We start from the raw sequence: 97,622 nt of genomic DNA, 5'->3' as shown, positions 1-97,622 counted from the left end.
TCCCATCTTCTTAGGGTTTGGATGGAAACACCCAGTGTTTTAGCTGCAACGCCAATACTAACATATCTACTCATTTGTATATAATAATATAGAAATAGGTAGATTTCAACTAGCAGTTATTAACCCTGGTTTTTCTACGGGTTGTAGCAACACATCTTGAGGGTGTAATTGTGTTGTAGCATCGTCATATGACCAAATATCGACAAATAAGTCTTCTTCGCTATATCTCTGATTTAAATCGATTTGGCTCTGTGTAGGTTCAGGATGGTTCGCTGCAATGCGTTCTGCCAAACTTTGCATTTGTGCATCTAAAATTTCATTCATTTCTTCTAGGGCAATTCGATACGCTGCAAATACCAAAACGCAGCCCAACATGACACTAAAGATAGAAACATAAACAATCAGACGTTTTTGCAAAGAGTAGGATTGCATTAAATTTGCCCTAAACGGTAGCCCAAACCACGAATGGTACGAATAAAGTCCTTGCCAAGTTTGGCGCGTAAATGGTGAATATAGACTTCAATGGTGTTGCTGCTGACTTCACTGTCAAAATCATATAATTTATCTTCTAAATTACTTTTAGAGAAAATTTTATTAGGGTGGCTGACCAAAGCCATTAAAATTGCCCATTCACGATTCGACAATTCGATATATTCACCTTTGAATTTTGCCAAATGTTGGTAAGCGTCCGCTGAACACACCTTCTGAATTCATCCTATAAGCCTTAATTTAGTCCCCACTTAGAAACAAGTGGGGACTTAAATTTATGACTACAAATAATCAGACATCCATCGCATCTCTTGCGAAAAAACGAAGAACATACAGTGCTGAATTTAAACAGCAGATCGTTCAGGCTTGTAAAGCACCGGACGTTTCAATTGCTTCAGTCGCTTTGCAACATGGATTGAATACAAATCTTGTATCCAAATGGATTCGCTTAATTGATGCTAAGCCAGGGAGTGATCGCTCACCACTACCGAATAAACCTGCATTTATTGCCTTATCTTGCTCTGCACCATTAGATCCTACTCCTACTGACATGTTAAAAGTTCAAATTACTTTACCCCACTCAAAAGCAGAAATTGGCTTGAAATGGCAAGTATCAGAAATACCTGCCTTGGCAGAATTACTCAAGGTGCTGGCAACATGATCCGTATCGATGAAATCTGGCTTTCTACCCAACCTCTGGATATGCGAGCAGGGATGGATACGGTCATGGCTCAGGTGGTGAGAGCCTTTGGCTACATTAAACCGCATTGTGCTTACCTGTTCTGTAATAAACGTGGCCATCGCATGAAAGTGCTGGTACATGATGGACTGGGCATCTGGCTGTGTGCCCGGCGGCTGGAACAGGGAAAATTCCACTGGGCTAAAGTTCACCAGGGTGAAAGCGTAGCTCTCAACCCGGAACAGTTACAGGCATTAATCCAGGGTTTGCCTTGGCAGCGCATTGGACGACAGCAGGTGGTCACGATGCTCTAAACCAAGCTCGGCTATTCTGCCATCCTCCAAACGTTCTATTTCATTCTTCTCATGACCTCAGGCATACTGCGGTCATGAATACGCTGCCAGATTTAAGCCAACTGACCCATGAACAACTGCTGGAATTCACCCGGCAGTTGGCGATGCAGCATCAACAACTCGCAGAAGATAAACAACAATTAGATGCTCAAGTTCAACATCTGGAAGTATCAAATCAACAATTAGATGCCAAAGTTCAACATCTTGAAGTCACCAATCAGCAATTAGATTCTAAAGTTCAGCATCTTTCTATTCTCAATCAAAAATACGAGCATGAACTGGCGCTGTTTAAACAGCATAAATTCGGCAGTAAAAACGAACATCTCACCGCAAAACAAATCCACCTGTGGGATGAAGCGGTTGAAGAAGATATTGCCGCGGTTGATCTGGAATTAGAACGATTAAATGCAGATAAAACCGATGCAGGGACACAGAAAGCCACAGTCAACAAACCTAAACGTCGACCACTGCCAGATCATCTACACACCATCCGTATTGAGCATGAACCTGCATCAACCCAATGTGCTTGTGGCTGCCAACTCCGTCGTATCGGCGAAGATGTCAGTGAAAAACTGCATTTCAGACCGGCACAGTTCTATAAGGAACAGCATGTGCGTGGCAAATGGGTCTGTGATCAGTGTGACACCCTGACTCAGCAAGCGATGCCCGCCTATGTGATTGATAAAGGCATTGCTTCACCTGAACTGCTCAGCCATGTTTTGGTATCGAAATATGCCGATCATTTGCCGCTGTACCGTCAACGTCTGATCTATCAGCGGGCGGGAATCGAACTTTCTAGATCAACGTTATCTCTTGCGAAGCAATGCTTCTCAGATAGGTCGCTGCGGTGTAGAACTGGAACCTCTGGCCAATGCCTTAAAAGAGGTGGTGCTGCAACAGCGGGTGATCCATGCCGATGAAACGCCGGTCACCATCATGCGGATGGGTGAGAATGATAAAAAACCGAAGAAAGGTTATGTCTGGGCCTATGCCACTACACAGTACAATCCAGTTCAGGCGGTGATCTATGACTTTCAGGATAGTCGTTCAGGCCAGCATGCTGCAGAGTTCTTGAAAGGCTGGCAGGGTCATCTGGTCTGTGATGATTACAGTGGTTATAAAGCACGCTTTAAATCAGGCCAGGTCATTGAGGTGGGCTGCATGGCCCATGCACGTCGTAAATTCCATGAACTGCATGTAACTGGGAAAAGTCAGGTCGCTGAACAGGCCTTAGTGCTGATTCAGAAACTGTATGCGATAGAAGCAGAACTCAGGAAAAAGACCGATGGTACAGCAGAACAGCGCCGCGAATACCGACAACAGCATAGTCAACCGGTGATGCAACAACTGTATGAATGGCTCAACCAACATCAACTGACTGTGCCATCGAGTTCTCCAACCGCCAAGGCGATCAATTACACTCTGAAGCGTTGGCCAGCTTTAAGCCGCTATCTGGATGATGGCAATCTACCGATTTGCAATAACTGGGTGGAAAACCAGATGCGCCCCTGGGCGTTGGGACGTAAGAACTGGTTATTTGCAGGTTCGCTGCGCAGCGGCCAGCGAGCGGCGAATATCATGACTTTAATCCAGTCAGCAAAGCTGAATGGCTTGGATCCGTATGCCTATTTAAGTGATGTGCTGAAAAGGCTGCCGACGCATAAAGCGACCCAAATAGAAGAATTACGCCACATCGCTGGAAATCCAACTCAAATTAAAAAATAGGCATGGGGTTCAGCGGACGCTTACTGTACAACTCAGCCAATTAATGTTGCAACAGCCTCAAGTAGAGCAAGAAAAAGTACGTGCGAGCTTAAGGCAAGCAGAGCAGAGTATTTTGCGCTACGAAACGTTGTTGGAGCAGCTTTTATTACTGAGTCAAACTGAAAATCAGCAGCCGAATAAAACTGTTGTAGCAATCCCCGTTGCACCGACCTTAAAAACCGTTGTTGAGGAACTTTCACTAGGCTATCCAAACTTGGCGGTGCGGCTTGATATTGATTGGGCGCATTTGGGGCAGTTGGCTTTGCCACATGCGACTTTAGCCATTATTTTAAAAAATCTAATCGAAAATGCTTATGTTCATGCTCAAACTGAGCAACCGATACACATTTATTATCAGGATAATGCACTATGGATTTGTGATGAAGGGCAGGGGCTGGGTAATGATGACCTTGCTTTATTGACTCAGCGTTTTTGGCGTAAGTCGGCGCAGCAGCAAGGTCATGGTTTGGGCTTATCTTTGGTTAAGTTATTGCTCGAAAAGTATGGTTATCAATTAAGTTTTAGCCAGCGTTTGCCGCATGGATTACAAGTCAAAATTTACGCTTGATCTGTATCTTGCTCAACATCATCCATTAACAATAATGTAAAAGGACGCGTGCTTTCAAATTCAGCAAAAATAATCACAAATACCGAGGTTAAAGGTACAGCAAGAATAGCGCCTGAAATCCCCCATAGCGATGACCAAAGTGAGAGTGAAATCAACACCACAAAAGGAGAAAGGTTGATTTCTTTACCAATCATTTTGGGTTCGAGTACGTTGCCAACATACATTTGCGCCATGGTTAAAAGAACTGCAACGGCTAAAGTCATTTGAATCGAGCCAAATTGTACCAAGGTTAAAGTCACAGGAAAGACTACGCCTAACAAAGACCCGACATAAGGAATATAGTTAAGAATTCCAATGATCAGCGCCCAGAAGATGGCATGCTCGACTCCAAATAACCATAAAATAATGACAGAAATAGTTGCAAGAATAATATTAATGAGTGTCTTCACCGCAAGATAGTCACCAATCTTTTTATTAATATTCATAATTAAATATTTGGTGCGCTCTGCACCTTGGCTGGGGAATGCTAGACTGAGCCGAGATGAAAAGCGCCCTTTTTCTGCGATGAGAAACATTGCATAGACAATGATGAGTACTACATTACTGGTAAAGGAGCTCACTGCGCCAATCATATAACTAATAAAACTTTGCACGCTGATACGTTCAAAAATAAGCTCGCGAAGTACGCTTAAATCAAGACCTTGCGCCCAACTAAATCGCGAAGAAAAAGATTGCAGCATTTTTTCCAAATTGGCTTGATAATTGGGTGCAGAAATCAAAATTTGCTCGCCAGTAATAATTAAAATATGGCTAAATGCAAACATCGAGATAATGAATCCAATCAGCACCATTAAGCGGCGCATCCATTCAGGACTATGTTTGAGTACTGGAAAGTTCCCAAGCCAATCGGTTAAAGTTGCCAAGATATAAACCGAAATAATGGACATCAGTACAGGGAGCAAAAAACTTTGTGCAACTTTAAGTAGCCAACCAAAAAGAATAATAAATAACAGTAAATACACCGCAATGCGCAATGTGTTTTGCCAAGCCTGCTCTTGATTCATAATGGGAAGCTCCTATCAGTTTGGCAAAGAGTAAATAGTATCGAATAAAGTTTTAGTTCAATATGTGTTTAGACATTAAACAGTGACCCAATCCAGCTTGTCACGAGCATTGCTGCAATGCCCCAAAGCATAATTCGTAGGGTACTTTTATACATTGCAGCGCCAGATAAATAACCAGAAATTGCACCTAATACGCCCAAAGCTAAAACACCTACGACAACGATACCCCAATTCAGCGCATGTGTAGGAAGAAGCCAAATTGATAACATAGGCAACATCGCACCTAAAGAAAAGGCAACGGCAGATGCAAGGGCTGCTTGAATAGGTTGTGCGGCAGTTTGTTCATTAATGCCAATTTCATCGCGTGCATGTGCTTCGAGGGCATCGTGTGCGGTCAATTGTTCGGCGACCTGCGCTGCTAACTGAGGTTCTAAGCCACGATGTATATAAATGCGTGTGAGCTCTTTGAGTTCAAGTTCAGGGTTATGTTTTAATTCGTGTTTTTCCATGGCTAAGTCGGCGTGCTCAATGTCCTCTTGAGATTTGACCGATACATATTCACCTGCTGCCATTGAAATCGCACCAGAAATCCAACCCGCCAAACAAGTAATCCATAAGGTTTCGGTACTTGCACCACTTGCTGCCATTCCTGCGACCAAACTGGTCACAGAAATGATCCCATCGTTCGCACCCAATACTGCAGCACGTAACCATCCAGACCGTTCAATATAGTGTTTTTCGAGGTGGTAAGAATGTGGCATAGATCAAACTCTCTTGTTATTCAATTTTCGTTTATTGATGTGTGATATAGCATAAATCATTCTAAAAAATTTATCGTTTAAAAATGAGAGGTATTTCACAAAATAGATGAAGTCGTAATGTGGTTTTTGAGTTTGAGCTTGGAGTTTTTTATAAAATTTCCTTAAATTTCAACCTTTAAATGCCTTAAAAAATGATCAATAGCTTGTAAGATGATAAAAGAGATTGATTCAATCAGGCTTGCAAGTAAATAGGAAATATCGTGATGTCTTTTCAGAATATTGTCGTACCTGTAGTGAGCGAAGTCAGTCTAAAAACCATTCATCGGTTGGGTGCAGGGTAAAGTATGCCTAAATTATCTCGTGACTTAGTATCGCCAGACGTATTTGACTTAAAGTCATTTATTTCTCCTCGCATTAGGGGTAGATGTCGCACTTGCAGAAGTCATACGTGGACACGGTACAATTTATGATGCAGAAGTCTGTGATGCTGCGGTTCGTTTAATTAATGAAAAAGGGTATGAATTACCGCGTTAAAATATGCGTAATGAATAGTGCTAAAACTTGATTGTTGTGCAGTTTATTGGAGAGATTCTTAAAAAGTGTTAAATTTATCTCGTAAATTGTTTAGAATATCTATCAATTCAAATTGTGTTTATATATAATACGCTCCCATAAAGTAACAGATATTCCAAGTTTCCCCCCACACTTCCCCAAAGTGTGATTTTTTTTATGCTATGTATTAAAAAAGATAGGGATGTAGATTTCCTAAGTCAAATTTAAGCTGACAGATACAACAATGGTTTCTAACAAGTGGATAACTGTCAGGTCTTGTTTGAATGGGGGGAGGCTTAATTCCAAATCACTTCCCCAACTCAATATCCTTCAAAATCACACAATCTGCCTGCTCATCCCCAGAGCAATGATCTGCAGAGCTTTGTAGCCAGTTCGCCATTTCCTGTAATTGCGCAATCTTCTGTTTTAAGGTTTCAATATGTTTAAGTGTGAGCTGCTTTACTTCTGCACTTTGTCGGTCAGCATTTTTCCATAAACCTAGCAATTCTTTCATTTGCTCAGAAGAGAAACCCAAATCCCGTGCATGCTTAATAAAAGACAAAGTTTTTAAATCTTGCTCAGAATAAATCCGATAACCCGAAGCAGAGCGTTTGGCGGTATCCAGTAAACCAATTTGCTCATAATAACGAATCATTTTGCTGGAAATATCCGATAGCTTAGAGGCTTGACCAATATTCATGTGACTTCTCTCATAAAAAGGGCGTAGAGCAATCTTCTAAACCCTTTTGTATGTTGCATTTAAATCTGTGCTGCTTGGAAATATTTTAAACGGAGCGCATTACCCAATACAAACACTGAAGATAATGCCATCGCGCCCGCAGCAAAAATAGGCGAGAGCAAAATACCTGCAAACGGGTATAGCACGCCTGCAGCAATTGGAATCAAGGCAATATTATAAATAAATGCCCAAAACAGATTTTGACGAATATTGCGGATAGTGGCTTTACTCAAAGCAATTGCATTGGGCACACCTTGTAAATTGCCCGACATCAATACAACTTCGGCTGCTTCAATCGCAACATCTGTACCTGTACCAATCGCAATTCCAACATCGGCTTGTGCCAAAGCAGGGGCATCATTAATACCATCACCCACAAAAGCCACACGTCCAAATTGCTGTTGTAATTCACGTACAACATCGACCTTGCCTTCAGGTAAAACCTCGGCCACCACATGATCAATCTGTAAACGTGCAGCAATTGCCTGAGCCGTATGTCGGTTATCTCCCGTAATCATCGCCACTTTTAAACCCAGTTGATGCAACGCTGCAATAGCAGCAAAAGTCGTGTCTTTAATTGGGTCTGCAACGGCAACAATGGCTGCCAGTTGTTGATCAATCGCCATATAAATTGGTGTTTTGCCTTCTTGTCCTAAACGTGCAGCTTCTGCATTAAAAGCGCTAACATCTAGCCCAATTTGTTGCATATAACGGTCTGCACCAATCTGAATACGTTGACCATTCACCAGTGCTTCAATACCTGAACCTGTGATGCTGTCAAATTCGGTAACAGGCAGTAAACTGACTTGCTTTTCTGTTGCAGCTTGCACAATCGCCAATGCAATGGGATGCTCAGATTTCGCTTCTACCGATGCTAAAAGTACAAAGACCTGATCTGCATCAAAACCCGATTGCACATGAAAATCGGTTAATATCGGTTTGCCTTCGGTGAGCGTTCCTGTTTTATCCACCGCGACCACTTTAACATCTTGCAAAAGCTGCAAAGCTTCGCCTTTACGAAACAGCACGCCCATTTCAGCGCCACGACCTGTTCCCACCATAATTGAAGTCGGTGTGGCTAAACCCATCGCACATGGGCAGGCAATAATTAGAACAGCGACTGCATTGACCAAACCAAAGGTCAGGGCAGGTTCTGGGCCAAAAATAAACCACACAATAAAAGTAAGTGCAGCCAATAACATCACGGCAGGTACAAACCACATGGTTACTTTATCCACCAAGGCTTGAATGGGTAATTTAGACCCTTGCGCCTGCTCGACCATGCGAATAATTTGCGCCAACACCGAAGCTTCACCAATGGCAGTGGCACGAATATTTAGTGTGCCATTTTGGTTGATGGTGCCACCTACGACTTGATTGCCTATTTGTTTGGCTACAGGAACAGGCTCACCTGTAATCATTGACTCATCTATATAACTATGACCTTCGATCACTTCACCATCTACAGGAATGCGCTCACCTGGGCGGATTTCGACAATGGTATTGGAGCTGACTTCCGCCACTGGCACTTCAATGATTTGACCATCCCGATGAATACGTGCAGTTTTAGCTTGCATGCCAATTAAATGCTGAATGGCTTGCGAGGTGCGACCTTTGGCTTTGGCTTCAAAATAACGACCCAGCAAAATCAAACTGACAATCACTGCCGCAGCTTCATAATAAACATGCACTGTGCCTTCGGGTAAAAGCTGCGGCATAAACGTTGCCACCAATGAAAAACTGTATGCAGCCAAAGTTCCTACCGCCACCAAAGAGTTCATATCAGGCGCAAAATGTAACAGCGCTGGAATCCCTTTTTGATAAAAACGACGTCCTGGTAACAGCAGCACCAATGTGGTTAAAGCAAATTGAATCAACCAACTTTGTTGTTGCCCAATATTGTGCATCACCCACATGTGAAAGGCAGGAATCATGTGTGATCCCATTTCCAGAATAAACACAGGCAAGGCTAAAATCAGTGAAATTACTAAATCACGTTTCAGTTGTTGCTGTTCCAGATTCTTTTTATCGTGTTGTTCGTTAGAGTCGTGTTGCAGCAGTTTGGCGTCATAACCTGCTTTTTGAATCGCTCGAATCAGGTCTTGGCTAGAAACAGTGGCATTCGGCTGAATCCATGCATGTTCAGTCGCCAAATTGACATTGGCTTGTTCTACACCAGGCACTTTCTTTAAGGCTTTTTCGACACGTGTTACACACGAAGCACAAGTCATGCCATCAATAGACAGTTCGATTGGTTGAATGGCAGCTACATCAAAACCTGCACGTTGCACTGCCTTAATGAGCAGTGCACGGTCTAAAGGTTGCGATGCATGAATCAGTGCTTTTTCTGTTGCAAGATTCACTTCAGCTTTTTCTACACCATCGACTTTTTTTAAGGCTTTTTCGACACGCCCGACACATGAGGCACAGGTCATGCCTTCTATAGACAAAGTTTCCTGATAGGGAGAGGCATTTGGGTGTTTTGCGTCCATGGTCGTCTCTATAATTTGGAGGATGTGTTTAGCATATAGATTGACACGATGGTAAGGTCAAGTAAATTTTAGCCCAAAATAGGCTTGACCTTGCCAGCATAGTAAGCTTTAAACTACAGTTCAACAAAGGCAGAAGTGTGGAGTTCGCAATGAAACTATTGATTGAAAATATGACTTGTGGCGGTTGTGCACGTGGTGTCACGGCAACCATTCAAGATGTTGATCCTGCTGCAAAAGTTGAAGTCGATTTAGCGACTAAAATTGTGACTGTGGAAAGCACTGCAACAGTAGATCAAATTACCGCTGCATTGGCAGAAGATGATTTTCCTGCACAAGTTCAATAAAACTGCATCATCTAAGAAGCTCCGAGTGAGCTTATCGTAAGGTCAATTGGTCAACTGACGAATTGACCTATTTTTTTGCCTGCCGATTTTTTTCTCGTTGTTTTTTGATGTGACCAACTGAATACATTTTGATCACGAAGATGCTAAACCAAGCCAATCAGAAGCTGAGATTTTCTAACTTCAAGCTGAGTTTCATTCATTCAGGGCTGAAATCTACTGAATGAACTATGTGCTGTCCTCTAAAATATACTCTTCAATATTTATCGGAATAAAAATATTTTTTGGTTTTAACTTGTTGTTATTGAAATATTTATTTTAATTTTTAAATTTAAGGGATAACAGAAAAACCATCATTTTTAGATGTTTTGCTGCATATTTTAAATTAAGGTGAATAAAATTCACTTTGGACTGAGGTTAAATCATTTTTATTCACTTTGTCGTTCCAGTATAAATACCCTCATTCAGAAATTTTAACTTTTTAAATTTGGGTAGTAGATCATCATGACAAAGCCATTCACCTGTTCAATTAAACGTATTCGTTTTGACGAAAACTATGAACCTGCTAACAACACGCGTTTAACCACCAATTTTGCAAATTTGGCGCGTGGTGAAAGCCGTCAGGAAAATTTACGCAGAACTTTAGCGATGATCAATAATCGTTTTAACTCGCTGGCATCTTGCGATAACCCAAAAGGTGATCGTTATTCGCTTGAAATCGACATTATTTCTGCAGAAATTGATATTGAAGGAAATGGCAAAACTTTTCCATTCATTGAAATGCTAAAAAGTACGATCACAGATCATCAAACAAATGAACGTATTGAAGGCATGATTGGCAACAGTTTTTCATCGTATGTTCGTGATTATGATTTTAGTGTGGTCTTGCCAGCATTAGGCTGCAAAGTAAATGAAAAGCCTGAAAGTTTTGGTGATTTACATGGCAAGCTTTATCAGCATTTGGTCAGTTCAGCAGTGTTCCAAGCTGAGTTTCAAAAACAACCTGTGATTTGCCTGAGCGTATCAACCACAAAAACTTATTATCGTACGACCAATGTGCATCCTGTCTTAGGCACAGAATATAAAAATGATGAATATTCACGTACCGATGACTACTTTGAAAAAATGGGTTTAACTGTGCGTTACTTCAAACCTGAAAATAGCAATGCACCGCTTGCGTTCTATTTTTCTGGTGATTTACTGCGTGATTACACAGATTTTGAGTTGATCAGTGCCATCAGTACTATGGAAAGTTTCCAGAAAATTTATCGTCCTGAAATTTATAACACCAACTCACCTGCAGGCGAGGTCTATCAGCCAAGTTTGAATTATCAGGATTATTCATTAACCCAAGTTGTATATGACCGTGTTGAGCGAGGTCAGTTGGCAGTCAAGCAGGGCAAATGGACTGAAGAAAACTTTATCAAGCCTTATCAAGATATTCTTGAACAATGGGCTGCCAAGTTCGTGCCGCTGCATGCTGCCAATCAAGAACGTGTTGCTTAACTTAAAATACAGATAGAAGATTCAAAATGGCTATTTTATTACCGACCTCAACGGCTGGCAGCTTACCTAAACCTTCGTGGCTCGCAGAACCTGAAAAGCTTTGGTCAGCGTGGAAATTAACAGGGCAAGAATTACTGGACGCAAAACAAGATGCGCTGCGTCTATCACTGCATGAACAACAGCAAGCAGAGATTGATATTGTGAGTGATGGGGAGCAAACCCGTCAGCATTTTGTCACCACCTTTATTGAACACCTTGAAGGTGTCGATTTTGAAAAACGTGAAACAGTCAAAATTCGTGATCGTTATGATGCCAGTGTCCCTTCTGTGGTGGGTGCAGTTTCTAGGCAAAAACCAGTCTTTGTTGAAGATGCCAAATTCCTGCGTTCACTGACAGATCAACCCATCAAATGGGCGTTGCCTGGTCCTATGACCATGATTGATACTTTATACGATGCGCACTACAAGAGCCGTGAAAAACTGGCGTGGGAATTTGCCAAAATCCTGAATCAGGAAGCGCGTGAACTTGAAGCAGCAGGCGTGGATATCATCCAGTTTGATGAACCTGCGTTTAATGTGTTTTTTGATGAGGTGAATGACTGGGGCGTGGCAACATTAGAGCGCGCGTTAGAAGGTTTGAAATGTGAAACAGCCGTGCATATTTGCTATGGCTATGGCATTAAAGCCAATACCGATTGGAAAAAAACACTCGGCTCAGAATGGCGTCAATACGAAGCAGTTTTCCCAAAACTACAGCAGTCTAATTTGGATATTATCTCACTGGAATGTCACAACTCACGTGTTCCGATGGATTTGCTTGAACTTATCCGTGGTAAAAAGGTGATGGTGGGTGCGATTGATGTCGCAACGAATACGATTGAAACAGCCGATGAAGTTGCAGATACATTGCGCAAAGCATTGCAATTTGTCGATGCTGACAAGTTGTACCCATCGACTAACTGTGGAATGGCACCATTGAGTCGTCAGGTTGCACGAGGCAAGTTACAGGCTTTGGCTGCTGGTACGAAGATTATTCGCCAAGAATTATCTAGTTAAGCGTTCGATCAGGCGAAGTGAATTCAAGCCAAGTGAATTTAAGTTAAGTGAATCAGGGATGCTTTTTCAGGCAAAAAGCATCCTTTGAACTTTCTAAAAAAGTTGAGTGTTGGAATACGGTGATGGTTAAAGCAACAGACTTCAAAAATGCAATGTCTTTCTTATCAAGTGCAGTCAATGTAGTGACGACAATGGGAGATGCAGGACGTCATGGTTTTACTGCATCTGCGGTATGTAGCGTGACAGATACACCGCCAACATTATTGGTGTGTATGAATAAATCATCGCGTTCACATCTCAGTTTTTTAGAGAATAAAGTGCTGTGTGTGAATGTGCTAAATGCAGAACAAGAACATCTTTCCAATGCATTTGCCTCATCAAAATTGAGTTCCGATGAGCGTTTTAAGCAGGCTGAATGGGCTGCTTTGGAAACGGGCGCTCCTATATTAAAAAATGCATTGGTCAGCTTTGATTGTGAAATTTCGCAAATTCAAGAAGTGGGGACGCATACTATTTTTATTTGCCCAATAGTTGCCATTCAAAAAAATCAACAAGATCAGGCGTTGGTTTATTTTAATCGTCACTATCATCAAGTTGGTGAAACTGAGTTTGTTTAATTCGCTATAAAATATTGCAATATGCGATAATCAGTTTATACTTGATTTATAGCAAAATGCGATAAAATATTATGCATGTGATCACCCACGCTAGAATTATAGAGGCAATGCACAAGTGGCCACAGGCTGAAACAGCACTCGATGGTTGGTATCGAATTATTAAGGCAAATGATCCGAAAGACTTTGCCGAAATGAAGCAGTTATTTCCAGCAGTTGATAAAGTTGGAAAGTTTCATGTATTCGATATTGGTGGGAATAAGATTCGACTTATTGCTGTTGTGATGTATCAGGCAAAGCGTGTGTATATTCGTCATGTGTTATCCCATAAAGAATATGACAAAGGTCATTGGAAGGAGGATTAGTATGAACGCAATGATTAAACAGGCTGTAGATCACTGGCACTACGTTGCTCCTTTGCTGAGTAAACCAGAAAATGAAAAAGATTTTCATGCACTTGTCGAGGCTTTAGATGAGCTTTTAGATATTGTTGGTGATGATGAAACGCATCCTTTAATGGGGCTGATTCATCAACTCGGTGACTTGGTTTCTGTTTATGAAAATGAACACCTGCCTATTCCTCATGGAGATGGTCGTGCTGCTTTAGCTTTTTTGATGGCGCAACATGGATTAGGTCAATCTGACTTGGCAGAGGTTGCAACTCAATCTGTGATTTCGGAGATTTTAAGCGGCAAACGCCAGTTGAATATTCGTCATATTAAAGCGCTGTCTGAGCGGTTTAAGGTTTCTGCTGATACATTTTTCTAAACGATTTTATATTTTTTAGACATTTTATTTTTAGATATTTAAAAATAAATAGCTCCGAAGATGCCGCTGCATGTCGTTACCCTGAACCCGAAAAAGTTCAAGGCGGACGCGACGCATACTTGCTGGGTTTCCCATACGAGATGGGCATACGCTCTAAATATGCAGAACACAATCCTAAGATTTAAGTATCGGCAGGGATATAGACTCGCTGGCGAACACCTCAGAGTTAGAATTAGTATAACCCATCTCAGTTGCTTGGCAACTCATGTTCACGAATTAACTGTAAAGATAGAGCTTGTTTGCATAGCCTTTATGCAAACTTAAGTCAAAAAAACGACACTTAAGTAAGGGCTTCAACTTCTTGCAAAATGGTGCTGAGTAAACGCTCACAATGCTCATAATGCTGCAAAGATTTATTCATAGAAAGAACCTCTTGCATCAACTCTAAAGCCACCACAATAATCAGTTTGCTCGGTTCCATATTGGGCGCTTTACGACGAAACTCATCATAGCGTTCATTCAATAATTGTGCTGCACGCTCTAAATCTTCTCTTTTTTCTTCAGTTGTGGCTAAACGGAAACTATGTCCTAAAACACGTAAATCAATTGGAATTTGAACTGACATATTAACCTTCCTCGCTCACTTCGGCAGGGTGGGCAAGTTGTTGAATTTCTTGCGCATGATGATCTTGAGCTGTACCTAAAATTGCAAGACGCTGAATAATAGCTTCAACTTTGGCTTTGGCATGCTCATTTTTTTGTAACAATCTTTCACGTTCTTGTTTGAGTGTCTGAATTTCATGCTGATTCATACGCTGATCATTCAGCATTTTTTCTTTCAGAATGCGTAATTCATTGCGCTCAGCCAAAATTTCCTGAAAGCGGTTTTTCAAATCAGTACAGCTTTTTTCCAAACGACTGTAACGGTCTGCCAGTGCTGTCGCATCTTGGTTTAACTGCTGAAATTGCGCCTGAGTGCTGCTTAATTGCTCAGTCAGATTCTCAATTTCATCTTGCTTGGCAGTAATAATGCTGTTTCTTTGCACAATTTGTGCATGATGCTGTTCCTCAGCAGTTTGCTTGGCTGTGCTGAGGGCGGTATTTTCACTTTCATAATGATCAATTCGTGTTTTTAAAACACCAATATGCGCTTGTAGACGCTGTAATTCTTCTAACATATCGTGGTCGCACAGTATTGCAAACAAAGGTAATATATACGAAGTATAGAGATTGGATAAACGAATGCAAGACGATATTTCAGGTTGGTCGGAATGGTTCCGCAATTTTTCTAACATTGAAGAAATTTCAAGCCCAAGTGAGTTACATGGCTTGCTGACAGGTATAGTTTGTGTGACAAATGCACCAACTGAAACCGAGTGGCAGCAGATTTTAGAAACCCTCAATGTGCCAGAATTAGAGCCAGCCGCACTGTCACTTTTAACCGATGAATCGGAAGATGTCGCACATGCTTTGTCTGAAGATGAGTTAGATTATCTGCCGTTATTGCCAGATGATGAACATCTTTTACAAGAACGTGTGCAAGCTTTGGCAGATTGGTGTGCAGGCGTTGTGCTTGGTTTTGGTTTGGCTTCTGGGCATATTCGTTCAGATGAAATCGAACTGATTGAGCATTTACAAGATGTTGCTGCGGTTGAATTTGAAGATTCAGACAATGACGAAGAAGGCGAAGAAAGCTATCAGGAATTGTATGAATTTGTACGTTTGATTCCTGTGAGTTTATCTGTTGGGCGTAAAAAAGTACCAGTAGAAGAAAGCTCTTTATTGCAAAACTTACATGCTAAGTCGCGTCAACAAACTGCACAAACCACACAAAACGCAAGTGCTGTTGTTGAAATGTTTACGCCACACCGTCCGAGTTAATCGGGCGTTGTGTGCCTAAGTATGTCGGTGTAAGGTGCTTTAAGTCATTACAACAATCATATTTTCATCATTTTATATATGTAGACCGTATTTATGAAAAAACTGACTCAAGTCGAATTTAAAGAACGTCGTGATCAACTTGCAGAACTGATGGGGCCCAATAGTGTCGCAATTATTGCAACCAGTCCTGTGGCAATGCGTAATCGTGATGCAGATTATAAATATCGTGCCGACAGCAGTTTTTTCTATTTAACAGGTTTTGCTGAACCTGAAGCAGTTGCGGTGATTGAAACCTATGAATCAATTGATGAAGGTTATACCTACACGTTGTTCTGCCGTGAACGTAACCGTGAAATGGAAATCTGGAATGGTTATCGCGCAGGTTTAGAAGGTGCAATTGAGCTGTTTGAGGCAGATGAGTCTTTTGCAATTGCGCAATTAGATGCAGAAATCATCGCCAAAATTGTCAATAAAGACACGTTGTACTATCGCTTGGGGCATCAGACTGAATTTGATGTACGTGTTGCGGCATGGAACCAACAAGCTGATGCACAACATCGTCAAGGCAATACTGCACCTGCCAAAATTGTTCAGTTAGATCGTTTGCTGGATGAAATGCGTTTGCATAAAACTGAGTCTGAATTGGAACTGATGCAAATTGCTTCAAATATTAGTGCAGAAGCACATACTCGTGCCATGCAAACAGTAAAAGCAGGCATGATGGAATATGAGCTAGAAGCTGAACTGAATTATATTTTTGGTAAAAATGGCTGCGTACCTGCCTATAACAGTATTGTCGGTGGTGGTGAAAATGCCTGCATTTTGCATTATGTCGAAAATGACAAAGTGCTTAAAGATGGCGATTTAGTCCTGATTGATGCAGCCTGTGAATATCAGTGCTATGCCTCAGATATTACCCGTACTTTTCCCGTGAATGGTCAATTCAGTCCAGAACAAAAAGCACTGTATAACATTGTATTGGATGCGCAAATTGCAGCAATTGAAGCTGTACAAATTGGTAACTCCTATAAAGAACCACACCATGTTGCGGTGCGTATTTTGGTGCAAGGTTTGCTTGATCTAGGCATTATGCAGGGCAATTTAGAAGAAATTATTGCTTCGGAAAGTTATCGCCAGTTTTATATGCACGGTACAGGGCATTGGTTGGGCATGGATGTGCATGATGTCGGCAGCTATAAACACGGTGAAGACTGGCGTGTTTATGAAGAAGGTATGGTGGTGACCGTTGAACCGGGTCTATACATTGCACCCGATGATGAAACGGTAGATGCTAAATGGCGTGGTATAGGTATCCGTATTGAAGATGATATTGTTGCGACTGCGAACGGGCCATTGAATCTGACTTCAAAAGTGGTGAAAACCGTAGAAGAGATTGAAGCATTGATGGCAAAAGCTAAATCTGCTTAATTGGGTCTAATCAAAGCTGGTCAAGTGATCAGCTTTTTTATTAGAAAGCGCGTGTAAATTTTGAGTATGTAAATAATTTTTAGTCTTTGATCCGCTTTTTTGCTTCATCATAAACAATGTTATCAGCACGCTTTCCAACGGTAATGAGCAAAATAACGACCTGATCATCTTTGACCTGATAAATAAGTCGGACACCCGCTTTTAATAATTTGATTTTATAGCAGCCAGCAAGATCACCTTTAAGCATGTTCTTTGGAATATGTGGCTGCTCAATGACTTTGGCTAATTTTTTCTTGAATTGGTCGCGGATAGCACTCGGAAGCTTTTCCCATTCTGCAGTGAAGTCCTTATGACGTAAAAGATTATAAGTCATCTAATGTGACTTCCTCGAACATCTCTTTAGGATCATTCATGCGTTTACGGACAAGTGCCAATAGTTCAGCATCTTCTTCTGAAAGCAACGCTTTCTGTACTGGAAGCTTTCCAGTCGTTGCCACATATTCAAGAATATTGGTAAAGAAATCGGTAGGTGAGATACCTTGTTCTTTAAGGATTGAATAAGATTTTTCTTTAAGGGCTTCATCGACCCTGAAATTAACAGTAGCCATCACTTCTCTCAGTTATTGAATGTATGGAAATATTGTAATGCAATATGCATTACAAAGATAGTTTGTATAATAACCATTATGTGAGATCATTTTTATCGTTGAGCTTATTCTAAAATCAATCATCAGCCATCAATAATACTAAGTATTGAATTTATCTTCTCTTGTGTCATACATGGCTCGGAGCAAGAAGATGAGGGACTAATAATTATAGTTTGAATTGGACATTTGCAAGAAGTCTAATCATCTTCCATAGCTTCAACACTAATTCATTATAAAAATAAATGACTTTGCGGTAAGATAAAATCCATTACAGATTATACGTATTTCGATTGAATCTTTTGAAGTCGAATACCTCATAAAAAGGATCAAGGCATGCAACAAGAAGTGATCATTGTAGGCGGTGGTATGGTCGGGCTAAGCTTAGCCTTGATGTTGGCTAAGTCAAACATTGCAGTGAAGTTGCTAGAAGCGATTCAATACCCCAATTATGACGATGCCAGCCTTGCGCCGTATCATTCCAGTTTTGATGCACGTAACAGTGCCTTGTCGCGTCGCAGCGTACAAATTTACCAAGAGCTAGGTTTATGGGATGCCTTGCAAGAACATGCTACGCCTATTTTAGAAGTTCAAATTACCGAACAAGATAGTTTTGGCAAGGCACGTTTATTGGCCGAACAAGAAAAAGTCGAAAGCTTTGGTCAGGTGATTGAAAATGCATGGTTAGGTCGAGTGTTGTTGACCGAAGTACGTAAACAACCTTTGATTGAATTGATTGATGGTGTGCAGGTCACCAGTCTTAAACAAGATGCAGATTTTGCCTATATTGAAGCGGTACGTGGTCAGGAACAATTACAGCTTGCTGCCAAACTACTGATTGCTGCCGATGGTCGTGATTCTTTCTGCCGTAAAGCCTTGGGCATTGGTGCATCGGAACATGATTATGACCAAGTAGCGATTGTGACCACAGTGCAAACCTCCAAGCCGCATGCGCATGTGGGTTTTGAGCGTTTTAGTCACTTAGGGCCTTTGGCGTTGCTGCCCCTGCCAGGTGAATATCGCCGTTCTGTGGTGTGGCCTGTGCCAAAAGGTACAGAACATGAATGGATTGGCGATGAAAATGATCAACACTTTTTAAATGCCTTGCAACAAGCCTATGGTGATCGTGCAGGGAAGTTTGAAAAAACAGGACGTCGTTTTAGTTTTCCATTGTCACAAGTTCTGGCAGAAAAACAGGCGGTTGGTCGCGTTGTACTGATGGGTAATGCAGCGCATACCATTCACCCAGTCGCAGGGCAGGGCTTTAACTTGTGTATGCGAGATGCTTACGTATTATTGCGTTATCTCACCGAACAGGCGGCACAGTCAGCAGATTTAGGCGATGCTGCAATGCTGCGTGACTATGAACAATCGCGTTTGAAAGATCAACAGCGAGTCATTAAATTCTGTGACAGCGTGGTACGTGGATTTAGCAATCAAAACCCAATCCTGAAATTTATGCGTAATACAGGCTTAGTCGCGTTTGATACCATTCCAGGCATTAAACCTTTGGTCGCCAATTATGCCATGGGGTTAAAAGCATGATCACAGCAAATCAACAAACGCAAGTGTTAGATGTCGTCATTATTGGTGGCGGCTTGGTGGGAGGCTTAACTGCACTTTTATTGGCACAAGGGGGTGTGCAGGCTACAGTTTTAGATGCCGCACCTATTTTAGATGCAGAGAAAACTCTTGCAGTTGCCAATCCGCGTGTATTGGCTTTAAGTCAGGCCACCATCCACCTGTTAAAAACAGTCAATGTCTGGTCTAAACTGGCGCGACATATGCCGTATAGCGGCATGCAGGTTTGGAATAAAAATGGCTATGGCGAAATTAACTTTGGGGCAAGTAACGAACGTACACCCGCTATTGAGCAGGCTCTGGGTTCAATGGTCGAGCCAAGCATTTTAAATCTAGCGATTCAGCAGCAAATGTTGCAACAAGTGCAAGATTATCGAACGCAAGTCAAAGTGACCCGTTTAGAGCGTGGTGTTGGCGTTTGGCACATTTATTTGGCCGATGGTACACAATTACAGACTAAGCTAGTCATTGGCGCAGATGGTGCTAACTCCTTTGTGCGCGAACAAGCCTTTATTGATTTTGATGTGTTGGATTATCGTCAGGCAGGTCTAACCTGTGCAATTCGTACTGCGCAGCCGCATCAGCATGTTGCACGTCAAATTTTCTTAGAAACTGGTCCTTTGGCCTATTTACCGATGGCAAGTTTACACGCCGAGCAGGAAGGGCATTGGCAGTCGATTGTTTGGACTTTGCCTGATGACTATGCCGAAGAATATGCCAAACTGAATGATGACGACTTTACCCAACTTTTGACTCGTGAAAGTCATCACATGCTTGGGGAAGTCTTAGAGGCAACCCCACGTGCTATTTTCCCACTGAAAGCACGTGCAGCGCAGCGTTATGTGCAAGATGGTTTGGCACTTATTGGTGATGCCGCGCATGTAATTCATCCGCTTGCAGGGCAGGGCGTGAATATTGGTTGTCTGGATGCAGCCGTACTGTGCGATGTGTTGTTGCATGATTTCAAACGTGGTGTTTGGGCGCATGAGCAAACTTTAAAGCGTTACGAGCATCGTCGTAAAGGACAAAATGATGCCATGATGCATAGTATGTCTGCGATTGGCTGGATGGAAACCACCACTTTATTCCCTGTGGTGTGGGCACGTAACTTTGGTTTAAAACAGGTGGAGCAGCTGCCTGCGTTAAAAGATGCCTTTATGTCACAAGCCAGTGGATTAAGCCTGCTTAAAGACACACGCTACGCGGTTTAAAGCAAAACAGTCGTTTTTTGTACGGTCATACATACCTGATTACGAATTTGGTTAAAAAAGATACGTTTTTTTTAATCTAGACTCTATGCGAAAGGCCAAGAGATTGCTAAATTTCATCGTAATTCATAACCAGTTTTCACTTGGACTAAATTGAAGTCATTTGTGGGGAGATTAAGATGACGGACATGAACGATTACGATGATGTAGAAGATTCAACTGTAGACGAAGATGAAGCGAAAGCGGCTGAAAAAGGTGCAGCAGAATCAGAAGAAGGTGCTGTAGATGGTGATCTTGCAGAAGCAGAAACTCTCACTGTAACTGCCAAACTAAAACAGCGTCAGGCATTGGAAGATGAAGTGGCTGCATTCTTGGCGCGTGGCGGAAAAATTACCGAAGTGCCACCAGATGAGTCTGCGCGCGACTAATCTGTTGAACGTGCTTGCTGAACTTGTTGATTGAATTTATTCGTTGAACTGTTGAGTGAGTTAGGGCGGGATGCTTACTATGCAGGCTGCTCTAATGTTTATCACTTCAAGATAAAAAAGCATCACCTTGTATAAAGGGTGATGCTTTTTTTATGCGCGATGATCGTCATCACTGTTATTGCTCAATCGGCTTATTCAGCTGCTTGGCTTAATTCCAACGCACGTTGATAGGCAATTTTCTTTTTAATCCCTGTTAGATCAGCCGCCAATTGTGATGCTGCTTTTACCGATAAATCTTGCAACAAACGCTGCAATAATTGATCTAATTTTTCTTGTTCCATGTCTTTTTCTTCGCTCGCTCCCCCCACCACCAATACAATTTCACCTTTTTGTTGATGATGATCTGCTGCGATAAATTCAGCCAATTCACCTAAAGTCATTTTTTTAATGGTTTCAAAGGTTTTGGTGATTTCACGGGCAAAGCCAACAGGGCGATCTGCACCAAACACGGCAGCCATATCTTTGACTGAATCTAAAATTCGATGTGGTGCTTCATAAAAAATCAGGGTTTGGGTTTCATCTTTTAGCTTTTCAAGTTGTTGTAATCGCTGTGACTGTTTAGAAGCGAGAAATCCCTGAAAACTAAAGCGATCACTTGGTAAGCCAACCGCACTGAGCGCTGCAATGGCTGCACATGCACCCGGCACAGGAATCACACGAATACCATTGACTTGTGCTGCACGAACCAGTTTAAAACCTGGGTCGCTAATCAGTGGTGTACCTGCATCGCTAATGAGCGCAATATCTTCGCCATTGAGTAATTTTTGGACTAAAATATCAATCTTGTTGCTTTCGTTGTGTTCATGGCAGGCTGTAAGCGGAGTTGAAATATTAAAATGTTTCATTAATTGTGCAGAGGTGCGGGTATCTTCAGCGGCAATTAGGCTGACCGATTTGAGCACATCAATTGAACGGTAGCTCATATCATCTAAGTGACCAATTGGGGTAGCAACAACAAATAACTGGGCACTCATTGAGTTTTCTCCGTGGGAAATAGCAAACTAAAATAAAAATGATGGAACACGAAACAACAGCAGTATTGGCTTGCGTCTGATACAAGTTACAGACCAAGCGCTTATTCTACCTGAATTGCAGTCTGGCGTGTGAAACTCGCGTCATCGCACTTCAGCGAATACTACGATTGCGCACCATAACAAAATAAAAAAAATAGGATATAGCATGAATCAAAAAACACTGCAGCAAAGCATTGGCACATGGGCAGAGCAGACGGCTTGGCAATATTTACATCAACACGGTTGGCGTATGCTGGAGCAGAATTATCACAGTGTTTTTGGTGAAATAGATGGTATTTTTATTCAAGCAGAACAACTGATTTTTGTAGAAGTTAAAGCGCGTTCGCAAACTGGCTATGGCAAAGCCTACGAAGTGGTGTCTGCATCTAAGCAGCGTAAAATTATGAAAACCGCCATGCAGTTTTTAACAGAATATCCACACTATTCAGAATATTATTGTCGTTTTGATGTGATTTGCTTTGATTTTTCTCAGCAATTTGCAAAAACAGTACAGCAAGACTTTTCCAAATTCCCGTATGATTTGCAATGGATTGAAAATGCTTTTACTTTTGATGCAGACTTGATTAATCTTTGAGTGAAATTTAAAGCAAAAGCATCAGTCGGTGTATTGTTGATCGTGCAAATCTAAGGATGAAATGCACAGCACAAGCCAGAATTGAAAGAAAATAATAGGAGTCTTGCTGAGTGTTCAAGCGTATTGCAGTGACCTTGCTGTGTGTAGCAAGTTTATCGGGTTGTGCAAGTTTTATTTCAAGTGGCACAGGCACTGCGCCAGTGGGTACAGAAAGTGGTGCACGCTCACTTGGGCAAGTGTTTATAGATAACTCTATTGAACGTACTGCAAAAATTAATTTATATAAACTGGATTCACGTTTTAAACAATCACGTGTCAATATAGAAAGTTTTCATGGCAATGTGTTGTTGACAGGGCAAGTGCCTGACGCGCATTTAAAACAGTTGGCAGAAGACAATGTGCGTGCCATGAGTGATGTAAAAACCATCCACAATTATATTACAGTGGGTAATCAAATCAGCTATAGCACCATTATGCAGGACACCACGGTTACTGCAAATACCCGTGGTTTGATTATGAAAGCACCTGTGGTGTCAGACAGCAAAGTGCGTATTCATACCGAAGATGGTGTGTTGTATGTGATGGGACGTTTAAACAATGCAGAATTGCAGGATTTAAACCAAGTGCTACAACAAGTGGGCAATGTCACTAAAATTATTACCCTGATTGATAATATTGAGCTACAACCGAGCAACAATGCGAACTTTGTCAGCCCAATGGTTGCTCCAGAAACACAAACGCCAGTCGCGATTGACCCAGATCAGGTTGAACCGACACATGTTCAATAATGTGGAACACTGGTTTAAACAACTGAATAAAACTTTAGAACAGGCGAAACGTATTTATGAAGAATTTCGCCTGTATGATTTGGGCAGCTATGCGCTGAACCGTTTAACGCCACGTCAGGGTTATACCGTTCAAAGCAATATTGCTTATGGTTTACGCGCACGGCATCGTTTGGATTTGTACCGCACCATAACACCACGCCCGCAGCGTCCACTCATGGTGTTTGTGCATGGTGGGGCATGGTCACGTGGCGATAAGCAGGATTATCGTTTTGTGGGCGAAGCTTTTGCAAAAGAAGGCTTTGATGTTGCGGTGATGAACTATCAACTCGCGCCACAGCATATTTTTCCCACCTATATTGATGATTTAACTCTTGCACTGAATTACTTGACTCAGCAGCAACACAAACTGGGTATTTCTACGGCACAGGTGGTATTGATGGGACATTCGGCTGGGGCATTTAATGTGATGTCCTTGTTGTACCATCCCCAGCCCTATGCTTTAAGCTGTAAAGATCACATTCGTGCGATTATTGGTTTGGCAGGGCCTTATCATTTTGATTATAAGGATGATCCGCTATGTGCCGATGCCTTTGATCAAGAGGTGCCGTATCAGGATGTGATGCCGTATTATTTTGTGGAGCCGAATTCAGTCAAACACTATTTATTGGTGGCAGAAAAAGATCAAATTGTGGGGGCAAGTAATGCCACAGACTTCGATCACGTATTAAAGAAATATGGCAATCATAGTGAAATTATTGTCATTCCAAAAACAGGGCATGTCAGTGTTATGGCATCGGTGTCGAGTTTGTTTAGTCGTTTCTTTGCGACCAAACGCCAAATTATGCGTGCTTTAGATCAGGCACTTAAAGATGCGTGATGTTGATTGATCTTCTGTGGAAAATGGTAATTAAAAAAACCGTTGCAGCTTATGGGGTGCAACGGTTTTTTAAATGCAAGATTGCGAATTAGACTTATAGCCAAGCTTTGGTGTCATCTGCCACAGGCGTGCCTTGGGTCACATGCATAATCATGGCATGGGCGATACTGCCTTTAAATGGAATATCAGGCAGTTGATCAAACTTAAAGAACTGTGCATCACGAATTTCTTCTTCCTGTAACTGAATTTCACCGCCTGCATATTCAGCTTTAAAGGCGATCATTAAGTTACTTGGAAAAGGCCACGGCTGGCTGGCAAGATACTGAATATTTTTAAGTTGTACGCCAACTTCTTCAAAAGTTTCACGACGTACTGCTTCTTCGAGTGTTTCACCCACTTCAACAAAGCCTGCGATTAAACCGTAAATGGGCAGTTTATTGCGTGCATTACGCGCCAATAAGACTTCATCTTCACCACGAGTAATCACGGTAATGACACATGGATTTACGCGCGGATATTGGTGATAGCCACAAGCTGGGCAGACCATGGCATATTGAGTCGCATGGACTTCGGTTTTATGACCGCAATGGCTGCAGAATTTGTGGTTGCGACGCCATTCGAGTAACTGAATAGCACGGCTGGCTTGTTCAAACTGTTGGGTGTTCCAGACTTGTAAAAGTTGTCGGATAGGCACCAGTTGAAAGCCTTCAGGAATGGATTCATCTTCAAGCAGATCTCGGGCAATCACTTGATCACCCGAGCTAAAACTTAAATCACTTGCCAACTTTTCCACACGTGGTAATTGGAAGTTTTCATCGACCAAAAGTTGTTGTTGCTGAAAAATATATGCAAGTGAGAGTTCAGTCATTAGGCTACAGTTTTCAATTTTTCACTACTGTCCAATGCTACCTTAAACATGCTTTGTAGAACAGGTTGTTTGTTCTTTAAATTGTCAATCAGCATGTCTGCACTGGCAAGCGTATCTAAGATATTGTTGACTTGTTCAGCAGTTAAGTTTTGTCCTGCTTCGACTTGTGCATGCACAAAATCTGCAGATACTTTCAGTGCTTTTTGACCACTTTCAGCATTCAAGAACAACATTGCCCCTGCAACTTCACGAATTTGCGCTGAAGTATGCTCTAAATCTGCAACACTTTGAGTTTGTAGGTGCTGTGTCAGTGTTTGCGTGATTAAGTCAATCAGTAACTTGGTTTCAGTCAGCAAGGCTTCGTGTGCTTCATCTAAACGATCTAGCGAAATGTTCATGTTATTCACACGTAACTGCAAACGGCTAGAGGTGTGGTGACGTTCAAGCACACCGATTGAGTTCATGGCCGATAAAATCACGTTCATTAATTGCTGGGCAAAGTTTTCATCTTTGAGTAATTCAGGACGGCTTAATGATTCAGCTTGGCGTTGTAAGTCCAAATGCGCTTCATTTAAGTTCAAGACTTTAAACAAGTTTGCTAACTCTGTTAATTTGCCTTGTAATTCCAGCGTTTTTTCAGGACTCATGTTTTGATAGTTGTATTCAATATCATTGCGAATTTGTGTCATTTCTGTGGTGACCAAATCGCTAATGGTATGCATGGTGTCAAAATCTGGACCATATAAATGACGGCTGAATACTTGGAGCTGCATGTCGGTGAGTAAGTCTTCACCAATATTCATTTGACTGCGAATATGTTGAGAAATTTCATCTTCTTGACTAATACACAGGCTCAACACATTCGCAAGATCAGACAAGCTGGCGGTAAAGCTTTCTGGCGTAGCAAAGTATTGACGCATATTGTGCTCAATACTAATAAAAGTACGCAAACGTGGCTCATTCAACAACAAGTTATCAATATGGTTAAAGGCAACGTGTACTAAGCCCCAATATTGCTGACTCGGATGTTGTTCTGCCAAACCTGCCAAATACGTTCCTACCAGTTTAATCGCTTGAAGATCCATGGCAGATTCTTCTTGCTTGAGCAGCTTATGTAATGACAGTTTATATAAGCGATGCACATAAGCCGACTTTTCTAAAGAAGGCACTTGCGGCAATTGGAAACTTGGAGTGATGCAGTCCAATAAAGTTTCAATATGCTGACCTTCCTGAGTCAATGGTTTACCCAATGCCAATTCTAAACGGTTTAAAGTGTCGAGTAGGAATTGTGGAATTTTAACTTCACGTAGGCAAATAAACTCAATATAACGCTTGAGCATGGTGGTGCCTTCGCTAAGTGCAATGACTTCCAGCGTGTTGATATTGCTTGGATTCCCCATAATTTTACGCATCAGCTCTGCTGAGTATTGCGCAATTTTTGCCAAGCTTTCCATATCAATTAAGGCTAAAACCTGAGCACACTGTTCAAACTGATTCAGTGCATCATCAATCCCAAAAGGCAAAGTTTGATCTTCTGCTAAGGTGCTTACTGCGGATTCAACCAGTTTGATAGAATTATCAACCTCATTTTTTATTATCAGTAAGGCAGTTGGATCAAAATGTATAGAGGTTTGGTAAGACATGGATCTGCACCTTTCCTAGTGTTTTATCTGTTTGTTGGTTCTTTGCAAAATACACAAAGTCCTATTTGCTTTAACTATAACTGAACTGGCAAATCTTTAAATACATAAAATTACAAAACTCGTAGATTTTATTTGGCAAAAAAGCAAGGTTTACCGTGTTTTTCTTCAAATTGTTTGACCCAATTCTCATGTGCAGCCAATTCTTCTTCTGATGGCAGAATCACAGCAAGATCAATATCAATACTTAAACGATCACTTTGACGTTGCTGTTCCTCGCTTGCAGACAGAGCATCCATATCAAAGGCGACTTGTCCGCCAGTCATTGCCAAGTAAACATCGGCTAGAATTTCAGCATCTAGTAATGCGCCGTGGAACGTACGGTCACGCGCAGGAATTTCATAGCGTCTGACGAGCGCATCGAGTGAGTTTTTTTGCCCAGGATGCTTACTTTTTGCCATGAGCAGTGAGTCGGTCACTTCGCATACTTCGGACAAATTGCCCAACCCCGCACGACTGAACTCCATATCTAAGAAGTTCATATCGAAGGTGGCGTTATGCGCAATAATTTCTGCACCTTTAAGATATTGATACAGCACATCGGCAATTTCGGCAAACTTGGGTTTGTCTTTTAAGAACTCATCTGAAATACCGTGAATGTTTTCTGATTCACCGACCAGTTTTTCAGGCTGAATATAAATGTGGATGGAACTGCCCGTGAGTTTACGGTTAATCATTTCCAGCGCACCGACTTCAATAATTCGGTCACCATCTTGATAGTAAAAACCTGTGGTTTCAGTATCTAGAATCAATTGGCGTGGACCATGTAAGCTTAGCGTGGCAGGGGTAATCACAATGTGTGGATGATTGGAAAGATCATTTACTGCTGCTGTATCGGCTTCAACGGCATTGATTGCAGTTTCAATTGTTGTTTCTGTTTCTGTTTCTGTGGCTAGGCGTGTGGTTGGCGTCTGCATTATTTCAAGATCGACCTTGACCTGATGATTGTTGTGTACGTCGATTTCTACAGGACGATGCAGCGTACTTGTTTCAATTTCTACATCTTCTTCGATCAAGTCAAAACCGAAAGGATCGTCGAGCAACCAATCAGATTCCGCTTTTTTTTTATCATTTGGGGTAAGCTCGAGCGCAGGGCGAATGTGTTGAGCCGTATTTGTAGTTAAGGTTTTCTGAATTTGATCTGCACCTAAATTGGCAAGCTGATCTGCCATTTCATTGCCTACATGTCCTGCATGACCTTTAATCCAGTGCCATTCAATTTCACGCCCTTGACAGGTGGCATCTAATTTTTGCCAAAGGTCAGGGTTTTTGACATCTTTCCAGTTTTTCTTTTTCCAGCCGTGAATCCACTCGGTAATGCCTTGTTTGACGTAATTGGAGTCAGTCCAAATAATCAGCTTGGCATCCATTGGGCAAAATAAAATGCCTTCAATCGCTGCAGTCAATTCCATACGGTTATTGGTGGTTTGAGCTTCGCCACCATATAATTTATGTTCTTCTTGTTCGGTAACAATATACGCACCCCAGCCACCCAAGCCAGGATTACCACGACAAGCACCATCAACATATAAAGTGATTGTTTGAGACATAAATCAGATCCGCAGGTTGTGCAAAATAAATCAAAATGAAAAGCTATTGTATATCGCAAATTCGGTTTAGACGTGTAAATCCTGTCTATTTTTTAATTTCTTGTAACATTTATAGACGAAACGCGCTAAATTAATGCCTTGTGTCGTTGTCTAGCTCTACTACAATGGCAAGTCTAAAAAATAATTTATATACGAGTTGTTTGGATTTTTTTATGTATAAACCAACCACGCGCATGTGGCAGCCGACTTTACCTTCATTTTTAAAAATTACAGTTTTAGGTTCAGCATTGGCTGCCCTTGGCTTGATGACGGGCTGTAGCTCGACGCAGGGTGCGAGCAAGCCACTCACTTCAAGTCAGGTCGGTTCGGGTTATTTAGATGCCAGTACTTTAGATGGTCTGGAAGATTTACTCTCTGCAACCGATATGCGCGCGGTAGAAGGTGACCGTTTATTAATTTTAAAACACGGTGATGTCTGGAAGCGTATGACCGTTGGTTTCAAAATGGATTTAAACCATTGGAACCCACGTATTGAAGCGCAGCGAGGCTGGTTTATTTCACGTCAACCGTATTTGGATCGTTTAAGTGCGCGTGCGTCACGTTATTTGTATCACACGGTTAAAGAAGCTGAACGTCGTGGTATGCCAACTGAATTGGCGTTGTTACCTGTGATTGAAAGTTCCTATGACCCTGCAGCAACCAGTAGCGCAGCTGCCGCAGGTTTATGGCAGTTCATTCCAAGTACAGGGCGTATTTACGGCTTAAAACAAACTTCGATGTACGATGGTCGCCGAGATGTCGTGGAGTCGACTCGTGCTGCCTATGAGTTTTTGGGCAGTTTGTATAATCAGTTTGGTTCTTGGGAATTGGCATTGGCGGCTTATAACGCAGGCCCGGGTCGTATTCAACAAGCCATTAACCGCAATAAAGCTGCAGGTTTACCAACCGATTATTGGTCTTTAAAACTGCCGCAAGAAACCATGAACTATGTGCCGCGTTTCTTGGCGGTAGCACAAATTATTAAAAGCCCGCATGCTTATGGCGTGTCTTTACCCCCAATTGCCAACCGTCCACACTTCCGTGAAATTAATGTGGGCGCGGTGAATTTAAATGATGTGGCCAATATTACCGGTCTCAGCCGTGCCGAACTGTATTCGCTTAACCCTGGACATCGTGGGGATCGGATTGACACCCAAAGTCCAATGCGTATTTTGATTCCTGCAGATTTAAGCCCAACAGTCGATGCACGATTGAAAAAACTACAAGGTGGTGGCGGTTTATGGGCAAGCAATAGCAGCAACACACCATCGTTTTCATCTTCTGGTGTGACCATTACACCATCTAAATCTGAGCCACCTGCGTTAACGACCAGTACAACAACCAGAACGACTACAGGCAAGCCTGCTGCCTCTACGGCAGTCACAACTACCACTACACCAAGCACAGCATCGACTACAGCCAGTGTTTCAAAACCAGCAACGACTACGCCAACACGTTTGTCACGTACGCCACAAGGTTCGGACGCTTTGGCAGCATTTGCTGCGGGTAGCGATATTCCAAGTGCGCCGCGTATTCCTGTTGCTGTTACACCTGCTGCCAATATTCAGCCTGTGCGGATTGAACCACCAATTTCCAATACTGAGCGTGAGCAAATTCTTGCAGCAGTGCAGGCAGAAGGTAGCAATAAAACTGTAGAAGAAGTGTTGCAGCCTGTGGCTTCTAAAGCAGAACAAGAACAACTTGTGGCTGAGTTAAAACAAATTGCGCCTCAAGGCACTGAAATTGTTGATCCATACGATGGAAAAATTAAGCTGACCGCTATTCAGACCAGTCTGTCTGTTGCAGAGCAGCAAGGTAAAGAATTAACCAAAGGTTTTGCTTACCCGAAAAGTGTGGCAGAAAATACGCGCCTAGATTCAGAAGAAGCAAAGCGTAACCAAGGTAAGAATTATGTGCGTACGGAGTCTGAAGTGGTGGTCGTACCACCAAAAGGCAAACGTACCACGTACACCGTGTTAGCGGGGGACACCTTGGCCAGTATTGCCATGAAAAATGGCTTGAACTGGCGTGATATTGCCAAGTGGAACCAAATTGCTCCAGATGCAACTTTGTATGTGGGCACCAGTATTTATTTATACGACGCCAAGCCACAAGTACAGGCAGAGCCTGCTAAGCCAAAAACCATGCCTGAGCAATACGTGGTGCAAGCCAATGATACCTTAACAGGTGTCGCCAGTCAGTTTGGTTTAACTGTAAAACAATTGGCAGATTTTAATAACTTAAGCACCACCAGTGGCTTATTTGTAGGGCAGCGTCTAAGTTTAAAAGAAACGGCTGCATCTAAAGCCAAAGCAGAAGCCGACAAAAAAGCCGCAGAACAGGCTGCAAAAATCGCAACCAAAACTTACGTAGTGAAGCGTGGCGAATACTTAAAACTGATTGCAGACCGTTATGCCTTGTCAAATCAGGAATTGGCTGATTTAACTCCAGGTTTAAACGCGAACAGTAGCTTATTGGTTGGGCAACGCATTAATGTGCCTGTAAATGAAGTGACTGCACAAAAAACGGAAGCGAGCAAAGCTGAAGCCAGTAAGTCAGAAACAAAAGCAGCAGAGCCAAACTATTCGACTGAAAACTACCAAGTACAGCGTGGTGATACTTTATCGAGCATTGCCAACCAAGCCAAAATTTCTTTGGCAGAGCTCGCCAGTTTAAATAATATAAGCACGCAAAGCGGTGTGCGCATTGGTCAAACCCTCAAAGTGCCTGCAGGTGTCAATGTGCCTGAGCGTTATACGGTACAACGTGGCGATACCTTATCGGCGATTTCGACAAAATATAATCTCAGCCAAGACTATATTGCAGACTTAAACAATCTAAGCCGTAACAGTGGTTTAAGAGCAGGACAAATTCTTAAACTCACGGGGGATGTTCCTGAGAAAAAAGCCCAAGTTGAAGCGGTGGCTGAAACCACCAATGATATTCACGTGGTCAAAGCAGGGGAAACTTTAAGCAGTATTGCGCGCCAATATAAATTGCAATTGAATTATTTGGCAGAGCTGAATGATCTTTCACATACTGCCAATGTCCGCATTGGACAGCGCTTAAAAGTCGATGCCAGCGCTGCAAAAAATGAAGTAAAAACAGAGGTCGTAAGTCCTGCGAAAAGCAGCAGTAGTAAAGCCACCGAAACTTATACCGTTAAAAGTGGTGAGTCTTTAAATTCGATTGCCAGCCGTGTGGGTGTGTCGGTTGCAGAATTGGCGAGTTTAAATAACTTAACGCCACGTTCAGGTTTACGCATTGGACAAAATATTCAAGTTCCCAAAACCGTAACTGAATATAAAGTGAAACGTGGGGATACGCTGATTGGCTTATCCAGTCGTTATGGCATCGACACCAAAGCATTGGCAGATTTAAATGATATGCAGCCAAATACTCAATTGCGTATTGGCGATGTGATTAAAGTCCCGAATCTGTAAAGTTTAATCCTGAGGATGTCATGTTTTGACGGCATCCTCAGGAATACTGCACAAGGAGCTGTGTGCATGTCATTTGCCATAAAAAAGACACATCAATATCTGGGCTGTATTTTAGGTTGTGTGGTCTTGCCGCAGTTTGGATGGGCTGCGTTACAAACCACGCCCTATATTGCCGTACATAGCCAGCCTCAGTATGTGGGGCGCTCGGCTATGCCTTATGCCAACCCGCAAGCGCCCAAAGGTGGCGATTTAATTCGTGCCAGTAATGGCACTTTTGATAATTTAAATGACATGAATGGCAAGGGCAGCTCAACCGATGGGGTGAGTTTTATATTCGATTCACTCATGAGCAGTTCTTTAGATGAGCCGGGGGTGATGTATCCCTTATTGGCAGAAAAAGTCAGCTATGACCCCAAGCAAACTGCATTTGTCATTTTTCATTTAAATCCTAAAGCTAAATTTAGTGATGGCAGCCCAGTTACAGCAGATGATGTGAAATTCAGTTTTGATGCTTTTCAGACCAAGTCTAATCCAGGTTTGCAAATGTATTTATCCGATTTAGATAAAACCACGGTCTTGTCTAAGCATCAGGTTAAAGTCAGTTTTAAATCCACTAACAATGCAGAAATGCCGCTGATTTTGTCGCAAATGCCAATCTATTCTAAAAAAGACTGGCAAAAGCGTGACTTTACCCGCATCACACTAGAACCGATTTTAGGTTCAGGGCCGTATCTTATTGAGCGGATTGATGCAGGGCGCAGCATTACTTATAAGCGTAATCCAAATTATTGGGGCAAAGATTTACCCGTAAATAAAGGGCGCTATAATTTTGACCGCCTGAAGTATGTTTATTATCGCAATCTGGATATTGCCTTCGAAGGGTTTAAGTCGGGGCAATACACGTTGCATGAAGAATATACCGCACGAAAATGGGTCACTGAATATCGTTTTCCTGCTGTGAATGCGGGCATGGTGGTCAAGCATAAATTTCAGCACCAAAACCCAATTCCGACCCAAAGTTTTGTTTTTAATACCCGCAGACATGCGTTTCAGGATATTCGTTTTAGGCAGGCTTTAACCTACGCTTATGATTTTGAATGGCAAAACAAAGCCTTGTTCTATGGGCAATATCGCCGTTTGCAAAGTTATTTTTCTAACAGTGAATTAGAAGCCAAAGGCACACCTTCAGCCGCAGAATTGTCTGTTTTAAAACCCTATTTGGCCAAGCTGCATCCTATTCAACGCCAAGGCGTATTGCAAAATTGGCAGTATCCTGTGACTGATGCCAGTGGCTTTAACCGTAACGGCTTGCTTAAAGCCCGTGAATTGCTTTTGAAAGCGGGTTATCGTTTTCAGCAAGGTAAATTGGTCGATGCCAAAGGCAAAGCCATTCAAATTGAATTTTTAATTCATCAGGATGGTTTGCAACGCACATTAGTGCCTTTTGTGCGCAATATGAAACGTCTGGGCGTTACGGTAAATATTCGGCATGTCGATGTGCCGCAATATATTGAACGCATGCGCCGTGCCGATTTTGATATGACCACCAGTGTCATGCCGCAATCTTTAAGTCCAGGCAATGAGCAAGCACAGCTTTGGAGTAGTGCTGCCGCAGATCAACCAGGAAACTATAATTACGCAGGCATTAAAAACCCAGTAATTGATGAAGTGGTACAACAGTTGATTCGTGCGCCTAATCGTGAACAATTGATTGTGCGTACCAAAGTTTTGGATCGTTTATTGCGTGCGGGGTATTATCAAATTCCAACCTATGGCAAAGGTGAAAACTGGTATGCCTATTGGAATATGTATCGTCAGCCCGCCATCAAACCTAAACTATCGGCAGGAATTGATTATTGGTGGAGTGATGCTGCCCAAGCCAAGAAAGTTGCACATTATTTACGTCAACAATAACGATTTTAAAACTCAAGCATGACAGTGTTTGCGATAAACCAGAACATTGCCAAAAGGTAAGTACATGGGCACATACATACTCAAAAGATTGCTCCTGATTATTCCAACCTTGTTTTTCATTTTATTGATTAACTTTGTGGTGATTCAAATTGCACCGGGCGGTCCAGTCGAACAGGCGATTCAGCAAGCCGAAGCCTTTCAGGGCATGGGGGCGACAGGCGGTGAAACTGCTGCAACCTCCAATAGCAGCAATTATCAAGGTGCTAAAGGTTTAAGTGATGAAATGGTCGCAAAAATCGAAGCGCAATATGGATTCGATAAACCTGCACATGAACGCTTTTGGCAAATGCTCACCAGCTATGTGCAGTTCGATTTTGGCACCAGCTTTTTTAAAGATAAACCTGTGACCCAATTGTTATGGGAAAAATTACCTGTATCGCTATCTTTAGGTTTATGGAGCACCTTGCTGATTTATTTAATTTCTATTCCTTTAGGCATTAAAAAAGCCCGTCAGCATGGCTTGTTGTTTGATAAAGCCACTTCTATTTTGTTGGCGATTGGCTATGCCATTCCTGCGTTTGCCTTTGCTATTTTACTGATTGTATTTTTTGCAGGCGGTTCATATTTTCAGTGGTTTCCTTTACAGGGTTTGGTGTCTGAAAACTTTGCTCAATTGAGTCTGTGGGGAAAAATTACCGATTATTTTTGGCACATGACTTTGCCTTTATTGGCGATGGTGATTGGTGGTTTTGCAGGGCTGACCTATCTGACCAAATATTCATTTATGGAAGAATTAAACAAACAATATGTGTTGGCGGCACGTTCTAAAGGTCTTACTGAATCGCGTGTGTTATATGGGCATGTGTTTCGTAATGCCATGCTGATTGTGATTGCAGGTTTACCCGAAGCGTTGGTGAGTATTTTCTTTGTTGGGAATTTATTCATCGAAATTATTTTTAATTTAGATGGATTAGGCCTGCTTGGTTTTGAGGCGATTGTACAGCGTGATTATCCTGTAATTTTTGGCACTTTGTTTATTTTTACCTTATTGGGCTTAATTCTACGCTTAATCAGCGATGTGTTATATCAGGTGATTGACCCACGTATTAGTTTTGAATCGCGAGGGGCAAAATAATGTCACCGATCATGCAGGCGCGTGTGCAGCGTTTTAAACAGAATAAATTGGGTTTGGGTTGTTTCATTGTCTTTATCATTATTTTTGTGTTGTCTTTGGCGGCAGAACTGATTGCCAATGATAAACCGTTATTGGTCAAATATGAGCAATCTTTATATCTGCCAGTGTTCAAGGCTTATCCTGAAACGACCTTTGGCGGTGTATTTGAAACCGAAGCAGATTATAAAGACCCAGTGGTGCAACAACTGATTGCAGACCGAGGATGGGCAGTTTGGCCGCTCATTGAGTTTTCTTACCAGACCCCGAATTTAGATTTGGCCGTTCCTGTACCTTCTGCACCAACTGCACAAAATTGGCTAGGTACAGATGACCAAGGGCGCGATGTGTTGGCGCGAATTTTATATGGCTTGCGTGTATCGTTGTTATTTGGCTTTGCATTGACTTTTGCATCGGCAGCTTTGGGCATTTTGGTCGGGGCAATTCAGGGCTACTATGGCGGCTGGGTCGATTTAATTGGTCAGCGCGTTTTAGAGGTGTGGGGTGGTTTACCGATGCTGTTCATGGTGATGATTTTGGTCAGCATGTTTACCCCAAGTGTGTATTGGCTATTTGTGATTATGCTGTTATTTGGCTGGACGACACTGGTCGGCTTGGTTCGAGCAGAATTTTTACGCGCCCGAAATTTTGACTATGTCCGTGCAGCGCGAAGTTTAGGCGTAACCGATCGTACCATTATATTTCGGCATATTTTACCCAATGCCATGAGTTCGAGTTTGTCGCAGTTGCCATTTATGCTAACCGCCAATATTACAGCTTTAACCGCACTGGATTTTTTAGGTTACGGCTTATCGCCCGATGCAGCATCTTTAGGGGAGTTGTTGTTACAAGGTAAAAATAATTTAAATGCACCGTGGTTGGCATTGTCAGGCTTTTTTACCTTAGCAATTGTGCTGTCCTTGTTAATTTATATTGGGGAGGCGACCCGTGATGCATTCGATCCAAGACGTTAATTCTTCAACTGCATCACAGCCTGCAGTATTGCTAACAGTCAGTCATCTGCGTATTCAGCAGCAACAGGTTTTATTGCACGATTTAAACTTTGAGCTGCATGCAGGCGAAACCATTGCTTTGGTTGGTGAAAGTGGTTCTGGAAAATCTATTAGTAGTTTGGCATTGCTGGGTTTATTGCCCGAACATTTACAGGTGCAAGGTCAGGCAGTCTTTGCAGAACAAGATTTACTTCGCCTTAAACCGCAACAATTGCGACAAGTTCGTGGTCAAAAAATTGCCATGATTTTTCAGGAACCAATGACGGCTTTAAATCCGTTGCATCGAGTGGAAAAAATTATTGGTGAAAGTTTATTACTCCAAGGTTGGAGCAAAGAAAAAACGCGTGCTCGGGTGCTGCAATTACTTGCAGATGTCGGCATTCCACAGCCTGAAGAAAAACTAAAGCGTTATCCACATGAATTATCTGGGGGGCAACGTCAGCGAGTGATGATCGCAATGGCGTTGGCACTCGATCCCGATATTTTAATTGCTGATGAACCAACTACGGCTTTAGATGTGACTTTGCAGGCGCAGATTTTGGATTTATTAAAAAGCCTGCAAGTGCGTCGTAATATGGCCATGATTTTGATCAGCCACGATTTGAATTTAGTCAAACACTATGCAGATCGGGTAATTGTAATGAATCAGGGGCGGGTCGAAGAACAGGGCAGTGTGGCAGATATTTTTAATAGACCGCAGCAAGCCTATACCCAAAACTTGTTGAATCATGATTTTGGTGAAGCTTTGCAGGTTGATGAGTTGCCGACCATTTTGGAGTTGGAGCAGGTTGCTGTGAAATTCCCGATTAAACAAGGCTTGCTGAATCGGGTTAAAGATTATGTGGTTGCGGTTGAGCCGTTAAGCTTGCAACTTCCGCAAGGTCAATCTATTGGTATTGTCGGTGAAAGTGGTTCGGGTAAAAGTTCATTGGCACTTGCAATTGCACGATTGATTGAAAGTGAGGGAAAAATTGAACTACTTGGGCAAGATCTGAATCAACTGAATGAACGCCAATTGCGTCCCTTACGTCAGCAGTTTCAAATTGTATTTCAAGACCCGTTTAGCAGCTTAAATCCACGTTTAAATGTGGAGCAAACCATTGGTGAGGGTTTGGCATTGCAACAATTGTCCAAGCCTGAAATCATCCAGCGCATTGATGAAGCTCTAAGCAAAGTGGAATTGCCTGTGAGTTTTAAACAACGCTATCCGCATGAATTGTCGGGTGGGCAACGTCAACGGATTGCATTAGCACGCGCGTTGGTGCTGCGTCCTAAACTGTTAATTATGGATGAGCCGACTTCTGCCTTAGACCGTACCACGCAACGTGCTGTCGTGCAGCTGTTACGCCGTTTGCAGCAGCAAGAACAGATGAGCTATTTGTTTATTAGCCACGATTTGCAAGTGGTGAAAGCACTGTGTCAAAAAGTGTTGGTGCTGCATCAAGCGAAAGTCATGGAATTTCAAGATACTGTACAGTTATTTAGCCATCCGCAAACAGAATATACCCGTCAATTGATTGCTGCCAGTGAGTATTAAACCTTCAATATTTTTAAACAGCTATTTCGGCTGGCTGACTTGTTTTACCATTTTGACAATAAGATTTGTCAAAATGGCATTGACCTGTTCCGAAAAATCTTTAGAGTAAAAAAGACCAATAAAACACAATACGGAACAGTGTATGAGCCATCTTGCCGAAACAATTCAGATTCGTAATACCATGTTTAAAAATCGCATCATTAAAGGCGCGATGAGTGAGGCGCTTGCCAACACGGCAGGGCAGCCGAATAGCCTGCATTTAGGTCTATATGAAGCATGGGCAAAAGGTGGTTTGGGCTGTGCCATCACTGGCAACGTAATGGTCGATTTACGTGCCAAAAATGAACCGGGTGTTGTGGGAATTGAATCAGACCGAGATATAGAAAAGCTCAAACAGTGGGCAGAAGTTGGTAAACGTTATGGCATGGTGCAATTGGTACAGTTGTCACATCCTGGGCGGCAATGTCCGAAAGGTTTGAATAAAGAAACGGTTGCACCTTCGGCTGTGCCTTTTAGTCCAAGTTTAGCTTTGAGTTTTGGTACACCACGTGAACTACATGAAGATGAAATCCTCGATATTATTCAGCGTTTTGCCAAAGCTGCACAGATTTGTGAGCAAGCGGGCTTTGAAGGGATTCAACTGCATGGTGCGCATGGCTATTTGATCAGCCAGTTTTTATCGCCACTGACCAATAAACGCCAAGACCAATGGGGCGGCAATATTGAAAACCGTATGCGCTTTTTGATGCAAATTTATCAAGCGGTACGTGCAGCGACCTCAGACAATTTTATTGTATCAGTCAAACTAAACTCTGCAGATTTTCAACGTGGCGGCATCACTGAAGAAGAAGTGATTAGCGTGTTTACAGCCATGGATGAAGCAGGTATAGATATGATTGAAATTTCAGGTGGTACTTATGAAGCACCCGCGATGGCAGGCTCTAAAGCTGATAAATGTAAACCAAGTACCATTGCCCGTGAAGCCTATTTTTTATCTTTTGCGGAATTGATTCGCAGTCAGGTGAAATGCCACTTAATGGTGACAGGTGGTTTTAGAACGGTAGTTGCCATGAATGCTGCTTTGGACAGTGGTGCATGTGACTTTATTGGGATCGCCCGACCATTTGCGGTAGAAACCGATTTAGCCAACCGTTTGTTGGCGGGTCAAGATGTACGTTACGGGGTCGATAAAATTAAAACTGGTATCCCGATGATTGATAAAATGGCAATTATGGAAATTATTTGGTATGCCGCGCAGTTCAAAGCAATTGCACAAGGCAAGCGTCCAAACCCGAAACTCTCGCCTTTAAAAGTCTTTTTCAAATATTTAAAAGGCAATTTAACTGCGGTGATTAAAGGACAGGTCAACTCACGTAAATCAGCTTGATTCGTATTTTTCAAACCTCAGTGGACGGATTCAAAGCTTAAACTATGGTTTTTGAATCAGTCCGCACAGATTGAAATATAAAACTAATGCGTTAGATAGCAAAAAGCCCAAGTCATATTGATTGGGCTTTTTGTTGAGATGTAAACATCTCGAATATGGCGTCCCTACGGGGATTCGAACCCCGGTTACCGCCGTGAAAGGGCGATGTCCTAGGCCTCTAGACGATAGGGACAAATAGAAGTTTATATTTTTAAACCATGTAACAACCAATGCAGTTGTTGAGAATATGGCGTCCCTACGGGGATTCGAACCCCGGTTACCGCCGTGAAAGGGCGATGTCCTAGGCCTCTAGACGATAGGGACTTAAAAAAATATCTACTTCTGAAATTGGCGTCCCTACGGGGATTCGAACCCCGGTTACCGCCGTGAAAGGGCGATGTCCTAGGCCTCTAGACGATAGGGACGTTTCAGAGGTGGGCGTATAATAGGGCGTATAAGGGGGGGTGTCAAACGCTTTTCTGCAATAATTCTGAAAAAAATGTTCAACTGAATAAAATTAAAACTATTCTGCTGTCGTGATACGTTTGAAGCGGTAAAAATCATGCTTTTCAAGTTATTTTTAAATGGACACATTTATTAGAGCAGCATGATTTTCTTTGTATTTTGCAGTATTCATTGCTAATCAACACAACTCAAAAAACAAGGCAATCCGAAGATCGCCCCTATTGTTTTACATCATCGCTAAAAAAGCATTATGATTTTTTGTGATAAATCATGTAATAACTGAGATAGCACAACACAATAAAAATCATACAGCCAATAAAACCTGCCAGCATTTCAGGGTCAAACACCATACTTAAGCAAGTAATAAAACAGAACACAAAACCTAAAATAGGCACTATTGGAAATAGCGGTGCAGCAAAACCTAAGTCCTGCACGGTTTTACCTTGTTTATACCATTGGCGACGGAAGTTAAACTGGCTTAAACAAATGCTCATCCAGACCACGACCATGGTAAATGCAGCCACACCCAAGAGGTTTTTAAAGATGGTTTCAGGCGCAAATTGTTCAGACAATAAACCTGGCATTGCACCGAGCATGGTGACCATGACTGCAATATAAGGAATACCACGCGCATTCACCTTAGAAAAAATCTGTGGTAATTGCTTTTGGTGTGAGAGCGACCACATCATTCGTGAAGCTGCAAATAAACCTGAGTTCGCTGCAGAGAGTAACGCTGTGATAATCACAAAACGAATAATATCTTCCGCATAAGGAATACCAATCTGATTAAACACCGTTACAAAAGGACTGCTGCTTACACCTTCTGCAGCCAAACCTGCAGCCTGATGTGGTAGCAAGGCACTAATCACCACAATGGTACCTACAAAGAAAATCAACAGACGGAAAATTGCGGTATTGATTGCTTTAGGCACGTTTTTGGCAGGGTCTTTGGTTTCACCTGCGGCAACACCAATCAACTCTGTACCTGAAAAGGCGAAATTAACAATTAACATGGTGGCAAAAATAGGGAATAGCCCTTCAGGAAACCAACCTTGTGCGGTTAAATTGCTAAATAAAGGTGCAGAGGTATAACCTTGATAAGACACAGCACCTAAAATTGCCATTAAACCCAAAACGATAAAGGCAATGACAGTCACGACTTTGACCAAAGATAGCCAAAACTCAGATTCTGCAAACAAGCGCGTGGAAATCATATTCAAACCAAATACAACGCCACCAAAAATCAGTGTCCAAATCCACATGGAAATATGCGGGAACCATTCCTGCATTAGCAACGCAGCGGCGGTAAATTCTGTGCCTAAAGTGACCGACCACGTGAGCCAATATAACCAAGTGATGGTATAGCCCGTGCCAGGTCCAATATATTGTTTGGCGTATGCCCCAAATGAACCTGAAACAGGCATGTGTACGGCAAGCTCGCCCAAACACAGCATCACCATATAGGCAATTAAACCACCAAAAATATAAGCGATGATGGCGCCAACGGGGCCTGTTTGTGCAATGACTTCACCTGAGCCTAAAAATAGACCTGTGCCAATAGCACCGCCCAGTGAAATCATAACCAAATGTCGAGTGCTCATCGCACGTTTTAAAGGCATAGTATTGCCTTGATGCACAGCATCATTTTGATGATTCGATGACGGCATAAGTGATAGGAGAAAAAATGAAATGAAGCGAAGTATTGTAGAGAAAAACTACAAATCTGCAATCTTGAAATAATAAATTTGGATTAGAAATGATCGTATAGCACGATAAATGGCGTCCCTACGGGGATTCGAACCCCGGTTACCGCCGTGAAAGGGCGATGTCCTAGGCCTCTAGACGATAGGGACGTTGCGAGGTGATGCGTATATTATGAATTTTTAGCGACAGTGTCAAACCTAAATCTAAAAAAACTGCCGCACTATTTGTTATTTGCTTAAAAAATAATACATCTTTAAAAATAAATCAGTGCATGTAAATTTGAATACGGTGCATCATTTTAATGATCAGGGGTTTGATATTGCTTTTCAGTGGTTGTTGTTTGTGTGGCTGCGGGTTGAGTGCTTGGTTTAGGTTGAGCAGGCTCACGATTCACAATATAAAGATACAACGCAGAAGGCGCGAGAATGACCAAAACCAAGACAATTTTTTTCAACATGGCAGAATCAATAACACAAATTGGAATATTGCCATTATAACCAAAGCCAGCTCAAAAGACTGCATGCATAAAAGCTGATTCGCAGTAAAAATCATTTTGATGCTCAGTCTTGTGGTTGAAAAGCACGAATCAAAACCACAACACTAAAAAGAAAACAGGACGACAAACGCAGTCTGTCATCCTGTAAACATCTCAATGTTCGAGTACAAATCGTATTATTGATCTGGGTTGAGTAAGTTCTCTACCATGTGCGGCGCAAGTTTATTTAGAATAAAACAAAACAGCTCTGCAGTTTTTTGCGTATCGTATAAAGCTGAATGAGCTTCTTTGCCATCAAACTCAATACCTGCCTGAATGCATGATTTTGCCAGCACCGTTTGACCAAACATCACCGCACTTAAAGTCACTGTATCAAACACTGAAAAGCTGTGGAATGGGTTTTGGTTTTTCGTGCCTGTGCGGGCAATGGCTGCTTGTACAAAGCCTAAATCGAAATGCGCATTGTGACCGACCAAAATGGCATGGGTACAATTCTGTTGGCGACGCACTTCATTGACTGATTTGAAAATCCGTTTTAATGCGGTTTTTTCATCTTCAGCCATAGCCATACGCATAGGGTTGAAAGGATCAATCCCAATAAAGTCCAACGAACGACGGTCTAAATTTGCCCCTTCAAACGGGTTGATATGCGCATGATACGCTTCACCTGGTACAAATTTGCCATCCGCATCATAAATAATTGGAATGGCAGCAATTTCCAACAAAGCATCGGTTTGGGCATTAAAGCCTGCGGTTTCCACATCGACCACCACAGGCAAAAAACCACGAAAACGTTGCCCCATCACGGGCAAAGTTGTATCTGTCACACTTTTCTCCATTGAATGGTTTTACCCGCATATAACGGAATAATTTGTTCACCATCCAAGTAGTCTAAACTGGTTGGAATGATTTGCTCTTCTTTCACCAAAGTAATGGTGTTGGTATTACGCGGCAAACCATAAAAATCTGCACCAAAGAAGCTTGCAAAGCCTTCTAAGCGGTCAATACGTCCAACTTGATCAAAAGCTTGTGCATAAAGCTCAATTGCCGTAGGCGCACTATAGCAGCCTGCACAGCCACATGCATTTTCTTTGGCATTTTTTGAGTGCGGTGCGCTATCTGTCCCTAAGAAAAACTTAGGATTTCCGCTAGTCGCAACTTCCAATAAAGTTTGTTGATGGGTTTGACGCTTTAAAATAGGCAAACAATAGAAATGCGGTTTTACGCCACCTACCAACATATCATTACGGTTAAATAATAAATGTTGCGGGGTAATGGTTGCTGCGACATTACGGCCTTGTTCTAAAACAAATTGCGCTGCCTCAGAGGTCGTAATGTGTTCAAGCACCAATTTTAGGTTTGGAAATTGTTGTAATAATGGTGAAAGCACTTCATCTAAGAAACGTTTTTCACGGTCAAAAATATCGACATGATTGTGCGTGACTTCGCCGTGCAGTAATAATGGCACTTGTTGTTCTTCAAGTTGCTCAATCACCGCATATACTTTACGAATGTCGCTCACCCCATTGTCTGAATTGGTGGTCGCGCCAGCAGGGTAAAGTTTAATGGCATTCACATGCGCAGAGGCTTTAATTTTCTTGACTTCTTCGGGAGAGGTTTGATCGGTAAAATACAACACCATACGCGGATCAAAATTTACACCTTCAGGGACGTGTGCCATGATGCGTTCACGATACGCTTCCGCTTCTTCTACCGTTTTTACTGGTGGAACAAGGTTAGGCATACAAATTGCGCGTGAAAATTGCTTGGCAAGATCGGGAACAGTACGTTGTAGTGCTAAACCATCACGTAAATGAGCATGCCAGTCATCTGGCTGGATAAGAGTAATCGTATTCAAGGCGCTGCCAGTCTGAAAAATAAAACAGATGATAATCTATAAATGTTAAAATGGTAACGTCGAAAGCCATAAAAAATAGAAATGCCTGAATTAATTGTTTCGACATTGTGTTATTTTTAAACCACTAAAAAAATTATATTCAGGTTGTTACAGTTTTGCTGTGCAACAATCGTGATTAAATGGAATTTAAAGCATCCATGGAATACAAATATAAGTTAGCCAAGCTACAGTACGACAAAGAAAAAAATGAAGAGTTGATTAAACGTCAACGTAAACGTGCGGGGCAGGTTTTTCCGAAACAACTGGAAGTTGAGTTTTGGCAACAGCATCTTGAACAAGCTCGGCACAACATTAACCAATATTTTTGGTCGGGCGTACTCATCTACTTTATTATCACCGTGCTGATGATTACTGGGGATTATTGGATTATTGATCGTAATTTTTTTAAACACGATTTTATCCACTCTTTACTAGGCTTGGTCAATGGCGCGTTTTGCTTACTGACCCTGTTCTTTTTTGCCCATTATAAAATTTTGCGCCCGTATTATGCCTATGCCGCCATGGCTATGATTTTTTGGGCCATTGTGTCGATGACCTGGCTGACCATGACGGTGCATACCGAAGTGTTTAGACACCAAGCCATGATGATCATCAGCATGATTTATATTATGGGTTTTGTACTGACGGGGGTGAAGCCGTTTCACATGCTGCTGACTGGGTTAATGGCGGCTGTGGTTGCCATGATTATGCTATTAACCTTGTATATTCCAATTGATGTGATGGTGATGGGGCGGGTGTTGGTTGGCAGTACGGTAGTGGGTTTTTTAATCAGTAAAATGCTGTGTACCCGTGAGCGGATGATTTTTTTGGTCATGCACCAAGCCCGACTTAGTGAAAAAATTAACCGTATTCATGCTGAAGAATTGTTGCATTTAAGTCAGCATGACGCGCTGACTAAAGTATCCAACAGACGTACTTTTGATGAAATGCTGGACAGCTATTTCGAACAGGCACGGCATGATGAAGTGCCATTGTCTTTACTCTTTATCGATGTCGATTTTTTTAAAAAATATAACGATCATTATGGGCATCAAAAGGGAGATGAAGTCATTTCAGCGATTGCCAAATCCATTAAAGACTCAATTCGTCACATGGATTTTGTTGCGCGTTATGGTGGTGAAGAATTTGTGGTGTTATTGCCAGAAACCGATGCGCATGGTGCGTATGCTGTGGCTTCCAATATTTTTAAAGCGGTTGAGCGTTTAGCGATTCCACATAGTCAATCTTTGGTTGACAGTAATGTCACCATCAGTTTGGGCTTTACCGTCTATAAAGGTGAGGCGGACATTTTTAAAAGCGATTTCTTACAACGTGCAGACCAAGCCTTGTACCGTGCGAAACAGTTGGGACGTAATCAAATTTATTACCACACTTTGCAGGTGGAAGAAGTGCTGTAAATTTTTCTATTGCAGCTTTCATTTAGTATGAATTGTTTAGTCCTCATGTTTAAACAAACATAAAAAAGCCGCTCAATTTGAGCGGCTTTCGATTTCACAAAATCATCACCAAGTGATTATTTGTTTTTGTCTTTCAATTGTGGCACTGCAGAACCTGAACCAATCGACAATAAGCCAGAATTGGTATAAAGACCCAATTTAGCGCGTGTATCGGTAATGTCTAGGTTACGCATAGTTAACTGACCAATACGATCCATTGGCGTAAACATTGAATCACCTTTCTCCATAGTTAAACGCTCAGCTTCATAAGTGAGGTTCGGAGATTCAGTGTTCATAATGGTATAGTCATTACCACGACGTAATTCTAAAGTCACTGTACCAGTAATTGCTTTAGCCACCCAACGCTGCGCAGTTTCACGTAACATTAACGCTTGAGAATCGAACCAACGACCTTGATACAATAAACGACCTAAACGTAAACCGTTAATGCGGTATTGTTCAATAGTATCTTCGTTGTGAATACCCGTAACCAAACGCTCATAAGCAATGTGCAATAACGCCATGCCTGGTGCTTCATAAATACCGCGAGATTTTGCTTCAATAATACGGTTTTCGATTTGGTCAGACATCCCCAAACCATGACGACCACCAATACGGTTCGCTTCAAGAATCAACTCAACAGGGTTTTCAAAACGCTGACCGTTTAATGCAACTGGCATACCTTCTTCAAAGGTAACCGACACTTCTTCGGCTTTAACTTCAACGTCATCTTTCCAGAACGCCACGCCCATGATTGGATCAACGATTTTGATGCCAGCATCTAGGTACTCAAGGTCTTTCGCTTCGTGTGTTGCACCTAGCATGTTTGAGTCAGTTGAATAAGCTTTTTCTTTTGACATTTTATAGTCAAAACCATTGTCGATAAGGAATTGTGACATTTCCGCACGACCGCCTAATTCATCAATAAAGGTTTGGTCTAACCACGGCTTATAAATTTTAAGCGCAGGATTAGTCAATAAACCATAACGATAGAAACGCTCAATATCGTTACCTTTATAGGTTGAACCATCACCCCAGATGTTTACGTCATCTTCTTTCATGGCAGTCACTAGCATTGTACCTGTTACTGCACGACCAAGCGGGGTGGTGTTAAAGTAAGGTATACCGCCTGTGCTGATATGGAATGCACCACATTGGATGGCAGCAATACCTTCCAAAGCCAACTGCATACGGCAGTCAACCAAGACTGCTTTTACCGCACCGTATTCTTCGGCTTTCTTTGGAATGGCATCATAGTCATCTTCATCTGGCTGACCCAAGTTTGCGGTATACGCATATGGTTCAGCGCCTTTTTGCTTCATCCACAATAAAGCAGCTGAAGTATCTAGACCACCAGAAAAGGCGATACCGACTTTTTTGCCTACTGGTACATTCTGCAAGATAGTTGCATTATCAGTCATTGCTAGTCCTAACTTTTTTAAAATAGGCACCACATTTGGTGGCCAAGGAGAATTCTAAACTGCAAATTATAGCACTCTTTAAAATGCTTGTTTTCGTTAAAAAAGCGCATTTGATAAAAAAATCAGGTTCAGGCTTAAATTTTCATTTAGAAATGGCAAACTTGGTATAGATGTTGAAGATCAAAACCTGCAATTGGGATGGTGCAGAATAAAATCACTTTTACTTTTGGGCGGTTTTATATCAAGTTTATATCAAGAATAGTTAGGGTCTATTGCCAAGTTTCATAACGCAATCTGAGAAAGTTTTAGCCACATGAGCAAGAACAAAGCACTGCTTTGTTTGCTGCGCAAGGGGACAAGCATATTTTTTGCTGCTATTGCGTTATGAGTCAGTCATTTAGAATGATTAAATTTCCTGCCTCATGCCTTATATCAGCTAAAAAACCTTGCGAGATATATCTCTCACGTCGCAAACATAGAAGAAGTGTCAACAGACCCTATAAATTGACGTTTGCGCCACACAGTCGAACTTTAGAGTCATAAACAGTTTATAAAAATCGGTTAAAGTATTCATGCAACAAGTTGCAAAGCTCATTATATAAGGACTCATCATGACAACTCGCTATGCAAATATTCTAAAACCATTACATTTAGGATTTACCACCATTAAAAACCGTGTCGTGATGGGTTCAATGCACACGGGTTTGGAAGATCGTTTTTATAATTATCCAAAACTGGCTGCTTATTTTGGCGAACGTGCCAAAGGTGGCGTGGGTTTAATTATTACAGGTGGTATTTCACCTAACCGTCAAGGCTGGTTATTGCCTGCGGGCGGTACTATGAATACATTGGGCGATGTTGCACCACATCGATTAGTGACACATGCCGTACATAAGCATGGTGCGAAAATTTTAATGCAAATTCTGCATTCAGGACGCTATGGTTATCAACCATTTGTGGTGTCTGCAAGTCCGATTAAATCTCCAATTTCACCATTTAAACCACGTAAAATGAGTGAAAGACAAATTTTAAATACCATTGAAGATTATGCGAAAACAGCTAGTTTAGCCAAAATGGCAGGCTACGATGGTGTCGAAATTATGGGTTCGGAAGGCTATTTACTGAATCAGTTTTTAAGCCGTCATGTGAATCAGCGTGAAGACCAATGGGGCGGTACGATTGAAAACCGTATGCGTTTTGCTTTAGAAGTAGTCAAAGCCATTCGCGCCGAAGTGGGTGAAAAATTTATTATCTGCTTCCGCTTGTCGATGCTGGATTTAGTCCACGATGGCAATACCATGCACGAAGTGATTACCGTTGCCAAAGCCTTAGAGCATGCGGGTGTGAACTTGCTCAATACAGGGATTGGCTGGCATGAAGCGCGCATTCCAACCATCGTGACTTCTGTGCCACGCGCAGCTTTTGTTGATTACACCGCAGAAGTGAAAAAACACGTTGAGATTCCTGTAATTGCATCCAACCGTATTAATATGCCTGATACTGCAGAAGAAATATTGGCAGCGGGTAAAGCTGATATGATTCAAATGGCACGACCATTGTTGGCAGATGCGTTTTGGGTCAATAAAACTGCGACCAATCGTGTCAATGAAATTAACACCTGTATTGCCTGTAACCAAGCGTGTTTAGATCATACCTTTAAAAATCAGCGTGCGACTTGTTTGGTCAATCCGCGTGCAGCCTATGAAACTGAATTGGTCTATGAAAAAACCAAGCAACCGAAGCGTATTGCAGTTGTCGGTGGTGGTGTTGCGGGAATGTCTGCTGCTACAGTTGCTGCTAGTCGTGGGCACCATGTGACTTTATTTGAAGCCAGCAACGAAGTGGGCGGTCAATTCAACTTGGCAAAAGTCGTGCCGGGCAAAGAAGAATTTCACGAAACCATTCGCTACTTTAAAGTGCAAATTGAAAAAACTGGGGTCGATTTGCGTTTAAATACCAAAGTCAACCGCGAGCAACTCGAACGTGAAGGTTTTGATGAAGTGGTCATTGCAACAGGTGTAGTACCACGTGCTTTAAAAATTGAAGGCAGCGATGCACCGCAAGTATTGTCTTATGCAGAAGTATTACGTGGTGCACCTGTTGGACAAAAAGTCGCTGTGATTGGTGCAGGCGGTATCGGTTTTGATGTGTCGGAGTTTTTACTGAAACCTGAACATCAGCCACAACCGCAGCCTTTGGCAGATTGGCAGCGTGAGTGGGGAGTCGATCCGAATCCTAACTATGTGACTGAAGGTGGTATGCTTGCTCCAGAAGTTCATCCCCCAGTCCGTGAAATTTATTTATTGCAACGTAAGACGACAGCTTTAGGTGCAGGTTTGGGTAAAACTTCAGGATGGGTACATCGTGCACAGTTGAAAAAACATGCGGTGCGTATGCTACGTGGTGTGCAATATAAAGCCATCAGCAATGAAGGCTTGTGGATTGAAATGGCAGGTCAAGACCAATTGTTACGTGTAGATAGCATTGTAGTCTGTGCAGGGCAGGAGTCGGTTAAAGATTTAATGCCTGCGGCAGATGAAAATACTTTGGCTAACTATCATATTATTGGTGGTGCAAAGCTTGCTGCAGAGTTAGATGCAAAACGTGCGATTCGTGAAGGGGCTGAATTGGCTGCTAAACTTTAAAAAGTGAGGTGGCTATGCTGTTGTTTTGATGAACTTTAGCGCTGATTTGGTGAAACAATATTCACTTGAGTGCTTGAGTGGTATTTTTTACTTGTCATCAAATCAAAAGCTTCGTATCATGGCCCACATGGAAGCGTGGCAGAGCGGTTTAATGCACCGGTCTTGAAAACCGACGAGGGCGCGAGTCCTCCGTGAGTTCGAATCTCACCGCTTCCGCCAAATATCAATGACTTAGCCCTGACATATTCAGGGCTTTGTTGTTTCTAGGGTTATGCAACGTAAGCCTGTAGTAAGCAAAAAATATTTAATTTTGAAATACTAATTATCAAATTGCTTGAATTGTTTCTAATATATAAGATGTGCTTATCTTCAGAACAACAATTTAGAAGTTAAGTTATGGACATTTTTGAGTTTGTTAGTAGTTACAAGAATCACCCAGTTTTATTTGTGGGTACTGGTCTAAGTCTTCGATATTTAAATAACTCTTTTAATTGGGAAGGGCTTTTGAAGTATGTAGCTATTGATCTCTATGGCACCGATGAAAAATTTTATGATATGAAGAACAAGGTGCATAAGACCCATGATGGCATACGCGCCAACTTAAGGCTTAAATTGTTGAAATATATTATAATTATCGCTTGAAAAATAAAAAAGGTGGTTGTATTTATTAATGCGCTAACACAAAACACAACTACCGTGGCGTATCATGATTCATTTTCAACAGTTATTACAAGTACTTCCTTCAAATATTGAACAAATGGCGATCAATTGTAATGCTTTTCAACGGGCTAGAAAAATTAAATGTAAGCGTCCGCTGAACCCCATGCCTATTTTTTAATTTGAGTTGGATTTCCAGCGATGTGGCAGTAATTCTTCTATTTGGGTCGCTTTATGCGTCGGCAGCCTTTTCAGTACAGTAAGCATCCGCTGAACCCCATAGCTTTTTTTAATTCGATTCAGGTTTCCAGCGGTGCGGCAGCAATTCTTCAATTTGGGTCACTTTATGTGTCGGCAGCCTTTTCAGCACATCACTTAAATAGGCATACGGATCCAAGCCATTCAGCTTTGCTGACTGGATTAAAGTCATGATATTCGCCGCTCGCTGACCACTGCGCAGCGAACCTGCAAACAGCCAGTTCTTGCGCCCCAACGCCCAGGGACGCATCTGATTCTCTACCCAATTGTTGCATATCGGTAGATTGCCATCATCCAGATAACGGCTTAAGGCTGGCCAACGCTTCAGAGTGTAATTGATGGCCTTGGCGGTGGGAGAACTCGATGGCACCGTCAGATGATGTTGGTTGAGCCATTCATATAGTTGTTGCATCACCGGTTGGCTATGCTGTTGTCGGTATTCGCGGCGGTCTTCCGCTGTACCATCCGTCTTTTTCCTGAGTTCTGCTTCTATGGCATACAGTTTCTGAATCAGCACTAATGCCTGTTCAGCGACCTGACTTTTCCCGGTCACATGCAGTTCATGGAATTTACGACGTGCATGGGCCATGCAGCCCACCTCAATGACCTGGCCTGATTTGAAGCGTGCTTTATAACCACTGTAATCATCACAGACTAGATAGCCCTGCCAGCCTTTCAAGAACTCTGTCAACGGCAATTTAAAACTGACCCCTTTGATCTCGTATTAAGTTTCAACCTGTGGCTGAATCCCTATTCTTTTTTTATCCTTCAAACGATAACTCTCACCCGATGGAATTTAAAACCTTAAAGCCAGCATTAAAAAGTTTTATTGGTACTTTATTTGAAGATAATCCGTATCAATTCCAACCTGTTTTTCGAGGTTTTTATTTTACCAGTGCTTTACAGGAATGCAGCATCGAAAGCCCGATGACAGAAAGTATTGCACAAGAATTTCAACTGCAGCAGCTTGCAAGCCCTTTTCAGGACGAAGAAAAAAGTTCGATTGCCCCAAATCATGGTTATTTTTTACAAGGTTTGTTTTCCAATGTGATTTTGCGTGATCAACATTTGGTGAAACAACATATTAATCCTGCGAAAAAACGTCAGCGATATATGGCGTTTACTGCTGCATTACTTGGTGTTGGATTGTTGCTCAGTGTTTGGGTGTGGTCATATCGTCATAACCAACAACTCATTGCCGATGTTCAGGCAGACTTAGATCAAGTTATACGACTGGAAAAAACTTTTGGACAGGTTTTATCCACACAACTCGAAAGCTTATTAATTTTACAAGCACGTCTGCAACAGTTGGATGGGTTTTCCGAACAACGTCCACTTAAGTTCAGTTTTGGCTTATATCAGGGCAAGAAGTTACGCGAATAGCTCAAAGTTGAATATCTAAAAGGCGTTCAGCAGATTGTATTGTTGCCAACCCAGCAAAATATCGCGCAATACTTACAGCGTGTCCAACAAGATGCGGCAACACTCAAAGCGCATCATATACATGCAAAAACGCAGCAAGTTGCGAAAACTCAACCATATTTAGAGCCTTCCGTGCAAAATCCGCAAGATGCTTATAATGCGTTAAAGGCTTATTTAATGCTGACGAATCCTGAATATCGGGAGAGCAGTCATTTAAGTGATCAGATTTCACGTTTTTGGCGCACTTGGTTGGATGCCCATCGTGGAGAAATGCCACGTACGGACATGATTCAGCAGGCAGAAAAAATCCTGTCTTATGCCATGACACTCGCTCATCAGGACGATTTTCCTGTACTGGAAAGCGATGCACAAATGGTCGATCAAACTCGTCAAGTGCTGTTGTCGGTCATTCAGGGAATGCCTGCACGAGATCGGGTATATAACGAAATAAAAATGCGTGCAGCAGTACGTTTTCCTGCACTTACGGTCAGTCAAATTGTGGGGGAGCAACACAGTCGCATTGTTTTAGGCAGTCATGCTTTGCCTGGTATTTTTACGCAGCAGGCGTGGAATGAATATGTCGAACAAGCCATTGATCAGGTAGCCAATCAGCCAACGGACAGCAAAGATTGGGTGCTCAATAGTCATCAGTCGGATGATCTAACTTTTTCAGGAAGTCCTGAACAAATCCGTAAACAATTGCTGAGCTTGTATCAGCAAGAATATGTGAGTGAATGGAAGAAATTTCTAAATGGCATCCATTATGCAAAAACAGATCAGTTCAATCAGCAAGTGAAACAGCTTGATCTGTTGGGAGAGCCGCAAAACTCGCCAATTCGCAAGTTATTGCAACGTATTGCAGTGGAAACCAATTGGGATAATCCAATTGTGCAAGCTGAACTTGCTGTGCCTGAACAAGGATTTATGGCGTGGTTTAAAGACAAAGTGCTGCGTCAATCTAATGACAAAGCTGCAGCGCAGGCAGCTCTAAAAGCGCAAGGTGCGATTTCTCAAGAATACCAAATGTTTTATCAACTGCTGCGTAAACGTGACGATTTACAGGATCAATCTCTGTTTGATGTGTATATGAACAACCTTGCACAGGTGCGCAGCAAGTTAAATGATCTTCAAACGGCAGGGGAAATTGGACCAAGTGCAATGGCATTGTTCAAACAAACCATCCATGATCAAAACTCGGTCTTTAATACAACGCAAAAATATGTCGATGAAAAAATGATGGTGGGTTTAAAAGAGGCTGACCAACAATTATTACAAAAACTGTTGATGACACCGCTAACTCAATCTTTTGCAAGTTTAATTGTACCGACACAAGATGAAATTAATAAATTATGGCGTATTCAAGCCTATCAACCGTTTGCAACACATTTAGGTCAGAAATATCCATTTCATTCAGGGGGGACTTTACAGGCAACCAGTCAGGAAATGGGACAAATTTTTGGTGAAACAGGAAGTATTGCTGGCTTTGTCAAAGACACTTTAGATCCGTTGTTGATTCGTCGTGGTTATGTCTTAACTTCAAAAACATGGAAAGATTTAGGCTTAAATTTAAATCCTCAGTTTGTGATGGCATTTCCGCAATATGTTGCGCCAATTCATGGTATGGCAACAGGACGTTTAGATCAGCCTGCAACATCTGCTGTTTCAAATCAATCCAATTTCCAATTTTATCCATTACAGCACCCACAATTTTTATCGTATAGCATCGATATTGATGGTCAGCGAATGCAGTTTGAAAATGGAATTCAACAATGGGTCAACTTTGTGTGGCCCAATCCAGGCGCAATTCCCGGCGTGCGTATTAGTGCAGTCGATTTAAACGGTCAGTCGCATACTATTTTTGAAGCACCGGGCGAATATGGCATTAACCGTTTAATTGATGCTGCACAGCGCAAAGAGCAAAACGGTCACTTTGAAATGACTTGGGTCAGTAAAACGGAACCATCTTTATCTTTAAAAGTGAATTTCCGACTCATTAGCGGACATAGCTCGGGCAATATTGGTTCAAGTCGTGGTTATGTGGGGTTGCAGTTGGTCGATCAAGTCACCACGACCAAAGCACTTCTTGTGGTTGCTGCACAAACGACAGCAATGAGTCCCGCACAAACAGCGGCTACGCAGTCTAAAACTACAATGTCTGCACAAGTGGGAGGCGTTCCGCAATGATCAAGAGAAATAACACTTGGCAAAAGGCGTGGTGGGTATGCAAGCAGTAAAAACCGTACCTTTATATTATGGAAAAATACCTGCCCGTGGTGATTTTATAAAGTCTAAAGGGCAATCGGAACTCATTCAGCAGCTCGATCAGTGGATTAGTAATGCACTGGAACATGCCATGCAGAGCGCAGATTTTAAACAGCGTTATGCAACTTTGCCTGCTTTAGATTTTTTGATTGCCCATCCAGCAGAACCAATGTTTTTAGCTGTTAATTTAAAGGCGAGCCAAGATAGCTCGGGGCGGGCATTTCCAATGCTACTGGGGCAGTTGTTTGAGGTCGAACAGCCGAGTCAAAAGTTATTATTTGTGCCGTTTTTTTACAAAGCTATTTGGACTGATTTATTGCAACGCAATCAGGTCTTAAGCAATATCCGTGATCCCAATATGTCATTTGAACTGTTGAATCAATTGCCGAATAGGGTTCAACTTTTGAGTGCAGAAGAATACCAAGACTTTTATGAAAAACACAGCACGCATTCATTGGCACAATTAATGAAAATCAGTGTCAATGACTTGGCTCAGAGTATGATTGGGTTGGGACTTTTACTGCAACCCGTCCTCAAAAATGGCACTCGTCGTTTAAACAAAGTGATGATTTTACCGCTGAATCATCCGCGATATTGCTTTGAAATCGCAGCATTTTGGATGGGCATGATCGGGCGGTTTTTAGGCGCGCATCATACTGAAATTTTGCTGGGGATACTACATTTTGAGGCACCCATTTTGATCATTGATTTTCAGGGGGCTGATGTCATGACGCTGCGCGATCTATTTATTCAAAATATGCAGGGTGAACATTGGGTTTCTTTAATTCAAGCCACTTGGATTGATGCTTATTTAGAACAAAATGCAGGTCTTGCAACATTGGAACAATTACTTTGTCAGCGGCAGTTAAATCTTAACCAAGCCTTGAAGCTGTTTAGGCAAACTTTTTTAGATAAATAAATATGAAAAATAATCAAAAACGTATTCGCGTAAGTCTACTTATTGGCTTGTGTTTTTTAGTCCAAAGTCATTTGATCTATGCAGCGCCCATTGTTATAGAAGGTGTGGTGCCAAACGAAGCAAGTAAACAAGCCATTTTGGCGAAAATGCAAGCTGTGTATGGTGAGTCGCAGGTGTTAGATAAAATTCAAGTCCGTGCAGTTGCTGCACCGAATGGTTGGGATGACTCAGTTTCGCGTATGATTACAGCGGATTTAAAAAAGATTTCGCAAGGGCAGTTACGTGTGAAAGGGACTCAAATTGATTTGATAGGAAAGGTGAGTGCTGCTCATCAAATTCAAGCCACGACAGCAAATTTTCAGGCTTTGGTACAGCAGCCTTATCGTTTGAACACACAGCTTTCGGGGAGTCAGTATGAACAAAAAATGCTGGATGCTGCGCTCAAAAACAGGATTGTTGAGTTTGAATCGGGCAGTGCAATTTTGACTGACGTAGGGCAAAAAATTCTGGATGAAATGGCTGTGGCATTGAAGCAAGTTGGCACCAAAAAAGTGAAAATTGTTGGACATACAGACAGTTCGGGCGATGCGCATAAAAATATAGTGTTAAGCCAATCACGTGCAGGCGCGGTAAAAAATTATTTGATCGATAAAGGTATTGCGATAACGCATTTAAGCACCGAAGGTCAAGGTTCTAATCAGCCTGTCGCAGACAATACAACGCCACAAGGACGTAAGAAAAATCGACGTATTGAATTTGAGGTGCTTTGATTAGTTGATATTGAGCAAGGCGGAAGTTGAGCGTCATGTCCTGATCTTTAGAGCATCTGTGTGTAAACAGATGGCATAGAAAATAAAAACAGCATCAATCATTCAGTAATTTCCACAGTGAGAGTGCTTTGTGCAATTTAAAGCACGAATCTTGAATACATTGATCTGAAATAGAGGCTTTAAATCAACATTCGGAAGTTTTACTGCCGAAACGCGCCAAGAAAACCATTTTCCATCTAGCTGATTATGGCATTTCACAGTAGAATATGCGCTCTCTTCAAGTCACATTGTGGCATGGTCCAAAAGATCAGCCCGTGGAGCCAAAATCAGCATGTTTATCGTTGCCGGTGCACCTGCACATTCATCTTTTAAGAAAACTCAACTCTTAAACCGTTTAGCGTCAATGAGTTCTGTTCAATCTTTCGATAGCCAATGGGTTTATTTATTTGACCAAGCGCTCGACGAGCAACAACAGCAATCTGCTTTACAGCTTTTAAACGATGGTGCATCTTTTGAATTACGCCAAGCTGCAAGTGATGAAGTTCAAATTTTAGTGACACCACGTGTGGGCACAATTTCTCCTTGGTCATCAAAAGCAACCGATATTTTTGCCAACTGTAATACGCCTGTACACCGCCTAGAACGCGGTGTTTTGTTTACCTTAAAAGGTATTACAGACGTTTCAAACGAAGTAAAACAAGTATTGCATGACCGCATGACCGAAAGTGTGTTTAACCACATTAACGATGCTGCAGCGTTATTTGTTGAAACTGAACCAAAACCTTTAAATAGCATTGATATTTTGGGTGAAGGCAAAGCGGCATTGGTAAAAGCCAACAGTGAGTTTGGTTTTGCCTTGTCTGATGAAGAAATTGATTATTTAACCGAAGCATTTATCAAGTTAGGCCGTAATCCGCATGACATTGAATTGATGATGTTTGCACAAGCCAACTCTGAGCACTGCCGTCACAAAATCTTTGGTTCTGAATGGACAATTGATGGCGAAGTACAGCCATTGTCATTGTTCCAAATGATCAAAAATACTTATAAAGAATCACCAACAGACGTATTGTCGGCTTACAAAGACAACGCTTCGGTGATTGTTGGTTTTGATACGCAGCGTTTCTATCCGAAAAAAGATGCTGCAACAGGTCACTACGTTTATAAATATAAGAGCCAAGCTGCCCACATTCTTATGAAAGTGGAAACACACAACCACCCAACTGCAATTGCACCATTTGCAGGTGCTGCGACAGGTTCGGGTGGTGAAATCCGTGATGAAGGCGCGACAGGTCGTGGTGGTAAACCAAAAGCAGGTTTAACAGGCTTTACAGTATCGAATTTAAATATTCCTGGTTTTGAACAGCCTTGGGAAGAAAACTATGGCAAGCCTTCACGTATGGCATCGCCATTACAAATTATGATTGAAGGCCCATTGGGCGGTGCAGCGTTTAACAACGAATTTGGTCGTCCTGCGTTAAATGGTTACTTCCGTACTTTCGAGCAAAACGTGAATGGTGAAGTAAAAGGCTTCCATAAACCAATCATGATTGCAGGTGGTTACGGCAACATTCGTCCAGACCATGTCGAAAAAGACCCAATTCAGCCAGGCGATTTATTAATCGTTTTAGGCGGCCCTGCGATGTTGATCGGTTTAGGCGGTGGCGCTGCATCTTCTGTAGATAGCGGAACCATGGGTGAAAACCTTGACTTTGCTTCAGTACAACGTGAAAACCCAGAAATGGAACGTCGTTGCCAAGAAGTAATTGATACGTGCTGGCGTTTGGAAGATGCTAACCCAATCGTATCAGTGCATGACGTGGGTGCAGGTGGTATTTCAAACGCAATGCCTGAGTTGGTGAATGATCACGAACTAGGTGCTGTACTTGATTTGCGTAAGATTCCATCTTTAGAACCAGGCATGTCACCAATGGAAATTTGGTCAAACGAAGCGCAAGAGCGTTATGTATTGGCCATCCGTCCAAGTTCTTTAGAGTTATTTGAATCAATCTGTGCGCGTGAGCGTTGTCCGTTTGCAGTATTGGGTGAAGCGACAGAAGCGCGTCATTTAACGGTTGAAGATCCACTGTTCAATAACAAAGCTGTAGATATGCCAATGCAGGTCTTGTTAGGTGGTACGCCACGCATGAGCCGTTCTTATGAAAGCATTGAGCGTCAAGGTGATGATTTTGATGCAGCTCAAGTTACTGATCTGAAAGATGCGATTTACCGTGTCATCAAGAATCCAACTGTTGCTTCTAAATCATTCCTAATCACGATTGGTGACCGTTCAATTACAGGTATGGTTGCACGTGATCAGTTGGTTGGCCCATGGCAGGTGCCTGTTGCAGATGCAGCAGTAACCACTACCAGCTTGCAAGGCTTTACAGGTGAAGCAATGGCGATGGGTGAACGTCCACCTGTAGCTTTATTAAACCCTGCAGCATCTGCGCGTTTGGCAGTGGCAGAATCTATTTCCAATATCATGTCAGCCAAAATTGACCAGATCAGCGACATTAAATTATCTGCAAACTGGATGGCAGCAGCAGGTCAAAAAGGCGAAGACCAAGCTTTGTTTGAAGGTGTAAAAGCCATTGGTATGGAAATGTGTCCTGCGCTAGGAATTGCAATTCCAGTAGGTAAAGACTCATTGTCTATGCGTACCACTTGGAATGACGAAGGTGTTGATAAATCTGTAACTTCACCAATGTCAGGTGTAATTACTGCATTTGCACCAGTGACCGATGTACGTAAAACACTAACCCCTGAATTGAAAAATACCGATTCAGTATTGGTACGTATTGACTTGTCTAAAGGTCAGTTCCGTTTAGGCGGTTCAATTTTAGCGCAAGTGTATAAAGCTATTGGTTCAGTAACACCAGATGTCGATAACTTTGACGAATTCAAAGCATTCTTTGCTTTGGTACAAGACTGGAATAACCGTGGCTTGATTCAAGCTTATCACGACATTGGTGATGGTGGTTTATTGGCAACTGTAACAGAAATGATGTTCGCTTCACGTTTAGGTGTGGCGTTAGAAGATCAATCTGTTGCGGCATTGTTTGCTGAAGAAATTGGTGCAGTACTACAAATCTCTAAAGCAGACTGGGCTAACTTAGCTGCTGAAGTTGCTGCATCTACTTTGAAAGATGCGATTTCGGTAGTCGGTACAGTTAATAGCACAGACCAACTTGCTGTAAATGGCTTGGTGCTTGAACGTGCCGATTTGCAAGCGGCTTGGAGTGAAGTATCACACCAAATCCAGCGTTTACGTGACAACTCAGAAACTGCTGATCAAGAATTTGCTTTGATCACAGACAAAAACCACAAAGGCTTAATTGCTCAACCGACATTTGACTTAAATGAGCCAGTTGAAGCGCCATACATCAACACACGTCGTCCTAACATGGTGATTTTACGTGAACAAGGCGTAAACGGTCATGTAGAAATGGCGGCAGCATTTGACAAAGTCGGCTTTAACACCGTTGACGTACACATGAGTGACTTGCTTGCAGGGCGTGTCGATTTAGACGACTTTGAAGGCTTAGTGGCGTGTGGTGGTTTCTCTTACGGTGACGTATTAGGTGCTGGCGGTGGCTGGGCGAAGTCAGTCTTGTTCAACCCGAAATTACGCGACCAGTTTGAGAAATTCTTTAACCGTCAAGAAACGTTCTCACTGGGTATCTGTAACGGTTGTCAAATGTTGTCACAATTAGCACCACTCATTCCAGGTGCAGAAGCGTGGCCACGTTTCCATCGCAATACTTCAGAAGTGTTTGAAGCGCGTAGCGTTAACGTCCGTGTGGAAAAATCAAACTCTGTATTATTGCAAGATATGGAAGGCTCGATTTTACCAATCGCAGTGGCACATGGTGAAGGTCGCGTCGTTGCACCAGAAGCTAATTTGGCAGCCTTGAACGCAGGCAACCAAGTGATTTTACGTTATGTCGATAGCCACGGAAATGCGACTCAACATTATCCAATGAACCCGAATGGTTCGCCAGAAGGTATTTCAGGCGTAACTTCAAAAGATGGTCGTGCAACAATTATGATGCCGCACCCTGAACGTAATTTCCGTGCGCTTCAACATTCTTGGAAACCTGAAGAATGGACTGAAGATGGTGCATGGTTACGTATGTTCCGCAATGCGCGTAAATTTATTGGTTAAGATTTAACTCGCTTAATCTATAGCAGTCAGCCACCTTCGGGTGGCTGATTTTTTTGCTGTGAATATGCAACTTTTATATAGACGTGCATGTTTCCACCTAAATGAATCGTCGGCTTGCTGTTCAACAATTCTGCATTAATCTCAACAATCATAGTCATCCTAGACAACTCAAGCTATCATAAACAAGCAAACACACATGGGATGGCGTTATGAAAATCATTGCAGATGAAAATCTGGCATATACCGATTATTTCTTTGCAGATTTGGCAGAAATAGAGCACAAGGCTGGACGCCGTCTAACGCATCAAGATGTGCAAGATGCTGATGCGCTGCTAGTTCGTTCCGTCACCCAAGTGAATGCAGCATTGATTCAACAGACCGCGCTTCAATTTATTGGCAGCGCGACCATTGGCACAGACCACCTTGATATCCCAGCCATCGAGCAGCAGGGCATTGCATGGTCAAATGCGGCAGGTTGTAATGCGCAGGCGGTGAGTGAGTATGTGATTACCGCATTGCTTCATCTCGAGCCTGAATTACTACATGCCAATCAAAACTTTAAACTTGGCATTATTGGACTGGGCAATGTCGGCTCGCGCTTGGTCAAAATGGCACAATTATTAGGTTGGGATGTCATCGCATACGATCCATTTGTGCAGTTGCCCAATGTGCAGCAATGTGACTTAGATGCACTATTACAACAGGCAGATGCAATTTCCATTCATGTGCCATTAACAGAAACTGGTGAACATCCTACTCATCATTTAATTAATGCAGCGCGTTTGGCATGTATGAAGCCTCAAGCCATTCTGATTAATTCAGCGCGTGGGCCAGTGGTAGAAGAAGCGGCTTTAATGCAGGATATTCAACATACTCAGCGTTTAGTGGTATTAGATGTTTTTGAATATGAACCTGAAATCTCTGCAGAATTATTAGATTTGCTTGCTTTGGCAACCCCGCATATTGCAGGGTATAGCCTAGAAGGCAAGGCACGCGGCACACAAATGATTTATCAGGCTTTTTGTGAAAATTTTGGTTTAGATGCCACAAAACAATTTGAAACTCAATTGCCAAGCTGCGCGCAATATTTCAAAACCCAAGATTTGAAAAATAGTCTGCATGCACATTTAAGTCAAATTTATGATATTGCACAGGATGATGCCAATTTACGTGCCTGTGTCAAAGCGGGCAAAGTTGAGCAGCAGGCTTTTGATCATTTAAGAAAAACTTATCCTCTGCGTCGTGAATGGGCAGCACACGGAGGCCCGCAAGCATGAGTTCAAATCTCCAATATCAACCAACTTGCGACTTAAACAGCATGCGCGCACGTGCACAATTGTATGCACAAATACGCCAGTTTTTTGCGGAACGTGAAGTACTTGAAGTTGAAACGCCAATTTTGTCACAGGCAGGAGTGACAGATGTGCATTTGGCTTCAGTGCAAGCACAGCGCCATGTGCAGGGCAAATTGCATACGCACTATTTACAGACCTCACCTGAATTTGCCATGAAGCGTTTATTGGCCAGTGGTAGTGGTGCTATTTATCAAATTTGCAAAGTCTTTCGTGATGATGAGCATGGACGTAAACACAACAGCGAATTTACCATGTTGGAATGGTATCGTCCCGAATTTAGCCTGAAAGAGCTTATGTTTGAGGTGACAGATTTACTTAATCTGACGTTAAAACAACGCTTTGGCGAAGTACGTCCAACAGTGTTGAGTTATAAACACGCATTTATGGATCGTTTGGATTTAAATCCTTTACAGGCAAGTCTGCAACAATTGAAAGACTGCTGTCATCGTGTGGGTTTGCATCTGGATTTGGGTGATGACCGTCTAGGCTACATCGACCTATTGTTTTCACATTTTGTAGAACCAAGTTTGGGCTTTGATGCTCCTGTATTTTTAACCGATTTTCCACCTGAATTAGCATCTTTGGCTAAAACCAGAACAGATGATGATGGGGAATTGGTCGCAGCCCGTTTTGAGCTATATATCGAAGGTTTAGAGCTTGCCAATGCCTATGATGAATTGATTGATGCTACTGTGCTGCGTTCTCGTTTTGAAGCCGATAATGCAGAACGCGCACAACTTGGTTTACATGTGATGCCAATTGATGAATATTTATTGGCTGCGTTGCCGAACATGCCTGAATGTTCAGGTATCGCCTTGGGCATAGATCGCTTATTGATGATTGCAACTGAGCAGATGCGTTTAGAGCAAGTGATTAGCTTTCCTGCGCAGCTTGCCTAAAAGCAAAAGACAGTTTCTTATTTCAAGAAGGATTTATTTGAGCTAAAAAGCCGTAGCTTCTATATTTTAGAAGATTACGGCTTTTCGATCAGAAATTTAGGCTGACTTAAATAGGTTAAGAATGATAGATCAAAGAACGCATGTAATGACGTTCTATAGACTTAAATAGCCTAAGCAGTAGCAGCCAAGTGACGTGCCTTTAATTGCTCAATCGCTTTAATGCGTCGTTCAATCAGCATTTCACCAATATCGGGGCCTTGGACATCGGCAGGTAAGTCTTGCGCCTTAATGCTGCGTACCACTTGAATCGCTTCCAAAATATAGCTCGCTTGCGGATAGTCACGATCTTCCAAACCTAAACGCCCACGAGAGTCACATTCACAGGCTTGTACAAAGGCTTCTACACGCTCAGGACGACGCAAGACATCCAAACGCTGTAATAAGCGCCATAACGTGCCAGGCTTTAAGCTCAATGCTTGGTGGCATTTTAAATGCTCTTTACATACAGCAAGTGCAAGTTGTTTGGTATTGGTCGGTACGCGCAGGCGTTCACACACTTCCGTTACAGGTCGAATCCCACGTTCTTCATGCATAATGTGCCGTGGTAATTCATCGGCAGGGGTCAAGGCCTTGCCTAAATCATGCAATAACACTGCAAAGCGTACATCGAGTGAGTAATTGGCACGACAGGCTTGTTGTAGTGACATCATGGTGTGCACACCACTGTCAATTTCAGGGTGATATTCAGGACGCTGTGGAATACCGAATAAAGCATCTAATTCAGGAAATAAAACTTTTAAAGCACCACAGGCACGCAATGTTTCAAAATAAACATCGGCACGTGCTTCCATTAAGGCACGTGAAGTTTCTTTCCATACGCGTTCAGGTGTCAGCGCATGTAACTCACCAGATTCTGCCAACTCTTGCATTAATAACAAGGTTTCAGGTGCAACCACAAAGCCTAAAGCATGATAACGTGCTGCAAAACGAGCAATACGCAGCACCCGTAACGGGTCTTCTACAAAAGCATTGGAAACATGGCGCAGCACTTTATTGCACAGATCTTGCTGTCCACCGTAAGGGTCGTAGACATTGCCATCGCTATCCATTGCCATGGCGTTAATGGTTAAATCACGACGGATTAAATCTTCTTCTAAGGTCACGCTTGGGTCGGTATGAAATTCAAAACCGTGATAACCGTGTCCAGATTTGCGCTCAGTGCGAGCAAGTGCATATTCATCTTTGGTTTCAGGATGAAGAAAAACAGGGAAGTCTTTGCCCACAGGTTGAAAGCCTTGAGCCAAAAGTTGTTCGGGCGTTGCGCCAACGACAACATAATCTTTTTCGTGATAGGGATGCCCGAGTAAGTGATCTCGAACTGCACCGCCTACTAAATAAACTTGCATGAAAAAACCTCTATTCTTCAAGCAATCATGCTACAGAATAGAGGTTTTCTCAAGTCTATAATTCTGAGTCAGTCACTCAGAAATATAGGTTTATGCTTTAACTTGTGCTGTTTGTTGAATTTCAGCAACAGTGAGGGCAGTCATATTCACAACACGACGTGTCGTAGCAGTTGGCGTCAAGATATGTACAGGTTTTGCTGCACCTAACAAGATAGGGCCAATCGTAACATTGTTACCTGAAGTCGATTTCAACAAGTTAAATGAAATATTGGCAGCATCTAAGTTCGGCATAATCAACAAGTTTGCAGAACCTTTGAAGCGTGAGTTCGGGAAAGCAAAATGACGGATATTTTCGTCTAATGCTGCATCACCGTGCATTTCACCTTCAACTTCAAGCTCAGGTGCAATCTCACTCAAGATTTCAAAGACTTTACGCATTTTTTGTGCGCTAGAGTCTTGTTGGTCAGAACCAAAACTTGAGTGAGAAAGTAGAGCAACGCGTGGTGTCATACCAAAACGGCGTACTTCTTCAGCCGCTAAAAGTGTCATTTCAGCCAACTGTTCAGCAGTTGGGTTTGTGTTGACATAAGTGTCGGCAATGAACAAGTTGCGATCTTCAAGCATCAATGCGTTAAGGGTAAAGAAGTTAGTACGACCTTCTTTTAGACCAATCACATTTTTTACGAAATCAAGGTGAATATCGTAGCTAGAATAAGTACCACATAACATACCATCGGCTAAACCATGTTTCACTAACATTGCTGCAATGAGGGTAGAGCGACGACGTGCTTCACGCTGCGCGTATTCAGGTGTAACGCCTTTACGCTGCATGATAGTGTAGTAATCATCTGCAAATTTTTCGTAGTTCGGGTTGTTTTCCTGATCTACAATTTCCATATTCACGCCATGTTCCAGACGTAAACCTAGCTTTTTAATGTTCGCTTCAATCACTGAGGTACGACCTACAAGGATTGGTTTAGCCAAGCCTTCATCCACTGCAATTTGTACTGCACGAAGTACGCGTAAGTCTTCACCTTCTGCATAAGCAATACGCTTAGGGTCAGTTTTTGCTTGAGCAAAAATAGGCTTCATCATAAATGCCGAGTTATATACAAACTCAGACAAACGCTGACGGTATGCAGAGAAGTCTTGAATTGGACGACTTGCTACACCTGAATCCATTGCCGCTTGAGCAACTGCAGGTGCAATTTCAAGAATTAAACGCTGATCAAGTGGACGTGGAATTAAATAGTCACGACCGAATGATGCAGATTTTTCACCATAAGTCGCAGCATCTGCTTCAATGTGTGCCATGCGTGCAATTGCGTGTACACAAGCAATTTTCATTTCTTCGTTGATGGTAGTTGCGCCAACATCTAATGCACCACGGAAAATATACGGGAAGCAAAGTGCGTTGTTAACTTGGTTCGGATAATCCGAACGACCTGTTGCCATAATCACATCTGGACGTACTTCATGCGCATGTTCAGGCAAGATTTCTGGGTCTGGGTTAGCCAAAGCAAAGATAATTGGATTTTCAGCCATTTCTTTGACCATAGCTTTGGTCAAGATACCCGCTGCAGAAAGACCAAGGAACATATCCGCACCGCTAATTACATCAGCAAGTTGCGTTCCTTCAATGTCTTGCATATAGCGTTTTTTCGAGTCATCCAAACCTTCACGTTTGGTGGTGATTAGACCACGCGAATCCGCAACAATGATATTTTCTTTTTTCGCGCCCAATGCACATAACAGGTCTAAACAAGACAGTGCGGCTGCACCTGCACCTGAAGCAACGATTTTGATTTCTTCAATTTTCTTGCCGTTAAGTAACAAGGCATTGAGTAGTGCAGAACCTACAATGATTGACGTACCGTGTTGGTCATCGTGGAACACAGGAATATTCATGCGTTCACGAAGTTTTTGCTCAATGTAGAAACATTCTGGTGCCTTGATGTCTTCAAGGTTAATACCACCAAAAGTTGGTTCTAATGCTGCAACAATATCTACAATTTTGTCTGGATCATTTTCAGCAATTTCGATGTCAAATACATCGACACCAGCAAACTTTTTAAAGAGTACGCCTTTACCTTCCATCACAGGTTTAGACGCCAAAGGACCGATATTACCTAAACCTAATACTGCTGTACCGTTACTAACGACAGCAACCAAGTTACCGCGAGCGGTATAAAGTGCAGCTGTTGAAGGATCACGTTCAATCTCTAAACATGGTGCTGCGACACCTGGTGAGTAAGCGAGCGCTAAGTCACGTTGGTTGACCAGCTGCTTACTTGGAGTAACGCTGATTTTTCCTGGTGTTGGAAATTCGTGATAGTAAAGTGCCTGCTGTTTTAATGATTGATCGTCCATCTGAATCTCGTGTGTGACAAGTTGGCCAGCGATGCTGGTGGTTTTTTTATGAATCTTATCGAATATACCATTACTTGCCCCCTTAGCACAGACGTCACTGTTTATTTTTAGAACAAACTTAGAGCTTTTGGGTCTAGTTTCAGATTAAGGAGCGATAAGCGCGCGATACTAAATTGGCTTTTAGAAATTGGGTCGCTTCACTTTCAGGCAAAGGCCTAGAGAATAAATATCCCTGAGCAATATCACAATTTAAATTCTGCAAATATTGCAGTTGTTGCTCAGTTTCAATCCCCTCAGCCACCACGCTCATGCCCATGGCTTTGCCCATAGCAATCATGGCACTAACAATGGCTTCTTGTTTGGTATTTCCAATTTTAGAAACAAAGCTACGGTCTATTTTTAAACTGTCAATTGGGAAGTCTGTTAAGTAAGAAAGTGAAGAATAGCCTGTACCAAAATCATCTAAGGCGATATGAATATCACGTTGTTTAATTTCATCTAATAAAGACTTCACGGTTGTGGAGTTTTCCACTAAAGAGGATTCGGTAATTTCTAATTCTAAGCTTGCACCTGAAATTTGATAGGTATTAATCGCATCATCTAAATCTTGCAGCAATTGACCACGTTGCAGTTGTTGTGCAACTACATTAACCGATACTTGGATATGATCAAAACCTAACAGATTCCATTCACGAATTTGCTTGGCAGTTTGTTGAATTACAACCCGACCAATATCGGAAATTAAACTGGTTTGTTCCGCAATAGGAATAAATAGGTTCGGTGGAATAATGCCTTTGGTTGGATGTTTCCAGCGCACCAATGCTTCAAACCCAACTACCTGATAATTATGGAAATCAATTTTAGGTTGATAATATACAATTAACTCATCATTTTTAATGGCTTGGCGTAAGTCACGCTCTAAATGTACATCCTGCTCTAGCAGTTTGGTGTTGTCTAAAGCGTAATATTTAACGGTATTACCACCCAAACGCTTGGCTTCAGACAAGGCTTGTTCTGCACAATTATTCAGATAATCCAGCTGGCGTCCATGTTCAGGATAGAGGGAAACCCCCATCGACAGGGTAATAATATGTTCTTGTCCCTGTACATTAAACGGCAAATTAAAGGCTTTGGTGATACGTTCACAGTGCTCTTCGATTGAAGGGCGAATATGAGAAATTTCATAAACAATTGCAAAATCATCGCCATTTAAGTGTGCAACAAACAGCGCTTCGGCATTGGTGATACGTAAACGCTGCGCCACTTGACGGAGTAATTCATCGCCACCATTATTGCTTAAATATTCATTTAAAGGTCTGAAACGGTCAATATTGAGTCGAATGACCGCCAATTGCTGCAATGAATCTTGCTGTGAAATAAGATATTGATGTAGTTGATAATTATAATAAAAACGATTGGGGAGATCGGTCAGCGCATCATAATTTTCTAAATAGGATAAACGCTGTTCTTGTAGTTTATGTTCGGTTAAATCAGACACAATTCCTATATAATTAATAATACGGTTTTGCTCATCTTTGACTGCATTGATATGCAAACGAACTTCTAATTCTTTTCCTGAGCGGAATTTTATACTCTTTTCAGTATGATATTCACCCTTGTTGAGTAATTGTTGAACAATTTCCTCTTGTGTCATGCGTGGATTTGCTTTGTTGGATTTGACTAAATCAAACAGATATTTGCCTAAAATATGGTCACGTTTAAATCCGCTCATTTGAGCATAGAATGGGTTGGCTTCAATATAACGTAAGTTTTCATCTAAAATAAAAATACCTTCGGCTGCCTGTTCAAGTACGCTGGCAGTGAGTTTTAAGCGCTCTTGTCCAATTCGTTCTTGGTGAATGTCACGGCGAACCCCGACCATGCGTAAAGGTTTATTGGTGACAGGATCACGCTCAATTACTCGCCCAATATCATGCACCCAATACCATTGACCTGAATTATGTTGAATGCGATAAGTGGCTTGATAGCGTTCTGTCTGACCACGTAAATGCTCTTTCATGGTTTGATGAAGGTGTGCAATATCATCACGGTGAATTAATTGCTGTAATTTATTCAGATGCTTTTTGGAATTTTTTAAACGAGTTTGCTGTGAGCCAGTGCCAAAGACAATGCTTCTTTCTCGGATATTCCAGTCCCACGCTTTAATACCTGCGGCTTCATGTGCCAAAATTAAACTATGTTGTTGATTGATTAAGTGTAGATGGGTTTGTTCTAAGTCAAAGGTACGTTCTCTAATTTTTTGTTCCAGCATTTGATTGTTAAATTGCAGTTGTAATTCAATATCTTTAGATTTGTTCATTTCCACTTGCAATTGTTGGCGGAGTTGATCTGTCCAGTCAACTTGTTGCTCTGCGGCTTTTTTGAGTTGGTCGTTCTTAAAATAGACGCTCGATAAACGACGATGCATGTGCATTGAAGTATTGGCACAAATCAGTAAGGTAATTAAGGCAAAATTTGTCGCGAGAAAAAAGAAAGCGGAAGTTTCGGAGTGAACTAAAAACTGTGCGGCAATATAGGGTGTAATCACTGGAATGAATACCCAGCAAAAATAACTCAAGCGCTGCGTTAAAAAGGTGAGGGCAAAGGTTTGACTCACAATAATTAATAAGGTCGCTAAAATAATCGCTTCATAGTTGCTCAGTTCAGGGTTTTGCTGAGGTAAAAAGTAATACAGTAAACTTACCCCAACCGCGATTGCTGTTCCGATCAAGAAACACACCAATTTTAACCAACGATGTGCTTGTTGGAGTTGATATTGTCCCGCTTTAAAGTGAACTGCTGTGAGCAGTAAACACGAACCAATGGTCAGTTCAGTGAGAATAAACCAGATATTGAGGTAGGGTGATGAATGTGAGAAAGAAATTTGATAAATAAAAAACACATACAGGCAAACAATCAGGATGCTGACCAAAAAGAATCGAATAAGCCGAATGGTATTGGTGATTTGCGCAGCATCTAAGTATTGCTGCAACAATTCATCTTGAGCGTCTGACATACTTCCCCAAAATCTAGTTAAATGATTCCATCATTTATATTTTTAAATAACATCACGTTCATGCATAAAATATTGCTGTTTTGTGTTTAAATTTTATGCAAATTTTTTAATATATTGTTCGAGATTAATCCTGTACTTTATAAATTGCAATGTTATTGGCAATCGATTTCTGTAAAAACGGATAAATTACTCGGCCAAGCGATAATTTAAGAGAGCTAAAGCAACCACAGGTGCGGTTTCAGTGCGTAATACCCGAGTACCAATACACCAGTTTTGAAAGCCAACCGCATTGGCAGCGCTAATTTCTGTTTCGCTTAAACCACCTTCAGGCCCAATTAATAAAGCCAAATCTTTACTGACATTGTTTAGCACATCTACTTGATCTTTATTCGGTGCTAACACTAATTTGGTGGTAGGAAGGTCACTATTCAGCCAGTCCTCTAAACGTAGTGGGGCTAAAATTTTCGGTACGATATTCATGCCACATTGTTCACAGGCTGCAATGGCAATGCCTTGCCAATGATCTAATTTTTTTTGATCGCGGTCATATTTTAAGCGCATTTCACAGCGTTCAGAGGTGAGCAACTGAATGTTAGTCACGCCAAGCTCTACCGCTTTTTGAATCGCATAATCCATACGATCGCCTTTGCTCATTACTTGTCCTAATAAGGCGCTAAAGCTTGGGATGCGATTGTCTGGATTAAAACTTTTAATCTGCACTTGCGCTGTTTTTTTGGTAACTTCAACCAGTTCCACTTCATATTCACCACCTTGCCCATTGAACAAGGTGGCGGTTTCACCGACTTGTGCGCGTAGTACTTTCACCCAGTGATGAAATACTGTTTCAGTCAGTTCAACTTGTGTATCTACTGCTAATTCAGCCTCAATATAAAAACGGGGCATAGGGATTACTCGTTCAAGTCAATAAATATGAAAAATACAGCTTAAGCCAAACCAAGATCTGTCACTAATTGACGAGTCGGTTCGGTGTTGTTCATGGTGTAAAAATGCAAACTTGGTGCACCACCTGCAATCAGGCGTTCGCACAGTTTAATAATCACTTCATGACCAAAGGCTTTGATTGAAGCTGTGTCATCACCATAGGTTGCTAATTGCTTACGAATCCAGCGTGGAATTTCTGCACCTGTACCATCTGCAAAGCGAATTAAATTGCTGGCATTGGTAATCGGCATAATGCCAGGCGCAACAGGAATATTCACACCTTGCTTTTGAATACGTTCTACAAAGTAAAAGTACGCATCTGGATTAAAAAAGAACTGGGTGATGGCAGCATTGGCACCAGCATTTACTTTGGTGACAAAGTTTTTAATGTCTTGATCAAAGTGGTCTGCTTGTGGATGCATTTCAGGATAAGCCGCAACTTCAATGTGAAAATGATCACCTGAATGTTCACGAATAAAACGCACCAAGTCAGACGCATACGGCAATTCGCCTAAACCAACTTGACCTGAAGGTAAATCACCACGCAAAGCCACAATGCGGTCAATGCCTTGTGCTTTATAAATATCAAGCAATTCAGCAATACGCGCTTTGTCATCACCAATACAAGACAGGTGCGGCGCTACAGGTGTGCCTTTGCCATTGAAGTCGCTAATGGTCGATAAAGTACGTTCACGAGTAGAACCACCTGCACCATAAGTGATAGAAAAAAACTCTGGATTTAAAAGTTGTAATTCTTGATGCACAACTTTGAGTTTTTCTGCACCTACATCGGTTTTAGATGGGAAAAATTCAAATGAAATAGGAACTTGTTTGGTCATGATTAAATCCTTGTTATAAATACTTATTTATATTTTTTCACCTCTCCTAAATCCTCTCTTGCGCTGGGTTTAAAAGCAATGCTTTAAACTTGCTCAGGAGAGGACTTACCCTCGAATACATTCATTAAACAATGAATCATTCCCTCTCCCTATGAGAGAGGGTTAGGGAGAAGGATTAAAAACTTAGTATTTATAAGCATCCGATTTAAACGGACCTTCAACAGCTACACCTAAGTAGTCCGCTTGTACTTGATTCAATTGTGTTAATACACCACCAAAACCAGCAACCATTGCAGCAGCAACTTCTTCGTCTAGTTTTTTCGGTAAGATTTCAACACGAATTGCCGCTTGTTTTTGATCGGCAGGAAGATCGGCAAATTTCTCTGCAAATAAGTGCATTTGTGCCAATACTTGGTTAGCAAATGAACCATCCATAATACGTGATGGGTGACCTGTTGCGTTACCCAAGTTCACTAAACGACCTTCAGAAAGCAAGATTAAATAATCGTTTTCGTTTTCTGAACGATACACTTGGTGTACTTGTGGCTTCACTTCAACCCACTTATAACCACGTAAGTAGTTGGTGTCGATTTCAGTATCGAAGTGACCAATGTTACATACAACAGCGCCTGCTTTAAGTGTATCTAGCATTGCTGCGTCGCACACGTGATAGTTACCTGTTGTAGTCACAATCAAGTCAGTATTTTCTAAAAGCTCTAGGTTGACGTCTGCTTTATTGCCTGTTTGTACGCCATTCTTGTACGGAGATACAACTTCGTAACCATCCATACATGCTTGCATTGCACAAATTGGGTCAATTTCAGAAACACGAACAATCATGCCTTCTTGACGTAAAGATTGTGCAGAACCTTTACCTACATCACCATAACCAATAACCAATGCACGACGACCAGACAATAACATGTCTGTACCACGTTTAATCGCATCGTTGAGTGAGTGACGGCAACCGTATTTATTGTCGTTTTTAGATTTAGTCACAGAGTCGTTGACGTTAATTGCAGGCACTTTTAAAGAACCATCTTTCCACATTTCAATTAGACGTTGTACGCCCGTAGTGGTTTCTTCAGTAATGCCGTGAATGCGCTCTAATAATGCAGGATATTTCTCGTGAACAAGTGCAGTTAAGTCACCGCCATCGTCCAAAATCATGTTGGCATCCCATGGTGTGCCATTTACATTAATTTGTTGTTCAAGACACCATACATATTCTTCTTCAGTTTCGCCTTTCCAAGCAAAAACAGGCACACCTGAAGCAGCAATTGCTGCAGCAGCGTGGTCTTGAGTAGAGAAAATGTTACAAGAAGTCCAACGAACTTCTGCGCCCAATTCAACTAGCGTTTCAATTAAAACAGCAGTTTGAATGGTCATGTGGATACAGCCGAGAATTTTCGCGCCTGCAAGAGGTTTTGCAGCTGAGTAGCGCTTACGCAAACCCATAAGGGCTGGCATTTCTGCTTCTGCAAGTTTGATTTCTTTACGACCAAAATCAGCTAGTGTGATATCGGCAACTTTATAATCTGTAAATGAAGCATTAACCGCGTTCATCACGATCTCCTTATAAAAAACAATTGATCATTCAGTTCGCGGATGCCGTTTCTTGCATAGCAAACGCGTTGCTATGCTGGTCGAGCCTGGCGATTTTACATTTCGTGCCTGTAAAACGTCGCAGCATCCCTCGACTAGCGCGATATTGTACTTGGAAATTGATTCAGTTCCAATCATGTTTTGTTTATTATCACTACAAACATATTTTTGAGATTGAATGATGGCTTTAGAGCTTCCTCAAGAGTTGGCAAATTTAGAAGCCAACGGCGGGATTTACGCAGTGTGGATGTTGCTACGACACTTAGGAATTGATGCCGATATTCAACAATTGATTGAAGTGTGTGGTTATACGCCAGAGCAGGGCACAACCACAATTGGTTTGGCTGTTGGACTGAAAAAGTTTGGCTTTAATGTGCAGTTTTATACTGACCCTGACCCAGATTTACAAGATGCAGAAAAGTTAAGTTATGCCGAAGCTGAACAGCTTAAATTGCCTGTATTGGCGGCAATCGGCTATCAGCAAATTCAGCACGCATTTGATGAAAATAAATTTGTAATTGTCTACTACGACACTTTAGAAGGCGTGGGCAATCACTCATTGCTATATTCTATTGATGATGCTGAAATTTGTTTCTTTGACAGTTTTGAGCCGATGCCTGCGGCTGTGTTTGAACAACAGCGTCAGCAAGAGGGCATTTGCAGACAAGTAATTGTGGTCGAAGTCTAAGTGTTATTCAAAGTCTAAGCTTTATTCAATGACGATTCGAGTCATGCAAAAATTGTCTAGCCCATCAATTGATTGGCTAGACAAATAAATTACTCCGCTGCATCGGCTTTTTGTGTCCAATATTCAGCTTTATTTTCGTCAGCATCTACACCCAAAGCATTTGCATAAATAAAAGCAAGGTCACGCATGGCTTGTACTTCGCCCAATTCTGCTGCTTGCTGTACCAATGCCACAGAGCGAGCGACATCTTGTTCAACCACATCACCACGACGGTAGTAGCCTGCCAACTCTAAAATAGCGGCAGGGTGTTGTGCATCACTGGCTTTTTTGAGCCAGACAAAAGCATCTTCAAAATGTTGTTTAGCATCTTCAGGGTCATCTTCTAGAACATCTTTGGCATATACGGTATAGCCTTCACCAAGCCAATACATGGCTTCGATATGTCCGTTTGCGGCAGCTTTGAGCGCCCATTGTTCGGCAAGTTCAATATCTTCATTAAAATCGCTTTGCATATACAGCACCGCCACTTCAAATTGGGCATCGGCTTGTCCTGCAATGGCGCGGTTCATTAGCGCAGGGGAGATTGAAACAGATTCTGACATAATGTCATCCAGCAAAATTACAACATAAGATTGTGCGATAGCCTAAAAGGTCTGCTGGGAAAAAGCCATCTTCGGTGTGATTTTTTTTAAAAAATTAGGGTTAATTGATCATGCGTTTATGCAGACAATAACAAAAAATCACTTGAGCCATATCGTCAAGTTTCAATATGCTGAATGTTAAACATGGTCATAATGAGAACAATAAGATGGCAAATTTTTTAACTGCTGAACAAGCAAAAGTTTATTCAGATCATGCCAAGCTAGATATTGAATTATATAAGCAGCGTTTGGCGTCTTTAATCGAAGAGAATGCCAAGCAGGGCAATACCGCAGTTTTTACTGTGCTGCCAAAACATTTACCTTTAGAAGATATTCGAAATTTATCGGCACAGCTGACTGATTTGGGTTATCAGGTGCGCTTTGAGTTAAATGAGTTCTTTTATAGCTTTAATGTGTATTGGATTTAAAACTCAACTCTACCGACATTTCACCAAATAGTTTTAGTGAAATGTCGAGCGTTTATATTTTTTGATTTAGATTGCGTTTAAGTATTTGCAGTATGTTCTGCCAAAACTTCCAACGCTGCGCGAAAAGCTTCCTGAGTTGCAGGTGCGCCACAATAAGGCAAGCTGTGTAACAAGACTTCCTGAATTTCTTCGACACTTGCCCCGTTATTTAGCGCACCACGAATATGTCCTTTAAGCTCTGTCGGGCTTTTTAAAGCAGTTAAAAAGGCGATAGTAATTAAGGAACGATATTTGCGTGGTAACACACCTTCACGTTGCCAAGTTGAACCCCATGCATGTTCATTAATCCAGTCCTGCAAAGGTTGGGTAAATGGTACAGTGTTGTCCTGTGCGCGTTTTACAAAGCTTTCGCCCATGACTTCAGTGCGAACTTTTAAGCCATTGTCATAGTCTTGTTGTGACATTTTACTATCCCTGTTTTATTGTTTGAGCTCGGTGTATAGATTAAGTGTATAGATTAACAATTTATGGCGATGACACCATGCGCACTTGGTCGTAGACCATCAAAAAATATTCACATCTATCTATTTTTAATATATCCACAAGGTATAAAAAACCCCGAACATAAAGTCGGGGCTGTTTTAGCTTTATCGCAAATTTTGAAATAAGCGAGTGTTAAGCTTCAATGGTTTGCACGCTAATTTTTTTAGCAGGGTCGGCTTTACGACGTACTGTTGGTACAGGTTCACCATAATATTGACGGTCTGCAAAATAACTTGAACGTACCATTGGCGCAGCCCAAATATTTTTAAAACCTAACTTTTGACCATGCGCTGTATAACGCTCAAATTCTTCAGGTGTTACAAAGCGGTCAATTGGCGCATGTTCTTTAGATGGCTGTAAATATTGACCAATGGTCACATAATCTACATCGTGCGCTTTAAGATCATCTAACAGTGCAATAACTTCTTCTTCAGATTCTCCAATACCTACCATCAAACCGCATTTGGTTGGAATATCTGGGCAATATTCTTTAAACATTTTCAGCAAGTTCAAAGAGTGCTGATAGTCTGAACCCGGACGCATGGCTTTATATAAGCGTGGCACAGTTTCAATGTTGTGGTTAAAAACATCTGGCGGACATTCGGTCATAATGCGTAGTGCAATATCCATACGACCACGGAAGTCTGGCACCAAAATTTCTAACAACGTATTTGGGCTTAAAGAGCGGGCTTCTTTAATACAATCGACAAAATGTTGTGCACCACCATCTAACAAGTCATCACGGTCTACAGAGGTGATCACGGCATATTTTAAGCCTAAGTTGGCAATGGTTTCTGCCATGTGACGAGGTTCTTCAGGATCTAGTGCATTTGGACGACCATGCGCAACATCACAGAACGGGCAGCGACGGGTACAAATATCACCCATGATCATAAAGGTTGCTGTACCACCACCAAAGCATTCTGGAAGGTTTGGACAAGCGGCTTCTTCACAAACGGTGTGCAATTTTTGCTGACGCAAAGTGGTTTTAATACGTTGAACTTCTTCTGGTGCCGTCATTTTGACCCGAATCCAGTCAGGTTTACGAGGCGTTTCAACCGTAGGAACAACTTTTACAGGAATACGTGCGACTTTTTCAGCACCACGAAGTTTGACACCCTGTTCTGGTTTACGGTTTGCAGACATATTCAACTTTTCCACTGTTTTTGAAAGGGGAGAGATTTAGTGTAGGCTAGATTTTACGTGAAATAGAGTCTGATTAAACCGAATCTAAGTGCAAAAGTAAAATGTCACCTTAACTTCATCATAAGACGGTTATTATAACGAAATTGTGCTTAAATTGGGTAAAAACGATATTCATATAAAAAATGTGGTTATCACGTAATATATGCACAGTAAATACAGAAAATTCAAAAGATTTACGTCATAATATAGCCCATTGAAAAGACAGATTTAAAGAAAAGGAGCGTTGAATGCCACGTAAAAAAGAGGTCGTTAGTGGAACTTTCGTGAAGTACGATGCGGTTGTTCTCGGTTCAGGCCCTGCGGGTGAAGGCGCGGCAATGAAACTTGCCAAATCTGGTAAGCGTGTTGCGATTGTAGATGTTCGTGAGCAGCTTGGCGGTAACTGTACCCATGTGGGTACCATTCCAAGTAAAGCATTGCGTCAGACAGTGTCGAATATTATCCGTTATCGCCGTGACCCAATGTTTAAAAAAATGGGCGATTGGCGTCAGTTCACCATGAAGCAAGTGTTGCAAAGTGCGCATAAAGTTATTCAGCAGCAAGTTGAAACGCACTCTCGCTTTTATGACCGTAATGAAATTGCGATTTATCATGGTCGTGCTTATATCCAAGATAAAAATACGGTCTTGGTATTTGGTGCAGATGGCATTAAAGAAACCATTATGTGTCAGCAAATTGTGATTGCGACAGGTAGCCGTCCATATCGTCCAGAAATGTTGGATTTCAACCATCCACGTGTATTTGATTCAGACAAAATTTTGGATTTGGATTTCTCGATTCAAAAAATTATTATTTATGGCGCGGGTGTGATTGGTTGTGAATATGCATCCATCTTCATTGGTTTAGATCATAAAGTTGATTTGATTAATACTCAGCACAAATTGCTCAGCTATTTGGATGATGAAATTTCAGATGCCTTGTCATATCACTTGCGTGCGCAAGGGGTGCTGATTCGCCACAATGAGCAAATTGATCATTTAGAAACTTTTGATGATCACGTGGTTTTATATTTGCAAAGTGGCAAGAAAATCAAAGCCGATGCGATTTTGTGGTGTAACGGACGTTCAGGTAATACCGATGGTTTAGGTTTGGAAAACGTAGAACTTAAACCAAACAGCCGTGGTCAATTAACGGTGAATGATCAATATCAAACCGAAGTAGAGAATATTTATGCTGCGGGCGATGTAATTGGCTGGCCTTCGTTGGCATCTGCTGCCTATGACCAAGGTCGTTGCGCGGGTGCAAATATGAGTGGCGAAGAAAATGTTGCGCCTGTGACCGATATTCCAACAGGTATTTATACCATTCCAGAAATTTCTTCGATTGGTAAAACTGAGCAGGAATTGACGGAAGAAAAAATTCCTTATGAAGTTGGTCAGGCATCTTTCCGTCATTTAGCGCGTGCGCAAATTACGGGTGATACAGTGGGTGAATTGAAGATTTTATTCCACCGTGACACTTTAGAAGTATTGGGTGTGCATTGCTTTGGTAATAATGCGGCAGAAATTATCCACATTGGTCAGGCGGTGATGAACAGCCCGAACAATACCATTAAGTATTTTGTGGAAACCACATTCAACTATCCAACCATGGCGGAAGCGTATCGTGTGGCGACCTTGAATGGGATGAATCGTTTGTTTTAAGTGATTCTGCTGACTGTAAAATAGAAAATTTAAAACACCCCATAAGATCATTCTTGTGGGGTATTTTTTTATTGACTTGCTGTAAGGAAATTTATGCATTGAGGGAAAGTTGATTTGTGGAACATTGAGCGTTAAATATCAATTATGACTGATGCCGCACTGCGTGGCGCTTCGCCATGAAAGACAGCTTCAATATTGTTACCATCAGGATCAAGTACATAAGCTGCATAATAACCAGGATGATAAGCACGTTCATCAGGTTTGCCATTGCACTTGCCGCCATGTGCCAATGCTGCAAGATAGAAAGCATTGACCATTTCACGATTTTTAGCTTGAAAGGCGAGATGATGACGCCCAGTGAGTATGCCTTGTGCGGCAGGACTTTTTACTGAGGAGATAAAAAGTTCATCTGCCCAAAAGTGATCCTTGGCTGTTCCCATAACTGGAATATCCAACACTGCCAAGATGGCGGTATAAAATGCTCGACTTGCTTCAAGGTCACTCACCATAAGATGAATATGGTCAATCAGTCTTCCACGATGCAATTGAATCTGCATAAGACGCTCCATGTCTAAAGCGGAATTTTGAATAGCAAAATAGACTTAATATTTTAGAGATTGGGTTTTAATGCGCACAAAACGCCTGATTAAAATATTCAAACAGTTGTGGCGTTTGCATCCATAAAAAAATCGACAAGCCAAAAAGGGCAGTGATTGCGAGTGTGAGCAATACTTTAAAATTCAATAAAGAATTAATCATGAATGACGTGCTCCTCATCTACCCAAAAATGTACCAAGACCGCAAACGCACTTAAAGCAATAGAAACAATCCAGATAACATTATAGTTACCTGTCAGGTCGTGATTTAAACCGCCAAGCCATCCACCAAAAAAAGAGCCGACTTGGTGTGTGAAAAACACAATGCCACTGAGCATGGTCAGGTATTTAATCCCAAACATATTTGCCACAATACCATTGGTTAAAGGCACTGTAGATAACCACAACAAACCCATAATGATCCCGAATGCATAAATTGTCCAGATGCTTAAAGGCAGGATTAAAAAGACGATAATGGCAATACCGCGTAGTCCGTAAAGCCACATCAGCAAGTGCGGTTTCGAATAGCGACCGCCTAACCAACCTGCGGTATAGGTGCCTACAATATTAAATAAACCCACGAGTGCTAGAAAAACTGTGCCTGTGGTTGCATTAAAGCCATGATCAATTAAGTAGCTAGGGAGGTGAATCCCGATAAACACCACTTGAAAACCACAGACAAAAAAGCCCAAAGCTAAAAACCAAAAGGGTTTATGGTTTTTGGCAATCACCAAAACTTGTTTAAAGCCTAAAGCGGGTTGGCTGACTGAACTTGCATTAGGGTTTTGATACATGGGTGCTTTGAGCATCCATGCCAAAGGAACAATCAAGACAATTAAAATCGCACTGACAATTAATGCGCCCGACCAACCTACACTTTGTAATAACAATAAGGTCGATGGCAACATGATAAATTGCCCAAACGAGCCTGCAGCACTGGCAATACCCATTGCAAGGCTACGCTTTTCTGGAGGAGCAGCGCGACCTACTGCAGAAAGTAGCACAGGGAAAGAGGTTGCAGAAAGTGCCAAACCTAAAATTAAACCCACACTTAAATTTAGCAATAAGCCTGTCGAGCTGACGGCCATGAGCAATAAGCCGAGTGCATACAGTGCGCCACCAACTGCAACTACAATTTTACTACCGTATTTGTCTGCAAAAGCACCTGTGATGGGTTGGACTGCACCCCAAATTAGGTTTTGCATGGCAATGGCTAAACTAAAGACATTATGTCCCCAGCCAAACTCATGGCTCATCGGTACCAAATACAAACCAAATGCATGCCGAACCCCAAGCGATAATGCCAAAATAATGGCACTTCCAATTAACATATAAATTAGAGGTTTGGAAAATTGAGCATTCGACATAAGGCATCCACGTATGGCTAACAGCTTGTTATGGTAATCGATTCAGCTCAAGAGCGCGATAAAATAAAATTCATCAAATGATAAAATTGAGTTATCAAGATAGAAGCGATTGCTTTAATTAAATAGTGTAAGAAAAAATAAGACGACCGTAGCCGTCTTAAATTTAGTTGAAAGTGGAAAAGTAAAATTAGAGATTAAAAGCGCATCCCAAAGCCAGCGTATGCAATGATCGGATTCACTTCAATATCTGCTTTAGAGTGAATCAATTCACCATGTTTGGCATCGGTCACCGTAATGGTGGTTTCATTTTTAAGGTGTGCATAAGATAGTGAACCAACTGCAAACCATTTTTCATTAAAGTCATAGGTAAAACCTACGGTGGCAACAGGTGCAAACGCATCGGTGGCATCTAACTCAACTTTTGGGTTGGCTGAACTTGGTTTGCCTTCTAAAGATGCGCCTGATTTTCCTTCTTTAATATTGGCAATCATGTGACCTGAAGCAATTAAGTCCTGCTCAGTACGTGGATTAATTTCTAACTCATTGAAATAGGCATACATCAAACCGACGCCAACATAGGGGCGGAACTTATTTACGCCTGTTTTGCCAAAGTGATATTGAAACTCAAATGCAGGTGTCCATGCTCGGGCAGAAGCAGCAGGGCCATGTGCTGCTAAATCGGTAATGAAAATATCGTTTTGTAATTCTAGCTCACCCAACGCACCGCCTAATGGACGTGCAATTGCGGAGAAAGGTGCATAAATTTTCCCTTTGCCTTGCAAATCAACTTTAGGTGGAATGCCGCCTTTGACTTCAAAGGAAATATTATCAGTAAAGAAATAGTTACTGATGATACCCAGTGTAGTGACATCATCTGCTTCTAAACCTGTACCGGGATTATCCCATTGTTCCAAACCTGAAATTGTGGCTTGTCCACTCATGTTGGCAGGCACGGTAGGCAGCAAATTTAATGCTCCGCTTAATAATATGGGTGGCTCAAAACCGTCACGTAAATTATCTTTTACAGTTTGCGATTGAACCTCACCGACATCCGCTGTGTAGCCATTGTGGATGGCTGTATTGACCCGAAAAGGTTGTGCTTTACCTTGTGGCATAACGTGCAGCGCACCTACCGAAACAGAAAAGCGTTTAAAACCATCACCATCTTTTAAACTAAAATAAGGTGAGTTGGCATAACTAATGACTGGCAAACTACTCAGTGCCAAACAGCATAGTGTTTTTTTCATTGTGGAACTCCATGTCCAATTTTGCTTGTTGTTATTTACGGCATTGTTATGCAAGGCATTATGAAATGGACTGGAAAAATAAAACTGTTGTTTTTACAAGATATTTTTTTAAACTTTTGTGAATAACTGGAAAAGTGTGCAGGTGTTTTGTTAAATCCAAAACTGTTGAATACGTGAAAATGCTTGTTTTATTGGATGGCTTTAAAGTTCTATTGGTTTGAAATAAAAAGATTTTATAGAAATTGTATGCGTTGAAATTAATAAAAAAGACCAGTCGGAACTGATCTTTTTGACATACGGGTTAAATTTTTAGCCAATGACAGATTTTGGCTGCAAACACGTTATGCAGTAAAGCGTGATAAATCTTCATCAGGGCGGGCAGTCAGCACTTCCAAGCCATCTTTGGTGACCAAAATGGTGTGTTCAAACTGTGCCGATAATTTGTGGTCTTTGGTCACCACTGTCCATTTATCGCCAAGTAATTTGGTTTGCCATACGCCTGCATTGACCATTGGTTCAATGGTAAAAGTCATACCTTCTTCTAAAATCATGCCTGTGTTGGCTTGACCATAGTGCAATACTTGTGGCTCATCGTGGAAGGTCGTCCCAATACCATGACCGCAATATTCACGCACGACACTAAAGCGTTCAGATTCAACATATTTTTGAATCGCATGACCAATATCACCAATGGTTGAACCGGGTTTAACGGTTGCCATACCGCGATACATCGCTTCTTGGGCAACTTTGCACAAACGATTGGCTAAAATGGAAGTTTCACCACCCACGATATACATCATATTGGTATCGCCGTGGAAACCATCTTTAATGACTGTGACATCAATATTTAAAATATCGCCTTTCTTCAGCACTTTACTTTCTGACGGAATACCGTGACAAACCACATGGTTAACCGATGTGCAAATGGTGTGTTGGAATGCTGGACGACCCGGAGCAGCACCATAACCTAAGCAGGCAGGAATAGCTTGTTGTTGATTGACAATATAGTCATGGCAAATCGTATCCAGTTCGAGCGTAGTAACGCCTGGTTTAACGTGTGCTTTGATCATCTCCAAAACTTCTGCCGCCAGTCGTCCTGCCACGCGCATTTTTTCAATATCTTCTGCGGTTTTGATGAGTCGACGAGGTGCTTGATAAGTTGTGTTCATGATCTTTAAAAACTTTTGGAAATTTGTGTGTGACTATGGTATAAATAGCCGCCCATTTTATCAAATGCTTTTTATGAATATGTTTCAAAGAGCTTGGTAAAAGGGAAATTAAAAATCCGCACATATATCGTCACATTACTCTGGGTGCCCTTTGGGGTGGAGAATGCGGATATATGGAGGCCTAACCCAAACATTTAAGGTAAAGAAAATGGCAGATTACAACGTAAGCATGCGCGACCTTCTTCAAGCTGGCGCACACTTTGGTCACCAAACACGTTTCTGGAACCCAAAGATGCGTCAATACATCTTTGGTGCGCGTAACAAAATTCACATCATCAACCTTGAACACACTGTTCCTGCGTTAAATGATGCTTTGAACTTTGCAAACCAATTGGCTAGCAAAAAGAACAAAGTTTTGTTCGTTGGTACAAAACGTGCTGCTTCTGCAATCATCCGTGAACAAGCTCAACGCGCTGGTCAACCGTATGTAGATCACCGTTGGTTAGGTGGTATGTTGACGAACTGGAAAACACTTCGCCAATCTATCAGCCGTTTAAAAGATCTTCAAGTTCAGTCTACTGACGGTACTTTTGCTAAGCTTACTAAACGTGAAGCTTTAGAGCGTAGCCGTGAAATGGAAAAACTTGAGCGCGCTTTAGGCGGTGTGAAAAACATGGGTGGTTTACCTGACGCATTATTCGTAATTGACGTTGATCACGAAGCAATTGCAATTAAAGAAGCGAAAAACTTAGGTATTCCTGTAATCGGTATCGTTGATACAAACTCTAACCCAGACAACGTAGACTACGTTATTCCGGGTAACGACGATGCGATCCGTGCAGTAACACTTTACGCTTCTTCAATGGCTGATGCGATCATTGCTGGTAAAGAATACGCTCAAACTCAAGCCAATGCTCAAGCAAAAGGCGAAGAAGCTCCTGCTTCTGAGGCTTAATGCGTTTTGACGTAAGCTTGTCATTTTTGCGACATGTGATGGTGGCAAAGTAAGCGTCATGTATGCAGACGGCCCAAGAGACACCCTCTGGGCCGTTTCTGTTAAAAAAAGAATTCATTTTCTACCGATTTTAGGAGATAAACATGACTGCAGTTACAGCAAGCATGGTTAAAGAATTGCGTGATCGTACTGGTCTAGCAATGATGGAATGTAAAAAAGCATTAACAGAAGCGGGCGGTGACATCGAATTAGCGATTGACAACCTTCGTAAATCTGGTCAAGCAAAAGCTGCTAAAAAAGCAGGTAACATTGCTGCTGACGGTGCAATCACAATCGTTCAAGAAGGCAACAAAGCGATTCTTTTAGAAGTAAACTGTCAAACTGACTTCGTTGCAAAAGACGAAAACTTTGCTGGTTTCTCTGCGAAAGTTGCTGCTGCTGCTCTTGCTGCAAACGAAACTGATGCTGCTAAAATTGCTGAACTTAAACTTGAAGATGGCGCAACTGTTGAAGAAACACGTGTTGCACTTGTTCAAAAAATTGGTGAAAACATCCAAGTTCGTCGTGCACAAATCGTTGAAGGTGAAAACCTTGCTGTGTACAAGCACGGTTTAAAAATCGGTGTTGTGGTTTCTTACACAGGTGATGCTGCGACTGGTAAAGGTATTGCAATGCACGTTGCTGCATTCAACCCAGTTGCTGTTACTGCTGAACAAGTTCCTGCTGATCTTATCGCTAAAGAGAAAGAAATTGCAGAAGCGAAAGCAGTTGAATCTGGTAAGCCTGCAAACATCGTAGAGAAGATGGTAACTGGTTCAGTTGAAAAATACTTGAACGAAGTTGCGCTTGATCGTCAAATGTACGTAATTGACAACGAGAAGAAAGTTGCTGAAGTATTAAAAGCAACTGGTACAACTGTTGCTCAATTCGTTCGTTTCGAAGTAGGCGAAGGTATTGAGAAAAAAGCAGAAATGAGCTTCGCTGAAGAAGTTGCTGCTGCTCAAGCTGCTGCAAAATAATTTTTTACTTAAGGTAAAATATTTTGTAAGAAAAGCCCCAATTTATTTTGGGGCTTTTTTGTGAATATAGATTTTGGCAATATGCAATCGTGGCATAAATATTGAGATGAAGATTAAAGATATTAATTTTAAATCAGTATGTTACGAATAATTGACTTAATCGTATAGGGTGGAATCAGAACAAGGAGGTTATATGGCAAATAAAAAGAATTTAAGCATTGGCGCAATTATTGTGGTGTTAATTGCTGCATTTTTTGGCATAGATTTACAACAGTTTCAGTCTGAAACATCAAGCGCGCCAACTACAAGCACTGCTCGCACATCACAAGATGAAAAAGAGCAGTTAGACGTACAGCGAGATACGCTGCAAGATGATGCTCAGGGTGTTCAGCTGATTGAACGTGCGTTTGAGCGCAAACAGAGCGATTTACAAGTCCGTGCGAGTGGGCAGGTCATTGCAGTGTTAGCGGATGACAACGAAGGCTCACGTCATCAAAAATTTATTTTAAAACTGAATAATGGGCAAACTGTATTGGTTGCACATAATATTGATCTTGCACCACGAATTACCAATATTGCAAAAGGTGATACTGTTGAGTTTTTTGGTGAATATGAATACTCAGATAAGGGTGGGGTGATTCACTGGACGCATCATGATCCAGCAAACAAACACGTGGGCGGATGGTTAAAACATCAAGGAAGAACCTATCAATAACGGTTCTTCCGATAATGAAAATAGGATATAGCGTTTAAATGCTCATAATGCTGTTTTTACGACGTGTTTTCCAAGAGGGTAGGATTTTACCTAAATAGGCATCCATGCACCAAATTGGGCCAATGAGAAGGAATTGGAGGTCTTTGAAGAATGAAGGTTTTTTCCCTTCAACTTTGTGACCATAAAACTGCCCAATCCACGCCAAAACAAAAATTGCGATATAAAAACCCATTCCAACAGGCAAAACATAAATCAGCCATGCCATTACCAGCATTAATGCTGCCATTGCAACTGCAAGAACCAAGTCTAAACGTGCATAAAAAATAAAACTGAGCACCAGAAGTAATGTTGTTAGTAAAGCGCTGAAATGCGCCAAGATGCCGACAATCGAAAAAAAGATCGTAGGTACGCACACCCAGTGAATTAATTTATTGGTTTTATTTTGATGGCTCTCGCTGTATTCATCAAGCCACTCGCTTACTGTCTTCATGTGCTACTCCTGTAGACCGATCATCCGTTGTTATTGTTTGACTGTCTAAAATATAACTGAGAACAGTGAGGCGGTCAAAACAGTATTCATATTTTCAAAATGAAGTGGCAACAAAATTTGTGTGGATCATCTTTGTGCAGACATGCATGGGATGACTGTAAATCTTACAGGCATTAAAAAAGCCACATTGCTGTGGCTTTCAAGTCAAATGTGAAGTCGTGTAAGCGAATCTTAAGAGTTTGGACCGTCAATACGCTCAATGCTTACTTTGGCAGTACCTGCATTGGTGATGCCCAATTGTTTTGCAGCGCCATAAGAAAGATCGAGTACACGGTTGCCATGGAATGGACCACGGTCATTTACTTTAACTACAACGCTTTTACCATTGTTTTTATTGGTTACGCGAATATAGCAGTTTAGCGGCAGGCTACGGTGTGCAGCAGTCATTGCGTTCATGTCGAACGTTTCACCGCTTGCAGTTTTACGACCGTGGAATTGACGACCGTACCAAGATGCCATACCTGTTTGGCTAAATTTACGTACAGTGTTCGATGCCACTGTATTTAACTTTTCAATCACTGAAGGCTCTTCAGCAGGAATTTCAATTTTCGCTGCAATCGTTTGACGACGGATTTGGTCGCCTGAACGTTCGGTGATTGAAAGGCTATTCAAATTTGAGAAATGTGAATTAAAACTTTGTGCTTCTTTGTTGAGTACACGCGCAGCTAGGCTAGATGACTCATTATCATTGTTGAATGATGATTGCACCATTTCAGCTTGCGACTGACTTAGGGCAACAGCTGCAGAAAGTGCAAGTAAGTATTTAAGTGAACTATGCATGGTTTGAACTCCTGAAGACAGAATTTTTAACTTATTTCGCTCTTAACTGATTGAAATAGCGGTAATCCTGTCTGTAATTTCACTTTTTCGACTACATTTGACGAAGTGGATAATATTCATCCCTTACTAAAGGTGTCTAGTCTTTATACGAAAATAATGACAAAAAGTACCAAAAACTAACTCTATTTGATTAAAAAATAACCAATATTGTAACACAATGTGTAAAAAGTTTGTTCTGTGATCAAATTGTCAAAAATATTTCTTGACTTTTTTGTTTTATATTTAAATTTTTGTTTAGCGACTCGCAATTTCAGTGCCCAATAACCACAATGCAGTCGCATACATACGGCTACGGTTATAAGTCGTAATCACCTGAAAATTTGGATAGGTTATATAGTAGATATGACCATAATTTTCTTGTAATTGAATGACATTGACCAAGTCGAGGTCATCTATTTGCACAATTGGATTCATTGGCATCACGCCTTGCGATTTTAAAACCCCATAAGGTGTTGGCAGGGTCAAATCTTTGGCAATGACACTGTCAGGATTGTTGCCTGTATATCGTGCAGCAAATGCAATGGGTTGATTGCGCTGCCAGCCATGTTGTGCCAAGTAGTTTGCAATGGAGCCAATGGCATCGACTGCCGAGTTGCGTAGATCAATATGTCCGTTGCCGTCATAATCGACCCCAAATTTTGGAATATTGCTAGGCATAAACTGCGGATAACCAACAGCACCTGCATAAGAACCAACAATTGAAGAAGTTGGCACACCATCTTTATATGACCATGCGATCAGTGCTGCGAGTTCATCTTTAAAGTATTCCGCGCGACGTTCATAACCAAAGCCTAAGGTGGCAAGGGCATCACGGGTTACAAAAGAGCCCTTATTGCTTCCAAAACCTGTTTCTACACCCAGAATCCCTAAAATAATGGATTGCGGTACACCAAATTGCTGTTCAGCACGATTGAGCGTGTCTGCATATTGTTGTTTAAAGCGCATACCGCGCTGAATAGTGCTTTCTGCAAGGAAATTGGTTTTATAGTCGTACCAAGGCTTACTTTCGCCTGGGCGGTTCATGATGTTGATGATATTGGGTAAGTTTTTAGAGCCTTCCATCGCCCAATCGACTTGTGCTGCACTCAAGCCATAGGTCTGCATGGTTTTTTGTTTAAAACTGGCATAAGACGGATGATTTTGGAAATCATTGGCCAGACAAAAACTGGTGATAGAAAATGCACCAATGAGTAAAGAAAGACGTTTTAGTTTGTTATAAAAATCAAGTTTGAACATATTGAGGAAAATTCCAAATTGATGATTTACACAACTTATTTATATGCAGTAAATAAGTTGCTACTTATATATGAAGAATAAGCCGCTATTGGGGCCAAACTGCGAAAGCGAAGTAAGCGGCTAAGATAGCATTCATGCGTGACTGGTTTGCAAAAACTTATACAAAAATAGACAAAGAATGTGTAAAAAGCGCGCAGGATTTGTAACAAAATTCAATCTAGGTGCAAAAAGTTATTCTTGATTGTGCAAAAGTTGCAGACATATCCTGATATTGCATTGCATATAAAAATGCCTGATCAAAATCAGGCATTTTGCACTTAACATGCAACAAAAGGGCTTAAAACGCATTATGAGTTAAACCCACTGATATTAATGATGGAATAAGGTGTCGTGATATTCCGCTAAAACCAAGAGTTCCTCTTTGGTTAAATTTGGGATGATTTTATCCACCGCAATATGGACAGCTTTAATTACCGCTGCTGCGCCAATATCTGCTGCTTTACGCTTAATCATGCCCAAATCGAGGGTTTTGTTAAAGTCGCTCATAAAGTGGCGTACCGTCGCTTCTGCAAACTGTTTATATAGTTCGGTTAAAGCAGCTTTGTTCACTTCATTGCCTGCTTGAATTTCGGCATAGTTGTGTTTCAGGTTGGTCACTAGACTTGCATCGAGCGTTTCACCTACACGTGCATTGCCTGCTGCATCTTTAAAGCTACTGCGCTCAGAAAATTCAATCGATTGTTTCACGACATCATTTGGCGCTTTGCTTAATAATTGTTTTAGGAGTACTGCAACGGTAGATTTGACATAGCCCGCAAGTTTTTCGGCAGTGTCGCGTTTATCGCTGGCAGGAAAACGACGTACCAACTCGGTTAAAATGGCATCAATGATTTCTTCATTAATCATTAATGCGGTTTTGTCGCGCAGTGGGTACAGCGGCTCACTTGAATTTTTTTTCTGTTGTGCAGTTTCAATCGTATTTAATAATTCTGCAGATGGAATGAATCCAAAAAATGGCATTGTTCAACCTCAATGTTGTTATTGTCGCGCTAAACGAATAGGGCGAGGCATCCATGTTAAGTCCGATACACGGCAAGGGTTAATGTCTAAACCACCACGACGTGTATAGGTTGCATATACCATCAGTTTTTCTGGTGCGAATTTTTGCCAGATGTCTGCAAACATCTGTTCCACACATTGTTCATGGAAACCATTATGCTGACGATAAGAAATAATATAAGCCAAAATACTGCGATAACAAGGTTTTTTGCCTTGATAACGGATAAAAACCGTGCCCCAGTCAGGTTGTCCTGTGACAGGACAATTGCTGCGTAATAAATGTGAGAAAAGTTGTACCTCTATATCTTCCGCTTGTTCTAAATCGAATTGCAATAAACTTGGGTCAGGATGCTGCTCTAAACGCTCAGGCGTGAGCTGATCAATGCAAATGCCCTCAGGCTGGCTAATCGCTAAATCATCGACCTGAAATAAAGTTAGCGTAACAGGTGCTTGTGCTGCAGCCGTTAAATCATGCTCAACAGTTTCAATGAAATTGGCTTCAGACTGAAAGCGGGTAAAGTTCATACTATTAAAGTAGAGCTTTAATGATTTTGATTCGATCAGGTTAGGCGATGAAGCAGGTAGTGTAATCCGACCAATCGCAACTTGCGGAATGCCTGCGGCATTCAACCACGAAATTTCAAAAACGTGCCACCAGTCTTGCCCCAGTTGAATTCCCTCAACATCTGCATATTTTTCACGTGCAGCAGCACGTGAAATAGGGAACAAAATATCGGGTTGATATTCTGTAGGATAATTGGTGTCTTTACCAAGAAGAGATTGTTCAACACTCATTATTCACGCATTCCTGAACCACGAGAAAGTAAATGATAGGCAATACCATAAAGCACTGCACAGCATAGTGTAATCACAGATAATGAAATCGTCACGTTGACATCACTATGTCCTAAAATGCCGTAACGGAAAGCATTAACCATATACACCACAGGGTTAATTAAAGAGAGATTTTGCCAAAAAGGGCTTAAGGCACTAATGGCATAGAATACACCACCTAAATAAGTCAGTGGAGTCAGTACAAAAGTTGGAATAATAGAAATATCATCAAATGATTTGGCATAAACAGCATTAATAAAGCCACCTAATGAGAATAAAAAGGACGTAATTAATACTGTGTAAATGGTGACAAACCAATTGGTAATATAAAGGTCAGTAAAGAATAAACTCATGGTGGTGACAATAATGCCGACCAATACACCACGGATAACACCACCCAAAACATAACCCCATAAAATGGCATGCAAAGGTACAGGGCTCATGATTAGTTCTTCAATGCTTTTCTGGAATTTTGCACTAAAAAAACTTGAAGATACGTTGGCATAGCTGTTGGTAATGACTGCCATCATAATTAAGCCGGGCACAATAAATTGCATATAGCTAAAGCCGCCCATTTCACCAATACGCGAACCGACCAAATTACCAAAAATCACGAAGTACAAACTCATGGTGATGGCTGGCGGGAGCAAGGTTTGAGGCCATATGCGCATAAAACGACGAACTTCTTTATGCACTAAGGTATAGAGTGCAATCCGTAGTTGGGTAAAATTCATTGCGCAGCTCCATCTAAATTCTTTTCGACCATTTTGACAAATAACTCTTCTAGACGGTTGGACTTATTGCGCATACTGCGCACGCGAATGCCTTGTGCTTCTAAAAGTTGGAATAAATCATTTAAGGTATGAGCTTTATCCATGGTGACTTCTAGGGTCACTGCATCAATTAGGTTGAAACGTACACCAATAATATCTAAATGAATGGGTTGAATCGGTTCAGCTAAATCAAAAATAAAAGATTCTTCACTTAACTGGTTTAAGAAGTTTTTCATTGAAGTGTCTTCTTTAATCACACCACGATCAATAATCGCGATACGACGACACAACATTTCCGCTTCTTCTAAATAGTGGGTGGTGAGAATGATTGAGGTGCCTTTATCATTCATCTCTGTTAAAAAATCCCACATTGAACGACGCAGCTCAATATCTACACCTGCAGTGGGTTCATCCAAAATAAGCAGTTTCGGTTCGTGCATCATGGCACGTGCAATCATTAAACGACGCTTCATACCGCCAGACAGCATACGCGCTTGAGTGGCACGTTTATCCCACAAACCCAGTTTTTCTAAATATTCTTCGGCACGTTGTTCGGCAACTTTTTTAGGAATACCGTAATAGCCTGCTTGTGTGACCAAAATGTCAAAGGTCTTTTCAAACTGACCAAAGTTAAATTCTTGCGGCACAACCCCTAAGCATTGCTTGGCTTGAGATGGATGTGTATCCAAATTGTGCCCAAAAATTTCTACTGTACCTGCCGTTTTTTTGGTGAGAGAACTGATGATGCTAATGGTTGTAGATTTACCTGCACCATTGGGTCCAAGTAGGGCATAAAACTCGCCTTCAGAAACGGTCAAATTAATTCCTTTTAGTGCTTGGAAACCATTTCGATAGGTCTTTGACACGTCCCTTAACGTCAATGCATCAGTCATGAAATTCTCACTTGAGGAATAGAGTCACTATTGTGAGCGATCTGAGCCAATAAACCAAGTAAGTTACATGGAATTCTATGTTGCAAGTTTGGAACATTGTTTAAAGCATAAGCATAAAAATACGTAACTTATATATAGTTGCTTTACCTTCAGCAATTTTTTGTTATGATGTGCAGCGCGCGCTCATAGCTCAACTGGATAGAGTACAGGTCTCCGAAGCCTGTGGCGTGGGTTCGAGTCCCGCTGAGCGCACCAAATTAGTATATAAGCATTGAACTGTAATATAAAAAATAGTTGAAAAGTATATAAAAAATTAAGATAAACATTCGATCTTATTTGCCATAGCCTGATCACGTTTTTCAGCATATAAAACTCACATATTTTAAAACTGAAAAATCTGAGGGCAGCTTCGTGGGCTATATCGTTAAACTCATTCCAGAAAACTTATATTTTGTTCCGCATGATAATGAAATTGGTACCACGGAATTTCGCAGTAAAGCCGTCGCAGAAGGTTTGTTCTACGATTATGCTGAAGCAACAGCAATGGTAAAGCTATACAATAAAGATATGCTGCAAGATGTTGATTATGAAATTGAGTTAATTGAATAATCGTCGACTTCTTATTATTTGAAAGTATCGCCAAGTTATGCAGAAGCTAATCGCAAAGCTGGAGCTTTTAACCGCATAAAATTATGCCGTAACTGAAAATTAAATCAATTGAAATTTTGCTGTGTGAATGTGTTGAAATGTAGTGGGCTATTGCAGCAAAAAATAAGTTTCACTATATTAAAACTACAGTAGGTCATTCAATGTAATAGACGCTACGATGCAGTTGGACGGATCAATGACAGCTCGTTAAGTTTGTAACTCTTGTTCAAACAATAAAATCAGCACTAGCCTTCCAACATAAAAAAACTCGCAGCAATGCGAGTTTTTTCTGTGCTAGAATGAAAAACAAGCAAATTTACTGTGGTTTTGTAAGTTGTAAATAAAATTTTAAAAAATATGTGTTTGAATTTATTAGATAATTTAAATTTAGTTTAAAAAAATACTACATTGTCAAACAATCTAACAACTCACTTTTTTAAAAAATTTATAAGCTATGGTATAAAAAATTTCCGTCAAGAAAAAGGGAACAACAATGACGCAAATCATCGATATTAAAGTTAAAGACCAGTTTAGCCATATTTACGAAGCAAAAGCATTGCTACGTAATATCCCAGAAACTTCATTGGCAGCGGGTTTGGCACTATTTCACAAAATTGAACACATTATTGTGGAAGGTGAAGTGATTTTACCAAGCATCGAACTTTTGTTTGAAAGCCGCGAGTCTGATAGTATTTTCCGTGTGTTGGAGTAAATATTTGTGAGACTACTTTATTTTTAGAAAAGCTCATTTCGATGAGCTTTTTTGTGCGCAGGATTTTTAAAGCACACGTAAATAAAGTGCTCATTAAGTGTAAAACATATCGCTTTAAACCGTCTGATCTTCTACAAGTTGGATATTTACATCGTATTTATCAAACTCTTGAATAATTTTTTGAATGACCGCTTGCCCAATGTCATCATCGGGTTGAAAACTCAACTCTTGATTGGTTTGACTATCAAAACATTCAATTTGCAAGATTTGCCAGAGCTGGGCATCTGTACTTTGTTGAATCACTATGCGTCGCGGTTGTAAATGTGCTGAAATTTGACGCGGCAACACATTGGTAATCGCTAACTGTATTTGGCTTTCCTGATCTTTTGGGCTTAAAAAGGTAATCACCCAATTGCCAACTTTACTGAGTTGCATTGGATTGTCATAAGCATCAAACGCTAAAAAAAATGCATAATTCATCATAACCCTGTGCCTCAACAATTCTAGAAAATACTATATCGCTGATTTTTATCAGTCGGGGCTATGCCGCTAAAGTCTTAGCTTTTATAGGAATAATGGATCTAAGGTTTATATGTGTTTTTAAGGTGTTGAAAAGTAATAAAAATAAATTAATCCATATGTCCCTGAGCATGGTTTTAATTGTTAAAAAGACTTAAAACTAAGTAAAAAAATCTAAGCTTTAAGTCGGATTAAGCTTTTGCAGAGAGTGGTTGATTTGCTGCAAAATCTGATTGAGTGCTTTCGGTGGTAAACGAGTTTCTTGCAAAGAGGTAATCCATTGCATTTGGCAGAGTTTTAAGCTGCGAATATCCTGAGCTTGTAAAATTCGCTGAATCAGTTGTTTTGCCATTAATCCACAATGACGCTGCAAAGTATCCATCATGAGAAATTTTACATCTTCAAAACTCAAAGCGGTAATTTCAGGCTGTATTTCTGCTTGGGGTTCAGGTTGTTCAGCGGGCTGTTCTGTATTGATGGCAGCTGCAACACGTGCTTCTAAATATGCAGGAACTGAATTTACTTGAAGATGTTGGGTGTGGATTGGTTCTGCCAAACTTTCAGCATGCGCTTGCGGGGTGCTGCTTGCAAGTTGGCTATGAATTTCTGTGTGTAAAGTGGTAGATGATGGCTCTTGCTCTTGTTGCAGCAGAATGTTAGCCGTTTGCTCTTGGTGTTGCAAAGTGTCTTGCTCAAGCGCAGCAGGGGCAATCAGGTGCATATCTAATAGCTGTTCAATCAATTCAGGTGGTGCAAGACGTTGCTTGAACTGATCTCCGAGTAAATCAAAATCTTCAGTACCAATCAGTACCAATAAACGACGTTGACGTGCATTTAAATCACGTGTGCGCTGTTGTAATGCATCTAGACCGAGTTGAGTTTTTTGATAATTAAACATGTGCCTTAATTTATTTCCCCAATAAATTAAGGCACAGCATAGACTTTGAAAATTACAATAATATGAATAATTTATGACAGCTAAATGCAATAAGATTCACTTGAAACATTTATAAAGTCAAAATGCTGGTATTTTCGAGCGCCTTGCGTAAGTAAGGATCTAAATCTTCTTGTCTTAATAACCATTGCACATAATCGGCAGGAAGGTTGGCAATTGCCGTACCACGATGTTTACCAAAATTGATAATTTGTGGAATACGTGCTTCTTCTGAGGCAGTGTAGAGTTCTTCAATACTTTGAATTTGTAATTGATGAACTTCGTGCATCAAAATATTGGCCGTTAAAATAATATCCATATCGGCACGATGCGCTTTTTTAATCATATCACGCGCTTTTTCGCTGCCTTTGGTAATCATATAAATTAAAGCTGAAATATTGTGTGCTTCAGCATTCGGCCATACACGACGTGCAAGTGCTAAAGTGCAAATGGCTTTAATTTTAGAAGTATCCACACCACATTTTTCTAAAGCGCGAATATCGTAATCAATATTATGCCCAATAATATAGGTGGTTTCGGCAGGTAATTCGAAACTACTGTAATGCGGTTGATCAATTAAATCTGATTCTAAAATATGATGTACCGCCATCGCTGCGAATGAAATTGGCTCATCGACTTGATATAACTGATCGAAAATTTGACTTTTATCTAGACTGATTTTGCCATCTTGAATTTGAATGGGGGCGTAGGCAATCTCAATGGGTTGTCCATTTAAAGTATGGGTTTCAGTGTCGAGAATAATTGCCTGCATGTCCTGATTCGCTTGCGTCATTCAATAAAAATGCAATCTAACATTAGCCGCTGCGTATGACAAATTGAATTGAAATTTAATAGGCACTTGTATATGTGATCAATTTACTGATTTTTACCGTAAGTGTTTAATTTTAAATAAAATACACTTGCATATTAATTGTTGAAATCTTGCCTGATACGATAAAAAAGCGTACAAATAAAGATTGCGAAGGATGCAATTAATAAGAATATGAAGACAAGGGTAAGCAAATGAAAAAAATATGGTTAAGCGTGGCTTTGGCCAGCAGCAGTTTGTTTTTAACTGCGTGTAATGATGATCATGACGATACGAGTGTTGTGGTTATTGAGGATGGCATTCCGAAATATAATTTTAGTGCCCCTGTCGTGAAAACAGAGCCTTATTTAGATCAGGGTGCCAATGCGAATAATGTTTTAGATACAGTAAGTGCCTCTAAAACATTGATGACTTATAAAATGTTAGGGGTAAATGGACAGGAAACTCAGGCAACTGCACTTGTTTTTACCCCTCAAACAGTTAAGCCTGCGGGTGGATGGCCACTTGTAGTTTGGGCGCATGGCACAACAGGAGTGGCAGATGCGTGTGCGCCGAGCCGTCAAGGTCTAAATGGAAATGAGTATTTCATTGCTAAACTATTGGCTGCAGGTTATGCCGTTGTTGCACCTGACTATGAAGGTTTAGGTGAACCGAGCGGTAAAGAATTACATCCATTTTTAAACTTAAAAAGTGAAGCTTATTCGATTACAGATGCAGTTGTCGCTGCAAGCAAGCTTTTGGGTAATACTGCAGAAACGCGATGGAGTGTAGTTGGACATTCACAGGGTGGACATGCGGCTTTAGGTGCAGCACAGTATGCATCGCGTGCGCAGTTAAATTATAAGGGTGCCATAGCTATCGCACCTGCATCAAATTTAGCGTTGGTATTGGCGGGTGGTGAACAAAAAGCAACTCAAGAGCCAGATGTAATAAAGAAAGTACAGACACTTGTGCCATTAGATACGTTTACTGCTCTAATTGCTGCGGGGCTAAGAAATACTGCTCCAACCTTGAAATATTCTGAAATATTTGTGTCACCAACAGATCAACTTGCTGCTCAGGCAGAGTCAATCTGTTATGAGGCATTAGGTGGGAGTATGCTTCAGCCAATGCGAGAGCACGCACAGACTTATGGAAAATTGGATGGTTATCCACGTACTCAACCGAATTTCATGACGACCATCCCTGAAGTTAAAGATTTCTTAACCAATGGTTCACAGCCATTAAAAGTGAAAATCAGTACGCCTATATTTATTTATCAAGGAACGGCTGACCCAACTGTACCGAAACAAGTCACGGATTACTTGGTTCAGTCAGCTCAAGGGATGGGAACTAAAATTCATTACGTCACTGATCAGGATTTACCTGTAGAGCAAAAATGGGATCATGGTTCGGTGTATGTGGATAATATGGATGAGATTGTCAAAGATGTTCAATCACTAATGCCTATTCAATAAGTTGTTGAATTACGATAAAGATTGATTTGACCTAAAATAGCTCATGTTTTATCTGAAACATGAGCTATTTTTATGTAAAATTGAGCAAAGTTCATTCTCTCAGTTCACAAACTTTATGCTACAATACGCGCCAATCTTAGCACGGCTTAAAAGCCCTAAATTAATAGGACCTCGCTAATGTTTGCCAATATTTCTATTGCCGAATTTGATCCAGAATTAGCTCAAGCGATCACCAATGAAGATGCGCGCCAAGAAGCTCATATTGAGTTAATTGCTTCTGAAAACTACTGCTCACCTGCAGTAATGGAAGCTCAAGGTTCAAAACTTACCAATAAATATGCAGAAGGCTACCCAGGCAAACGCTACTACGGCGGTTGCGAATACGTAGATATTATTGAACAATTGGCGATTGACCGTGCTAAAGAACTCTTTGGTGCAGATTATGCTAACGTTCAACCACACGCTGGTTCACAAGCAAACTCTGCAGTTTACTTAGCTTTACTTAACCCAGGCGACACTGTGTTAGGTATGAGCTTGGCACATGGTGGTCACTTGACTCATGGTGCAAAAGTAAGCTTCTCAGGTAAAACATATAACGCTATCCAATATGGTTTAAACCCAGAAACTGGCGAAATTGATTACGAAGAAGTTGAGCGTTTAGCGCTTGAACACAAACCACGCATGATTGTTGCGGGTTTCTCTGCGTATAGCCAAATTGTAGATTGGCAGCGTTTCCGCGACATCGCAGACAAAGTTGGTGCTTATTTATTTGTAGATATGGCACACGTAGCAGGTCTAGTGGCTGCTGGTGTATATCCGAACCCTGTGCAAATTGCTGACGTAACGACTACTACTACACACAAAACATTGCGTGGTCCACGTTCTGGTCTAATTCTTGCGAAAGCAAACGAAGAGATCGAGAAAAAATTACAATCTGCTGTGTTCCCTGGTAACCAAGGTGGTCCATTGGTACACGCAGTTGCAGCAAAAGCAATTTGTTTTAAAGAAGCAATGGCGCCTGAATACAAAGCGTATCAACAACAAGTTGTTAAAAATGCGCAAGCGATGGCTGAAGTTCTTATTGAACGTGGTTATGATGTAGTATCTGGTGGTACGAAAAACCACTTGTTCTTGCTTTCTTTAATCAAGCAAGATATTACAGGTAAAGATGCAGATGCATGGTTAGGTGCTGCGCACATTACTGTAAACAAAAACTCTGTACCGAACGATCCACGTTCTCCATTTGTAACTTCTGGTATCCGTATCGGTACTCCAGCGGTAACTACACGTGGTTTTGGTGAAGCAGAAGTACGTGATCTTGCAGGTTGGATTGCAGACATTCTTGACAGCAAAGGTGACGAAGCTGTAATTAATACTGTAAAAGCAAAAGTTGAAGCTGTTTGCGCGAAATTCCCAGTTTACGCAAAATAAGCACAGCCTTGAGAAAAGCCCCTCAAGGGGGCTTTTTTTATGGATGTAAAAAATTGATTTTTCGTTCAATAAGCTGAATTTCTGTTATAACTTAAGCGTATTGAATATGATTGTAGGCAAGCTGATGATGACAGTATTGTCGGAATGACAGGAATAAAAGTAAATGATTAGACCAAAGATTATTATTTCAGAACAAGATTTGCACCGTTTGGAAACGATGCTTGAGCATCAACCTAAATTGACGCCAACGATGCAACATCTAGAAGATGAATTGGCACGTGCTGAAGTGGTTGCGCCACAAGATGTACCGAATAATGTGGTGAGCATGAATGCCCGCGCATTGATTACCATTGCACCTGCAAAAGAACCGACTGAAATTACCTTGGTTTATCCGCATGACTTTAAAGGTGAGAAAGGGCAGGTGAATGTGGTTGCACCTGTCGGGACTGCCATTTTAGGTTTAGCTGAAGGTCAGGAAATTGAATGGCCACAGCCCGATGGTCATATGATGAAAGTCAAAATTGAGAAGATTTTGTATCAGCCAGAGCGTGAAGGCGATTATTTATAATCTGTTTATCATCCTGCGTTAGGAACATTGAAAGCCATGTTGATCATGGCTTTTTTATCAAATGGAGCGTAAAACTCTGTCCTTCAGGTCAGAGATATAAGCGACACGACATAAAGTGTCGTTTGATTTAACTAAGGACTATTTTCCTTGAGTTTTGATTGTTAATATAAGTACATGAAAACCCTTAAATTACGTATAAAAGACAAACATTGCAAGGTGTTAGACCAACTAGCATCAGAA

83 protein-coding genes, 6 tRNA genes, 1 other RNA gene and 5 pseudogenes are annotated in these 97,622 nt (G+C 41.5%); 45 read left to right on the top strand and 50 right to left on the bottom strand.

Annotated elements, in window-relative coordinates; genetic code table 11:
• Positions 1–123: 123 nt before the first annotated feature.
• Positions 124–432: pseudogene (locus FTT78_RS10270) on the bottom strand (two-component sensor histidine kinase); the annotation flags it as partial.
• A pseudogene (locus tag FTT78_RS10265) lies at positions 432–689 on the bottom strand (winged helix-turn-helix domain-containing protein); the annotation flags it as partial. The pseudogenes FTT78_RS10270 and FTT78_RS10265, both read right to left, overlap by 1 nt.
• Before the next feature lie 77 nt (positions 690–766).
• Between FTT78_RS10265 and FTT78_RS10260 the strand changes: the two are divergent.
• The 4 genes and pseudogenes from FTT78_RS10260 (at position 767) to FTT78_RS10245 (ending at position 3,853) form a co-directional block, all read left to right on the top strand.
• On the top strand, positions 767–1,150 hold the full coding sequence (locus FTT78_RS10260; protein ID WP_002114018.1) for a transposase: 384 nt from the start codon (positions 767–769) through the stop codon (positions 1,148–1,150).
• Complete coding sequence (tnpB, locus tag FTT78_RS10255; protein ID WP_004828548.1) at positions 1,147–1,482, top strand: IS66 family insertion sequence element accessory protein TnpB; 336 nt, start codon at positions 1,147–1,149, stop codon at positions 1,480–1,482. The genes FTT78_RS10260 and tnpB overlap by 4 nt, the downstream gene beginning before the upstream one ends.
• Before the next feature lie 74 nt (positions 1,483–1,556).
• A pseudogene (locus FTT78_RS10250) lies at positions 1,557–3,239 on the top strand (IS66 family transposase).
• 50 nt (positions 3,240–3,289) lie between these two features.
• Entirely contained in the window at positions 3,290–3,853 is a 564-nt protein-coding gene (locus FTT78_RS10245; protein ID WP_180008684.1) for an ATP-binding protein, read from the top strand.
• On the opposite strand, the gene FTT78_RS10240 is transcribed toward FTT78_RS10245, so the two are convergent.
• The 4 genes from FTT78_RS10240 to FTT78_RS10225 form a co-directional block, all read right to left on the bottom strand.
• On the bottom strand, positions 3,844–4,917 hold the full coding sequence (locus FTT78_RS10240; protein ID WP_180044184.1) for an AI-2E family transporter: 1,074 nt from the start codon (positions 4,915–4,917) through the stop codon (positions 3,844–3,846). The genes FTT78_RS10245 and FTT78_RS10240 overlap by 10 nt on opposite strands.
• Positions 4,918–4,985: 68 nt before the next feature.
• Positions 4,986–5,678, bottom strand: a complete 693-nt coding sequence (locus tag FTT78_RS10235; protein ID WP_180008687.1) for a VIT family protein — start codon at positions 5,676–5,678, stop codon at positions 4,986–4,988.
• Positions 5,679–6,537: 859 nt separating this feature from the next.
• Positions 6,538–6,930 (bottom strand): Cu(I)-responsive transcriptional regulator, encoded by a 393-nt coding sequence (gene cueR, locus FTT78_RS10230; RefSeq protein WP_180044187.1) that lies wholly within the window; start codon positions 6,928–6,930, stop codon positions 6,538–6,540.
• A 59-nt stretch (positions 6,931–6,989) separates the two neighbouring features.
• On the bottom strand, positions 6,990–9,461 hold the full coding sequence (locus FTT78_RS10225) for a heavy metal translocating P-type ATPase (RefSeq protein ID WP_180044189.1): 2,472 nt from the start codon (positions 9,459–9,461) through the stop codon (positions 6,990–6,992).
• 149 nt (positions 9,462–9,610) lie between these two features.
• Here FTT78_RS10225 and FTT78_RS10220 point away from each other — a divergent pair, with 149 nt between their 5' ends.
• From FTT78_RS10220 to FTT78_RS10195, 6 genes are all read left to right on the top strand, one after another.
• Entirely contained in the window at positions 9,611–9,805 is a 195-nt protein-coding gene (locus FTT78_RS10220; RefSeq protein WP_004970528.1) for a heavy-metal-associated domain-containing protein, read from the top strand.
• A gap of 501 nt (positions 9,806–10,306) precedes the next feature.
• Positions 10,307–11,308, top strand: coding sequence for a putative oxygenase MesX (locus tag FTT78_RS10215; RefSeq protein ID WP_004970527.1), 1,002 nt, complete (start codon positions 10,307–10,309; stop codon positions 11,306–11,308).
• Between the two features lie 26 nt (positions 11,309–11,334).
• Complete coding sequence (locus FTT78_RS10210; RefSeq protein ID WP_004970525.1) at positions 11,335–12,363, top strand: methionine synthase; 1,029 nt, start codon at positions 11,335–11,337, stop codon at positions 12,361–12,363.
• A 122-nt stretch (positions 12,364–12,485) separates the two neighbouring features.
• Positions 12,486–12,980: a flavin reductase gene (locus tag FTT78_RS10205; RefSeq protein WP_004970523.1), complete on the top strand. Its 495-nt coding sequence runs from the start codon at positions 12,486–12,488 to the stop codon at positions 12,978–12,980.
• A gap of 71 nt (positions 12,981–13,051) precedes the next feature.
• Positions 13,052–13,342 (top strand): type II toxin-antitoxin system HigB family toxin, encoded by a 291-nt coding sequence (locus tag FTT78_RS10200; RefSeq protein ID WP_019836372.1) that lies wholly within the window; start codon positions 13,052–13,054, stop codon positions 13,340–13,342.
• Between the two features lies 1 nt (position 13,343).
• Positions 13,344–13,745 (top strand): type II toxin-antitoxin system HigA family antitoxin, encoded by a 402-nt coding sequence (locus FTT78_RS10195; RefSeq protein WP_004970519.1) that lies wholly within the window; start codon positions 13,344–13,346, stop codon positions 13,743–13,745.
• Positions 13,746–13,792: 47 nt separating this feature from the next.
• On the opposite strand, the gene ssrS is transcribed toward FTT78_RS10195, so the two are convergent.
• The 3 genes from ssrS to FTT78_RS10180 form a co-directional block, all read right to left on the bottom strand.
• A non-coding RNA gene (gene ssrS, locus FTT78_RS10190) (6S RNA) lies at positions 13,793–13,975 on the bottom strand.
• Between the two features lie 110 nt (positions 13,976–14,085).
• Complete coding sequence (locus FTT78_RS10185; protein WP_004970518.1) at positions 14,086–14,370, bottom strand: cell division protein ZapA; 285 nt, start codon at positions 14,368–14,370, stop codon at positions 14,086–14,088.
• Between the two features lies 1 nt (position 14,371).
• A complete protein-coding gene (locus FTT78_RS10180) occupies positions 14,372–14,923 on the bottom strand; it encodes a hypothetical protein (protein ID WP_019836370.1) in 552 nt (183 codons plus the stop codon).
• A 64-nt stretch (positions 14,924–14,987) separates the two neighbouring features.
• Here FTT78_RS10180 and FTT78_RS10175 point away from each other — a divergent pair, with 64 nt between their 5' ends.
• Both FTT78_RS10175 and pepP read left to right on the top strand, forming a co-directional pair.
• On the top strand, positions 14,988–15,626 hold the full coding sequence (locus FTT78_RS10175; RefSeq protein WP_004970514.1) for a UPF0149 family protein: 639 nt from the start codon (positions 14,988–14,990) through the stop codon (positions 15,624–15,626).
• 93 nt (positions 15,627–15,719) lie between these two features.
• Positions 15,720–17,054, top strand: a complete 1,335-nt coding sequence (gene pepP / locus FTT78_RS10170) for a Xaa-Pro aminopeptidase (protein WP_154320488.1) — start codon at positions 15,720–15,722, stop codon at positions 17,052–17,054.
• 79 nt (positions 17,055–17,133) lie between these two features.
• Here the strand turns inward: pepP and FTT78_RS10165 are convergent, their stop codons facing one another.
• The gene (locus FTT78_RS10165; RefSeq protein ID WP_004970510.1) at positions 17,134–17,427 is read right to left on the bottom strand and encodes a type II toxin-antitoxin system RelE/ParE family toxin; all 294 of its coding nucleotides are present in this window, start codon (positions 17,425–17,427) and stop codon (positions 17,134–17,136) included.
• Positions 17,417–17,662, bottom strand: a complete 246-nt coding sequence (locus tag FTT78_RS10160) for a type II toxin-antitoxin system RelB/DinJ family antitoxin (protein ID WP_004970507.1) — start codon at positions 17,660–17,662, stop codon at positions 17,417–17,419. The genes FTT78_RS10165 and FTT78_RS10160 overlap by 11 nt, the downstream gene beginning before the upstream one ends.
• Before the next feature lie 372 nt (positions 17,663–18,034).
• Between FTT78_RS10160 and ubiH the strand changes: the two genes are divergently transcribed.
• The 3 genes from ubiH to FTT78_RS10145 all read left to right on the top strand — a co-directional run bounded on the left by ubiH (position 18,035) and on the right by FTT78_RS10145 (position 20,915).
• A complete protein-coding gene (gene ubiH, locus FTT78_RS10155; RefSeq protein ID WP_179991267.1) occupies positions 18,035–19,243 on the top strand; it encodes a 2-octaprenyl-6-methoxyphenyl hydroxylase in 1,209 nt (402 codons plus the stop codon).
• Complete coding sequence (locus FTT78_RS10150) at positions 19,240–20,490, top strand: FAD-dependent monooxygenase (RefSeq protein ID WP_154320491.1); 1,251 nt, start codon at positions 19,240–19,242, stop codon at positions 20,488–20,490. Before ubiH ends, FTT78_RS10150 begins: the two co-directional genes overlap by 4 nt.
• A gap of 176 nt (positions 20,491–20,666) precedes the next feature.
• Entirely contained in the window at positions 20,667–20,915 is a 249-nt protein-coding gene (locus FTT78_RS10145) for a hypothetical protein (RefSeq protein WP_004972644.1), read from the top strand.
• Positions 20,916–21,106: 191 nt separating this feature from the next.
• Here FTT78_RS10145 and rsmI read toward each other — a convergent pair whose 3' ends face one another.
• Positions 21,107–21,949, bottom strand: coding sequence for a 16S rRNA (cytidine(1402)-2'-O)-methyltransferase (gene rsmI, locus FTT78_RS10140; RefSeq protein ID WP_180044191.1), 843 nt, complete (start codon positions 21,947–21,949; stop codon positions 21,107–21,109).
• Positions 21,950–22,154: 205 nt separating this feature from the next.
• Here rsmI and FTT78_RS10135 point away from each other — a divergent pair, with 205 nt between their 5' ends.
• From FTT78_RS10135 to FTT78_RS10125, 3 genes are all read left to right on the top strand, one after another.
• The gene (locus FTT78_RS10135; RefSeq protein ID WP_004972647.1) at positions 22,155–22,583 is read left to right on the top strand and encodes a YraN family protein; all 429 of its coding nucleotides are present in this window, start codon (positions 22,155–22,157) and stop codon (positions 22,581–22,583) included.
• A gap of 110 nt (positions 22,584–22,693) precedes the next feature.
• Entirely contained in the window at positions 22,694–23,371 is a 678-nt protein-coding gene (locus FTT78_RS10130) for a BON domain-containing protein (RefSeq protein ID WP_004972649.1), read from the top strand.
• Positions 23,361–24,248, top strand: coding sequence for an alpha/beta hydrolase (locus tag FTT78_RS10125; protein WP_096902167.1), 888 nt, complete (start codon positions 23,361–23,363; stop codon positions 24,246–24,248). The genes FTT78_RS10130 and FTT78_RS10125 overlap by 11 nt, the downstream gene beginning before the upstream one ends.
• A 94-nt stretch (positions 24,249–24,342) precedes the next feature.
• Here FTT78_RS10125 and nudC read toward each other — a convergent pair whose 3' ends face one another.
• The 3 genes from nudC to dnaQ form a co-directional block, all read right to left on the bottom strand.
• Positions 24,343–25,116: an NAD(+) diphosphatase gene (nudC, locus tag FTT78_RS10120; protein ID WP_096902169.1), complete on the bottom strand. Its 774-nt coding sequence runs from the start codon at positions 25,114–25,116 to the stop codon at positions 24,343–24,345.
• Positions 25,116–26,759 carry a chemotaxis protein gene (locus tag FTT78_RS10115; RefSeq protein ID WP_096902171.1) on the bottom strand — a complete coding sequence of 548 codons (1,644 nt, stop codon included), beginning with the start codon at positions 26,757–26,759 and terminating at the stop codon, positions 25,116–25,118. The genes nudC and FTT78_RS10115 overlap by 1 nt, the downstream gene beginning before the upstream one ends.
• 128 nt (positions 26,760–26,887) lie before the next feature.
• Positions 26,888–28,366, bottom strand: coding sequence for a DNA polymerase III subunit epsilon (gene dnaQ / locus FTT78_RS10110; protein ID WP_180044193.1), 1,479 nt, complete (start codon positions 28,364–28,366; stop codon positions 26,888–26,890).
• 212 nt (positions 28,367–28,578) lie between these two features.
• Between dnaQ and FTT78_RS10105 the strand changes: the two genes are divergently transcribed.
• The 6 genes from FTT78_RS10105 to FTT78_RS10080 all read left to right on the top strand — a co-directional run bounded on the left by FTT78_RS10105 (position 28,579) and on the right by FTT78_RS10080 (position 38,870).
• Entirely contained in the window at positions 28,579–31,848 is a 3,270-nt protein-coding gene (locus FTT78_RS10105; protein ID WP_180044195.1) for a LysM peptidoglycan-binding domain-containing protein, read from the top strand.
• Positions 31,849–31,914: 66 nt separating this feature from the next.
• On the top strand, positions 31,915–33,762 hold the full coding sequence (locus FTT78_RS10100; RefSeq protein WP_004972660.1) for an extracellular solute-binding protein: 1,848 nt from the start codon (positions 31,915–31,917) through the stop codon (positions 33,760–33,762).
• 64 nt (positions 33,763–33,826) lie between these two features.
• A complete protein-coding gene (locus FTT78_RS10095; protein WP_004972662.1) occupies positions 33,827–34,897 on the top strand; it encodes a microcin C ABC transporter permease YejB in 1,071 nt (356 codons plus the stop codon).
• A complete protein-coding gene (locus tag FTT78_RS10090; RefSeq protein ID WP_180044197.1) occupies positions 34,897–35,907 on the top strand; it encodes an ABC transporter permease in 1,011 nt (336 codons plus the stop codon). The genes FTT78_RS10095 and FTT78_RS10090 overlap by 1 nt, the downstream gene beginning before the upstream one ends.
• Positions 35,885–37,483 carry an ABC transporter ATP-binding protein gene (locus FTT78_RS10085; protein ID WP_179996132.1) on the top strand — a complete coding sequence of 533 codons (1,599 nt, stop codon included), beginning with the start codon at positions 35,885–35,887 and terminating at the stop codon, positions 37,481–37,483. The genes FTT78_RS10090 and FTT78_RS10085 overlap by 23 nt, the downstream gene beginning before the upstream one ends.
• 142 nt (positions 37,484–37,625) lie before the next feature.
• Positions 37,626–38,870 carry an NADH:flavin oxidoreductase/NADH oxidase family protein gene (locus FTT78_RS10080; protein WP_180044199.1) on the top strand — a complete coding sequence of 415 codons (1,245 nt, stop codon included), beginning with the start codon at positions 37,626–37,628 and terminating at the stop codon, positions 38,868–38,870.
• Positions 38,871–39,026: 156 nt separating this feature from the next.
• Here FTT78_RS10080 and FTT78_RS10075 read toward each other — a convergent pair.
• The 8 genes from FTT78_RS10075 to pyrC form a co-directional block, all read right to left on the bottom strand.
• Positions 39,027–39,102: transfer RNA gene (locus FTT78_RS10075), tRNA-Glu, on the bottom strand.
• A gap of 55 nt (positions 39,103–39,157) precedes the next feature.
• A tRNA-Glu gene (locus tag FTT78_RS10070) sits at positions 39,158–39,233 on the bottom strand.
• A gap of 25 nt (positions 39,234–39,258) precedes the next feature.
• A tRNA-Glu gene (locus FTT78_RS10065) sits at positions 39,259–39,334 on the bottom strand.
• Positions 39,335–39,622: 288 nt separating this feature from the next.
• Complete coding sequence (locus FTT78_RS10060) at positions 39,623–41,041, bottom strand: amino acid permease (RefSeq protein ID WP_026438458.1); 1,419 nt, start codon at positions 41,039–41,041, stop codon at positions 39,623–39,625.
• 110 nt (positions 41,042–41,151) lie between these two features.
• Positions 41,152–41,227 (bottom strand) — tRNA-Glu (locus FTT78_RS10055).
• 149 nt (positions 41,228–41,376) lie between these two features.
• Positions 41,377–41,535 carry a hypothetical protein gene (locus FTT78_RS10050; protein ID WP_004972674.1) on the bottom strand — a complete coding sequence of 53 codons (159 nt, stop codon included), beginning with the start codon at positions 41,533–41,535 and terminating at the stop codon, positions 41,377–41,379.
• Between the two features lie 215 nt (positions 41,536–41,750).
• The gene (gene rnt, locus FTT78_RS10045; protein ID WP_131261730.1) at positions 41,751–42,413 is read right to left on the bottom strand and encodes a ribonuclease T; all 663 of its coding nucleotides are present in this window, start codon (positions 42,411–42,413) and stop codon (positions 41,751–41,753) included.
• Positions 42,398–43,432: a dihydroorotase gene (gene pyrC, locus FTT78_RS10040; protein WP_004972678.1), complete on the bottom strand. Its 1,035-nt coding sequence runs from the start codon at positions 43,430–43,432 to the stop codon at positions 42,398–42,400. The genes rnt and pyrC overlap by 16 nt, the downstream gene beginning before the upstream one ends.
• Positions 43,433–43,629: 197 nt before the next feature.
• On the opposite strand from pyrC, the gene FTT78_RS10035 reads away from it, so the two are divergent.
• Positions 43,630–44,889, top strand: coding sequence for a GGDEF domain-containing protein (locus FTT78_RS10035; protein WP_096902183.1), 1,260 nt, complete (start codon positions 43,630–43,632; stop codon positions 44,887–44,889).
• Positions 44,890–45,005: 116 nt separating this feature from the next.
• Here FTT78_RS10035 and argG read toward each other — a convergent pair whose 3' ends face one another.
• Positions 45,006–46,349, bottom strand: a complete 1,344-nt coding sequence (gene argG, locus FTT78_RS10030; RefSeq protein WP_004972682.1) for an argininosuccinate synthase — start codon at positions 46,347–46,349, stop codon at positions 45,006–45,008.
• Between the two features lie 611 nt (positions 46,350–46,960).
• Between argG and FTT78_RS10025 the strand changes: the two genes are divergently transcribed.
• Positions 46,961–48,994, top strand: coding sequence for an NADPH-dependent 2,4-dienoyl-CoA reductase (locus FTT78_RS10025; protein WP_004972684.1), 2,034 nt, complete (start codon positions 46,961–46,963; stop codon positions 48,992–48,994).
• Positions 48,995–49,123: 129 nt separating this feature from the next.
• Positions 49,124–49,213 (top strand) — tRNA-Ser (locus tag FTT78_RS10020).
• 727 nt (positions 49,214–49,940) lie between these two features.
• Here FTT78_RS10020 and FTT78_RS10015 read toward each other — a convergent pair.
• Positions 49,941–50,594 (bottom strand): annotated as a pseudogene (locus tag FTT78_RS10015) (IS66-like element ISAba25 family transposase); the annotation flags it as partial.
• A 101-nt stretch (positions 50,595–50,695) separates the two neighbouring features.
• On the opposite strand from FTT78_RS10015, the pseudogene FTT78_RS10005 reads away from it, so the two are divergent.
• The 4 genes and pseudogenes from FTT78_RS10005 to purL form a co-directional block, all read left to right on the top strand.
• A pseudogene (locus FTT78_RS10005) lies at positions 50,696–53,515 on the top strand (ImcF-related family protein); the annotation flags it as partial.
• 37 nt (positions 53,516–53,552) lie between these two features.
• Entirely contained in the window at positions 53,553–54,512 is a 960-nt protein-coding gene (gene tagF, locus FTT78_RS10000; protein WP_179994234.1) for a type VI secretion system-associated protein TagF, read from the top strand.
• 2 nt (positions 54,513–54,514) lie between these two features.
• Positions 54,515–55,282 (top strand): OmpA family protein, encoded by a 768-nt coding sequence (locus tag FTT78_RS09995; protein WP_180044201.1) that lies wholly within the window; start codon positions 54,515–54,517, stop codon positions 55,280–55,282.
• A 331-nt stretch (positions 55,283–55,613) separates the two neighbouring features.
• Entirely contained in the window at positions 55,614–59,450 is a 3,837-nt protein-coding gene (gene purL / locus FTT78_RS09990) for a phosphoribosylformylglycinamidine synthase (RefSeq protein ID WP_179988931.1), read from the top strand.
• A gap of 26 nt (positions 59,451–59,476) precedes the next feature.
• On the opposite strand, the gene FTT78_RS13490 is transcribed toward purL, so the two are convergent.
• Positions 59,477–59,608 (bottom strand): hypothetical protein, encoded by a 132-nt coding sequence (locus FTT78_RS13490; RefSeq protein WP_256732322.1) that lies wholly within the window; start codon positions 59,606–59,608, stop codon positions 59,477–59,479.
• A 51-nt stretch (positions 59,609–59,659) separates the two neighbouring features.
• Between FTT78_RS13490 and FTT78_RS09985 the strand changes: the two genes are divergently transcribed.
• The gene (locus FTT78_RS09985) at positions 59,660–60,727 is read left to right on the top strand and encodes a 4-phosphoerythronate dehydrogenase (RefSeq protein WP_004972744.1); all 1,068 of its coding nucleotides are present in this window, start codon (positions 59,660–59,662) and stop codon (positions 60,725–60,727) included.
• Complete coding sequence (gene epmA, locus FTT78_RS09980; RefSeq protein WP_096902381.1) at positions 60,724–61,704, top strand: EF-P lysine aminoacylase EpmA; 981 nt, start codon at positions 60,724–60,726, stop codon at positions 61,702–61,704. Before FTT78_RS09985 ends, epmA begins: the two co-directional genes overlap by 4 nt.
• A 170-nt stretch (positions 61,705–61,874) precedes the next feature.
• On the opposite strand, the gene FTT78_RS09975 is transcribed toward epmA, so the two are convergent.
• The 6 genes from FTT78_RS09975 to ahcY form a co-directional block, all read right to left on the bottom strand.
• Positions 61,875–63,110, bottom strand: a complete 1,236-nt coding sequence (locus FTT78_RS09975; RefSeq protein WP_004972751.1) for a multifunctional CCA addition/repair protein — start codon at positions 63,108–63,110, stop codon at positions 61,875–61,877.
• A 90-nt stretch (positions 63,111–63,200) separates the two neighbouring features.
• On the bottom strand, positions 63,201–65,480 hold the full coding sequence (locus FTT78_RS09970; RefSeq protein WP_004972754.1) for an NADP-dependent malic enzyme: 2,280 nt from the start codon (positions 65,478–65,480) through the stop codon (positions 63,201–63,203).
• A 139-nt stretch (positions 65,481–65,619) separates the two neighbouring features.
• Positions 65,620–68,496, bottom strand: a complete 2,877-nt coding sequence (locus tag FTT78_RS09965) for an EAL domain-containing protein (protein ID WP_180044203.1) — start codon at positions 68,494–68,496, stop codon at positions 65,620–65,622.
• 186 nt (positions 68,497–68,682) lie between these two features.
• On the bottom strand, positions 68,683–69,399 hold the full coding sequence (locus FTT78_RS09960; RefSeq protein ID WP_004972758.1) for a 16S rRNA (uracil(1498)-N(3))-methyltransferase: 717 nt from the start codon (positions 69,397–69,399) through the stop codon (positions 68,683–68,685).
• A gap of 41 nt (positions 69,400–69,440) precedes the next feature.
• Entirely contained in the window at positions 69,441–70,277 is an 837-nt protein-coding gene (gene metF / locus FTT78_RS09955) for a methylenetetrahydrofolate reductase [NAD(P)H] (protein ID WP_004972760.1), read from the bottom strand.
• Between the two features lie 183 nt (positions 70,278–70,460).
• The gene (gene ahcY / locus FTT78_RS09950; protein WP_180044205.1) at positions 70,461–71,843 is read right to left on the bottom strand and encodes an adenosylhomocysteinase; all 1,383 of its coding nucleotides are present in this window, start codon (positions 71,841–71,843) and stop codon (positions 70,461–70,463) included.
• A gap of 220 nt (positions 71,844–72,063) precedes the next feature.
• Here ahcY and FTT78_RS09945 point away from each other — a divergent pair, with 220 nt between their 5' ends.
• Positions 72,064–72,570: a cysteine peptidase family C39 domain-containing protein gene (locus tag FTT78_RS09945; protein ID WP_178319510.1), complete on the top strand. Its 507-nt coding sequence runs from the start codon at positions 72,064–72,066 to the stop codon at positions 72,568–72,570.
• Positions 72,571–72,659: 89 nt separating this feature from the next.
• Here FTT78_RS09945 and FTT78_RS09940 read toward each other — a convergent pair whose 3' ends face one another.
• On the bottom strand, positions 72,660–73,172 hold the full coding sequence (locus FTT78_RS09940) for a tetratricopeptide repeat protein (RefSeq protein WP_131261573.1): 513 nt from the start codon (positions 73,170–73,172) through the stop codon (positions 72,660–72,662).
• A gap of 206 nt (positions 73,173–73,378) precedes the next feature.
• Between FTT78_RS09940 and FTT78_RS09935 the strand changes: the two genes are divergently transcribed.
• Complete coding sequence (locus tag FTT78_RS09935) at positions 73,379–73,639, top strand: hypothetical protein (RefSeq protein ID WP_004972768.1); 261 nt, start codon at positions 73,379–73,381, stop codon at positions 73,637–73,639.
• Positions 73,640–73,716: 77 nt separating this feature from the next.
• Here the strand turns inward: FTT78_RS09935 and FTT78_RS09930 are convergent, their stop codons facing one another.
• The gene (locus tag FTT78_RS09930; protein WP_004972770.1) at positions 73,717–74,103 is read right to left on the bottom strand and encodes a carboxymuconolactone decarboxylase family protein; all 387 of its coding nucleotides are present in this window, start codon (positions 74,101–74,103) and stop codon (positions 73,717–73,719) included.
• Between the two features lie 211 nt (positions 74,104–74,314).
• Positions 74,315–75,328, bottom strand: a complete 1,014-nt coding sequence (lipA, locus tag FTT78_RS09925) for a lipoyl synthase (RefSeq protein WP_096902386.1) — start codon at positions 75,326–75,328, stop codon at positions 74,315–74,317.
• A gap of 287 nt (positions 75,329–75,615) precedes the next feature.
• On the opposite strand from lipA, the gene sthA reads away from it, so the two are divergent.
• On the top strand, positions 75,616–77,031 hold the full coding sequence (sthA, locus tag FTT78_RS09920) for a Si-specific NAD(P)(+) transhydrogenase (RefSeq protein WP_042068765.1): 1,416 nt from the start codon (positions 75,616–75,618) through the stop codon (positions 77,029–77,031).
• A 131-nt stretch (positions 77,032–77,162) separates the two neighbouring features.
• On the opposite strand, the gene FTT78_RS09915 is transcribed toward sthA, so the two are convergent.
• The 5 genes from FTT78_RS09915 to map form a co-directional block, all read right to left on the bottom strand.
• The gene (locus FTT78_RS09915; protein ID WP_180044207.1) at positions 77,163–77,588 is read right to left on the bottom strand and encodes a VOC family protein; all 426 of its coding nucleotides are present in this window, start codon (positions 77,586–77,588) and stop codon (positions 77,163–77,165) included.
• 67 nt (positions 77,589–77,655) lie between these two features.
• Positions 77,656–77,790, bottom strand: coding sequence for a hypothetical protein (locus FTT78_RS13485; RefSeq protein ID WP_019836563.1), 135 nt, complete (start codon positions 77,788–77,790; stop codon positions 77,656–77,658).
• Complete coding sequence (locus tag FTT78_RS09910; RefSeq protein WP_136144687.1) at positions 77,783–78,994, bottom strand: MFS transporter; 1,212 nt, start codon at positions 78,992–78,994, stop codon at positions 77,783–77,785. The genes FTT78_RS13485 and FTT78_RS09910 overlap by 8 nt, the downstream gene beginning before the upstream one ends.
• Before the next feature lie 194 nt (positions 78,995–79,188).
• A complete protein-coding gene (locus tag FTT78_RS09905; RefSeq protein WP_004972784.1) occupies positions 79,189–80,241 on the bottom strand; it encodes an OmpW family protein in 1,053 nt (350 codons plus the stop codon).
• Between the two features lie 341 nt (positions 80,242–80,582).
• Complete coding sequence (map, locus tag FTT78_RS09900) at positions 80,583–81,410, bottom strand: type I methionyl aminopeptidase (protein ID WP_004972787.1); 828 nt, start codon at positions 81,408–81,410, stop codon at positions 80,583–80,585.
• A 208-nt stretch (positions 81,411–81,618) separates the two neighbouring features.
• On the opposite strand from map, the gene rpsB reads away from it, so the two are divergent.
• The 3 genes from rpsB to FTT78_RS09885 all read left to right on the top strand — a co-directional run bounded on the left by rpsB (position 81,619) and on the right by FTT78_RS09885 (position 84,099).
• Positions 81,619–82,365 carry a 30S ribosomal protein S2 gene (rpsB, locus tag FTT78_RS09895; RefSeq protein ID WP_004972791.1) on the top strand — a complete coding sequence of 249 codons (747 nt, stop codon included), beginning with the start codon at positions 81,619–81,621 and terminating at the stop codon, positions 82,363–82,365.
• A gap of 143 nt (positions 82,366–82,508) precedes the next feature.
• Positions 82,509–83,384, top strand: coding sequence for a translation elongation factor Ts (gene tsf, locus FTT78_RS09890; protein ID WP_004972793.1), 876 nt, complete (start codon positions 82,509–82,511; stop codon positions 83,382–83,384).
• A 193-nt stretch (positions 83,385–83,577) separates the two neighbouring features.
• Positions 83,578–84,099 carry a DUF3465 domain-containing protein gene (locus FTT78_RS09885; RefSeq protein ID WP_104852266.1) on the top strand — a complete coding sequence of 174 codons (522 nt, stop codon included), beginning with the start codon at positions 83,578–83,580 and terminating at the stop codon, positions 84,097–84,099.
• Between the two features lie 34 nt (positions 84,100–84,133).
• Here the strand turns inward: FTT78_RS09885 and FTT78_RS09880 are convergent, their stop codons facing one another.
• The 7 genes from FTT78_RS09880 to FTT78_RS09850 form a co-directional block, all read right to left on the bottom strand.
• A complete protein-coding gene (locus FTT78_RS09880; RefSeq protein ID WP_004972797.1) occupies positions 84,134–84,589 on the bottom strand; it encodes a DUF962 domain-containing protein in 456 nt (151 codons plus the stop codon).
• Between the two features lie 231 nt (positions 84,590–84,820).
• Complete coding sequence (locus FTT78_RS09875; RefSeq protein WP_004972798.1) at positions 84,821–85,429, bottom strand: septal ring lytic transglycosylase RlpA family protein; 609 nt, start codon at positions 85,427–85,429, stop codon at positions 84,821–84,823.
• Between the two features lie 294 nt (positions 85,430–85,723).
• Positions 85,724–86,725: a lytic murein transglycosylase B gene (gene mltB, locus FTT78_RS09870; protein WP_180044209.1), complete on the bottom strand. Its 1,002-nt coding sequence runs from the start codon at positions 86,723–86,725 to the stop codon at positions 85,724–85,726.
• Between the two features lie 369 nt (positions 86,726–87,094).
• Positions 87,095–87,745: a hypothetical protein gene (locus tag FTT78_RS09865; protein WP_070152374.1), complete on the bottom strand. Its 651-nt coding sequence runs from the start codon at positions 87,743–87,745 to the stop codon at positions 87,095–87,097.
• Positions 87,746–87,763: 18 nt separating this feature from the next.
• Positions 87,764–88,579: an NADPH-dependent 7-cyano-7-deazaguanine reductase QueF gene (queF, locus tag FTT78_RS09860; protein WP_154320518.1), complete on the bottom strand. Its 816-nt coding sequence runs from the start codon at positions 88,577–88,579 to the stop codon at positions 87,764–87,766.
• Positions 88,579–89,352, bottom strand: coding sequence for an ABC transporter permease (locus FTT78_RS09855; protein ID WP_070152368.1), 774 nt, complete (start codon positions 89,350–89,352; stop codon positions 88,579–88,581). Before FTT78_RS09855 ends, queF begins: the two co-directional genes overlap by 1 nt.
• The gene (locus tag FTT78_RS09850) at positions 89,349–90,284 is read right to left on the bottom strand and encodes an ABC transporter ATP-binding protein (RefSeq protein ID WP_180044210.1); all 936 of its coding nucleotides are present in this window, start codon (positions 90,282–90,284) and stop codon (positions 89,349–89,351) included. The genes FTT78_RS09855 and FTT78_RS09850 overlap by 4 nt, the downstream gene beginning before the upstream one ends.
• Positions 90,285–90,463: 179 nt before the next feature.
• Here FTT78_RS09850 and FTT78_RS09845 point away from each other — a divergent pair.
• The 3 genes from FTT78_RS09845 to FTT78_RS09835 all read left to right on the top strand — a co-directional run bounded on the left by FTT78_RS09845 (position 90,464) and on the right by FTT78_RS09835 (position 91,644).
• A tRNA-Arg gene (locus FTT78_RS09845) sits at positions 90,464–90,539 on the top strand.
• 156 nt (positions 90,540–90,695) lie between these two features.
• Positions 90,696–90,893, top strand: a complete 198-nt coding sequence (locus tag FTT78_RS09840) for a hypothetical protein (protein WP_004972905.1) — start codon at positions 90,696–90,698, stop codon at positions 90,891–90,893.
• A 532-nt stretch (positions 90,894–91,425) separates the two neighbouring features.
• Positions 91,426–91,644 carry a hypothetical protein gene (locus FTT78_RS09835; RefSeq protein ID WP_004972907.1) on the top strand — a complete coding sequence of 73 codons (219 nt, stop codon included), beginning with the start codon at positions 91,426–91,428 and terminating at the stop codon, positions 91,642–91,644.
• Between the two features lie 114 nt (positions 91,645–91,758).
• On the opposite strand, the gene FTT78_RS09830 is transcribed toward FTT78_RS09835, so the two are convergent.
• From FTT78_RS09830 to FTT78_RS09820, 3 genes are all read right to left on the bottom strand, one after another.
• Positions 91,759–92,127 carry a hypothetical protein gene (locus tag FTT78_RS09830; RefSeq protein WP_004972910.1) on the bottom strand — a complete coding sequence of 123 codons (369 nt, stop codon included), beginning with the start codon at positions 92,125–92,127 and terminating at the stop codon, positions 91,759–91,761.
• A gap of 217 nt (positions 92,128–92,344) precedes the next feature.
• Positions 92,345–93,061, bottom strand: coding sequence for a hypothetical protein (locus FTT78_RS09825; protein WP_179988940.1), 717 nt, complete (start codon positions 93,059–93,061; stop codon positions 92,345–92,347).
• A 109-nt stretch (positions 93,062–93,170) separates the two neighbouring features.
• A complete protein-coding gene (locus FTT78_RS09820; protein WP_180044215.1) occupies positions 93,171–93,869 on the bottom strand; it encodes an exonuclease domain-containing protein in 699 nt (232 codons plus the stop codon).
• A 251-nt stretch (positions 93,870–94,120) separates the two neighbouring features.
• On the opposite strand from FTT78_RS09820, the gene FTT78_RS09815 reads away from it, so the two are divergent.
• From FTT78_RS09815 to rnk, 3 genes are all read left to right on the top strand, one after another.
• Positions 94,121–95,383 (top strand): alpha/beta fold hydrolase, encoded by a 1,263-nt coding sequence (locus FTT78_RS09815; RefSeq protein ID WP_180044213.1) that lies wholly within the window; start codon positions 94,121–94,123, stop codon positions 95,381–95,383.
• Positions 95,384–95,560: 177 nt separating this feature from the next.
• Positions 95,561–96,814, top strand: coding sequence for a serine hydroxymethyltransferase (glyA, locus tag FTT78_RS09810; RefSeq protein ID WP_019836649.1), 1,254 nt, complete (start codon positions 95,561–95,563; stop codon positions 96,812–96,814).
• Positions 96,815–96,977: 163 nt separating this feature from the next.
• Entirely contained in the window at positions 96,978–97,382 is a 405-nt protein-coding gene (gene rnk / locus FTT78_RS09805) for a nucleoside diphosphate kinase regulator (protein WP_004972920.1), read from the top strand.
• Positions 97,383–97,622 lie beyond the last annotated feature (240 nt).

The sequence above is a fragment of the Acinetobacter sp. YH01011 genome, from assembly GCF_013420785.1.
Taxonomy (GTDB): Bacteria; Pseudomonadota; Gammaproteobacteria; order Pseudomonadales; family Moraxellaceae; genus Acinetobacter; species Acinetobacter towneri.
This window is presented reverse-complemented; position numbering and strand designations above follow the sequence as displayed.

Coding starts and splice junctions, on each gene's coding strand:
- FTT78_RS10260 (WP_002114018.1), top strand. CDS start 767: ATGACTACAAATAATCAGACATCCATCGCATCTCTTGCGAAAAAACGA.
- tnpB (WP_004828548.1), top strand. CDS start 1,147: ATGATCCGTATCGATGAAATCTGGCTTTCTACCCAACCTCTGGATATG.
- FTT78_RS10245 (WP_180008684.1), top strand. CDS start 3,290: ATGTTGCAACAGCCTCAAGTAGAGCAAGAAAAAGTACGTGCGAGCTTA.
- FTT78_RS10240 (WP_180044184.1), bottom strand. CDS start 4,917: ATGAATCAAGAGCAGGCTTGGCAAAACACATTGCGCATTGCGGTGTAT.
- FTT78_RS10235 (WP_180008687.1), bottom strand. CDS start 5,678: ATGCCACATTCTTACCACCTCGAAAAACACTATATTGAACGGTCTGGA.
- cueR (WP_180044187.1), bottom strand. CDS start 6,930: ATGAATATTGGTCAAGCCTCTAAGCTATCGGATATTTCCAGCAAAATG.
- FTT78_RS10225 (WP_180044189.1), bottom strand. CDS start 9,461: ATGGACGCAAAACACCCAAATGCCTCTCCCTATCAGGAAACTTTGTCT.
- FTT78_RS10220 (WP_004970528.1), top strand. CDS start 9,611: ATGAAACTATTGATTGAAAATATGACTTGTGGCGGTTGTGCACGTGGT.
- FTT78_RS10215 (WP_004970527.1), top strand. CDS start 10,307: ATGACAAAGCCATTCACCTGTTCAATTAAACGTATTCGTTTTGACGAA.
- FTT78_RS10210 (WP_004970525.1), top strand. CDS start 11,335: ATGGCTATTTTATTACCGACCTCAACGGCTGGCAGCTTACCTAAACCT.
- FTT78_RS10205 (WP_004970523.1), top strand. CDS start 12,486: ATGGTTAAAGCAACAGACTTCAAAAATGCAATGTCTTTCTTATCAAGT.
- FTT78_RS10200 (WP_019836372.1), top strand. CDS start 13,052: ATGCATGTGATCACCCACGCTAGAATTATAGAGGCAATGCACAAGTGG.
- FTT78_RS10195 (WP_004970519.1), top strand. CDS start 13,344: ATGAACGCAATGATTAAACAGGCTGTAGATCACTGGCACTACGTTGCT.
- FTT78_RS10185 (WP_004970518.1), bottom strand. CDS start 14,370: ATGTCAGTTCAAATTCCAATTGATTTACGTGTTTTAGGACATAGTTTC.
- FTT78_RS10180 (WP_019836370.1), bottom strand. CDS start 14,923: ATGTTAGAAGAATTACAGCGTCTACAAGCGCATATTGGTGTTTTAAAA.
- FTT78_RS10175 (WP_004970514.1), top strand. CDS start 14,988: ATGCAAGACGATATTTCAGGTTGGTCGGAATGGTTCCGCAATTTTTCT.
- pepP (WP_154320488.1), top strand. CDS start 15,720: ATGAAAAAACTGACTCAAGTCGAATTTAAAGAACGTCGTGATCAACTT.
- FTT78_RS10165 (WP_004970510.1), bottom strand. CDS start 17,427: ATGACTTATAATCTTTTACGTCATAAGGACTTCACTGCAGAATGGGAA.
- FTT78_RS10160 (WP_004970507.1), bottom strand. CDS start 17,662: ATGGCTACTGTTAATTTCAGGGTCGATGAAGCCCTTAAAGAAAAATCT.
- ubiH (WP_179991267.1), top strand. CDS start 18,035: ATGCAACAAGAAGTGATCATTGTAGGCGGTGGTATGGTCGGGCTAAGC.
- FTT78_RS10150 (WP_154320491.1), top strand. CDS start 19,240: ATGATCACAGCAAATCAACAAACGCAAGTGTTAGATGTCGTCATTATT.
- FTT78_RS10145 (WP_004972644.1), top strand. CDS start 20,667: ATGACGGACATGAACGATTACGATGATGTAGAAGATTCAACTGTAGAC.
- rsmI (WP_180044191.1), bottom strand. CDS start 21,949: ATGAGTGCCCAGTTATTTGTTGTTGCTACCCCAATTGGTCACTTAGAT.
- FTT78_RS10135 (WP_004972647.1), top strand. CDS start 22,155: ATGAATCAAAAAACACTGCAGCAAAGCATTGGCACATGGGCAGAGCAG.
- FTT78_RS10125 (WP_096902167.1), top strand. CDS start 23,361: ATGTTCAATAATGTGGAACACTGGTTTAAACAACTGAATAAAACTTTA.
- nudC (WP_096902169.1), bottom strand. CDS start 25,116: ATGACTGAACTCTCACTTGCATATATTTTTCAGCAACAACAACTTTTG.
- FTT78_RS10115 (WP_096902171.1), bottom strand. CDS start 26,759: ATGTCTTACCAAACCTCTATACATTTTGATCCAACTGCCTTACTGATA.
- dnaQ (WP_180044193.1), bottom strand. CDS start 28,366: ATGTCTCAAACAATCACTTTATATGTTGATGGTGCTTGTCGTGGTAAT.
- FTT78_RS10105 (WP_180044195.1), top strand. CDS start 28,579: ATGTATAAACCAACCACGCGCATGTGGCAGCCGACTTTACCTTCATTT.
- FTT78_RS10100 (WP_004972660.1), top strand. CDS start 31,915: ATGTCATTTGCCATAAAAAAGACACATCAATATCTGGGCTGTATTTTA.
- FTT78_RS10095 (WP_004972662.1), top strand. CDS start 33,827: ATGGGCACATACATACTCAAAAGATTGCTCCTGATTATTCCAACCTTG.
- FTT78_RS10090 (WP_180044197.1), top strand. CDS start 34,897: ATGTCACCGATCATGCAGGCGCGTGTGCAGCGTTTTAAACAGAATAAA.
- FTT78_RS10085 (WP_179996132.1), top strand. CDS start 35,885: ATGCATTCGATCCAAGACGTTAATTCTTCAACTGCATCACAGCCTGCA.
- FTT78_RS10080 (WP_180044199.1), top strand. CDS start 37,626: ATGAGCCATCTTGCCGAAACAATTCAGATTCGTAATACCATGTTTAAA.
- FTT78_RS10060 (WP_026438458.1), bottom strand. CDS start 41,041: ATGCCGTCATCGAATCATCAAAATGATGCTGTGCATCAAGGCAATACT.
- FTT78_RS10050 (WP_004972674.1), bottom strand. CDS start 41,535: ATGTTGAAAAAAATTGTCTTGGTTTTGGTCATTCTCGCGCCTTCTGCG.
- rnt (WP_131261730.1), bottom strand. CDS start 42,413: ATGGAGAAAAGTGTGACAGATACAACTTTGCCCGTGATGGGGCAACGT.
- FTT78_RS10035 (WP_096902183.1), top strand. CDS start 43,630: ATGGAATACAAATATAAGTTAGCCAAGCTACAGTACGACAAAGAAAAA.
- argG (WP_004972682.1), bottom strand. CDS start 46,349: ATGACTGATAATGCAACTATCTTGCAGAATGTACCAGTAGGCAAAAAA.
- FTT78_RS10025 (WP_004972684.1), top strand. CDS start 46,961: ATGACAACTCGCTATGCAAATATTCTAAAACCATTACATTTAGGATTT.
- tagF (WP_179994234.1), top strand. CDS start 53,553: ATGCAAGCAGTAAAAACCGTACCTTTATATTATGGAAAAATACCTGCC.
- FTT78_RS09995 (WP_180044201.1), top strand. CDS start 54,515: ATGAAAAATAATCAAAAACGTATTCGCGTAAGTCTACTTATTGGCTTG.
- purL (WP_179988931.1), top strand. CDS start 55,614: ATGTTTATCGTTGCCGGTGCACCTGCACATTCATCTTTTAAGAAAACT.
- FTT78_RS13490 (WP_256732322.1), bottom strand. CDS start 59,608: ATGACTATGATTGTTGAGATTAATGCAGAATTGTTGAACAGCAAGCCG.
- FTT78_RS09985 (WP_004972744.1), top strand. CDS start 59,660: ATGAAAATCATTGCAGATGAAAATCTGGCATATACCGATTATTTCTTT.
- epmA (WP_096902381.1), top strand. CDS start 60,724: ATGAGTTCAAATCTCCAATATCAACCAACTTGCGACTTAAACAGCATG.
- FTT78_RS09975 (WP_004972751.1), bottom strand. CDS start 63,110: ATGCAAGTTTATTTAGTAGGCGGTGCAGTTCGAGATCACTTACTCGGG.
- FTT78_RS09970 (WP_004972754.1), bottom strand. CDS start 65,480: ATGGACGATCAATCATTAAAACAGCAGGCACTTTACTATCACGAATTT.
- FTT78_RS09965 (WP_180044203.1), bottom strand. CDS start 68,496: ATGTCAGACGCTCAAGATGAATTGTTGCAGCAATACTTAGATGCTGCG.
- FTT78_RS09960 (WP_004972758.1), bottom strand. CDS start 69,399: ATGCCCCGTTTTTATATTGAGGCTGAATTAGCAGTAGATACACAAGTT.
- metF (WP_004972760.1), bottom strand. CDS start 70,277: ATGACCAAACAAGTTCCTATTTCATTTGAATTTTTCCCATCTAAAACC.
- ahcY (WP_180044205.1), bottom strand. CDS start 71,843: ATGAACGCGGTTAATGCTTCATTTACAGATTATAAAGTTGCCGATATC.
- FTT78_RS09945 (WP_178319510.1), top strand. CDS start 72,064: ATGGCTTTAGAGCTTCCTCAAGAGTTGGCAAATTTAGAAGCCAACGGC.
- FTT78_RS09940 (WP_131261573.1), bottom strand. CDS start 73,172: ATGTCAGAATCTGTTTCAATCTCCCCTGCGCTAATGAACCGCGCCATT.
- FTT78_RS09935 (WP_004972768.1), top strand. CDS start 73,379: ATGGCAAATTTTTTAACTGCTGAACAAGCAAAAGTTTATTCAGATCAT.
- FTT78_RS09930 (WP_004972770.1), bottom strand. CDS start 74,103: ATGTCACAACAAGACTATGACAATGGCTTAAAAGTTCGCACTGAAGTC.
- lipA (WP_096902386.1), bottom strand. CDS start 75,328: ATGTCTGCAAACCGTAAACCAGAACAGGGTGTCAAACTTCGTGGTGCT.
- sthA (WP_042068765.1), top strand. CDS start 75,616: ATGCCACGTAAAAAAGAGGTCGTTAGTGGAACTTTCGTGAAGTACGAT.
- FTT78_RS09915 (WP_180044207.1), bottom strand. CDS start 77,588: ATGCAGATTCAATTGCATCGTGGAAGACTGATTGACCATATTCATCTT.
- FTT78_RS13485 (WP_019836563.1), bottom strand. CDS start 77,790: ATGATTAATTCTTTATTGAATTTTAAAGTATTGCTCACACTCGCAATC.
- FTT78_RS09910 (WP_136144687.1), bottom strand. CDS start 78,994: ATGTCGAATGCTCAATTTTCCAAACCTCTAATTTATATGTTAATTGGA.
- FTT78_RS09905 (WP_004972784.1), bottom strand. CDS start 80,241: ATGAAAAAAACACTATGCTGTTTGGCACTGAGTAGTTTGCCAGTCATT.
- map (WP_004972787.1), bottom strand. CDS start 81,410: ATGAACACAACTTATCAAGCACCTCGTCGACTCATCAAAACCGCAGAA.
- rpsB (WP_004972791.1), top strand. CDS start 81,619: ATGGCAGATTACAACGTAAGCATGCGCGACCTTCTTCAAGCTGGCGCA.
- tsf (WP_004972793.1), top strand. CDS start 82,509: ATGACTGCAGTTACAGCAAGCATGGTTAAAGAATTGCGTGATCGTACT.
- FTT78_RS09885 (WP_104852266.1), top strand. CDS start 83,578: ATGGCAAATAAAAAGAATTTAAGCATTGGCGCAATTATTGTGGTGTTA.
- FTT78_RS09880 (WP_004972797.1), bottom strand. CDS start 84,589: ATGAAGACAGTAAGCGAGTGGCTTGATGAATACAGCGAGAGCCATCAA.
- FTT78_RS09875 (WP_004972798.1), bottom strand. CDS start 85,429: ATGCATAGTTCACTTAAATACTTACTTGCACTTTCTGCAGCTGTTGCC.
- mltB (WP_180044209.1), bottom strand. CDS start 86,725: ATGTTCAAACTTGATTTTTATAACAAACTAAAACGTCTTTCTTTACTC.
- FTT78_RS09865 (WP_070152374.1), bottom strand. CDS start 87,745: ATGCCATTTTTTGGATTCATTCCATCTGCAGAATTATTAAATACGATT.
- queF (WP_154320518.1), bottom strand. CDS start 88,579: ATGAGTGTTGAACAATCTCTTCTTGGTAAAGACACCAATTATCCTACA.
- FTT78_RS09855 (WP_070152368.1), bottom strand. CDS start 89,352: ATGAATTTTACCCAACTACGGATTGCACTCTATACCTTAGTGCATAAA.
- FTT78_RS09850 (WP_180044210.1), bottom strand. CDS start 90,284: ATGACTGATGCATTGACGTTAAGGGACGTGTCAAAGACCTATCGAAAT.
- FTT78_RS09835 (WP_004972907.1), top strand. CDS start 91,426: ATGACGCAAATCATCGATATTAAAGTTAAAGACCAGTTTAGCCATATT.
- FTT78_RS09830 (WP_004972910.1), bottom strand. CDS start 92,127: ATGATGAATTATGCATTTTTTTTAGCGTTTGATGCTTATGACAATCCA.
- FTT78_RS09825 (WP_179988940.1), bottom strand. CDS start 93,061: ATGTTTAATTATCAAAAAACTCAACTCGGTCTAGATGCATTACAACAG.
- FTT78_RS09820 (WP_180044215.1), bottom strand. CDS start 93,869: ATGCAGGCAATTATTCTCGACACTGAAACCCATACTTTAAATGGACAA.
- FTT78_RS09815 (WP_180044213.1), top strand. CDS start 94,121: ATGAAAAAAATATGGTTAAGCGTGGCTTTGGCCAGCAGCAGTTTGTTT.
- glyA (WP_019836649.1), top strand. CDS start 95,561: ATGTTTGCCAATATTTCTATTGCCGAATTTGATCCAGAATTAGCTCAA.
- rnk (WP_004972920.1), top strand. CDS start 96,978: ATGATTAGACCAAAGATTATTATTTCAGAACAAGATTTGCACCGTTTG.